General features: G+C 70.7%; 80 protein-coding genes. 39 read left to right on the forward strand and 41 right to left on the reverse strand.

The features are described 5' to 3' along the window. Positions 1–204: 204 nt before the first annotated feature. The 18 genes from BUQ68_RS18655 to BUQ68_RS18740 all read right to left on the reverse strand — a co-directional run bounded on the left by BUQ68_RS18655 (position 205) and on the right by BUQ68_RS18740 (position 18,076). Entirely contained in the window at positions 205–702 is a 498-nt protein-coding gene (locus BUQ68_RS18655) for a peptide deformylase (protein WP_075217533.1), read from the reverse strand. A 338-nt stretch (positions 703–1,040) separates the two neighbouring features. Further along, complete coding sequence (locus BUQ68_RS18660; RefSeq protein ID WP_139315274.1) at positions 1,041–1,934, reverse strand: class I SAM-dependent methyltransferase; 894 nt, start codon at positions 1,932–1,934, stop codon at positions 1,041–1,043. Beyond that, on the reverse strand, positions 1,931–2,950 hold the full coding sequence (locus tag BUQ68_RS18665; RefSeq protein ID WP_095407377.1) for a GNAT family N-acetyltransferase: 1,020 nt from the start codon (positions 2,948–2,950) through the stop codon (positions 1,931–1,933). The genes BUQ68_RS18660 and BUQ68_RS18665 overlap by 4 nt, the downstream gene beginning before the upstream one ends. After that, positions 2,947–4,017 carry a glycosyltransferase gene (locus BUQ68_RS18670; RefSeq protein WP_075217534.1) on the reverse strand — a complete coding sequence of 357 codons (1,071 nt, stop codon included), beginning with the start codon at positions 4,015–4,017 and terminating at the stop codon, positions 2,947–2,949. Before BUQ68_RS18670 ends, BUQ68_RS18665 begins: the two co-directional genes overlap by 4 nt. Before the next feature lie 44 nt (positions 4,018–4,061). Then, complete coding sequence (locus BUQ68_RS18675) at positions 4,062–4,886, reverse strand: PIG-L family deacetylase (protein ID WP_175577860.1); 825 nt, start codon at positions 4,884–4,886, stop codon at positions 4,062–4,064. A 38-nt stretch (positions 4,887–4,924) separates the two neighbouring features. After that, positions 4,925–5,866 carry a glycoside hydrolase 5 family protein gene (locus BUQ68_RS18680; protein ID WP_075217535.1) on the reverse strand — a complete coding sequence of 314 codons (942 nt, stop codon included), beginning with the start codon at positions 5,864–5,866 and terminating at the stop codon, positions 4,925–4,927. Continuing rightward, positions 5,863–6,651 (reverse strand): TIGR04290 family methyltransferase, encoded by a 789-nt coding sequence (locus tag BUQ68_RS18685; RefSeq protein WP_075217536.1) that lies wholly within the window; start codon positions 6,649–6,651, stop codon positions 5,863–5,865. The genes BUQ68_RS18680 and BUQ68_RS18685 overlap by 4 nt, the downstream gene beginning before the upstream one ends. A gap of 14 nt (positions 6,652–6,665) precedes the next feature. Beyond that, a complete protein-coding gene (locus tag BUQ68_RS18690) occupies positions 6,666–7,493 on the reverse strand; it encodes a sugar phosphate nucleotidyltransferase (protein WP_075217537.1) in 828 nt (275 codons plus the stop codon). A gap of 56 nt (positions 7,494–7,549) precedes the next feature. Beyond that, complete coding sequence (locus BUQ68_RS18695) at positions 7,550–8,650, reverse strand: CgeB family protein (RefSeq protein ID WP_075217538.1); 1,101 nt, start codon at positions 8,648–8,650, stop codon at positions 7,550–7,552. Then, on the reverse strand, positions 8,647–9,252 hold the full coding sequence (locus tag BUQ68_RS18700) for a histidine phosphatase family protein (RefSeq protein ID WP_075217539.1): 606 nt from the start codon (positions 9,250–9,252) through the stop codon (positions 8,647–8,649). The genes BUQ68_RS18695 and BUQ68_RS18700 overlap by 4 nt, the downstream gene beginning before the upstream one ends. Next, on the reverse strand, positions 9,249–10,352 hold the full coding sequence (locus BUQ68_RS18705) for an inositol-3-phosphate synthase (protein ID WP_075217540.1): 1,104 nt from the start codon (positions 10,350–10,352) through the stop codon (positions 9,249–9,251). The genes BUQ68_RS18700 and BUQ68_RS18705 overlap by 4 nt, the downstream gene beginning before the upstream one ends. 142 nt (positions 10,353–10,494) lie before the next feature. Beyond that, a complete protein-coding gene (locus BUQ68_RS18710) occupies positions 10,495–12,186 on the reverse strand; it encodes a methyl-accepting chemotaxis protein (protein WP_075217541.1) in 1,692 nt (563 codons plus the stop codon). A 186-nt stretch (positions 12,187–12,372) separates the two neighbouring features. Continuing rightward, positions 12,373–12,939, reverse strand: coding sequence for a fasciclin domain-containing protein (locus BUQ68_RS18715; protein ID WP_075217542.1), 567 nt, complete (start codon positions 12,937–12,939; stop codon positions 12,373–12,375). A gap of 170 nt (positions 12,940–13,109) precedes the next feature. Further along, on the reverse strand, positions 13,110–14,588 hold the full coding sequence (locus tag BUQ68_RS18720; RefSeq protein WP_075217543.1) for a M81 family metallopeptidase: 1,479 nt from the start codon (positions 14,586–14,588) through the stop codon (positions 13,110–13,112). Between the two features lie 57 nt (positions 14,589–14,645). Beyond that, positions 14,646–15,014, reverse strand: a complete 369-nt coding sequence (locus tag BUQ68_RS18725) for a RidA family protein (protein WP_075217544.1) — start codon at positions 15,012–15,014, stop codon at positions 14,646–14,648. A 38-nt stretch (positions 15,015–15,052) separates the two neighbouring features. Next, a complete protein-coding gene (locus BUQ68_RS18730) occupies positions 15,053–15,877 on the reverse strand; it encodes a carbohydrate ABC transporter permease (RefSeq protein WP_075217545.1) in 825 nt (274 codons plus the stop codon). After that, a complete protein-coding gene (locus BUQ68_RS18735; protein WP_075217546.1) occupies positions 15,874–16,794 on the reverse strand; it encodes a carbohydrate ABC transporter permease in 921 nt (306 codons plus the stop codon). Before BUQ68_RS18735 ends, BUQ68_RS18730 begins: the two co-directional genes overlap by 4 nt. Positions 16,795–16,840: 46 nt before the next feature. After that, entirely contained in the window at positions 16,841–18,076 is a 1,236-nt protein-coding gene (locus BUQ68_RS18740) for an ABC transporter substrate-binding protein (protein WP_075217547.1), read from the reverse strand. A 284-nt stretch (positions 18,077–18,360) separates the two neighbouring features. Here BUQ68_RS18740 and BUQ68_RS18745 point away from each other — a divergent pair, with 284 nt between their 5' ends. From BUQ68_RS18745 to BUQ68_RS18765, 5 genes are all read left to right on the forward strand, one after another. Continuing rightward, positions 18,361–19,119: an SDR family oxidoreductase gene (locus BUQ68_RS18745; protein ID WP_075217604.1), complete on the forward strand. Its 759-nt coding sequence runs from the start codon at positions 18,361–18,363 to the stop codon at positions 19,117–19,119. A gap of 5 nt (positions 19,120–19,124) precedes the next feature. After that, positions 19,125–20,195, forward strand: coding sequence for an ABC transporter ATP-binding protein (locus BUQ68_RS18750; RefSeq protein ID WP_075217548.1), 1,071 nt, complete (start codon positions 19,125–19,127; stop codon positions 20,193–20,195). A gap of 65 nt (positions 20,196–20,260) precedes the next feature. Next, positions 20,261–21,142 carry a MurR/RpiR family transcriptional regulator gene (locus BUQ68_RS18755; protein WP_075217549.1) on the forward strand — a complete coding sequence of 294 codons (882 nt, stop codon included), beginning with the start codon at positions 20,261–20,263 and terminating at the stop codon, positions 21,140–21,142. A 30-nt stretch (positions 21,143–21,172) separates the two neighbouring features. Continuing rightward, complete coding sequence (locus BUQ68_RS18760; protein WP_075217550.1) at positions 21,173–22,240, forward strand: D-TA family PLP-dependent enzyme; 1,068 nt, start codon at positions 21,173–21,175, stop codon at positions 22,238–22,240. 37 nt (positions 22,241–22,277) lie between these two features. Then, positions 22,278–22,775: a hypothetical protein gene (locus BUQ68_RS18765; protein WP_075217551.1), complete on the forward strand. Its 498-nt coding sequence runs from the start codon at positions 22,278–22,280 to the stop codon at positions 22,773–22,775. A gap of 407 nt (positions 22,776–23,182) precedes the next feature. Here BUQ68_RS18765 and BUQ68_RS18770 read toward each other — a convergent pair whose 3' ends face one another. After that, positions 23,183–23,911 (reverse strand): response regulator transcription factor, encoded by a 729-nt coding sequence (locus BUQ68_RS18770; protein ID WP_083656716.1) that lies wholly within the window; start codon positions 23,909–23,911, stop codon positions 23,183–23,185. Positions 23,912–24,087: 176 nt separating this feature from the next. After that, the gene (locus BUQ68_RS18775; protein ID WP_245293318.1) at positions 24,088–24,327 is read right to left on the reverse strand and encodes a hypothetical protein; all 240 of its coding nucleotides are present in this window, start codon (positions 24,325–24,327) and stop codon (positions 24,088–24,090) included. A 244-nt stretch (positions 24,328–24,571) separates the two neighbouring features. Here BUQ68_RS18775 and ppc point away from each other — a divergent pair, with 244 nt between their 5' ends. Further along, complete coding sequence (ppc, locus tag BUQ68_RS18780; protein WP_210215663.1) at positions 24,572–27,349, forward strand: phosphoenolpyruvate carboxylase; 2,778 nt, start codon at positions 24,572–24,574, stop codon at positions 27,347–27,349. A 123-nt stretch (positions 27,350–27,472) separates the two neighbouring features. Continuing rightward, positions 27,473–28,615, forward strand: a complete 1,143-nt coding sequence (locus BUQ68_RS18785) for a serine hydrolase domain-containing protein (protein ID WP_245293319.1) — start codon at positions 27,473–27,475, stop codon at positions 28,613–28,615. A 4-nt stretch (positions 28,616–28,619) separates the two neighbouring features. On the opposite strand, the gene BUQ68_RS18790 is transcribed toward BUQ68_RS18785, so the two are convergent. Then, on the reverse strand, positions 28,620–30,260 hold the full coding sequence (locus BUQ68_RS18790) for a hypothetical protein (protein WP_139315275.1): 1,641 nt from the start codon (positions 30,258–30,260) through the stop codon (positions 28,620–28,622). Positions 30,261–30,535: 275 nt separating this feature from the next. Here BUQ68_RS18790 and BUQ68_RS18795 point away from each other — a divergent pair, with 275 nt between their 5' ends. The 3 genes from BUQ68_RS18795 (at position 30,536) to BUQ68_RS18805 (ending at position 32,645) form a co-directional block, all read left to right on the forward strand. After that, positions 30,536–31,528, forward strand: a complete 993-nt coding sequence (locus BUQ68_RS18795) for a UbiA family prenyltransferase (RefSeq protein ID WP_095407378.1) — start codon at positions 30,536–30,538, stop codon at positions 31,526–31,528. A gap of 70 nt (positions 31,529–31,598) precedes the next feature. Further along, entirely contained in the window at positions 31,599–31,985 is a 387-nt protein-coding gene (locus tag BUQ68_RS18800; protein ID WP_075217554.1) for a GtrA family protein, read from the forward strand. Between the two features lie 318 nt (positions 31,986–32,303). Further along, positions 32,304–32,645, forward strand: coding sequence for a hypothetical protein (locus BUQ68_RS18805; RefSeq protein WP_139315276.1), 342 nt, complete (start codon positions 32,304–32,306; stop codon positions 32,643–32,645). Positions 32,646–33,285: 640 nt separating this feature from the next. Here BUQ68_RS18805 and BUQ68_RS18810 read toward each other — a convergent pair. Beyond that, positions 33,286–33,786 (reverse strand): response regulator, encoded by a 501-nt coding sequence (locus BUQ68_RS18810; protein WP_083656717.1) that lies wholly within the window; start codon positions 33,784–33,786, stop codon positions 33,286–33,288. Between the two features lie 457 nt (positions 33,787–34,243). On the opposite strand from BUQ68_RS18810, the gene BUQ68_RS18815 reads away from it, so the two are divergent. After that, positions 34,244–34,681, forward strand: coding sequence for a hypothetical protein (locus BUQ68_RS18815; RefSeq protein WP_075217557.1), 438 nt, complete (start codon positions 34,244–34,246; stop codon positions 34,679–34,681). Positions 34,682–34,757: 76 nt separating this feature from the next. Here the strand turns inward: BUQ68_RS18815 and BUQ68_RS18820 are convergent, their stop codons facing one another. Continuing rightward, the gene (locus BUQ68_RS18820) at positions 34,758–35,084 is read right to left on the reverse strand and encodes a hypothetical protein (RefSeq protein ID WP_139315277.1); all 327 of its coding nucleotides are present in this window, start codon (positions 35,082–35,084) and stop codon (positions 34,758–34,760) included. Between the two features lie 393 nt (positions 35,085–35,477). On the opposite strand from BUQ68_RS18820, the gene BUQ68_RS18825 reads away from it, so the two are divergent. The 4 genes from BUQ68_RS18825 to BUQ68_RS18840 all read left to right on the forward strand — a co-directional run bounded on the left by BUQ68_RS18825 (position 35,478) and on the right by BUQ68_RS18840 (position 46,896). Then, on the forward strand, positions 35,478–39,569 hold the full coding sequence (locus tag BUQ68_RS18825; RefSeq protein ID WP_075217559.1) for a beta strand repeat-containing protein: 4,092 nt from the start codon (positions 35,478–35,480) through the stop codon (positions 39,567–39,569). Positions 39,570–39,816: 247 nt separating this feature from the next. Then, the gene (locus BUQ68_RS18830; protein ID WP_075217560.1) at positions 39,817–40,197 is read left to right on the forward strand and encodes a DUF6165 family protein; all 381 of its coding nucleotides are present in this window, start codon (positions 39,817–39,819) and stop codon (positions 40,195–40,197) included. 25 nt (positions 40,198–40,222) lie between these two features. Then, the gene (locus tag BUQ68_RS18835) at positions 40,223–45,397 is read left to right on the forward strand and encodes a tetratricopeptide repeat protein (RefSeq protein WP_083656718.1); all 5,175 of its coding nucleotides are present in this window, start codon (positions 40,223–40,225) and stop codon (positions 45,395–45,397) included. Next, a complete protein-coding gene (locus BUQ68_RS18840) occupies positions 45,394–46,896 on the forward strand; it encodes a tetratricopeptide repeat protein (RefSeq protein ID WP_075217562.1) in 1,503 nt (500 codons plus the stop codon). Before BUQ68_RS18835 ends, BUQ68_RS18840 begins: the two co-directional genes overlap by 4 nt. A gap of 138 nt (positions 46,897–47,034) precedes the next feature. On the opposite strand, the gene BUQ68_RS18845 is transcribed toward BUQ68_RS18840, so the two are convergent. Continuing rightward, positions 47,035–48,225 (reverse strand): glycosyltransferase family 4 protein, encoded by a 1,191-nt coding sequence (locus BUQ68_RS18845; RefSeq protein WP_075217563.1) that lies wholly within the window; start codon positions 48,223–48,225, stop codon positions 47,035–47,037. Positions 48,226–48,431: 206 nt separating this feature from the next. Here BUQ68_RS18845 and BUQ68_RS18850 point away from each other — a divergent pair, with 206 nt between their 5' ends. From BUQ68_RS18850 to BUQ68_RS18865, 4 genes are all read left to right on the forward strand, one after another. Beyond that, positions 48,432–50,645, forward strand: a complete 2,214-nt coding sequence (locus BUQ68_RS18850; RefSeq protein ID WP_075217564.1) for a peptidase domain-containing ABC transporter — start codon at positions 48,432–48,434, stop codon at positions 50,643–50,645. After that, positions 50,611–51,960 carry an HlyD family type I secretion periplasmic adaptor subunit gene (locus BUQ68_RS18855; protein ID WP_075217565.1) on the forward strand — a complete coding sequence of 450 codons (1,350 nt, stop codon included), beginning with the start codon at positions 50,611–50,613 and terminating at the stop codon, positions 51,958–51,960. Before BUQ68_RS18850 ends, BUQ68_RS18855 begins: the two co-directional genes overlap by 35 nt. Beyond that, a complete protein-coding gene (locus BUQ68_RS18860) occupies positions 51,957–53,420 on the forward strand; it encodes an SEL1-like repeat protein (protein WP_075217566.1) in 1,464 nt (487 codons plus the stop codon). Before BUQ68_RS18855 ends, BUQ68_RS18860 begins: the two co-directional genes overlap by 4 nt. A 363-nt stretch (positions 53,421–53,783) precedes the next feature. After that, positions 53,784–54,140, forward strand: coding sequence for a DUF4189 domain-containing protein (locus BUQ68_RS18865; RefSeq protein WP_075217567.1), 357 nt, complete (start codon positions 53,784–53,786; stop codon positions 54,138–54,140). Between the two features lie 64 nt (positions 54,141–54,204). Here the strand turns inward: BUQ68_RS18865 and BUQ68_RS18870 are convergent, their stop codons facing one another. From BUQ68_RS18870 to BUQ68_RS18885, 4 genes are all read right to left on the reverse strand, one after another. After that, complete coding sequence (locus tag BUQ68_RS18870) at positions 54,205–55,053, reverse strand: fumarylacetoacetate hydrolase family protein (protein WP_075217568.1); 849 nt, start codon at positions 55,051–55,053, stop codon at positions 54,205–54,207. A gap of 138 nt (positions 55,054–55,191) precedes the next feature. Beyond that, complete coding sequence (locus BUQ68_RS18875) at positions 55,192–55,935, reverse strand: SDR family oxidoreductase (protein ID WP_075217569.1); 744 nt, start codon at positions 55,933–55,935, stop codon at positions 55,192–55,194. Between the two features lie 82 nt (positions 55,936–56,017). Beyond that, positions 56,018–57,055 (reverse strand): aldo/keto reductase, encoded by a 1,038-nt coding sequence (locus BUQ68_RS18880; RefSeq protein ID WP_095407379.1) that lies wholly within the window; start codon positions 57,053–57,055, stop codon positions 56,018–56,020. A 103-nt stretch (positions 57,056–57,158) separates the two neighbouring features. Beyond that, a complete protein-coding gene (locus tag BUQ68_RS18885; RefSeq protein ID WP_245293320.1) occupies positions 57,159–58,004 on the reverse strand; it encodes an IclR family transcriptional regulator in 846 nt (281 codons plus the stop codon). Between the two features lie 123 nt (positions 58,005–58,127). On the opposite strand from BUQ68_RS18885, the gene BUQ68_RS18890 reads away from it, so the two are divergent. Next, positions 58,128–59,417, forward strand: a complete 1,290-nt coding sequence (locus BUQ68_RS18890) for an L-fuconate dehydratase (RefSeq protein ID WP_075217570.1) — start codon at positions 58,128–58,130, stop codon at positions 59,415–59,417. A gap of 168 nt (positions 59,418–59,585) precedes the next feature. Next, positions 59,586–59,927: a hypothetical protein gene (locus tag BUQ68_RS18895; RefSeq protein WP_075217571.1), complete on the forward strand. Its 342-nt coding sequence runs from the start codon at positions 59,586–59,588 to the stop codon at positions 59,925–59,927. A 177-nt stretch (positions 59,928–60,104) separates the two neighbouring features. On the opposite strand, the gene BUQ68_RS18900 is transcribed toward BUQ68_RS18895, so the two are convergent. From BUQ68_RS18900 to BUQ68_RS18945, 10 genes are all read right to left on the reverse strand, one after another. Further along, entirely contained in the window at positions 60,105–60,698 is a 594-nt protein-coding gene (locus tag BUQ68_RS18900; protein ID WP_075217572.1) for an aminomethyltransferase family protein, read from the reverse strand. Further along, entirely contained in the window at positions 60,691–63,666 is a 2,976-nt protein-coding gene (locus BUQ68_RS18905) for a sarcosine oxidase subunit alpha family protein (protein WP_075217573.1), read from the reverse strand. Before BUQ68_RS18905 ends, BUQ68_RS18900 begins: the two co-directional genes overlap by 8 nt. Next, positions 63,663–63,989, reverse strand: a complete 327-nt coding sequence (locus BUQ68_RS18910) for a sarcosine oxidase subunit delta (protein ID WP_075217574.1) — start codon at positions 63,987–63,989, stop codon at positions 63,663–63,665. The genes BUQ68_RS18905 and BUQ68_RS18910 overlap by 4 nt, the downstream gene beginning before the upstream one ends. A 34-nt stretch (positions 63,990–64,023) precedes the next feature. Next, positions 64,024–65,271, reverse strand: a complete 1,248-nt coding sequence (locus BUQ68_RS18915; protein WP_075217575.1) for a sarcosine oxidase subunit beta family protein — start codon at positions 65,269–65,271, stop codon at positions 64,024–64,026. A gap of 37 nt (positions 65,272–65,308) precedes the next feature. After that, positions 65,309–66,604: a type III glutamate--ammonia ligase gene (glnT, locus tag BUQ68_RS18920; RefSeq protein ID WP_075217576.1), complete on the reverse strand. Its 1,296-nt coding sequence runs from the start codon at positions 66,602–66,604 to the stop codon at positions 65,309–65,311. 216 nt (positions 66,605–66,820) lie between these two features. Further along, positions 66,821–68,155 (reverse strand): FMN-binding glutamate synthase family protein, encoded by a 1,335-nt coding sequence (locus BUQ68_RS18925; RefSeq protein ID WP_075217577.1) that lies wholly within the window; start codon positions 68,153–68,155, stop codon positions 66,821–66,823. A 14-nt stretch (positions 68,156–68,169) separates the two neighbouring features. Then, positions 68,170–68,895 (reverse strand): protein glxC, encoded by a 726-nt coding sequence (locus tag BUQ68_RS18930; protein WP_075217578.1) that lies wholly within the window; start codon positions 68,893–68,895, stop codon positions 68,170–68,172. Then, positions 68,892–69,791, reverse strand: coding sequence for a class II glutamine amidotransferase (locus BUQ68_RS18935; RefSeq protein ID WP_075217579.1), 900 nt, complete (start codon positions 69,789–69,791; stop codon positions 68,892–68,894). The genes BUQ68_RS18930 and BUQ68_RS18935 overlap by 4 nt, the downstream gene beginning before the upstream one ends. 564 nt (positions 69,792–70,355) lie before the next feature. Then, a complete protein-coding gene (locus BUQ68_RS18940) occupies positions 70,356–70,994 on the reverse strand; it encodes a helix-turn-helix domain-containing protein (protein WP_075217580.1) in 639 nt (212 codons plus the stop codon). Between the two features lie 38 nt (positions 70,995–71,032). Continuing rightward, positions 71,033–71,428 carry a diacylglycerol kinase gene (locus BUQ68_RS18945; RefSeq protein WP_075217611.1) on the reverse strand — a complete coding sequence of 132 codons (396 nt, stop codon included), beginning with the start codon at positions 71,426–71,428 and terminating at the stop codon, positions 71,033–71,035. Between the two features lie 367 nt (positions 71,429–71,795). Between BUQ68_RS18945 and BUQ68_RS18950 the strand changes: the two genes are divergently transcribed. The 7 genes from BUQ68_RS18950 to BUQ68_RS18980 are packed head-to-tail and all read left to right on the forward strand — an operon-like array spanning position 71,796 to position 78,325. After that, the gene (locus tag BUQ68_RS18950) at positions 71,796–72,788 is read left to right on the forward strand and encodes an AAA family ATPase (RefSeq protein WP_075217581.1); all 993 of its coding nucleotides are present in this window, start codon (positions 71,796–71,798) and stop codon (positions 72,786–72,788) included. 14 nt (positions 72,789–72,802) lie between these two features. Continuing rightward, the gene (locus tag BUQ68_RS24460; protein WP_075217582.1) at positions 72,803–73,732 is read left to right on the forward strand and encodes a DUF58 domain-containing protein; all 930 of its coding nucleotides are present in this window, start codon (positions 72,803–72,805) and stop codon (positions 73,730–73,732) included. After that, a complete protein-coding gene (locus tag BUQ68_RS18960) occupies positions 73,716–74,171 on the forward strand; it encodes a DUF4381 family protein (protein WP_075217583.1) in 456 nt (151 codons plus the stop codon). Before BUQ68_RS24460 ends, BUQ68_RS18960 begins: the two co-directional genes overlap by 17 nt. A 3-nt stretch (positions 74,172–74,174) precedes the next feature. Beyond that, on the forward strand, positions 74,175–75,137 hold the full coding sequence (locus tag BUQ68_RS18965) for a VWA domain-containing protein (RefSeq protein ID WP_075217584.1): 963 nt from the start codon (positions 74,175–74,177) through the stop codon (positions 75,135–75,137). Between the two features lie 22 nt (positions 75,138–75,159). Beyond that, positions 75,160–76,089 carry a vWA domain-containing protein gene (locus BUQ68_RS18970; RefSeq protein ID WP_075217585.1) on the forward strand — a complete coding sequence of 310 codons (930 nt, stop codon included), beginning with the start codon at positions 75,160–75,162 and terminating at the stop codon, positions 76,087–76,089. Beyond that, entirely contained in the window at positions 76,086–76,943 is an 858-nt protein-coding gene (locus BUQ68_RS18975; RefSeq protein ID WP_075217586.1) for a tetratricopeptide repeat protein, read from the forward strand. The genes BUQ68_RS18970 and BUQ68_RS18975 overlap by 4 nt, the downstream gene beginning before the upstream one ends. Beyond that, the gene (locus BUQ68_RS18980; RefSeq protein ID WP_075217587.1) at positions 76,943–78,325 is read left to right on the forward strand and encodes a BatD family protein; all 1,383 of its coding nucleotides are present in this window, start codon (positions 76,943–76,945) and stop codon (positions 78,323–78,325) included. The genes BUQ68_RS18975 and BUQ68_RS18980 overlap by 1 nt, the downstream gene beginning before the upstream one ends. A gap of 7 nt (positions 78,326–78,332) precedes the next feature. On the opposite strand, the gene BUQ68_RS18985 is transcribed toward BUQ68_RS18980, so the two are convergent. Next, positions 78,333–78,788 (reverse strand): VanZ family protein, encoded by a 456-nt coding sequence (locus BUQ68_RS18985; protein WP_075217588.1) that lies wholly within the window; start codon positions 78,786–78,788, stop codon positions 78,333–78,335. 172 nt (positions 78,789–78,960) lie between these two features. Here BUQ68_RS18985 and BUQ68_RS18990 point away from each other — a divergent pair, with 172 nt between their 5' ends. The 8 genes from BUQ68_RS18990 (at position 78,961) to BUQ68_RS19025 (ending at position 88,161) form a co-directional block, all read left to right on the forward strand. Beyond that, the gene (locus tag BUQ68_RS18990) at positions 78,961–80,169 is read left to right on the forward strand and encodes a pyridoxal phosphate-dependent aminotransferase (RefSeq protein WP_075217612.1); all 1,209 of its coding nucleotides are present in this window, start codon (positions 78,961–78,963) and stop codon (positions 80,167–80,169) included. 177 nt (positions 80,170–80,346) lie between these two features. Beyond that, positions 80,347–81,417 carry an aromatic ring-hydroxylating oxygenase subunit alpha gene (locus BUQ68_RS18995; protein WP_075217589.1) on the forward strand — a complete coding sequence of 357 codons (1,071 nt, stop codon included), beginning with the start codon at positions 80,347–80,349 and terminating at the stop codon, positions 81,415–81,417. Continuing rightward, positions 81,414–82,022: a helix-turn-helix domain-containing protein gene (locus BUQ68_RS19000; protein ID WP_075217590.1), complete on the forward strand. Its 609-nt coding sequence runs from the start codon at positions 81,414–81,416 to the stop codon at positions 82,020–82,022. Before BUQ68_RS18995 ends, BUQ68_RS19000 begins: the two co-directional genes overlap by 4 nt. 105 nt (positions 82,023–82,127) lie before the next feature. Beyond that, a complete protein-coding gene (locus tag BUQ68_RS19005; protein WP_075217591.1) occupies positions 82,128–83,756 on the forward strand; it encodes a phytoene desaturase family protein in 1,629 nt (542 codons plus the stop codon). Between the two features lie 146 nt (positions 83,757–83,902). Then, positions 83,903–85,030, forward strand: coding sequence for an extracellular solute-binding protein (locus tag BUQ68_RS19010; protein WP_075217592.1), 1,128 nt, complete (start codon positions 83,903–83,905; stop codon positions 85,028–85,030). 296 nt (positions 85,031–85,326) lie between these two features. Further along, complete coding sequence (locus BUQ68_RS19015; RefSeq protein WP_075217593.1) at positions 85,327–86,424, forward strand: ABC transporter ATP-binding protein; 1,098 nt, start codon at positions 85,327–85,329, stop codon at positions 86,422–86,424. A gap of 5 nt (positions 86,425–86,429) precedes the next feature. Further along, a complete protein-coding gene (locus BUQ68_RS19020) occupies positions 86,430–87,338 on the forward strand; it encodes an ABC transporter permease (protein ID WP_075217594.1) in 909 nt (302 codons plus the stop codon). Positions 87,339–87,351: 13 nt separating this feature from the next. Further along, the gene (locus tag BUQ68_RS19025) at positions 87,352–88,161 is read left to right on the forward strand and encodes an ABC transporter permease (protein WP_075217595.1); all 810 of its coding nucleotides are present in this window, start codon (positions 87,352–87,354) and stop codon (positions 88,159–88,161) included. A 108-nt stretch (positions 88,162–88,269) separates the two neighbouring features. Here the strand turns inward: BUQ68_RS19025 and BUQ68_RS19030 are convergent, their stop codons facing one another. Together BUQ68_RS19030 and BUQ68_RS19035 are read right to left on the reverse strand one after the other, a co-directional pair. Beyond that, on the reverse strand, positions 88,270–89,004 hold the full coding sequence (locus BUQ68_RS19030; RefSeq protein ID WP_425349555.1) for a class II aldolase/adducin family protein: 735 nt from the start codon (positions 89,002–89,004) through the stop codon (positions 88,270–88,272). Positions 89,005–89,069: 65 nt separating this feature from the next. After that, complete coding sequence (locus BUQ68_RS19035) at positions 89,070–90,107, reverse strand: LysR family transcriptional regulator (protein ID WP_075217597.1); 1,038 nt, start codon at positions 90,105–90,107, stop codon at positions 89,070–89,072. 248 nt (positions 90,108–90,355) lie between these two features. Here BUQ68_RS19035 and BUQ68_RS19040 point away from each other — a divergent pair, with 248 nt between their 5' ends. The 3 genes from BUQ68_RS19040 (at position 90,356) to BUQ68_RS24465 (ending at position 94,277) form a co-directional block, all read left to right on the forward strand. After that, a complete protein-coding gene (locus tag BUQ68_RS19040) occupies positions 90,356–90,814 on the forward strand; it encodes a (2Fe-2S)-binding protein (RefSeq protein ID WP_075217598.1) in 459 nt (152 codons plus the stop codon). Between the two features lie 3 nt (positions 90,815–90,817). Then, positions 90,818–93,007, forward strand: coding sequence for a xanthine dehydrogenase family protein molybdopterin-binding subunit (locus BUQ68_RS19045; protein ID WP_075217599.1), 2,190 nt, complete (start codon positions 90,818–90,820; stop codon positions 93,005–93,007). A gap of 646 nt (positions 93,008–93,653) precedes the next feature. Beyond that, positions 93,654–94,277, forward strand: a complete 624-nt coding sequence (locus BUQ68_RS24465) for a cold-shock protein (protein ID WP_342587023.1) — start codon at positions 93,654–93,656, stop codon at positions 94,275–94,277. The last annotated feature ends 527 nt before the right edge of the window (positions 94,278–94,804 follow it).

The following is a 94,804-nucleotide window of genomic DNA, read 5'->3' on the forward strand; positions in this document are numbered from 1 at the left end:
CGCCTGCGCGGACCATGACGAGCGAGGAGAAGGGGAGGGGAGGGCAGGGCGGGCGATGCGGGTTGGCCTGGGGTGGCGATGCGTAGCGGTCCTGTTTGCTGTTCTGGCCGCCAGGGTTTCATGGCCGTGGATGATGACGAGACAGGCGGTGGCAGGAAGCGGCTGTCGTTCCGGCGCGGCGTGACGCACCTTGGCGTTTGCCGTTCAGCTTTGGCGGGTCCTGCGCCACCGCTTGAGGAGGCGGTCGCGACGCAGTCGGGAAAGTCGATCGATCCAGAAGATGCCGTCGAGCTGGTCGATCTCGTGTTGCAGGCAGACGGCGCGAAGGCCGTCGGCCGTGCGAACGAGCGCGCCGCCATCGAGGGACGCGTAGGCGACGCGGATATGGGACGGGCGGTCGACAGTGTCCGTGACGCCCGGCATCGAGACACTGCCCTCCGGATGGGTCGCAATCGTGTCGGATGACCAGACGACGAGCGGATTGACGTAGATCTCCGGTGCCGCGGCAGCGTCGAGGGTGAGAACCACGAGCCGCAGCGGAACGCCGACGTGCGGCGCCGTGAGTCCGAGGCCGCCCACGCTCCGGATCGTGTCCACGAGGTCGGTTGCCAAGGCCCCGAGTTCGGAGTCGAACCGCTCGATCGGTTCCGCCACGTAGGCGAGACGTGGATCCGGATAGGCGATGACGGGACGGACGGGCATCGGATCTCCGCTGGGGCTGTAGATGGTAACGGTCCAGGGCGGCAAGGACGTCCGCTGTGAGGTCGGTGACCGGGGCGAAGACCGAGCCGCCTGCCTTTGTTGGAGCATGCGGGACCTGTTCGGACAAGGCGGATGCCTTTGCATCCGCGGCGGAAGATTATCCGACGAGGCGCAGGCGGTCTGGCCGCAAGACGCCAGACAATCGGCGCGTTCGAACGTTACGAGCCGCGCGTCAGCAGCGTGCCGAAGGCGGCAGTCCGGCGCCATGTCGGCTGAGGCCCGGCCGGACGTGCTTCCGCACGTGCGTCGACGAGACGGCTCAGCGCCTTGCGCTCTCGTCAGATGCGGTCGGCGCGGAACATCAGGCCGTCCCACAGGCGGAAAGGGGCGTGGCCGATGACGGTGGGGGTGAGACCGGCGGCGGTGGCGAGAGTAGTGAAGTCCGCTGCGTCGGCAGACGGGTCGGCGCGGTAGCTCATGTTGAGAAGGACGAGGCTGCCGGCGGGTCGGAGCACACGGCCGGTTTCGCGGACCATCCGGGACGGGAGATCGCCGCCCGCCAGCATCACATAGGGAAAGGCGTCGACGAAGAGGACGCAATCGACGGAGAGGTCGGCCACCTCTGCCATGTCGCGGCCGTCGGAGACGGCGAAGCGGACGTTGGAAAGGCCGGCGCAGCGGCGCTTCGCCTCGGTCACCATGGCGGGTGCGATGTCGAGGCCGACGACCGTTCTGACGCGCGGGGCCAGCGCCAACGCCATGCGGCCGATGCCGCATCCCACGTCGAGCACGTCCCGGTCGGGTGCAAGGAGGCCACCGGCGGCAAGCACGTCCACGATCTCGGCGGTGGCGGCGGCGAGAAGGGCAGGATCGCCAAGGCTATGCAGGGCGACGCCGGCCTCCGGAGAGACCGCGACGGCGGCGTCGAACATGGCGGCGATGTTCTCCACGGAGAGGCCGGGCCGGTGGTCGACGGTGGCGAGAACCGCGCGGAGGCGGGCGAGCACGTCTCCGTCACGGTCCGCCAGCGCCAGCGCATCCCGCCAGAGGCGCCGGCCGGGCTCCGCGTCGATGAGGGCGTGAAGACCGAGGCGCGCTTCCGCCGGCGGCGCCGCCGCGGCAAGCCGGGCGAGCGCGAGCGCCGGCGTCAGCCGGTCCGCGTCGGCGCGAAGAGCGGCGAACCAAGGCTCATCGGCAAGCGTGCGGCGAGGCGTGTCGCTGGACGTCGTCATGGCGCCGGCCGGCGGACGAAGCGGCGGCGGACCGTCTGCACGTCGCGCGCGCCCCAAAGGTATTTGTAGGGCTCGGCCCCGCGGAGGAAGTCGATCGTGTGGTCCCCTTCGGCGGCGGCGGTGCGGATCAAGTGCCCCATGGCAAGTGATCCGGCGGCGACGTCCGTGAAGGCCGGATCGAGGCCGCCGATGTAGGGGGCGGTCACGCCGCGATGACAGAGCGCGTAGATGGCGGCCGCGGGCCGGCCTTCGATGCGGAGACGGTGCAGCCGGACGAGGCCGGCCACCTGGAGCCGCGGCAGGGCATCCCGGTGGAAGCGCGCCACGGCAGGGTCGGCGAGGACGCCGTCCTCTCCGCGGGCCTGCCAGCGGGCGCGATGGAGGCGCATGAGATCGTCCAGGAAGGCGTCCGTGTCGTCGTCGATCGCGAAGCTGAGGTCGGCCCCGGCCATGCGTTCGGAGCGGCGCAGGCTGCGGCGTTTGCGCGCCGGGACCGCGTCGAAGCCGGCGTCGCCGAGAGCAAGCGTCGGGCGCACCGCTTGCGGCTCGACGCTGTCGTCGAAGCTGTCCGGGACCGGGAGAGTCAAAGCGGCCGCCCCGGGCAGGCAATCCTCCAGGCCGAGCACGTCCCAGTCGGCATCGGCGACGAGACGCGCCAGCATGGCCTGCCCGGCAGATGGATGGTCCGGGTGAACGAGGATGTCCAGGTCGTCGGAAACGCCGATGCCGAGCGGCAGGAGACGGCGGCCGTAACGTCCGTCCTCGTGCCAGAACGGCGCCAGGCCGACGAGGTGGTCGCCGGCGAAGGCGGCCGCGACGCGAAGGTCCGCGGGGGCGAAGGCGCTTGTCCAGGCAAGCAGCCAGGCCGGCGACTGGAAGGGGGTCGCCTGTGCGCAGGCGCGGAAGAGCGCCCACCAGCCAGGCTCCAGGGCGACAAGACCGGGGCGGTCGGTGACGAGGCGCACCGCGATCGACGGGGCCGCGGACGGCTGGAGGGACAGAGCAGCCGGGATCATGAGGCGGCGACGACCGCTAGAGGGGCGAGGGAGCGCCCAGTTCCGGCGATCACCGTCCGGTAGAGGTTGAGGTAGCGCGCCGTCATGGCGTCGAGCGAGAAGCGGCGGCGCGCCTCGGCCCGGCAAAGCCCGGACGACAGTCGGGGCGCATCCCGCATGGCCGCGGCCATCTCGCCGACGTCCCGGACGAGGAAGCCGGTGCGCCCGTGCTCGACGATCTCCGGCAAAGCGCCGTTCGGGAAGGCCACGACCGGCGTGCCGCAGGCGAGCGCCTCCATGGCGACGAGCGAACTCGTCTCCGCGCAGAGGCTCGGCAGCACGAGGCAGCGGGCGGCGGTGAGGAAACGGCGCTTGGCGGCAAAGCCGAGCGGCCCGAGGAAGCGCCGCGACCGGTCGAGACGGGGCGCGATCTCCTGCTCGAAATAGGCCGTGTGGCTCTCGTAGGGATAGACCATACCGCCGATGAGAAGCGGGAGGCCGGCCAGGTGGGCGGCGTCGAGGGCGAGGTGAATGCCTTTCTCTGGGCAAACGCGGCCGAGGACCAGGGCGTAGTCACGCTTGGCATGCCGGGCCTGAAGCGCCTGCACGGGCACGCCGTTCGGGATGGGAGCCGCAAGAGGGGCGCCCGGCGGGGCGGTGCGGGTCTGGGCGGCGGAGACGCCGTGGAGCACGAGGCCCGGCCGGGGGGCGAACGCATCCGGCGGATACCAGTCGAGCGGCAGGTGCAAGGTGACGAGCGTCGGGCCGTGGTCGGGCATGTAGGCGGGGAAGTCGATGCCGTGCAGGTGGACGAGATCCACGGGCTCGGCGGCGCGCACCGCCGCGATGGCGGCCCGCGTGGCGGCTTGGGCTCTGGATTTGGCGGCCTCGTCGAGACCGCCGGTCTCCGGCGGAATCGGGATCAGCCGCCCGGCCACCCTGGACCGGCCGTCGGCGATCACCAGCGACCGGTGACCGGCGGCGACCAGCGCATGGTCGAGATGGCTCAGCACCTGCTCGGCGCCGCCCACCGCGTCCGGCCCGACGGGGGCCAGCGGATAGGCGACGGAAAGAACCGTGAGTGTCATCGGGCGGTGCTCGTCGGCTGGCGGCCCTTTCGGACCAGGCGGAATCAGGTGGATCGGCTCGCCTCGGCGAGGGCGAGGCCGGCTGAATGCAGGAAGACCTCCCCGGTGAGCGCGATCGGCCAGCGGTCGTAGAGGAAGCGGCCGTCGTTCGGCGGCACGGTGAAGGGGGCGGACCGGGTGGTGCGGAACACCGCGACGTCGTTGTCCGCGAGCGCCGGCGACAGGGCTGCGATCACCCGAACCTGGGAGCGGTGGCAGGCGAGCATCGCGGCTCGCTCGGCCTGCTCGTCCGCGTCGAGGCGGAGCACCAGCGCCGGCCGGTCGGAGCCCACCGGCGAACGGACCACCACTTTGCCATCGGGACCCTCCCGGTAGAGCGGGGCCTCCACGATGTCGAGATCCGGCCCGCCCCGCGCGGCGAGGATCGCCGCCGCGAGAGCCACGGAGAGCGCAGCGGCGTCGTGATCCGGATGGCCGCCCTCATAGGCGTGGGTGATCACCGCCTCGACCGCGCGTGCGGCAAGGAGATCCGCCAGCCGTGCCGCCGTCGGCGCGGCATGGTGGATGAGGCTCTGGTCGGCGAGGCCGAAGGCGACGCGCCGGTCCGCCGCAACGCCGGCGGCATCGAGCGCGGCGGCAAGTTCCGCCGTCCGGGCGTCCCGGTACGCGTCCGTGTCGGCAAAGCCGGCCTTGACCGCGTCCGCCCCGTCGGGCGGTGCGCCGTCCGTGAGGTGGACGACGGTCAACCCGCTGAAACGCCGCATCAGGCCGCCGAGGATCAGCGTCTCGTCGTCCGGGTGGGCGACCACCAGGGCGACCGACCGGGTGATCGACCGACCGGGGACGGCGAGGGCGTCGATCAGGGACACGACCGGCTTCCTCCTGTGGCTGTCGCCGGTTGACGGGATCAGATTCCGGCCGCGACGGTGACCGGTCCGGCAGGGCGCGGCGTGACGCCCACCCGGTCGGCGTAGCGGTCGATCATCGCGGCGCAGAAGTCGGCGAACTCGGTCGGATCCTGGGGCGCCGACGTGTGGTGGGGCTGGAGGCCGCGGTGTTCCGGCGTGAAGCAGAAGGTGACGGTCACGTCGAAGTCGCCGAGGGCGTCCATCTGCCGGTCGAACCAGTCGAGGGCGTTCGGGCGGAAGCTGTCGGCCCAGGAGAGGCCGGTGCGCAGATAGGTGACGCCGAGCCGCTTCATCCAGCCGACGGCCTCGTCGAGGCGCGGGTCCTGGTAGTGGAACCACTGGCAGAAGCCCATGTCGGGCGCGAAGTCGGCGAAGCGCTCCAGCGAAGGCTTCGCGGTGCCGTCCTCGCGGATCAGGCCCATGTAGAAGTGCCGGTAGTAGGACGATCCCTCCGCCTCCTTGTGGCGGGTGGTGGCGCCCCAGGCCTGCGGCAGGTCGTAGAGTGAATACCAGTGGATGCGCGGCGCCTTGCCGATCAGCAGTTCGGCGGTTCGGCCGAGGCCCCAGACCTGGACCTCCTCGGCGCCGAATGTGGAGATGCCCACCTCGCTCACCCAGACGGGCTTGTGGGTGACGGCGCGGATCTCGTCGATCTTGGCCGGCCAGTCGTGGATGGACCAGAGGTTCCAGTCGAGCGGGAAGCCGTGCACGGCGACCGCGTCCACCACCTCCATCACGCCCTTGCCTTCCAGATTTTTCAGGAACAGGGCATCGATCGGCGACATGCCGCCGAGCACGCGGGTGACCGACCCGTTGGCCGAGCGGATGGCCGTGCCGGCCTTCACCACCATGTCGGCGAAGAGGGTCCAGTCCGGGTCCACCTCGGGATCCCAGTGCGACTTGTTGTTCGGCTCGTTCCAGATCATCGCGGCTTCGATCATCGGGCGCTCTCCTCGGGGCCGCGGGCGGGGTAGACGGCGGCGTTCGCCTCGGGCGCCTCGGCGCGCCGGCAGACGAAGACCTCCTCCTCCGGATGGGACAGGATCTCGAAGCCGGCGCTCCGCAGCATGGCTTCCGAGCAGGCCCGGTTGGGCGCCCACCAGTTGGTCGGGTCGCCCGAATAGTGGTGCTCGATGAAGTGCATCTTCGGATAGCCGGGGTCGTCGAAATGGGCGGTCTCAGTGAACGGGTAGTCGTCGGCGACCGGCGCCACCGCGTTGGAGCCCCGCTGCATCGACTGGAACACCAGGAGGTCGCCGGCCACGTGGCGATGGATCAGGTCAAGCGCGAGCAGCGGGTGGCGGAGGTGGTAGAGCACGCCCATGAAGATGACCACGTCGAACCGCTCGCCGAGCGCCGCCACGTCATAGACGGAGAGCCGGCGGAACTCGATATCCTGGCCGGCCATCTCGGCGGCGAACCGCGCCTGGGCCAAATAGTCCTCGTCGAAGTCGATGCCGACCACCCGCTCGGCGCCGCGCTTCTTCATCTCGATGGCGTAGAAGCCGGCGTTGCAGCCGATGTCGAGCACGGTCCTGCCGGTGAGGTCCGCCGGGATGGCCGCCTCGAAGCGCTTCCACTTCACGGCCGGATAGTCGCCGAGGAAGTGGTCGGGCGCGGTCATGACGCCGCCGAGGTCGAGGTTGTGGAACCAGGGGCCGAGGGCCGTCACGCGGGCACGGATCTCGTCCTCCGTGAGGGGCCGGACGGGGGGCGGGGTGGTCATGGGCTGCAAGGGCGTCATTCCGGGCTGTTGGGCGTCAGGGGAAGGCCGGCGAAGGGGCGGCCGGTGGGCCAGCCGAGGGCGACGCGGCTGCCGGCGAGGCCGTTGGCGGGGCCGTTTGCCGCCGTCTCGGCCAGGAGGCCGAGGGCGGCGCGGTAGCCGTTGAGCGTGCCAACGTCCACGTAGGAGGTGCCGGCGCGCACGCCGACGGCCATGCCGCCCTCGGCGATCCAGGCGTTGACCAGGGTACCGAAGTACTCGTCGCGGCCGTCGCGCGCCTCGAAGAGGGCCTTCAACTCGTGGAGGATGCGGCCGGGCATCTTGAAGCCGCCCCAGATCCAGTGCGTCCGAGGCGCGGGCGCCTTCACCTCCACGGTGAGGACGCGTCCGGCGTCGTCGGTCACCACCGCGTCGAAATATTCCGGCCGCTCCACGGGAAAGAGCAGGAAGGCCAGCCGGTCGTCCGGCAGGGCGGCGAAGCCGTCTTGGGGCATCCACACGGTGTCGGGCAGGCCGACAAGCACGCTCTCGTCCGGTCCGATCAGCGGCGTCGCCCGGAACAGGGCATCGCAGAGGCCGGCCGGGGAGGGCTGCACCACGTAGGCGACGGACGCATCGCCGTAGGCGCCGCCATAGTATTGCAGGATGTCCGACTTCCCCGGCGCGATGACGAAGCAGATCTTGTCCGCCCCACCGGCGATCATCCGGTCCACCAGATACTCCGACACGGCACAGGGCCGCTCGATGCCATGGTCGAGGCGGCTGCCGACGGGGAGCAACTCCTTGGAGAAGGCGAGCGGCTGGATGCGTGTGCCGCGGCCGGCGGCCGGTACGATGCCCCACATGGCGGAAACTCCCTTCCGAACGGGCGCTATGCCGTCCCGTGGGTTGAACGCAGAGGTCAGCCTGCCGGTTCGCGGACGGCGGCGAGGCGGGCCGGCGCGTCCTCGGCCAGAATGGCTTCCAGAGTGACCGCCCGATGGTCGGAGGTGTGTTCGGCAAGAACGCGCGCCCGCGCCGCTTCGGCGATCCGGGCCCGCTCGGCACCGGAAAGGTCGAGTGCCGAAAGGGTGTCGTCCGTCGTTCGGGCGATCAGGATGTCGCGGCCCGGTTCGAAGAAGGCGTCGAGCCCCGGCCAGGTGTCGGAGAGCACCACCGCGCCGCAGGCGGCCGCCTCGAACAGGCGACCGGAAGGGCACCAGCCCGACCGGGCCATGGCCTCGCGTGTGATGTTGAGGGTGAGGCCGGAGGCCGCATAGAAGGCCGGATGGGCGTCGGGCGGCAGGTGGCGCACGAAGAAGATGTTGTCCGTCCAGGGAAAGTCGGCCGGATACTGGGCGCCCGCGATGACGAAGCGGTCGGACGGTCTTGCCCGGGCGGCGTCGATCATCAACGTCTCAAGCGCCGCCTGCCGGTCGGCCGCGAAGGTGCCGAGATAGGAAAGCGTGCCGGCGAACGCCGGATCGGGCGACGCCGGGCGGTGAACGTCCGGGTCCACATGGCCGTAGAGCGGCGCGGCCGCCGGTGCTCCCAGACGGCCGACCAGGGCGTCGAGCGCCGGACCGCCGGTGTAGCTGAGCGCCAGGTCGTAGTCGGCAAGGCCGCGCGGGCCGATCCAAGGCAGCGTCTCCCCGGCGTCGAGCTTGGCGATCGTCACGGGCGTGTCGAGGTCGTAGAACACCCGCCGGCCGGGCGCGGCGTCCGCGATCAGGGCGCCGGCCGCGATCCCGTCGGGGCAGAAGGACGTCACCATGGCGACGTCCGCCTCGGCCACATGCTGCCGGGCGGAGGCGCGGACCGCCTCGAAGTCGTCGTAGAGCACCAGCTCGCCGCCCGGGAGCGCGTGATAGTCCCGGGCGTCCGCATACCAGCTCACGTTCTTCTCGAAGAACACCACCCTCCAGCCGCGCCGGGCGAGCGCCTTGACGAGGCCACGCCAGAGGGTGGCGTGACCGTTGCCCCAGGACGACGAGATGGCGAGGCCGAACACCACGAGCTTCATGGGCGGGCGTCCTCCAGGCCGTCGTTGAGCCGAACGATGCGCGCCCCATGGGCGGCGAAGTCGACCAGGGTCACCGAGGCGGGGTCCACGTCGAACCGATGCAGCGCGTCGAGCGGAAGGCCCAGCACCGCCGCGACCACCGCCTTGATGGGATCGGCGTGGCCGACCATCACCACCGTGCCGGCCGGCAGGGCGGCCGCGATGGCGTCGAGATGGCGGATCATGCGCCCTTGCGCCTCCGCCATGGTCTCGCCGTCAGGCACCCGGGCGAGGCCCCGCGCCTCGTTCCAGCGGCGCCAGGCCGGGTCGGCCGAGAGCGCGTCGAAGGAGGCGCCGGTCCAGCGGCCGAAGTCGATCTCGTCGAGATCGCTCGCCACATCCACCGACAGGCCGTGCGGCTCGGCGATCGCCTCGGCGGTCTCCTGGGCGCGTTCGCGCGGGCTGGCGTGCACCGCGTCGAGGCGAAGGCCACGGAACCGCTCCGCAAGCCGGGCCGCCTGGACACGGCCCCGGTCGGCCAGCCGCGCACCGGCGGCACGGCCGGTGAGGATCCGCCCCACATGGTCGTGCGCCGCGTGGCGGACCAGGTAGATCAGCGTCACCGCCGACCCCCGTAGGGCGCGTCGTCATTGCCGGCGATGAAGGCGAGCGTGCGCCGGCGCGCCTCGTCGTCGGTGAACTGCACCGGCGGCGACTTCATGAAATAGCTCGAGGGACCGATCAGCGGGCCGGCGAGGCCCCGGTCGAGTGCGAGCTTGGCGCAGCGGACCGCGTCGATCACGATGCCGGCCGAGTTCGGGCTGTCCCAGACTTCCAGCTTCAGCTCCGCGTTGAGCGGCATGCCGCCGAATGTGGTGCCCTCCATGCGGATGTAGGCCCACTTGCGGTCGGTGAGCCAGGGCACATGGTCGCTCGGGCCCACGTGTACGTTGCCGGGCTCCAGGTCCACGTCGAGCTGGCTGGTCACGGCGCGGGTCTTGGAGATCTTCTTGGATTCCAGCCGCTCCCGCTCCAGCATGTTCTGGAAATCGGTGTTGCCGCCGAAATTGAGCTGGTAGGTGCGGTCGAGCCGCACGCCGCGCTCGCGGAAGAGGTTGGTCAGCATCCGGTGCACGATGGTGGCGCCGACCTGGCTCTTGATGTCGTCGCCGATGATCGGCAGGCCGCGCGCCTCGAAGCGCTTCGCCCACTCCGGCTTGGAGGCGATGAAGACCGGCATGCAGTTGACGAAGGCGCAGCCCGCCTCCAGCGCCCGCTCCGCGTACCACTCGGCGGCCTGCTGCGATCCGACCGGCAGGTAGGAGACGAGCACGTCCGTGCGGCTCTCCTCCAGCACTCGGGTCACGTCGGCGACCGGTCCGTCGGCTTCCTCCACCACATCGCGCACATAGCGGCCGAGGCCGTCGAGGGTGTTGCCCCGGTGGACCGTGACGCCCGTCGCGGGCACCTTGGCGAAGACGGCGGTGTTGTTCGGCTCGGCCAGGATGGCCTCGCTCACGTCGCGGCCGACCTTGCGGGCGTCCACGTCGAAGGCCGCGGAGACCTCGATGTCGCCCACGTGGTAGCCGCCGAGGTCCACGTGCATCAGGCCGGGAATGGGCTCGTTGCCGCGCGCTTCCTTGTAGTAGCTGAGGCCCTGCACCAGGGAGGAGGCGCAGTTGCCGACACCGACAAGGCCGACGCGCAGGGATCTGGGGCTCAAGGGACGGCTCCGGGACAGCGGGGTGGACGAGGCCCGCCGAACCTGAAGGGTCAGCGGTGCCGCAAGATCGAACCCGCGGCCACGCCGTTTGTTCCAGAGCCGGATCCGCCGGGCGTCGGCGGCCGAGCCGTGGCCGCCGCCGTCAGGCGACCTTCACCTCGCCGAGGAAGCCGTCGACCTCGCGGCCGAGCTCGCTCGTGTGGCGCGCGAGCTCGCGGGCGGCGGCCAGCACCTGGCTTGCCGCCGAGGCGGTCTCGCCGGCGTTGGTGCGCACGGTCAGGATGTTGCTGGTCACCTCCTCGGTGCCCTGGGCGGCCTGGTTGACGTTGCGCGAGATTTCGCCGGTGGCGCTGTCCTGTTCCTCCACCGCCGCGGCGATGATGCGCGAGATGTCGGCCATCTGGCCGATGATGCTGCCGATCGACTGGATGGCCGTCACCACCTCGCCGGTGGACGCGCGGATCTCGCCGATCTGGGAGGAGATCTCGCCGGTCGCCTTGGAGGTCTGGGTTGCCAGCGCCTTCACCTCGCTCGCCACCACGGCGAAACCGCGGCCCGCCTCGCCGGCCCGTGCCGCCTCGATCGTGGCGTTGAGCGCGAGGAGGTTGGTCTGGTCCGCGATCGTGCTGATCAGGTCGACGATGTCGACGATCCGGTCCGCCGCAAGCGCGAGGCCCTTCACCCGGGCATCCGCGTCGGCGGCGCTCGTCACCGCCTTGTCGGCGATCGAGCCGGACTGCCCGACCCGGTTGGCGATCTCCTGGACGGAGGTGGCCAGCTGCTCGGTCGCCGCCGCCACGGTCTGTACGTTGGCGGAGGTCTGCTGGGCCGCGGTCGCCACGTGGGTGGAGTTGCGCGTGGTCTCGTCCGCGACGGACGACATGGATCCCGCCGTCGCCTCCAGCTCGACGGCGGCGGCCTCCAGGCTGCCGGTGAGGCCGCGCACGCTCGCCTCGAAGCGGGACGTGAGCGCATCGAGCCGCTGGGCCCGGCGCATCTTGGCCTCGTTCTCCGCCTCCTGGGCGGCGGCGAGGCGGCGGGCCTCGATCTCGCGGGCCTTGAAGGTGGCAAGCGCCCGGGCGAGCGCGCCCACCTCGTCCTTGCGGTCGGCGCCGATCACCTCGGCGTTCAGATCGCCCGCGGCAAGCTGGCCGAGCGACCGGGTGATCTGGCCGATCGGCCGGGTCACGAAGCCGATCACGATGGTGGCGAGAATGCCGAGCGCAACGAGAAGGCCGAACGCCGCGCTGCCGATCAGGGTCATCTCGGTCGCGGCGGCGGTCGCCGCGGACGCGGTGCGGGACTGCTCCAACTCCACGTTCAGCCGGCCCACCTGCGTGGTCAGCGTCTCGCTCACCTGCTGGCGGCGGGTGCGGCCCTCGCCAAGCGACAGGGTCTCGGCGTCGCCGGTGCGACCGGCAAGGGCCAGCGCGACGCTTTCGGTCGCAAGCGCCAGATAGCTTTCCACCTCGGCGCGGATCGTCTCGTTACGGGCCGTCCGCTCCGGCGTGTCGGACAGGGCGATCAGCCCGTCGATCGCCTCGAGCGCATGGGCCTTGGCCTCCTCGAAGCCCGCCTTGTAGGCCCGGAGGGCGTCCGGGCGGACGTCGATGATCATGTTCTTCTCCTGGATGGACAACTCGTCCACCGCCGCCACCGCCTCCAGGAGCAGGCTCTTCCGAGCGGCCGAAACCGACACCACGTGGTCGGCCGTCGCCGCCATCTGGCGCATGCCGGACGCCGCGATGAGAACGAGGCCGATCGTGACGGCGACCAGGATGACGATGGGGATGGTGAGCTTCTGAACGAGGCTGAGGTTCTGGAGAAGGCGCATGCTCGTGTCCTGCCACTGATTCGACGGGCGTCGGGCCCGGTGTTCGCGCAATAGTGACCGGCCAACATTTAAAATAATTACATATGAGGCCGGTGCCCGAAGGGCCTCGAGAAAAAGGCGGCAACCACTTGGTTGCCGCCTGTCAGGGCATTCGCCGCCTTGAAGGAAGGAGGGCCTCCGTCCGCGTCAGGCCTTCGGCATCAGCACCGTGTCGATGACGTGAACGACGCCGTTCTTCTGGGTGACGTTCGCCTGGGTGACCATGGCGGTGTTGCCGGCCTCGTCCATGATGGCGACGCCGCCGTCCTTCATCATGGCGGTGAGCGTGCCACCGGCGACCGTCTTCAGTTCGGCCTTGCCGCCGCCCGCGTCGATGGCGGCCGCGATGGCGTTGGCCGTGTAGTTGCCGGCGACCACATGGTAGGTGAGGATGCCCGTGAGGGTGTCCTTCATCTCAGGCTTGACGAGGCTGTCGACGGTGCCGGCGGGAAGCTTGGCGAAGGCGTCGTTGGTCGGCGCGAACACCGTGAAGGGGCCGTCGGACGCCAGGGTGTCGACAAGGCCAGCGGCGGTCACGGCGGCCACCAGGGTGGTCAGGTTGTCGGCCTTGGAGGCGTTCTCCGGAATGGTCAGGCTCGGCAGCATCGGAGCGCCGCCGACCATCGGGGGCTCCTGGGCATGGGCCAGGCTGGCGGCGCCGAGGAAGGCCACGGCGGCGAGACGAAGGGCAAGCGACGTGCGGTTCTTGGTCATGGGTCTACCTCCCGAACGACCAGCGACAAGCTGATCGATGCATGGGTTACGACCCGTCGTGCAGAACAGTTTTGCTGAAGTTGCGCACGGGACAACCACAAATCCGTGAGTTCTGCGTTACGGAAGAATAATATTCCTAGCCGGCTCAGATCCGCGGATGGACATCCACTTCAGGACGCGGTCCACGGATCGTCGACCCTCGGCCAGATCGGCCGGGTCAGCTTGCGATAGGCCGTGGTCCGCGGATTGGACGGATAGGGCGCCCCGGCGTCCACGTAGAGGATGTCCCGGGCGATCGGCGCGAAGCCGGCATAGAAGTGGTTGGTGGACTTGACAAGGAGCAGATCCTTTTCAAGCGGGTCGATGCCGAGGTTGGAGAAGATGTCCGGCTCGAAGGTCTGGGTCCTGTTGGTGTTGAGTATGACGTCCACCTCGGTGCCGACGATGCGCACCACGGCCGCCGGCCCGAGGGTCACCCGGCTCGCCCCGAAGCTCTGCCAGCCTTCCGCCGCCACCGCCATGATCCGCACCAGGGCGTCGATCGGCTCGCCCGCCGGGGCGCATGTCTTGCCGCCGAAGCGCATCATGATCTCCGCGCCGACGCCCGCCCCGTGGGCGAACGAGACGGCGATCGGATCCCACAAGGTGGCGACGCCGACGCGCCCGATCCCGCGCTCCAACATGCGGCGGAGGATGAGCGTGCCGTCGCCCGCGGTGCCGCCGCCCGGATTGTCCCAGACGTCCGCCACCACCACCGGCCCACCCCGGTCGGCGACCACGGCGAGGGCCGCGTCGAGACCCGCGTCGATGCCGAGCATGGGCATGGCGGTGCGGCCGCGGAGGGCGATGATCTCGCGGCCGAGGCGCTCGGCGAGCGCATCGCCCTTGGCCCGATCGCCGTCGGTCACCACCAGCACGCGGGTGCCCATCTCCGGCACGTCCGCCGCCATGAAGCCGTGCACGAGCGAGATCGAGAGCACCCCGTCGCGGCCCTCCAGGGCCTTCATCCGGTCGACGAAGCCGCGCATCGGCTCCCGGCTCGTCGGGAAGACGTCGATCATGCGGCAGTCGAAGGTGGAGAGGACCGGGGAGATCTCACCGTCGAGCGCCCGGAGCGCCAGATCCACCAGATGCTCGCCGCGCTCGAAGAAATCGGTGTGCGGGAACTCCTGGAAGTAGGCCAGGATGTCGGCCTTCTCCGTCCGGAGCGGCGTCAGGTGGCTGTGCGGGTCCATCTCGGCGGCGATCAGCACGCCGTCGCCCACCATGGCGCGGATGCGGGCGAGGAGGTCGCCCTCGCAGTCGTCATAGCCGTCCGCCACCATGGCGCCATGGAGGCCGAGCACCACGCCGTCCACCGGCAGGGCGGCGCGGAGCTGGTCGAGGATCTCGTCGCGCAGGCCCTCGTAGGCGGCGCGGTTGACGAGGCCGCCCGGCTCCGCCCAGGTGGCCGTGCCCTCGATCACAATCAGGTCGGCGCGGGTCCGGGCGCGCCGGCGCAGCACCAGAACCGGGGATGAGCAGAGGGTGGGCGTCTCCGGATGGGCGCCCGGCGGCGCGTAGAAGGCCATCTCGAAGCTCGCCCGGTCGGTCGGCACCGGCGAGAAGGTGTTGGTCTCGGTGGCGAGGGACGCCGTGAAGATGCGCATGGGTGAGACCCTCCCGGGTGTCGGGGACCGGCGGCCGGGCCGGCCGCCGGCGCCGCGTCAGGCTTTCGGCGCGTAGGCGACCGCTTCGATCTCGATCTTGATGTCGATCATCAGCCGGCTCTCCACCGTGGTGCGGGCCGGCGGCGCGGACGGGAAGTAGGTGGCGTAAACCTTGTTGAAGGCGCCGAAGTCGCGCGCGTCCTCCAGCCAGACGGTGGTCTTCACCACCTGGTCGAGGCTGGCGCCGGCAAGCGCCAGGGCGGCTTTCACATTCTCCAGCACCTGGCGGGTCTGCGCCTCGATGCCGCCCGCCACGACGCTGCCGTCGGGCCCGACCGGCACCTGGCCGGAGCAGTAGACGAAATCGCCGGCCCGGACGGCGGGCGACAGGGGGACGTGGGAGGTGCCGAAGACTTCTTTCTGCATGGGTCCGATCTCTCAGCGGGAAGACGAGGGGAGGGCCGTCACTTGACCGCCCCGAGGGCAAGGCCGCGGACGAGATAGCGCTGCAGCCAGGCGAACAGGATGGCGACCGGCAAGGTGGCGACCAGCGTGGCCCCCATCACGTGGTGCCATTCCACCGTGTAGCGGCCGGCCACCAGCGAGAAGACCTGGATGGGAAGCGTGTAGCTCTCTTGCCGGCGCAGCAGCGTCAGCGCGATGACGAACTCGTTCCAGGCGTTGATGAAGGTGAAGATGGCCGTGACCGCGATGGCCGGCGTCACCAGCGGCAGGAAGACCCGGCGCAGCGTCTCGAACCGGCCGGCGCCCTCCATCCAGGCGGCCTCCTCCAGGTCCTTCGGCACCGTGTCGAAATAGCTCTGCAGCATCCAGACCGTGAAGGCGATGTTGAAGGCCATGTAGACGAGCCCGACCGCGCTGACGCTCTCCACGAGGCCGAGCGAGGCCATCAGGCGAAAAAGGCCGACCACCAGCACGATGGGCGAGAGCATCTGGGAGACCAGCAGGAACTGGCGCACCAGCCCGCGTCCGGCGAAGCGGAAGCGCGACATGGCGTAGGCGGCCGGGATCGACATCAGGATGGCGCCGACCGTGGCAAGACCCGACGCATAGAGCGAGTTGAGGAGAGCCTGGCCGAAGTTGGTGGCGTCCCACATCTCGACGAGGTTGCGAAAGCGCAGTTCGGACGGCCACCAGGTGGGGTTCAGCACCTCCGCCTGGGGCTTCAGCGCCGTGATGGTCATCACCGCGAAGGGGAAGAGAATCAGCACCATGAGCGGCGCGAGCAGCACCCAGGCCACCAGCGTGCGCTTCCACTTGCGGCTCATCGGGCCTCCTCCCGCATGGCGAGGCGGACGTAGACGATGGTGAAGACGAGGAGGATGGCGAGCGTCACCACCGACACGGCCGACGCTTCGCCGAGCTTTCCGATGCGGAAGCCCAGCTTGTAGAGGTGAGTCACCAGGATGTCGGTCGAATTGGCCGGCCCGCCCTGCGTCATCACCCAGATGATCGGGAAGCTGTTGAAGACGTAGATGGTGTTGAGCACCATGGCGATGTTGAGGAAGGGCTTCAGGAGCGGCAGCGTGATGTGGCGGAACTGCTGCCACGGCCCGGCACCCTCGAGCGCGCTCGCCTCGTAGAGGTCCGGCGGAATGGAGGAAAGGCCGCCGAGGAAGATGGTGGTGGTGAACGGGATGGTCACCAGGATGCCGATGCCGATCTGCACCGGAAAGGCAAGGTCGGCGGTCGCTAGCCACTGGATGTTCGTGTCGATGAGCCCGAGGCCGCGGAGCGCCGAGTTCAGCATGCCGCTCTCGCCGTTGAGCGCCCAGCGCCAGACGATGGCCGTCATGGTCAGCGACACCGCCCAGGGCAGCATCACGATCACCCGGGCGACGTCGCGGCCGTAGAAGTCCTCGTTGAGGATGAGCGCCACCGGCACGGAGATCAGGATGGTGCCGCCGACCACCGCGACCGTCCACACCACGGTGCGGATCAGGGCCGCCGTGAAGTTCGGGTCGGCGACGAGCGCCTTGAAGTTGGCGAAGTCGTTGAACCCGCGCAACTGGCCGAACCGGTTCACGTCGTTGGTGGCGATCTCCAGGAGGTCGCCCACCGGCCAGAAGATCACGCCCGCGGCGAGCACGAGGCTCGGCAGGAGGAGAAGATAGGGAAGAAAACGGGCGCGGCTCGGCACGGGCAGGGGGCGTCCGGTCAGTTGGAGCGACAGGCGGCGGGCCATCGGCGGCGTCCGTCACGAACGCCGCCGATGGCCCGGTCCGAGGGCCTTACTGCTTCAGGATGGCGTCGGCCTTGGCGGCCGCGTCCTTCAGGGTCGCCTCCAGGTCACCCTCGCCGAGATAGATCTTCTGCAGGGCGTCGGAGGTGATCTGTGCGATCTCCTCCCAGCCGCTGATCACCGGGGCGAAGCGGGCGTCCGGCAGGAGCGCGGTGAATTCCTTCAGGTCCGCGTTGTTGACGAAGTAGTCGGAGGCCGCGACCTCCTTGTTGACCGGCAGGAAGCCTTCCCCTTCGGTGAACTTGGAGCGCATTTCGGTGGTGAAGAGATAGTCCATGAACTTCCAGGCCTCGTCCTTCACCTGGCTGTTCTTGAACATGATGATGCTGTCGGTGACACCGTAGGTGCCGCGATCACCGGACGGGCCGGCCGGAATGGCGGTCACGCCGTACTTCAGGTCCGGTGCCTCTTCCTTGATCTGGTTCGACAGGAAGGGGGCGGTGATCATCATGCCCACCTTGCCCTGCTTGAAGAGGTTCTGCACGTCCTCGCGGGAGTAGGAGGTGACGCCCGGCTGGGTGGCCTTGGCGTCGATCAGGCCCTTGTAGAGCTTGGCCGCCTCGATGGCGCCCGGGTCGTCGAGGCCGGAGGTGCCGTCGGCGCCCAAGATCTCCGCCCCGTAGGACCACATGCCGTAGTAGAAATAGACGTCGGTCTCGATCTCCTTGCCCTGCAGGCCGAAGCCGTAGACCTCGCCGCCGAGGCCGGAGATCTTCTCAGCCGAGGTCTTCAATTCGTCCCAGGTCTTCGGCGGCTCGGCGATGCCGGCCTGCTCGAACAGCGCCTTGTTGTAGTACATGGCGCGGGCGGAGGCGGCGATCGGCAGGCCGTAGGTCTTGCCGTCCATGACCGACGGGGAGAGGAAGGTGTCGATGAAGCGACCCTTGAACTCGTCGGTGATGTAGGCGTCGAGCGGTTCGGCCACCTCCTGGCTAACGAAGTCCAGGAGCCAGCGGGTGCCGATGATGGAGAGATCGGCGTTGGAGCCGCCGGCGATGTCGGTGGTCAGCTTCTGCAGGAGCACGTCCCAGGGCACCACCTCGATCTCGATGTCGGTGCCCGGATTGGCGGCCTCGAAGCTCTTGGCGGCCTCCTCGAAATAGGGGCCGGTCTTGGCGCTGTATTCCGCCACGGTGACCCGGACGGTGCCGGCCTGCGCGGCGGCGACGGCCACCAGGCTGAGCCCGGCCGCAAGGCCAAGCTTGAAGAGAGCGGTCTTGGTCATGAAGCCTCCACGAGAACGGCGCCCGCACGCCGTCGTGCGGCTCCGTCGGTTGGTTGATCCCCTTGAAGCCGCGGCCGCGATGACGCCGTGCTTCCGCCGCCCTGCGTGGGCGGTCTGATGTTCTGTGACTTTCCTACATTATGCGGCCCGTGGGGCCGCACAAGCGTTTTTTGATGTTGCCAAGTTACATTTTCAACGCTCATGATGAGACGCCGCGTGTCCAGGACCGGCGGGTGCCGGGCGCCCGCCAGACGGCGGGATCGCGGCGCGGAGGCAAGGCCGGCATGGATTTCAAGGATCTGTCCGTGGTCGTCACGGGGGCCGGCGGCGGCATCGGCGCGGCCCTGGTGACGGGCTTCGGCGCGGCGGGCGCCCGGGTGATCGGCTGCGACGTGACGGACTCAGCCATGAACGCGCTGCCGCTCGCCGGCCGCGTCGCCTTCGACCTCACCGACCCGGCCTCGATCCGCGCCGGCGCAGCGGGTCTTCTCGCCGCCCACGGGGTGCCGGATGTGGTGGTGATGAACGCGGGCTGGACCCGCGGGGAGAGCTTCGCCGCCATGGACGCCGACGCGGTCGGCCACGAGATCGACCTCAACCTCACCGGCGTCGCCCGGCTCACCCATGCCTTCCTCGCCCCCATGCGGGCGCGCGGCGCCGGCGCCTTCGTGTTCGTGTCGTCGGTGAACGCGCTCGCCCACTTCGGCAACCCGGCCTATGCCGCCGCCAAGGCCGGCATTCTCGCCCTCATGCGCGCCGTCGCCACGGAGGCCGGCCGCGACGGGGTGCGGGCGAACGCCGTCTGCCCGGGCTCGGTGCGCACCCCCGCCTGGGACCACCGGATCGACCGCGACCCGTCCATCCCGGAAACGCTCGCCGGCCTCTACCCGCTCGGGCGTATCGTCACCCCGGCGGAGGTGACCGCGGCGGTGATGTTCCTCGCCTCCCGCCAGGCCTCCGGCATCACCGGCCAGACGCTGGCGGTCGACGCGGGCCTCACCGCCGGCAACGTGCCCTTCATCCGCGACATCCTCGGGGAGTGACGCCCATGACCGACCTCACCCTCCGCCGCATCGCCAAGCGCTTCGGCCAGCACCGCATCCTCTCCGACATCGACCTCTCCATCGCCGACGGCGAGTTCGTGGTGCTGGTCGGCCCGTCCGGCTGCGGCAAGTCCACGCTTCTGCGCATGATCGCCGGCCTGGAGACCATCAGCGAGGGCGACCTGATGATCGGCGCCACCCGCGCCAACGACCTGCCGCCGCAGAAGCGGAACATCGCCATGGTGTTCCAGTCCTACGCGCTGTTCCCGCACATGACGGCGGCCGACAACATCTCGTTCGGGCCGAAGATCCGTCGCGATCCGCCGGCCGGCATCGACGGCCAGGTGAAGAAGGCGGCCGGCATCCTCAACCTTCACGCCTACCTGGACCGCTATCCCCGCCAGCTCTCCGGCGGTCAGCGCCAGCGGGTCGCCATGGGTCGGGCGATCGTGCGCGACCCGGACGTCTTCCTCTTCGACGAGCCGCTCTCCAACCTGGACGCCCAACTCCGGGTGCAGATGCGCACCGAGATCAAGGCCCTGCACCAGCGGCTGAAGAGCACCATCGTCTATGTCACCCACGACCAGATCGAGGCCATGACCATGGCCGACCGCATCGTGGTGATGAACGAGGGGCGCATCGTCCAGGCCGGCGCGCCGCTCGACCTCTACGACAACCCGGCCGCCAAGTTCGTGGCGAGCTTTCTCGGCTCCCCGTCCATGACCTTCGTGGCCGGCACCGTGACGGCGAAGGGCGCCGCTGCCGGCGTGGTGACGGCTGGCGGCCTCGACCTGCCGACCCGTCCGCTCGCGGCCGCCACCGTTGGCCGGCCGGTGGAGGTGGGCATTCGGCCGGAGCATTTCCGCATCGAGGACGGGCCGGGCGCCTTGCCGGTGACGGTGGACGTGGTGGAGCCGACCGGCTCTGAGACGCACATCTACGGCAGCCTGGAGGGCGCGCCGGTCCGGCTCGTGTTCCGGGACCGGGTGCCGGCCCGGCCGGGCACCGTGCTGCCGGTGGTGGTCGACCCGGCGCGCACGCACGTGTTCGACCAGGCGACCGGCCTGCCGGTCTGACGCAAGGTTCGAAACGAGCCGGGCACGACGACGGCCGAAATCAGCGGAACCCGGAGGGGAGGGGCATGCGGGACGTGATCGACATCCTGATGCGGCTGCGCATGCGGGCGGAGGATGGCTCCAAGTCGGACCGCCGGCTCGCCGGCCTCATCCTGCAGGACGTCGACTATGCCTCCAAGGCCGCCATCGCCGACCTTGCCGCCCGGGCCGGCGTCAGCGAACCGACCGTCACGCGCTTCTGCCGTTCGCTCGGCTGCGAGGGCATCCGCGACTTCAAGTTCCGCCTTGCCCAGGCGCTCGCCGTTGGCGGCCAGTACCTCTCCGCCGATCCTTTGGAGCGCGACGCGCGGGAGGAGCGGATCGCCGCCACCGTGGCGGGCGCCGCCGTGGCGGCGATCGAGCGCACCCGCGCCCAGCTCGACATGACGACCCTCGTGGCCGTCGCCGGCCAGCTTGCGGGCGCCGGCCAGGTGCTGGCCTTCGGCTGCGGCGGCACGTCCTCCATGATGGCGGTGGAGCTGCAGAACCGGCTGTTTCGCCTCGGCCTCCATTCGGTCGCCCACACGGACGGCCAACTGCAGCGCATGTGGGCCTCGCTCGCCGGTCCGGACACGGTGGTGGTGGGCTTCTCCACGTCCGGCTTCGCCCAGTCGGTGATCGACGCCACCTTGGTGGCCCGCCAGTACGGCGCCGCGACGGTGGCCATCACCGCGCCCAACTCCCGGCTCGCCGACGCCGCCGAGACCGTGATCGGCTTCCAGACCCTGGAGGACGGCAACCTCTACAAACCCACATCGTCGCGCTACGCGCTCCTCTCCATCGTCGACATGCTGGCGACCGCCACCGCCGAGACCATGGGTCCCAAGGTGCTGGAGGGGCTGCGCCGCATCAAGCAGAGCCTCAACACCTTCAAGGTCGAGGATCCGCGGCTCCCGCTCGGCGACTGACAGATCCCAAATCAAGAAGGACGAAGGCCCATGCATCCCGGCACCCTCGACGAGATCGACACGCCCGCCGTCGTGATCGACGTCGACCGCGCCATGGCCAACATCGACCGGGCGCAGGCCTATGCGGACGCCCACGGCCTGCCGCTCCGCCCGCACATCAAGACCCACAAGCTGCCCTTCTTCGCCCACGCCCAGATGGAGCGCGGCGCCATCGGCATCACCGTGCAGAAGATCGGCGAGGGCGAGGTGATGGCCGACGCCGGCCTCACCGACCTCTTCCTGCCCTACAACATCGTCGGCACCGACAAGCTGAAGCGGCTGCGGGCGCTCGCGGAGCGGACGACGCTCTCCGTCACGGCCGACAGCGCCGCCACGGTGAAGGGCCTTTCCGCCGCCTTCGCGGGTGCCGACCGGCCGCTTGCCGTCCTCGTCGAGTGCGACACCGGCATGGGCCGCTGCGGCGTCCAGACGCCGGCGGAGGCCCGGGCGCTCGCCGAGATCATCGACCGCGCCGAGGGTCTCGCCTTCGCCGGCCTGATGGCCTATCCGGCGGTCGGCAAGCCGGCGGAGACCCAGGCCTTCTTCGCCGAGACTATCGCCGACCTCGCAGCCGCCGGTCTTCAGGCGCGCGTGGTCTCCAACGGCGGCACGCCGGACCTCTGGCGCGCCCACGAGGTGACCGCCGCCACCGAGCACCGGCCCGGCACCTACATCTATCTCGACCGCTACCAGGTCACGAAGGGCGTCGGCACCGCCGACGACTGCGCGCTCACCGTGCTCGCCACCGTGGTCAGCCGGCCGACCGCCACCCGGGCGATCGTGGACGCGGGATCGAAGGCGTTGACCGCCGACACCCTCGGCCTGCCGGGCTTCGGCGCGGTCGTCGAAGTGCCCGGCGTCCTCGTCTCCGCCCTGTCGGAGGAGCACGGCTTCGTCGATCTTGCCGCCGCCCCAAACGGGCTTTCGGTCGGCGACCGGGTGCGCATCCTGCCGAACCACGCCTGCGTGGTGTCCAACCTCTTCGACGTGGTCCATCTGGTCTCCGGCGACCGGGTGGTGGACGTCCTCCCAGTCGCCGCCCGCGGGCGCGTCGGCTGACCATCCCCTTTTTCCCCCAGCGTGGAGCCTGGCCCCCGTGACTGCCCTGACCAACCCCTTCCCGCCGGGCGACGCCGACCGGCACGCCATCTGGACCATGCTGGTGGAGCGCGACATCGACGCCTTTATTGCCGGCGACTGGTCCATGGTGGACGGCGACTTCGACCATGCGGGCTTCTTCGGCCTCCACGCCCACCGGTCCGAACTGCCGGACAGCTGGCGCATGGACTTCCCGGATGTGGCCACCTACCGGGACGTCTGGCTCTCCCAGTCGCGCGCCACCGCCGGCACCGCCTATGCGGAGCCGCTGCGCGAGGCGCTGTTCCGCGCCACCAACCTCAGGGACATCGACGTGAACGGCACGGTGGCGGTCGCCCACAAGAAGTTCGACGGCACCGTCCGCCGTGCCGACGGCGGGACGGACACGCTCAATTGGCAGACGCTCTACTTCTGCGGCATCCGCGACGGCCGCTGGAAGATCACCGGCTTCGTCGGCTACATGCCCTACCCGATGGGCAGGTTCGGGGGGCGGTGACGGGGGAGAGTTGCGCGCAGTGTTGGGCCGGGTCCGGGCCATTTTTTTAGGGCGTCGGCGCCTGCACCCCTCACCCCAACCCTTTCCCTCAAGGGGAGAGGGGGCACCGTGGCGGCGGGGGAGGCGAGGAAGGCGGCGGCGCCTTGGCGACCGACTGAGGCCCGGGCGCATCGACATCGAACGGCTTTCGCGCGAACCACCATCGCTCCCCCTCTCCCCTTGAGGGAGAGGGTTGGGGTGAGGGGTGAACCGCCATCGCCTGCCGAATATCCGAGGGCACACCGCGATCGCCAGTCGGTCAACCCCAGCCAACCTTCCCCGTCCACCCGCACCCACAGCCCCGACCAACAAAAAAGGCGGCCCGCGCCACGGACCGCCCTCTTCAGTCGGCAAACCAATCCGTGCGCTCAGATCAGCCCGTGCTCCGTCATCCACGACGCGCAGGTGGCGGCCTGGTTGCGGCTGTTGCAGCGCAGGGTGTCGAGGATCTTGCTCACGTGGGCCTTCACGGTGGCCTCGGAGATTCCGAGGCTGTAGGCGATCTGCTTGTTGAGGAGGCCGTCGCCGAGCATCTGGAACACGCGCACCTGCTGCGGCGTCAGCTGCTCGACAAGGGCGGTGCGATCGACGAGCGCCTTCGGCACGGAGGAGGGCTTGTCGCCGAGAACGATTGTGGTGCGACCCTCCATCACGATGTCGATCACCTCGTCGATCACGCCCGTGGTGGCGCGCTTGCCCACGAAGGCGCGCGCCCCGACCCGCAGACAGGCCTCCGCGATGGACTGCTCGGCGTTGGACGACTGCACGATCACCTGTGCCGCCGGGGCGAGGTCGCAGAGCTTGCGCAGGCTGTCGAGGCCGCTCATCCCGGGCATCACCAGGTCGGTGACGACCAGCAGCTGCTTGGGACCGCGCAAAACGAGGCTGGACAGTTCGGTGTAGTCGCAGGCGACCATCACGGTCGCGCCGCGGAACCGCTTCTCCAGGAGCGCCACCAGGGCGTCGCGGATGATCGGGTGATCGTCGGCAACGATAATCGTCTGCGGAAAAGAAGATACTTCGCTGTCGAGGCCGGAGGACGGTGTGACCGATCCGTCGTCGGTGGTCAGATGAGCACTGGCTGTTCCGGTCTTCAAGGCGCCTTACTCCCGTCGGCGGATTGCCACAAGCTTTGGCAATACGACCTTAATCTAGTGCCCTCGATCCGCAGCCGCAACAACGTCCGTTCATTGAGGTGAACGTCGAGGCGCAAACCGGGTGCATTGGACCACGAAAGAGTTGCCAGATCGACACCACGGAGGGGCCGAGAGCGTCAACGCCGATCGTGGATCTCCTGAAGAAGCACGTCGACGGCGGCGATCATGCCTTCCAGGTCCGCCACTTTACGGACCGCGGTGTCGGTTGGCATCGCGCCGCTGATCGCCGCAGTGTCGATGATCGCCCGCTGGGCCGCCTTTAGCCGGTCGGAGAGGGCGTTCAACTGTGCCGCGGTGGCGTGCTCTGTCATGGTAAAGTCCTGTCCAAATACAAAATACAAACGATCGACTTGCATAGCCGGTCGTTGCCGCCGCCGGAAGGGATTTCGCGTACGCCGCACTGCACTCTTCGCCGGCACGGTAACCGGGCGTCTGCCGGTTCTCGGACGGGCCGATGCCCAAAGCCGTTGCAGCCCTTGCCCTGGCTGTGGCAACACGCCGCTGGAGGAGGCCCGGATACGACCAAGGGCGCGCTTGACGGGTCGTGGCACAGGGATTGCGAGCCGTTCGATCCGTCGGTGAATGCGAGGGGGCAGCGTCATGGCAGCCGTGATGGAAGCGAACGACGACCGGTTTCCCAAGGGGGACGAGAAGGACCAGCCGCTCTACGAGGACGTGCGCCTCCTCGGCCAGATCCTCGGCGACATCGTTCGCGAGCAGGAAGGCGAGGCCGCCTTCGAACTCATCGAGGCGATCCGCCGCCTGAGCGTCGCCTACCAGCGCAAGGCCGACGCGGATGCCGGACGCGATCTGGACCGCCTGCTCACGCGCCTGGGGCCGGCGGAGACCGTCACCGTGATCCGCGCCTTCACCTACTTCTCGCACCTCGCCAACCTGGCCGAGGATCGGCACCACCTCCGCCGCCGCGCGGTGCACGAGGCGCGGGGGGAGCACACGGACGGCAGCCTTGCCCGCACCTTCGAACGCCTGGGCACCGCCGGCATCGGCCGCGAGACGGTCACTCGGGCGCTGGCGCGGGCCTATGTGTCGCCAGTGCTCACCGCCCATCCGACCGAGGTGCAGCGCAAGAGCCTCCTCGACGCGGAGCGGGCGATCGCCGGCCTCCTTGCCGAGCGGGCCCATCTGGCCACCCCGCGGGAGAAGCGGATCAACGAGGCCATGCTGCGCGCCCGCATAGCCCAGATGTGGCAGACCCGCATCCTGCGCTTCGTGAAGCTCACCGTGGAGGACGAGATCGAGAACGTCCTCAGCTACTACAAGACCACATTCCTCACCGAGATCCCCCGGCTCTACGGTGACCTGGAGGCGGACCTCGGCGGGCCGGTGCCGTCCTTCTTCCGCATGGGAAACTGGATCGGCGGCGACCGGGACGGCAACCCGAACGTCAACGCCGGCACCTTGCGCATGGCCCTCAAGCGTCAGGGCGAGACGGTGCTCCGGCACTATCTGACGGAGGTGCACGAACTCGGCGCCGAGCTTTCCGTCTCGCGCATCCTGATGGGAGCGACGCCCGACCTCTTCGCCCTCGCCGAGCGGTCCGGCGACACGAGCCCGCGACGGGACGACGAGCCCTATCGGCGCGCCCTCATCGGCGTCTATGCGCGCCTGGCCGGCACGTTGCAGGCCCTGACCGGCGGCGAGGCGCTCCGCCACGCCATGGCGCCCGCCAAGCCCTATCGGTCGCCGGACGAACTGCTCGCCGATCTGGCCGTGGTGGCGGACTCGCTTCGCCGCAACCACGGCGCTCCGCTCCTCGGCATGCGGCTGACGCCGCTGATGCGCGCCGTGGAGGTGTTCGGCTTCCACCTCGCCACGACGGACCTTCGCCAGTCGTCTGACAAGCACGAGGCGGTGGTGGCCGAACTGCTCGCGGTCGCCCGCGTGGAGACGGACTACGCGACGTTGACGGAATCGGACAAGCAGGCGCTGCTTCTCCGCCTCCTTGGCGAGCCGCGGCCGCTGAAAGTGCGCAACGCTCGCTATTCGGAGCTCGCCGAGAGCGAACTCGCCGTGTTCGAAACCGCGCGCGACCTGCGCGCCGCCTTCGGGCCGAACGCCATCCGGCACTACATCATCAGCCACACCGAGACGGTGAGCGACCTCCTGGAGGTCCTTCTCCTTCAGAAAGAGTGCGGGCTCCTCAGCGGCATTCTCACGCCCGTGGAGGCGGCGCACGCCACCGTGGACCTCATCGTGGTGCCGTTGTTCGAGACCATCGGCGACCTTCGGGCGGCCGAGGGCATCATGCGGGCCTTCTACGACCTGCCCGGGGTGGAAGCGCTGATCCGCAACTCCGGCGCCGAGCAGGACATCATGCTCGGCTACTCCGACAGCAACAAGGACGGCGGCTATTTCACGTCCAACTGGGAGCTCTATCGGGCGTCCACCGCGATCGCTCGCCTGTTCGACAACAAGCCGGGCGTGACGCTGCGCCTCTTCCACGGACGCGGCGGCGCCGTCGGGCGCGGCGGCGGGCCGAGCTTCGACGCCATCCTGGCCCAGCCGCCGAACACGGTGAAGGGCCAGATCCGCCTGACCGAGCAGGGCGAGGTGATCAACGCCAAGTATGCCAACCCGGAGATCGGCCGGCGCAACCTGGAGATCCTGATGGCCGCCACCCTGGAGGGCACGCTGCTGAAGCGGGAGGAGACCGCGTCCGCGGCCTTCCTCGCCGCCGCGGATGCGCTCTCGGCGGAAAGTATGAAGGCCTACCGGGCCCTCGTCTACGAGACCGACGGCTTCGTCGACTACTTCTTCGCCGCCACGCCGCTTTCGGAAATCGCCCGGCTCAACATCGGCTCGCGGCCGGCCTCCCGCAAGGCCACCCAGGCGATCGAGGACCTCCGCGCCATCCCGTGGAGCTTCTCCTGGGGCCAGAGCCGGGTGGCGCTGCCGGGCTGGTACGGCTTCGGCTCGGCGGTGGAGGCCTTCCTCGCCGAGGACCCGGACGGCCGGACGGCGCTCCTGCGTCGGATGAAGGCCGAGTGGCCCTTCTTCCGCGCGCTCCTTTCCAACATGGACATGGTGCTCGCCAAGGCGGACCTCGGCGTCGCCCGGCGCTACGCCGGCCTGGTGCCGGACCGGGCGCTCGCCGACCGGATCTTCGGCCGGATCGAGGCGGAGTGGGCCCGCACCGTCTCGGCCCTGGAGACGATCACCGGGGCGGAGACGCGGCTCGCCGAGAACCCGTCGCTCGCCCGCTCCATCGCCCACCGCTTCGCCTACATCGCGCCGCTCAACCACCTCCAGGTGGAACTGCTGCGCCGCTTCCGTGGCGGGCAGGTGGACGAGAAGGCCCAGCGCGGCATTCTCATCTCCATCAACGGCGTGGCGGCGGGCCTGCGCAACACCGGCTGATCCGGCGGGCCTCCTCGCGCGGACGTGATCCGCAAGGCGCCCCGGCGCGGTGGCGCGGACCCGGCCCGGTTGCTACATGCCGACACGGGCCGTGGGGGCGCCGCCGCAGGGAGCCCCGTGCCCGTGACAGACCGCTTCACCCTTGAACCCGCCGGCCGCTTCCGTCTGCCCCACCGGCCGGCTGCCGTTCGGACGCAGCCTACCGCGAACATCCACCTCGGTGGCGCGACCTTGCCGCCGGATCGTCGGCAGCTTCTCTTCGGTCTTGCCGGCCTCGCCGGGGCCGCCGCGTTCGGACCAGTCCCGGCCTTCGCCCAACAGGCTGCCATCGATCCGAGAGCGCTGGAACCGGCCCTCGCCGCCGCGCGGGCGCTCGGCCAGCTCAATGCCCTGATCGTCGCCAAGGACGGCGTCCCCGTTGTCGAGACCGTCTTTCGCGGTCCGCCGCTCGACCGGGCGGTCAACGTGAAGTCGGTGTCCAAGACCATTCTGGCCACCCTGGTCGGCATCGCCATCGACAAGGGCCACCTCGCCGGCGTCGATCAGACCGTGGCGCCGCTCCTCGGCAACCGGGTGCCGGACGACGCCGATCCGCGGGTCGCCACCATCACGGTCGGCCATCTCCTCTCCATGCGGTCCGGCCTCCGGTCCACCTCCGGGCGCAACTACGGCCGCTGGACCGCAAGCCGCGACTGGGTGGCCTTCGCGCTCGCCGAGCCGTTCGAGGACGATCCGGGCGGGCGGATGATCTATTCCACCGGCAACTCGCACATCCTCGCCACCGTGCTCGTCCGCGTCACCGGTCGGTCGCTGCTCGACCTTGCGCGCGACTGGCTGGGCGAGCCCCTCGACATCACCATCCCGTCCTGGCCGCGCGATCCGGCCGGCGTCCACCGGGGCGGCAACGACATGGTGCTGTCGCCGAGGGCGCTCGCCCGCTTCGCCGGCATGATCGAGGCCGGCGGCACGATCGACGGCCGGCGCGTGGTGCCGGCCGCCTGGATCGAGACGTCGTTTCAAGCGCGCGGGCGATCCCGCCACACGGACCACGCCTACGGCTACGGCTGGTTCACCATCCTGGCGGAGGGCCGGCCGGTCCACTACGGCTGGGGTTATGGCGGCCAGATGATCTACGTGGTGCCGGACCTCGGGATCACCGCCGTGATGACGTCCGATGCCGACACCCCGTCCGGGCGTACCGGCTATGTGCGCGAGCTGCACGGGCTCCTGATTGGCCAAATCCTTCCGGCGGTCGCCGCAGCCTGAAGGCTCAGGACGCCGGCGGGGGCACCGACGGGCAGGTCACCGTCAGGATGTAGGCGAGCCGGACCTCTATGCCGACTTCGAACGCGCAGCCGGCGCGGTCGAGGGCGCCGCGGAGGTCCCGGTCGTAGGCGGCCGACAGCGGGTGGGAACCTGGCGCCGTGTTGAGGTGGGAGGCGTAGATCAAGAACGCCGTGTCCTTCGGCGCCTGCCGCACCAGGGCGTCCGCCGGGGCGCCGAGGTCGCGGCGGATGTTGTAGATGTTGTAGCGCCCCCACGCGCCCGGCGCGTCACGCGTCGGCTCGATGGCCGCGGCGATCGCCTCGATCGGTTGCGCCAGGAAGGCCGGGTCGTGCATTTCCGGCGGAAGGAGCTGCGAGCCGGCCTCGTAGAGGCCGAAGTAGCGGTGCCGGCCGATCATCGGCGCGTGCGCGGCGTAGGCCTCGATCATCGGCTGGGCGCCGAACCAGAGGCCGACCGACCGTGGCGGGCTCTCCTCCAGGAAGGCCATGATCCGCCGCGTATCCGTGTAGACGTAGGGCTGCGGGTCGCGCCATGTCCGCCAGGCCGGGACGAGGGACACAAGCCCGACCGCGGCGAGACCCACCAGCGCCACCCCTTGCCGCGCCCTGCTCGCGACCGGCAGGTGCAGCCAGAGCACCCGCAGCCCGTTGGCCACGAAGGCGAGGTAGAAGGCTCCGCTCCAGGCCACGTGGCGCGGCGCCGAGGCCGGGTAACGGCCAAGGGCGCTGAGGATGCAGAAGCCCGCGAGGGTCAGGACGGCAGCGACGAGGAGGTGGCGCGACACCCGGTCCCGGATCGTCGCGACCGTGAGGAGAGCCGCCAGAACCGCCGCGGGCAGGAAATGCGTGCCGGCGAACTGGACCACGCCTTTCAGCATCGCCAGGTTGGCCGCAAGGCCGACGTAGGCATAGGTGTCGAAGTAGTTGTCCACGTTGATCCGCGTCACGTGGCTCACCAGCACCGCGTAGACCGCGAGAAAGCCGCCGAACACGCCGAGCCAGAGGATCTCGGCCCTGTCGGCGCGCGGACGCTCGGCGAGGCGGGCGAGGATCATGGTGCCGACCACCGCGGAGGCGACCACCAGGCCCGAGACGCCGAGGCTGGTGCCGGCGGCCAGGATCAGCACGTCCCGCGCGCCGAACGGCACGGCGGGCTTGCGCAGCACCACCCAGGACAGCAGCAACGCCGTGCCGAGGATCTCCAGTCCGTAGTATTTGAACTCGGACGAAAGCGGGATCAGGTAGACGAGCGTGGCGGCGCACCACCCGAGGGCCGCCAGCCCGGGCACCGCCTCGAAGGCTGCGACCAGCGTCAAGCCCACGCCCCCGAGCACGGTGGACAGGAGGACGATCCGCCCGACCGTCCAGTCGAGCCCGGCGATCAGGTTCATCAGCCAATTGGCGAGCGGCGGCGCCGCCTGCGAATAGCGCGGCAACGGATCGAAGAAGGCGCCAAGGGTCGGGAGCGGGTAGTTGGCCATCGCCATCGCCTCGTCCAGCCAGAGCGGCCGCTGCACCGCATGGAAGGCGAGCACCGCCGGCACGGCGAAGAGGGCAAGGAGAACCGCCGCGACGAGCAACCGGGGCGGTCGGCCGGAGAGATCCGTCCGGTCTGCACCATTCATGATCCGTGCTCTTTCCATGACGATGCCCTTCATTGAAATGAATGATCAAGAAGCCGTTCGATTGTCTGAACGGCGGTTCCGGCGAGTCCAGGACTGCGCCAAAACTTGCACTGAAAAAATAAACCGGATGCCATGTGCTCATCGCCAACTTGGGCCGACCGCTCCGCAACCCGGCATCGGCGATCCAAGAACCTCGAAGACGTGACAATACTCACAATTGCAGGCGCACTTATTTAGTGACCAAAATGCATTAGTTGATTTTGGAGATGGCCGCAATGTCGGCTGACATTCATAAGTCGGGAAACGTAGAAATCCTCAAAAGTCCGGGCCGCTTCAAGGATTATCTGGCGATTGCACGCTTCGACCACAGTACGAAGCATATCTTCATCGTTCCTGGCATCGTCCTCGCGTACCACCTGCGGGGCGTGCATACGGAAACGCCGGCGATCTCCCTGGCGCTCGGCTTGGCGGCTGCTGTGTGCATCGCATCCGCCAACTACGTCATCAACGAATGGCTCGATCGCGATTTCGACAAGCACCACCCGACGAAATCATCGCGGTCAGCGGTGCAACGGGACCTGCGCGGCGGCTACGTGTTCCTGGAGTGGTTCCTGTTCGCACTGGTCGGGCTCGCTTGCGCGTTCACGGCAAGCACCACCATGTTCGCCATCGCCTGCGTGTTCGCGCTGCAGGGCCTCGTCTACAACGTTCCGCCGATCCGCACGAAGGACAAGGCCTACCTCGACGTCATCTCCGAGTCGGTGAACAACCCGCTCCGCCTGATGATCGGCTGGGAGGCGATCGATCCGACCACGCTGCCGCCCTCGTCCATCATTCTGGCCTACTGGCTGGGCGGCGCCTTCCTGATGGGCGCCAAGCGCCTGTCGGAATACCGCGAGATCGTCGCGGCGCACGGCAAGCTCTTGCTGGCGCGCTATCGGGCGAGCTTTGCCGCCTACACGGAAGTCTCGCTCACCGTCTCGTGCTTCGTCTACGCGCTGATGTCGACCTTCTTCCTTGCCATCTTCATGATCAAGTACCGGATCGAGTACATCCTGGCGGCACCGGTCGTCACGGCCCTGTTCGCCCAGTATCTCGCCATGGCGATGCGGCCGGGATCGGCGGCGCAGAAGCCGGAGAAGCTCTACGCGGAGCGCGGTCTCATCCTGCTGGTGGCGCTCCTGGCGCTCACCTTCGTGCTGACCACCGCCGTCGACATGCCGATGCTTGACGCCTTCACCGGCCAGCAGTTCATTCGCCTGTTCTGAAACGGCTGACGCGGCGGGCCGGCCGGCCTTATGGGGCCGCGCGGCCGGGGGCGAGAGGAAGACCAGCGGCATGCGCGACCTCCTGGCCAGGCTTGTCGGCTACGTGGCCACCGGCGGCCTGGCGGCGATCGTGGACGTGGGCGGCTTCGCGCTCCTGGTCCGCGCCGGCATGGCCGTCACGCCGGCCGCCGTCCTCAGCTTCGCCGTCGCCATGGGGGTGAACTATGTGCTGACGAGCCGGCTGGTCTTCTCCCATCGCCTCAGCACGCGCCGCCTTCTCCTCTTCGTCCTGGTGGCGCTCGTCGGCCTCACCGTGAACGTGAGCGTCACCACGGTCGCCGCCACCGCGATGGCGCTGCCTCCCGTGCTGGCGAAGATCGCCGGCGTCGGCGTCGCCTTTCTTCTGAATTTCTTCATGAACGCGCTGATCGTCTTTCGCGGCAGCCCGACCCGCTAGAGCGCTTTCCGACCGGATGGAATCATCAGGTCGATAGGAAATCGCTCCAGATTCATGATCCTGGAGCATTGTCGCATCGACCAAGTCCTTCAACTTGGTCGGACAATGCTCTAGGTCACGATCCCCGTCGGTCGGCGATGACGCTGACCCACCCCACTGATCCATCGTGTGGATTGAATTCGCCTGGCACCGGCGGCAGTCTGCCCGCGCCGCGTCGGCGCGATCCAGCCATGCCGGCCGTCGGGCGGAACGTTTCGGCCGCTCGGGCGTCGCACCGGAAGCTCCAGCGTGTCGGAGCCTTGATCACGGGGAATGAACATGAAGCGCGTCCGCCTTACCGCCGCCCTCGCCCTTGCCGCCGTCACGGCCGCCTGCGTGGCGAGCCCGCGGCCCGTCACCCGGGTGGCCTCGCCGCCCCTCACGGTGGAGGACCAGAAGAAGGACATCGCCATCGCCCGCGACCGGGGGCTGATCGGCTTCGAGGAAGCCGCCCGTCGCCAGTACGCCATTCAGCGCACCAACTACCGGCTGTCACCGGGCGAAGTGCGGTTCTGGGAAGCCTCGATCGTGGAGGCCCGCAAGGTGGACCAGGGTGCGCTGACGCCGGACCAGTACAAGCAGCGTGTCCAGGCGCTCTATTCCCGCAATGTCCGCGCCTGACCGCCAGTTCAGCTTGCAAGCGCCATGCATAAACCGGCCAATCCCGCCCACATCATCAGAGACGTGAAAAGGGATCCGATCCAATACACACCGCGCGGCAGGTCACTGAGGCTTTGAGCGGAGCGGGACTGTCCTGGAAATTCGGCTATACTCATCGAACATCCTCCTCTGCTCGGAGGACAAGGTTGCGCCGAAACGGTTAACGAGACGTTAACGGTGAAGAAACGTTAAACAAGTACCCGGATGACGAAGCCCCGGTCGGCGATCGCAACCCCGGACAGGGGCGCGTCCCCCCGGCCGGTTGCAGCGGATGGAACCGGGGTGGCTGCTCCGCGGACGGGCGCGGTGCGCTGCAAAGAAAAAAGGCCGAAGCCACTCCAGCGGAGGGCTTCGGCCTTGAGGTCGCTCTGGAGACAATCGGAGGTCTTCAACGCAACGGTCTGGTCATTGAAATAGCAAAGGGCGGGTGTTCAACACACCTTGGATATGAGCCGCAGCTTTCCTTTGAACTGGACAGGTTCTTTCAAACACATCGAGCGTGATGAGAGTGAACCACAGCCTGTCGGCAAACGGAAATCACGGTATGTATCGAAATGATACAATCTGGAGAGCCCTTGTGAAGCGCTGCGGCGACGGTTCGTCAGCGGTCCGCTGTCGTGTCATCGCCGTCCGGTCGGCGGACGCCGTCCTGCCGCTCACCCCGGATGGTCGTCCGGATGGCCTCGGCGAGGGCCGTCCGCGTCATCGGTTTGGTCACCACGGCGACGTCCCCATAGGCCTCGTTGAGGCCCCAACGCCCATAGGCGGTGAGGAAGAGGAACGGGATGCCGCGGCGTTCCAGCGCCTGCGCCACCGGGAAGGACAGGGTGCCGGAAAGGTTGAGGTCGAGAACCGCCAGGTCCACGTCGAGCAATCGGGCTGCCTCCAGGCCGTCCGCCAGGGTGGTGGCGACTTCCACGACCGTGTGGCCGAGGTCGGCCAAAAGGTCCTCGGCATGAATGATGTTGAGCGCCTCGTCCTCCACCAGGAGGACGCGCAAGCCGCCGGCGAGCCGACGCCGGACTGTCGCGTCGGGCCGCTCGTCGCCGCCGCGCTCGCCCGGATCTGCGGCCCTGTGGAACGGAGTGTGGACTGACGCCATGAGGGACCCTGTCTGAGCGCGCGACACGATGGTTAACCCTCTGGGGCGCTTCGCGTTCCCGATGCGCCGCCGTTGCGGGCGCAACCTGTCGGAGACGACCTCCTCCAAAGTTCTCAAGGGGCGGTGTTCGAAGCCTGTTCGGCGGTCGGGGTTTCCGGGAGGGGAAAGTTTCGGTACACTTCGTCCGGTCGGCGTCAGTCGCCGCCCGGTTCTCCGGGCCAGCGCCTCGTCACCGCGCCGACCGCGCGACAGGCCTTGCCCGCCGTGCCGGCTCTCCGGGCCGAACCGCCCGATCCGCCGCGCCGATCCGTTCCGATCGGCCCCGGATCTTCGGGGGAACCCCGGCCCGGCCGTCAGCGCCGCCGCGCCCGGACAGGGAGTTCCGACCCGGTTCCCGTAAGGCCGCGGCCGCGCTCCCCTTTTCGACCAGGTGGGGGCCTCACGTTCGGAGGCTGCAATGAAGCATGAATCCCTGGACCAGATCCGCGTCAAAGCCGACGTCACGCCGGCCGTTCCGCTGACCCAGCGCCAGCGCCTGGAACGCTGGGCCGCCCTTCTGGAGAAGGCGGACGGGCCGATGGCGCCGCTCTACCGGATCGAGTACCTGACGCCGGAGGAGCGGTTGAAGGCGCGCGGCGACCACACGCCGCTCGCCGTCGCCTTCGCCGATCCGGACCTGAGGGCCGATGGACTGAAGAGCGATCGCCTGGGCGATGTGATGGCGTATTTCGGGCTGAACGCCCATGAGGCCCATCACATGCTCTGCGACTGCCACTATCATGGCACGATGACCGGGGCGGGCGTGGCCAAGCGGCTGCGCAGCAAGGCCCGGTTCAGCGATCCAGCGCCGCTCTGGGCTTTCGTCCGCAGCATCTTCGGCTTGCGGCGGTCCTGATCTCGAAACGGGCCGGACCGGCACGTCTCAGCCGGTCCGGATCCGCCTTGTCGCGGCGCCCGGGCCTCGACGTCGCTCAGCCGGGCGCGCGCCCGTTCGCGCCGCGCGTTTCGTCCACGCAGGCCCAGAAGCCCTCCGTCCGCTGGTCGGACGAACCGGCCCCCTGCACCGCCGCGAAGGCGCACCAGCCCCATCGGCCGGCTGCGTCGACCACCGCGCCAGGATCGGGCATGTCCAGCCCGACGGTGGCGAAGGCGCGCTCGGCGTCTTCCAGCGTATAGCCGCCCACATAGGCCAGGAGGCCGGCGCCGAGCGCCAGCATCAGCACCAGCGAGACGGCGGCGCGCAAGAGGCGCCAGACGACGATCGCGATCACCAGCCCGATCAGAATGGTCCAAAGCATCGAGACGACCTCCAACGGGGGGTTCCTACGGCCGGACTTGGGCAAGCCCGGGGCAGACGGTTCCGGAACAGGCCAGCTCCGGCCGCGTCTCCCGAATGGTGAGTATTCGGTTACCAGCGTTGACCAGCCGATCCGCGCCCGGCAGCACCGCGGGCCGGTTCTGCATGGCAGTCATCGGCAGACCATAAGCATTAAACCTGTCTCCACCGCATGAAAACGACAGTCGTCGCGCTCGACTGCTATGCGCTCCGGTCGCCCCGGTCGCATTAACTCGGCTTTAAATGCGGATCCTTATATGTGGCAGCACGGAATGGCGGGGCGGCCGAAGTTTGGCCAGCGGGACGGCCCGGAAGGGGTCGGCCGGCAGAGTTGCGCGCTGTTCACGCGGAGGACATGCTCGTGACGACTTTCAACTTCGGCGATACCGGGACCACCGCCACGCTGCCGCTTGCGACGGTGATCACCAGCGGGTCCGGGGACGACCTCATCACGTTGGACGGAACGTTCAAGGGCGTGTCCATCGACCTCGGCGCCGGTGCGGACGGCGTCGTGATCGGCAAGGCCGGCGCGTCCGGCACCATCGGCAACGTGGAGACGATCACCGGCGGCGCCGGCGTCGACGCGATCACGCTCTCCACCCAGATGACCGGCGGCACCATCGACCTTGGCGCCGGAACCGACAAGATCACCTTCGGGGCCTTCGCCAACACGGCGACGGTGCTCAACATCGAAGCGGTCACCGGCGCGGCCAACAGCGACGTGATCACCCTCGGCAACGCGGCGAGCGGCCTCAAGATCGACCTCCTCGGCGGCTCCGACAGCCTCACCCTCTTCGCCGGCACCAACACGCTGACGGTCTCCAACGTGGAGACGCTGACCGGCGCTTCCCAGAGCGACGTCATCACCCTCGGCACGGCCTTGACCGGCGGCACCATCGATCTCGGCGCCGGCACCGACAAGCTGACCCTCTCCAAGCTCGCCAACACCCTGACGGTCACCAATGTGGAGACCCTGGTCGGCGGCGCCAAGAACGACATCATCACCCTCGGCTCCAGCGTCTCCGGCGGCACCATCGATCTCGGCGCCGGCACGGACAAGCTGACCCTCGCCAGCAGCGGCAACACCCTGACGGTCGCCAATGTGGAAACGCTGGTGGGCGGTTCCGGCGACGACGTGGTGGTGCTCGACGGCATCCTGAAGAACGGCTCCGTCGACCTCGGCGACGGCGACGACAAGGTGACCCTCTCGTCGAAGGGCGGCGCCCTCACCATCGCCAACGTTGAGACCCTCGTCGGCGGCGCCGGCGCGGACGTCATCACCCTTGCCGCCGGCTACACCGCCGGCTCGGTGGACCTCGGCGCCGGCAAGGACAAACTGACCCTGACCGGCCCGGCGGCGGACCTGACCGTCTCCAACGTGGAGGACATCGTCGGCTCCACCGGTGACGACGTCATCACCCTCGGCAGCGCCTTCTCCGGCAAGATCGACCTCGGCAAGGGCAGCGACAGCCTCACCCTCGGCAGCTCCGGCAACACGGTCACGATCGGCAACATCGAGACGCTCAACGGCGGCTCCGGCAGCGACGTGGTGACCCTCAGCGCCTCCATCGACGGGTCGATCGACCTTGGCGGCGGCTCCGACAAGCTGACCCTCTCCAAGCTCGCCAACACGGTCACCGTCACCAACGTGGAGACCCTGATCGGCGGCGCCAAGAACGACGTGGTGACCCTTTCGGAGAGCATGGCCTCCGGCACGATCGACCTCAGCGGCGGCAGCGACACCCTGAAGCTGGCGGCGACGGGCAACACCCTCACCATCGTCAACATCGAGACCCTGGTGGGCGGCACCGGCGCCGACAGCGTCACCTTCGGCGCGGCAGCCAGCGGCTCGGTCGATCTCGGCTCGGGCACCGACAGCGTCACCCTCGGCTCCAAGGGCGGCAAGCTCACGGTGGTGAATGTGGAGACCGTCGTCGGCGCGGCCGGCGCGGACCTCGTCACGCTCGACCTCGCCGGCACGGCCGCCAGCATCGACCTCGGCGCCGGCAAGGACACCCTCACCTTCGCCAAGGCCAACACCACCGCCACCATCACCAACGTGGAGATCGTGCTCGGCTCGTCCGGCACCGGTGACGCGGTCATCCTCGGCGACAAGGCCAGCACCGTCTCGATCGGCAACGTGGAGACCATCACCGGCGGCTCGGCCAACGACACGGTGGTGCTCACCACCGCCGTCTCCGGCTCCATCGACCTCGGCGGCGGCAACGACAAGCTGACCCTCTCCAAGCTCGCCAGCACCTTGACCATCACCAACGTCGAGACGCTGGTGGCGGGCGCCAAGAACGACGCCATCACCCTCGGCTCGGTGATGCAGTCCGGCACCGTCGACCTCGGCGGCGGCATCGACAAGCTGACCCTTGCGGCCGGCAACAACACCATCACGATCACCAACATCGAGACCGTGATCGGTGGCACCGGCGACGACAGCGTCATCCTCTCCTCCGCCGCCAAGGTGGTCATCGACCTCGGCTCCGGCGACGATAGCGTCACGCTGAGCGCCAAGGGCGGCGCCTTGACGATCACCAACGTGGAGAACATCACCGGCGGTGCCGGCGCCGACGTCATCACGCTCACCTCCGCCATCTCCGCCGGGTCGCTCGACCTCGGCGCCGGCAAGGACAAGCTGACCCTCGGCAAGGCCTCGTCCATCACGGTCGCCAACATCGAAAGCGTGGTCGGCTCCTCGGAGGGCGATGTGATCGTCCTTTCGGCGGCCGGCGGCACCATCTCGGTCGGCGGCATCGAGAGCGTCTACGGCGGCAGCGGCGCCGATACGGTGGTGATCACCACCCAGGTCACCGGCGGTCTCTACGACCTCGGCGCCGGTACCGACAAGCTGACGCTCGGCAAGACCAGCAACACGGTCACGGTCGCCAACGTGGAAAGCCTCGTCGGCGGCGCCGCCAACGATGTGGTCGTCTCCACGTCCTCGCTCTCCGGCACCGTCGACCTCGGCGGCGGCAAGGACAAGCTGACCCTTGCCGACAGCGGCAACACGGTCACCCTCGTCAACATCGAAACCATCATGGGCGGCTCCGGCGCCGACGTGGTGACGCTCTCCGGCAAGGCCGCCGGCCTCGTCATCGACCTCGGCGACGGCACCGACAGCCTCACCCTCACCGGCGCCGGCAACATCAGCATCGCCAACGTGGAGAACCTCACCGGCAGCGCCGCGGTGGACTCCGTCACGCTGACGACGGCGATCACCTCCGGCACTCTGGACCTTGCCGCCGGCAAGGACACCCTGACCCTCGGCAACTTCGCCAACACGGTGACGGTCGCCAACATCGAGGCGGTCAACGGCAACGCGCTCGCCGACAGCGTCACCCTCGCCACCGCCTTCACCGGCGCCATCGACCTCGGCGCCGGCAGCGACACCCTGACGCTCGGCAACTTCGCCAACACGGTGACGGTGTCCAACATCGAGACCCTGGTGGGTGTCGGCGGGGCGGACACCATCGTCCTCAAGGCGGCGGCCGCGGGCCTCTCGGTCGATCTCGCCGGCGGCACCGACACGCTGAAGCTCGCCTCCGGCACCAACAGCATCAACGTCGCGAACGTGGAGACCATCACCGGCGCGGCCGGCGTCGACACGGTGGTGTTCACGGCGGCGGCGTCCGGCACGGTGGACCTTGCCGGCGGCACCGACAGCGTCACCTTCTCCAACAGTGGCGGCACGCTCACCCTCCTCAACGTGGAGAGCATCGTCGGCGGCACCGGTTCGGACATGGTGACCCTCTCCGACAAGGCCGCCACGTCCATCGACCTGAAGGGCGGCGACGACAAGGTCACCCTCTCGGTCGCCTCCTCGCTGACCCTGACCTCGGTGGAGACCGTGGTCGGCAGCTCCGGTGCCGACAAGATCACCATGGGGTCGACGGCCACCATGACGGTCTCGGCGGTGGAGAACATCGTCGGCGCCTCGGCGACCACCGACCTGGTCGTCCTCTCAGCCGCCGGCACGGTGACCTTGAGCGGTGTGGAGAGCATCACCGGCAGCAGCGATGCCGATGCGATCGTGATCGCGGCGGACGGCGGCGCCGTCACGGTGAACCTCGGCAACGGCACCAACAGCTTCGAAAGCCTTGCCGCCAAGGGGGACACCCTCACCCTCGGCTCGGGCACCGACACCATCCGCTACTCCAAGACCGAGCAGTCGACAGCCTCCAACCAGGACGTGATCACCGGCTTCGCCTCCGGAACCGACAAGATCAACCTGGCTACGGCCCTCAAGGAAGGCACGTTCAGCTTCCTCGGCCTCGACGGCACCTTCGTCACCGACGGCGCCAACAGCCAGGCCCGCTTCACGGTCAGCGGCAGCGACACCACGCTGCAGATCGACACGGACGCGGACGGCACCGCCGACATGCAGATCAAGCTGGCGGGCATCACCACCCTGGTGGCTGGCGACATCACCTTCTCCTGATCCGCCGTCACGGCGGACCGGGTTGCGCATCCCCGACGGGCCGGAGGTCTCCTCCGGCCCGTCTTCGTTTGGCGGGGTAAAGCCGCCACGGGCGCTTTGACAGCGCCGGACGCTTGGTGCAGCGTTCGAATCAGTGCCGATTTCGAATGTTTGAATGCGTGGTTCGGCTGCTGCCGCCCCGATGGGTGGCCCATCAGGAAACGCCGCCCCGCCGGCGGCTCATCATGAAATCCATGAGCGCCCGACCATGATCGACGTGCCGGTGTCCTGGGGTGAACTGATCGACAAGATCACCATCCTGGAGATCAAGAGCGTCCGCATCGACGACCCGGTGAAGCAGGCCAACGTGGCGCGCGAACTGGCGCTGCTCGGCGATCGGCTCGCCAGCATTCCGCTGCCGCCCGCGGTGGTCGGTCTGACGGCGGAGCTGAAGGCCGTGAACCTCGCCCTCTGGGAGATCGAGGACGAGATCCGCGACTGCGAGCGCGCCGGCGACTTCGGCCCGCGCTTCGTGGATCTGGCGCGGAGCGTCTATCGCACCAACGACCGGCGCGCGGCCTTGAAGAAGGACATCAACAGCGCCCTCGGCTCGGCCATCGTCGAGGAAAAGTCCTACGCCGCCTACTGAGGCCGGCCGGAAGGGGAGGGCGCCGATGGGAGTCCCGATGGAGGTGCCTGGCGAGCCCGGCGGTCCGCCGACCGTCGCGGACGGCCGCCGCCTGCACGCGGCCGGCGCCGTCGCCGAGGCGGAGGCCGTCTACAGGGCCGTTCTCGCCGAGACGCCCGACGACCCGCACGCGCTCCATCTCCTCGGCGTCGTGCTCCACCAGCGCGGCCGGCCGGCCGACGCCGTCAAGTTCATCCGCCGGGCCGTCACGCTCAGCCCGGATCTCAGCGCCGCCTGGCAGAACCTCGTGCTGCCGCTCGTCGACCTCGGCCGGTTCGACGAGGCGGCCGAAGCCGCCGCGACCGCCACCCGGCTCGCGCCGACCGCCATCGGCGGCTGGATCAACCGGGTGCACGCCCTGACCGCCGCCGACCGGGTCGGCGAGGCCGCGTCCGCCGCCGAGTGTGCCGTCGCCATCGACCCCGCCAACGCCGCCGCCTGGGCGCAGCTCGGCCACGTGCGCCTGCGGTCCGGCGACCCGGTCGCCGCCGAGCTCATCCTGCGCCGCGCGCTCCTCATCGACGCGGACGACCGGGACGCGCTCTACAATCTCGGCGTCGTGCTGCACGAGCTCGGCCGCGAGCCCGACGCCGCCATGGTGTACCGGCGCCTTCTGGCGCTCGACCCGGACCACGCGGCGGCGCGGCTCAACCTCGGCGTCTCCCTGCGCACCCTCGGCGATCCGCGCGCGGCCCTTGCCCTCTGGGCCGGCGGCACGCCGGCGCCCGGGCCGGAGCTGCCCTACAACGTCGGCTGCGCCCACCTCATCCTCGGCGACTGGGCCGCCGGCTGGGCGGGCTACGAGCGGCGGTTCGAGATGCCCGGCCATCCGCGCCCGCCGCGCCTTGCCGGCGTGCCGCTCTGGGACGGCCGGTCGATCCCCGACGGCACCCTCGTCGTCCATTTCGAACAGGGCCTCGGCGACACGCTGCAGTTCGCCCGCCTGGTGCCGCGCCTGAAGGGGCGCGCCGGCCGCATCGTCCTGGCGGTGCAGACGGCGTTGAAGCCCTTCCTGGCGATGTCGCCGCTCTTCGCCGGTCCGGACGCGCCCGCCCTCGTCGCCGACCACGAGCCGCTGCCCCCGGCGGACGCCTACGTGCCGCTCCTCTCCCTGCCGCACCGGCTGGCCCTCACGCCGGAGACGCTCCGTCCGTCGCCGCCCGTGTTCGTGGCCGACCCCGAGCGGGTCGCCCGCTGGCGCGCGCGCCTGGACGCCCTCGACGCCGCACGCGGTCTCTCGGACAAGCCTTTCCGGGTCGGCCTCGTCTGGCAGGGAAACCCGACCGCGCCCGCCGAAAAGGGCCGGTCCATGCCGCTCGCCGCCCTGGCGCCGCTTGCCCGGGTGGCCGGGGTCGCGGTCTACGCGCTCCAGAAGGGTGTCGGCCGCGAGCAGATGGCGGGTCTGCCGCCGGACGTGACCCTCGTCGACCTCGGGCCCGACTTCGACGCCGGCCCCGGCGCCTTCCTGGACACGGCGGCGGTGGCGAACGTGCTCGACCTCGTCATCACCACCGACACGTCCATGGCGCATGTGGTGGGCGGCCTTGGCCGGCCGGTCTGGACGCTGCTCAAACACGTGCCGGACTGGCGCTGGGGCCTGGAGGGCCAGATCTCGCCCTTCTACCCGTCCATGCGCCAATTCCGCCAGCCGGCCGTCGGCGACGTGGCCGGGCTCGTCACGCACCTGGAGCATCAGCTCGCCGCCCTCGTCGACGCGCTCCCGAACGCCCCCGACCGGACCGATCCGGACGCCTCCGCCGACCCGGTGCCCGACCTCGACGTCGCCATCGCGGCCCACGCGGCCGGGCGCCACGGGGAGGCGATCGGGCTCTACAAGGCCCGCCTCGCCCGCCACCCGGACGAGGGGCGCACCGCCAACCTCCTCGCGGTCGCGGAATTCGAGGCCGGCGGCCGCAGCCGCGAGGCGGCCGCAGCCGCGCTGCCGCTTGCCTGGCGGTCCGTCGCGCTCGCGCCGACCGACGCCAACGGCTTCGCCAACCTCGGCGTGATCCTGAAGAATGCCGGCGATGCCGCCGAGGCCGAGCGGGCGCTGGAGACCGCGCTCGCCTTCGACCCGGCCCACGGCGCCGCCCTGCAGACCCTCGTCACGCTGCTCGGCCAGCGCGGCGCCGGCGTCGACGCGGTGGATCTCACCCGCGCCGCCGCCCGGGCCCGGCCGAACGACCCTGCGGTGCGCAAGGCCGAGGCGCTCGCCCTCAAGGCAGCCGGCCGGCTCGCCGAGGCGGCGGAGGCCTTCCGGGTCGCGCGCGCGCTCAATCCGGCCGATGTGCGCCTGACCGTCCTCTACGGCAACGTGCTGGACGAGAGCGGCGACAAGGACGGCGCGGTGCGGGCCTGGGAGGAGGCGCTCGTCGCCGAGCCGGACAATGTCGACGCGCTCACCAATCTCGGCGTCGCCGAGCGCCGGCGCGGCCGGGGCGCGCTGGCCGTCTGGTTCTACCGGCGGGCGCTGGAGCTGCAGCCGGCGAACGCCGACACGCTCACCAATCTCGGCACCGCGCTTTTCGAGCTCGACCGGATCGTCGACGCCCGCGCCGCCTTCAAGGCCGCCATGGTGGCCCGGCCTAGCCACGCCGACGCCGCCATGGCGCTCGGCATGACCCATCTGATCGAGGGCGACTTCGAAGCCGGCTTCAAGGCCTACGAAGCGCGGCGGCGGAGCGCCCGCCTCGCCCTCGACGACGGCCTGCGGCTGTTCGAGGGCCGCGAGGTGGCAGGCCGCCAGCTGCTCGTCATCGGCGAGCAGGGCTTCGGCGACAGCATCCAGTTCGTCCGCTACGCCGCCGCCCTCAAGGCCGCCGGCGCCGCGCGCGTCACCATCGCCTGCCGGCCCCGGCTCGCCGCCCTGATGGCGAGCGCCACCGGCGTCGACGCGGTGGCGGTGGAGGGCGACACGGTGCCGCCGAGCGACGGTGCCGTGCCCATCATGAGCCTGCCGCACCTCCTCGGCACGCGGCTCGACACCATCCCGGCCGCCATCCCCTACCTGACGCCGGACCCGGTGCGGGTCGCCCGCTTCGCCGAACGGCTCGCCGCCGGCGACGGCTTCCGGATCGGCATCGCCTGGCAGGGCAACCCGGACCCGACCGTCGACGCCGGCCGCTCGCTGCCCCTGAAGGCGCTGGCGCCGCTCGCCGCCGTCAAGGGCGTCCGCCTCATCGCGCTCCAGCAGGGCGACGGCGCGGAGCAGATCGCCGCGCTCGGGGGCGCCTTTGCGGTGGAGACCCTCGGCCCCGACGTGGATGCCGGCCCGGACGCCTTCGTGGACACGGCCGCCGTGATGATGAACCTCGACCTCGTCGTCTCCACCGACACGGCGGTCCTCCACCTTGCCGGTGCGCTCGGCCGCCCGGCCTTCGCCATCCTGAAGGACCGGGCCGAGTGGCGCTGGCTGAAGGAGCGCGCCGACAGCCCCTGGTACCCGAGCCTCCGCCTCTTCCGCCAGGGTCCGACCGAGGTCGGCACGGCGGCGCCCTGGGCGGGCGTCGTGGAGCGGCTCGCCGGCGAGGTCGCGGCCCTCGTCGGCGGCGACCGCAGCCGGCTGGTGCCGAAGACCATCGACGACCGCATCCCCCTGCCGAAGGCGCCGCCGCGTCCGGCGGGCGACGCGCGCTTCTCCGCGGCTGTCACCGAGCATCTGGCCGGCCGGCTCGACGTCGCCGCCGCCGGCTACGCGGACGTGCTCCTCGACCATCCGGAGGCCGTGGAGGCGGTCCACATGCTGGGCGCCATCGCGTTGCAGCGGAAGACCTTCCCGCGCGCCCTCATCCATTTCGAGGCCGCTCGCCGGCGCGGCCTCGGCACACCGGAGTTCCGCACCAACTACGCCATCGCGCTCCGCCGGCTTGGCCGGGAGGGCGACGCGGAGGCGCTGTTCCGGGCGATCATCGCCGAGGCGCCCGGCGCCGGCGAGGCGCTGATCAACCTCGGCGCGCTCCTCGTCGACAGCGAACGCCCGGCGGAGGCGCTGCCGCTCCTGGAACAGGCGGTCGCGCTCAGGCCCGGCGCCGCCATCGCCCACCGCACCCTCGGCAACGCGCTCCGCGCGCTCGCCCGCCCGGCGGAGGCGCTGGCGCCGTTCGACCGGGCGGTGGATCTTGCCCCGGCCGATCCGGAGCTGCGCATCGACCGCGCCCACGCGCGGCTGGCGGCCGGCGACTATCCAGGCGGTTTCGCCGACTACGAGTTCCGCTGGTCCGGCTCGGAGATGGAGCGGCGGGATCTCGCCGCGCCGCTCTGGGACGGCGGGCGCTTCGACGAGCGCACGCTGCTGGTACACGGCGAGCAGGGCCTCGGCGACCATATCCAGTTCGCCCGCTTCCTGCCGATGGTGGCGGCGCGCGGCGGCCGGCTCGTGGTGGAGGTCCGGCGCCCGCTGATGCGGCTCCTCGCCAGCCTCGATTTCGGCGGCCTGCCAGTGACGATCGTGGAGCAGGGCGCCGGTCCGCCACCGCCGCACGACATGCAGGCGCCGCTGATGAGCCTGCCGCTCCTCCTCGGCTCCACCATCGACCGGCTGCCGGCCGCCGTGCCCTACTTGCGCGCCGAACCGGAGCGGCTGGTCGCCTGGCGCCACCGGCTCGGCCTGCAGGGCCGGCCGTTCGTCGGCCTCGTCTGGCAGGGCAATCCGAAGGCCCGCGCCGACAAGGGCCGCTCGCCGGGGCTCGCGGCCATGACGCCCCTTCTCGCCCACCTTGCCGAGCGGCATCCGGGCGTGCGCGTCCTCGCCCTCCAGAAGGAGCACGGACTCGCCGACCTCGCGGCCCTGCCGGAGGCGCTCCGGCCCATGCTCCCCGGTCCCGGCTTCGACGCCGGCCCGGATGCCTTCCTGGACAGCGCGGCCCTCCTCAGCCTCGCCGACGTGGTCGTCTCCTCCGACACGGCGCTCGCCCACCTGGCCGGCGCCCTCGGCCGGCCGACGGTGCTGATGCTGAAGCATGCGCCCGACTGGCGCTGGACCGCCGGGCGCGACGACAGCCCCTGGTACCCGACCGTCCGCCTCGTCCGCCAGACCGTCGCCGGCGACTGGGAGGGCGTCACCCACAAGGCCGCCGCCGCCCTCGACGCGCATTTCGCCGCCCGCGCCGGCCATGGCGCGCCGGACGCCGGACCGGCCGCGCGCACGGAGGCCGCCGGATGAGCAGCGCGGCCGCCGATCCCCTGGCCTGCGCGCTGGAGGATCACCGGGCCGGGCGGCTGGAGGCCGCCACAGCCGGCTACCGCGCCGTGCTGGCGTCGGCGCCGGAGCATCCGGACGCGCTCCACCTCCTCGGCGTCGCCCGCAAGGCCGCCGGGGCCCTCGACGAGGCGGTCGGCCTCATCCGCCGGGCGGCGGCGCTGCAGCCCGGCCGGGCGGAGATCTGGTCCAACCTCGGCAATGCGCTTGCCGCGGCGGGCGACCATCCGGGGGCGATCGACGCCTACCGGACCGCCCTCGGCCTCCAGGAGACGGCCGACACCTGGACCGCGCTCGGCGCGAGCCTTGCCAAGGCCGGCGAAGCGGACGGCGCCATCGCCGCCTACGAACGGGCGCTCGCTCTCGATCCGGCCGACGTGACCGCCCGGCACAACCTCGCCAACGCGCTCGGCGCCAGGGGCCGGGACGGCGCGGCGGTGACACTTCTCCGCGCCGTCATCGCCGACCAGCCCGACCTTGCGGAGGCCCACTACAACCTCGCCCGCCATCTTCTTCGCCTGGGCGACTACAAAAGCGGCTTCAGCCACTACGAATGGCGCTGGAAGACGGAGGCTTTTCCCGACAAACGCCGCCACACCCACCTACCGGACTGGGACGGACGGCCGCTCCCCGGACGGCTGCTGGTCCACGCGGAACAGGGCTTCGGCGACACCATCCAGTTCGCCGCCCTCCTGCCCCTCGCCCGCTCGCTGGCCACCGCCGTGACCCTGGAGGTGCCGGCGCCGCTCGCGCGCCTGTTCCGGCGCTTCACCGGCGCCGACACGATCGCGGCGGCCGTGCCGGACAGCGGGCAGGATCTGCCGGCGAACGTTGCCGCCGCGACCGCGCTCCTCGGCCTGCCGCACCGGCTCGGCCTCACCCTCGGGTCGATCCCGTCCGCCGCCGGACTTCTCACCGCCGAGCCGGACCGGGTGGCGGCCTGGCGCGCCCGGCTTGGCGACGACGGCCGGCGGATCGTCACCGTCAACCATCAGGGCAGCCCGAAGACGCCGGTGGACCGGGGCCGCAGCCTGCCGGATCCGGCGCTCCTGGCGCCGCTCGCCGCGTTGCCCGACATCCGGCTGATCTCGCTGCAGAAGCTGGCGCCGCCGGCGATCGAGCCGGACGGCGGGGGCTACCGGCTCGCCGGCCTGCCGGTCCGGATCGAGCATCCCGGGCCCGACCTCGACGCCGGTCCGGACGCCTTCGTGGACACGGCCGCCATCATGACGCTCGCGGACGCCGTGGTCTCTACCGACACGGCCGCTGCGCACCTTGCCGGCGCCCTCGGCCGGCCGGTGCACATCCTGCTGCAGGCGGTCGCCGAGTGGCGCTGGCTCATCGACCGGACGACCACGCCCTGGTATCCGACCGCCACGCTCCACCGCCAGCCGGCGCCTGGCGACTGGGGGACCGTGATCGACGCGGTCGCCGGCCGGCTGCGGGATGGTGACCTATCCTAGAGCATTCTCCGATCAAGTTGCACGACTTGATCGATGAGAGAATGCTCCAGGTCCTTGGATCTGGAGCGATTTCTTGTCGACATGCCGATTCCGTCAGGGAGGACAAGCGCTCTAGATCCGACCGTCACGCGCCGGGCATCAGACCGCCACCACGATGTCCCGCATGGCCGCCGCGGTCCGCGCCCAGGTGAGGCGGCCGACCGCGTCCGCGCCGGCCGCGCCCCGGCGGCGGGCGTCGTTCCGGTCCGCATAGGCCGCTTCCAGGTGGGCGACGATCTCGTCGACCGAACTCTCGCCCCAGCCGGGCGTGCCGCCCACGGGCCCATAAGCTCCGGCCACCGGCCGCTGCTCGGAAAGCACGAAGGCGGCGCCCGGATGGGCCGTGAGGTCCAGGTGGCCGGTGTTGGCGGAGAGGATGGTGGGCACGCCCGAGGCCATGCATTCCATGGCCACCAGATTGGTGCCGCCCTCGCTGCGGTTGGGGAAGAGCGCCACGTCCATTTCGCGCAGGATCGGCGCCATCAGGGCGTTCGGCACGGCGCCGAGGTCCAGCACCTGGTCGGGCGGAATGCCGTTCGCCGCCGCCCAGCCGACGGCGTCCACCTTGCCGGCGGCGTCGAACACCACCGGGGCGGCGCGGCCCGAGGCATCGACCGTGCGGGCGAACTGCGGCCAGGGGCTGTGCCAGGCCGTCACCAGGAGCGCGTCCCGGTGCCGCTCGGCGAACCGGCGGAAGGCGGCGATGACGAGGTCCTGGCCCTTGCGGAGTTCCAGCTTGCCGCCGCTGAAGACGAGGAAGCGCCCCGGCATCCACCCCGCCCGCGGGGCGGGGTGGAAAAGGGTCGGGTCGATGCCCTGGATCACCGTCGTCACCCGTTCGACCCCGTGCTCGCGGAGGATCCGCTCGTTCCAGGTCGACCCTGCGACGATCAGCGGAAGGGCTTTGGCCCGCGCCACCGTGTCGGCGTCGAGGTGCGGGATCTCGAAGAACACCACGCCGATCGTCGGCGTGCCGGCGAGCGTCAGGTCGTTGGCAAGGGCGGAGACGCGGAAGTCGTTGCCGAGCGCCGCCAGCACCGGCCCGTCCGCCGTCACCGTGCGGTTGGAGAAGGCGGCGAGCTTCTCCTGGAGCCCCCGCGATTCCGCCCGGAACGGCGCCAGCAGCCGCTCCTTCAGCGGATCCACCACCACCTGGTCGGGCCGGAGCGGATAGGAGGTCAGCGGCTCGACCAAAGGGTCGAGGCTCCAGTGGAGCGCCAGATTGAGGCCGTAGACGCCCCAGCCGAAGAAGCTCGACACGCCCCAATGGATCACCACGCGCCGGCGCATCGACGGCCTCCCGAAAGCCGCGCCGGACCGCCCGGTCGGCGCGGATCATCACATCGCTGGAAGGTGATTTATCAAGCTTAACGAGGGCTTAAGGCGGCTTTCTCATGGCCGGACCCGTAACCGATCATTAACCATCCCGAAACATAGTCGGATCTGCACGGCTCTGTTGGCGGGCCGGGTGTGCGTGGGGGCGGAAGTAACGGATCATGGGCGCTGAGGATCCTGGCCGGCCGGCGCCGGGTGGCGAAGGGACTGCGCTCGCGGCGTTCGCCGTGGTGGCCGAGAAGCTCGGGCTCAGCCTCGGTCTCGACACCTTGCGTGCCCGCTACGGCACCGACGGCATCACCACGCGCCGGCTGATCCGCATCGCCGACGAATGCGGCTTCCGGGCCCGCCGCACGCGCCTCGACTTCGACCACCTGATGGACCTCGGCCAGGCCTTCCCGGTCGTCCTCGTCCTCAAGTCCGGCGCTCACGTGGTCGCCGAGGGCCTCTTCCGCACCCAGACGTCCGTCGGCGTCCTCGTCCGCGACCCGCTCGACCCGCACGCCCCGGCGCTGCCGGTCGACCGCATCCGGCTTGCCCGCGAGTGGGACGGCGAGACCATCCTGGTCAAGCGTCGTTCCGAGGGCGACGATACCACCAAGCCGTTCGGCATCCTGTGGATGCTGTCGATCGTGCTTCGCGAAAAGATGCTCTTCCGCGACATCGGCATCGCGGCCATCGCCCTCAGCCTCCTCGCCCTGGTGCCGCCGCTCCTCTACATGGTGGTGATCGACCGGGTGCTGGTGCACCAGCGCATGTCCACGCTGATGACGCTGGTCGGCGCCGTCGCGGTGCTCCTCGCCTTCGAAACGACGCTCGGCTATCTCCGCCGCACCATGGTGGCCCTCGCCACCGCGCGCATCGACGCCCGCGTCTCCACCATCATCTTCGACCGTCTGGTGGCGCTGCCGATCGACTTCTTCGACAAGAACCCCACCGGCATCATCGCCTACAAGCTCGGCGAGGTGCGCCGGGTGCGCAACTTCCTCACCGGCCAGCTGTTCGGCACCTTGCTGGACGCCACCACGCTGATCGTGCTGATCCCGGCGATGTTCATGCTGAACGCCGCCCTTACCTGGTTCGTGCTCACCATCGCGGCGCTGATGGCCGTCATCGTGGTCGTCTACATGCGGCCCATGGCCGACCAGTACAACAAGGTGATCGCGGCCGAGCAGCGCAAGAACCAGTTCATGATCGAGGCCCTGCAAGGGGTGCGGACGGTCAAGTCGCTGGCGCTGGAAGGCCGCAAGCGGCGGGAGTGGGACTCCCGGGTGGCGGACGCGGTGCGGGCGGCGACCGACATGGTCTATCTGGCCAACCAGCCGCAGACCCTCCTGGCGCCGCTCGAAAAGCTCATCTACGCCGGCTCGCTCTGCTTCGGCGGCTATCTGGCGATTTCGGGCGACCATACGGTCTTTGCCGGTACGCTGGTCGCCTTCACCATGATCGCCGGACGGGCCACCTCGCCCATCGTCCAGATCGCCGGCCTCCTGCAGCAGATCCAGGAGGTCAAGGGCGCCATCAGCCAGGTCGCCTCGGTGGTGAACACCGCCCCGGAGCCGCGGCGGGAGAACGGCGTTCGCCCGCCGATGACCGGCCCCATCACCTTCGGCGACGTGCGCTTCTACTATCCGGAGGCGAAATCGCCGGCCCTCGACGGCATCTCCTTCCAGGTGGAGCCCGGGACGGTGGTGGGCGTCATGGGTCGATCGGGCTCCGGCAAAACCACGCTGACGCGGCTCCTCCAGGGCCTCCATCAGTCCTACGAGGGCCTGATCAAGATCGACGGGGTGGAGCTCCGCGAGATCGACCTCGACCACCTGCGCGCCCGCATGGGCGTCGTCCTCCAGGACAGCTTTCTCTTCCAGGGCACCATCCGGGAGAACATCCTGATCGGCCGCCCGGACGCCGGCATCGAGAAGATGATCGAGGCGGCCCGCCTCGCCGGCGCGGAGGAGTTCATCGAGCGGCTGCCGCGGTCCTACGACACGCCGATCGAGGAGAACGCCTCCAACCTCTCCGGCGGCCAGCGCCAGCGGATCGCCATCGCGCGCGCCCTCGTGATGGACCCGCCGCTCCTCATCTTCGACGAGGCGACGAGCGCCCTCGACCCGGACAGCGAGGCAGTGATCAACGAGAACCTCCGCCGCATCGCCAAGGGTCGCACGGTGATCGTCATCTCGCACCGGCTCGCCTCGCTCACCGACTGCGACCAGATCCTCTGCCTGGAGCGCGGCAAGCTGCTCGACGCCGGCCGCCACCTCGACCTTCTCGACCGCTGCGAGGTGTACCGCCACCTTTGGTACCAGCAGAACCGACACCTGAGCCCGGGAGGCCACCATGGCGACCGTTACGGCGCTGCCGCCCGCTCTTGACCGGGCCGCCCGGGCGGACGTCCGGGAGTTCCAGTCTGACACGGCGGAGCTTCTGGCCGAGAAGCCGCCGATCAGCGCGCGCATCACGCTGCACTTCATCGCGGCCACGCTGGGAGCCGCCATCCTGATGGCGTCCATCTTCCCGGTGGACCGCATGGTGCAGGCCCGCGGCCGTGTGGTGTCGCAGGCGCCGACCATCGTGGTGCAGCCGCTGGAGACCGCCATCGTGCGCCGGATCGCCGTCCGCGAGGGCCAGGTGGTGCGCGCCGGCCAGCTGATCGCAGCCCTCGACCCCACCTTCTCCACCGCCGATCTCAGCCGGCTCGACCAGCAGGTGGCGGCCCTTGCCGAGGAGATCGCACGGCTCTCCGCCGAACTCGACGGCGCCCCCTACCAGCCCACCCGCGACGGCCTCCAGGTGGCCGCCCAGCGGGCGCTCTACGCCTCCCGCCAGGCCGAGTACCAGGCCCAGGTCGCCCGCTACGACGAGCGCATCGCCGCCGTGGAGGCCGGCATCGCCCGGGCGATGCGCGACCGCGACTTCTACACCGAACGCCTCGGCATCTACGAGGAGGTGGAGGGCATGCGCCAGACGCTGGAGAAGAAGAAGGCCGGCAGCCGCCTCAACGCCCTCGTCGCCACCGACAGCCGGGTCGAGATGGAGCGGAACGTGGTCACCAACGAAGGCACGATCCGCGCCTCCCGCCACGAGCTTGAGGCGCTGAAGAACGAGCGCATCGTGTTCGAGAAGCAGTGGCGCGCCCGCATCGCCCAGGATCTCTCCGACCGCCAGCTCGCCTTCGACCAGGCCCGCGAGGAACTCGCCAAGGCGACCCGCCGCTTCAGCCTTGTTGAACTCACCGCCGTGGAGGACGCCATCGTCCAGCAGATGGGCGCCGTCTCGGTCGGCTCGGTGGTCCAGTCGGGCGAGAAGATCGCCACGCTGGTGCCGCTCGACACCGTGTTCGAGGTGGAGGTGGAGCTTGCCGCCCGCGACCAGGGCTTCGTGGCGGCCGGCGACGAGGTGGTGCTGAAGTTCGACGCCTGGCCCTTCGTGGAGCACGGCTCCGCCCGCGGCCGGGTGCGGTCGATCAGCCCGGACGCCTACACGCCGCAGCCCGGTACCGCCGGGTCGCCCTACTATCTTGCCGTCGTCGAGATCACCGACCTCAGCCTCAAGCGCGTCCCGGAGGGCTTCCGGCTGGTGCCGGGCATGCCGCTCACCGCCGATATCGTGGTCGGGTCCAACACCATCATGGCCTACATGCTGAACGGCGCGCTCTCCAACCTCAACGAGGGGATGTCCGAGCCATGACCCTGATCGGCCGCCTCACGGGCCTGTTCCGCCGCGCCCCCGACGCCCCGCCCGACCCGCTGGAGACGGCGCGCCGGCACATGATCGCCGCCGGCCGGGGCGACGTGGAGGCCGCCTTCGCCCTCGGCGAGGCTTTCGAGACCGGGCAAGGCGTGGTGACCAATCTCGCCGACGCCGCCCACTGGTACCGGCAGGCGGCCGAGGCCGGCCACGTGCGCGCCAAGGCGCGGCTCGCCGTCATCCTCCTTTCCGGCGGTCCGCCGGAGGAACGGCGGAGCGGCGGAGCGAGTGCCATCGCGGCCTTCTTCCCGAACGGCGTCACCCTGAAGCGCGACCCCGTCGCCGCCCGCAGCTTCGCCGAGCAGGCCGCCGAGGCCGGCGACATCGACGCGGAGGCGACCCTCGGCTACATCCTCGCCGCGGGGCTCGGCGGCCCGGCCGAGCCGGAGCGCGCGGCGGTCGTCTATCGCCGGGCGGCGGAGCGCGGCCACGTGGAGGCCGCCCTCGGCCTCGGCACGCTGCTCGCCGGCGGTCACCTCGGCACTCCGGACCATCGGGAGGCACGGCAATGGTTCGACCTTGCGGCGGAGGCCGGCAACGCCACGGCGCTCATGTCGATCGGCGTCCAGCTCATGTACGGCCTCGGCACCGGCATCGACTACGAGGCCGCCGCCGGCTTCCTGAAGAAGGCCGCCGAGAAGGGCAACCCGCAGGCCATGCGGCATCTGGGCGTGCTGGTGATGGAAGGGCTCGGGGTCAAGAAGGACCTCTCCGGCGCCGAGACGCTCTTGCGCGGGGCCGCCGCCCGAGGTGACGGCGAGGCCATGGCCCGCCTCGGCGATCTCTACTCCCGCGGCATCGGCCGGCCGATCGACGAGGCCGCCGCCGCCCGCTGGTACCGGCAGGCCGCCGAGACCGGGCACGAGGGCGCCCGGCGCAGCCTGGACCAGCTCGCCCGCGTCGGGCGCGGCGCGCCCCAGGACGCCGCCACCATGCGCAAGGCCCCGGTCGCCGAACGGGCCGGCACCCCGCCCGCCCTCATGCCGCTCGAGGAGGCTGCCTCGCGCGGCGATCCGAAGGCGGCGTTCGAACTCGGCGTCGCCTATGCCACCGGCAACGGCGTGGAGGCGGACTTCGCCAAAGCGGCCGCCTGGTCGCGCCGGGCCGCCGAGGGCGGCCACCCGATCGCCAAGGTGAACCTCGGCCGCTTCCATATGCGCGGCGTCGGCGTGCCGCGCGACCGGGACGAGGCCCTGAAATGGCTGCGCTCCGCCCTCGACGAGGGCGAGGTGTCGGCCGCGGTGGCGCTCGGCGAGCTCTACGCCTTCTGGACGACGCCGCCGGACCTCGACGCCGCCCGTCCGCTGCTCGCCCGCGCCGCCGAGGCCGGCGACGACCGCGCCCGCATGCTCCTCACCGACCTCGACCGCCAGGGCCCGCGGCCCGCCGCGACCGGCTAGGCAAGCCGAAGGACAGCAAAGGGGCGGAGCCGTGGCTGCCGAAAAGGCCGAGGCGGTCCCACCGCCCCGCAGCGCACGACCGGTGACCGCCGGTCCTTGACGACAGCAAGTATATTCTCGCCCGGCCTGCAAGATGCAACAGGTCTTGGGTGATGACTCGCAGATCTCCGTTCGGATCCAAGCAAATCAGAAGACAGAGCGGAAACCATTCCACGCGGTCGGCGCTGCGATCAATGGCGCTCCAACCCCTTGTTCCCAAGTCTTTAATCACCCCGGTGCTAGGGATCACTTGCGCTGCAAGTCCTGCCGACGAGCGGAGCAGATCAAGTCGATCGACATAAAAAGCATAGAAGGGGTTTCGTCATGAGGTTTGCTTTCCGCGGCGCGGTCCTTGCGGCTGTCCTCGCCGCCACCACGGGCCAGGCGCTTGCCATCGGGGCGATCGCCGTCAACGATTCCCGCGGCACGTCGGCCGAAGAGGCGGGCTGGGGCCTCGGCTGGGGCGTCACGCGCCGGGAAGCGGAACGCGACGCCAAGGAGCAGTGCCTGGACGCCGGCAACGACACCTGCACGATCGCGGTCTGGTTCGAGACCTGCGGCGCCTATGCGGGCAGCCGGACCTACTACGGAATCGGCTATGGCAATACCAAGAGGAAGGCCGAGGCCATGGCCCTGGAGAATTGCCCCAACTGTCAGGTCATCGTGTCCGACTGCGAGTGAGCGGTCGAACGCGGGTCGTTGCGCCGGCCGCTGGAGAGCGGCCGGCTATTCGCGTTCGACGACCCTAGTCGGCCGCGACCGTGGTCTGGGTCTGTTCGCCGAGGCCCTCGATCCCGAGGCGGATCTCCTGGCCGGGCCTCAGGTAGACCGGGGTCGGCTTGATACCCATGCCGACGCCGGGCGGCGTGCCGGTGGAAATGACATCGCCGGGCTGCAGGCTCATGAATTGCGAGATGTAGGAGACGAGCGTCTTCACCCCGAACACCATCGTCTCGGTGGAGCCGTTCTGGCGCATCACTCCGTCCACGGAAAGCCACATCTTCAACTTCTGCGGGTCCGCCACCTCGTCGCGGGTGACGAGCCAGGGGCCGATCGGCCCGAAGCTGTCGGCCGACTTGCCCTTGGTCCACTGGCCGCCGCGCTCGGTCTGGAAGGCGCGCTCCGACACGTCGTTGATCACGCAGTAACCGGCCACATGGTCGAGGGCGTCGGCCTCCGTCACATACCGGGCGGTCTTGCCGATGACGATGCCGAGCTCGACCTCCCAGTCGGTCTTCTCCGAACCGCGCGGGATGATCACCGGGTCGTTCGGGCCGGTGATGGCGCTCGTCGCCTTCATGAAGATGATCGGCTCGTCCGGCACCTTGGCGCCGGATTCGGCCGCGTGGTCGGCGTAGTTGAGGCCGACGCAGATGAACTTGCCGACACCGGCGACGCACGGGCCGAAGCGCACCGGGCCTTCCACGACCGGCAGGCTTGCCGGGTCGAGGGCGGCGATCCTGGCGAGCCCGTCCGGGGTGAGCCACGATCCGGCCAGGTCGTTGACGGTGCCCGACAGGTCGCGGATGGTGCCGTCGGCGGCCAGGAGGCCGGGCTTCTCGGCGCCGGGGGCGCCATAACGCAGGAGCTTCATTGGTCCACTCTTCCTCGTTTCTTCGATCCGGCCCCAAAGGGCACGGACTCTCTCATACCTTGCGCGGAACGGCCTGACCGGCCGGCGCCCGTTCGGGCTTGCCTGCGCTCGTCAAGGCCGGACTTGACGAGCTTGGTATCACACGTTCGACCAGCCGCCATCGATGACGATCGCCTGGCCGGTCATGAAGGCGCTCTCGTCGCTGGCGAGATAGACAACCAGCTCCGCCACCTCTTCGGCGGTGCCGAGCCGGCCCATGGGCTGGCGGGCGACGAAGGACTGGCGGGCGGTCTCGAAATCGCCGAGCGCGCGCATGCGGTCGTGCAGGCTCGGGCTCTCCACCGTACCGGGGCAGACCGCGTTGACGCGGATACTCTTGGTCACGAAGTCGGCGGCCACCGCCTTGGTGAGGCCGATCACGGCCGCCTTGGAGGCGCCGTAGACAAAGCGGTTCGGCGCGCCGATCACCGACGAGGCGACCGAGGCCATGTTGACGATGGAGCCGCCGCCGGCCTCGATCATGCCGGGCAGAAAAGCGCGGATCGTCCGGTACATGGACTTGACGTTGAGGTCGAACGAGAAGTCGTAGGCGTCCTCCTCGCAGTCCAGGATGGTGCCGGCGTGCACGAAGCCCGCGCAGTTGAAGAGCACCGCCGGCGCCTCCATCGACCGGGCGAAGGCCGTCACGGCGGCGCTGTCGCGCACGTCGAGCCGGCGCGGTTCCACCCCGGGCAGGCCGGCGAGTTCGGCGAGCTTGGCATCGTTCACGTCGGTGGCGATCACCCGTGCGCCTTCTCGTGCGAAGGCGAGGACGGCCGCCCGGCCCATGCCTTGGGCGGCGGCGGTGACGACGGCCACCTTGCCCTTCAGTCGATCGGTCATCGCAGTCTTCTCCTGAGGCTTTGCCGGGCCGTTTCCAAGCGGCCGGCGTGTGCAGCGCGGGGGGCGGCCGGGGTCCGGCCCGTCAGGCCGAAACGGCGGGCGCGTCCGCCGTCGGCACGGGCGAGTCCGGCCGGATCAGGCCGGCCATGATGAGGTCGGTCCAGAGTCCGGCCGGTATGGTCTCGGCCATCAGGTCGAGATTGGCGGCAAGCTCCGCGGGTTTGGCCATGCCGGGGATCACCGAGGCGATCGCCGGGTGGGTGAGCGGAAAGGCGAGGGCCGCCGCCGGCAGCCGCACGCCGTGGGTCCGGCACACCGCCTCGATCTCGCCCGCGCGGGCGAGGATGTCGGGCGGCGCCGGTTCGTAGTTGTAGCGCGCGCCCGGCACCGGGCCGGTGGCGAGAATGCCGGAGTTGAACGGGCCGCCGACGATGATGCCGACACCCTCCCGCACGCAGCGCGGCAGGAAGGAGGTGAGGCTCTCCTGCTCCAGGAGCGTGTAGCGGCCGGCGAGCAGGAAGGTGTCCCAGCGGGCGTGGTCCATGGCGGCTTCGCACACCTCCCACTCGTTGACGCCGAGGCCGATGGCCTTCACCACCCCCTGGTCGCGAAGCGCCGTCAACGCCTTGGCGCCGCCCGCCATGGCGATCGGGAAGAGGGTGTCGTTGGCGTCGCCGTGGGTGACGCGGCCGATGTCGTGCATGAGGAGCACGTCGATGCGGTCGAGGCCGAGCCGCTGAAGGCTGTCTTCGAAGGAACGCATCACCGCGTCGTAGGAATAGTCGAACACCGGCCGGAACGGCAGCGGCGACTTGAAGGCCGCGCGCGCCGGGTGGTCGCCGGGATCGGGCACCAGCAGGCGGCCGACCTTGGTGGCGATCACATAGTCGTCGCGCGGCTTGTCCCGGAGGAAGTCGCCGATCCGCCGCTCCGACAGGCCGAAGCCGTAGTAGGGGGCCGTGTCGAAGAAGCGGATCCCGGCGTCCCATGCGCCGGCGAGCAGGGCGGTGACGGCCGCCTCCTCGATTGGCGCGTATAGGTTGCCGATCGGCGCGCCGCCGAAGCCGAGTTCCGTCACCTGGCAATCCGTGCCGCCGAGGCGGCGCCTGGCCATGGCCATCTTGGGTCTCCTCCCTCCCGCGGGTCCGGGGTCCTGACGGGCTGTCTCCGCCGTCCGCACGCCCGCCCCCAAAAGACTTTTCTTCTTTGATCGCCGTCGTCTTCTACCGATCGGCGCCCGCGACGGCGAGCCCCGCCGAGACTGCCTCGGCCACCCCGACCAGCCGGTCGAGCAGGTCCTTTGCCTCGATCGGCCGGACCTTCATCCGGATGAACGGACAGGTCAGCGCCGCCACTGCGTCCGGCCCGTCGCGCACCGGGGCGGAGAGATCGATCACCCCTTCCGCCGTGCCGGAGGGCCGCATCACCCGCCCCGCCCGGCGGTAGCCCTCCAGCGTCGCCGCGAAGGCGTCGGCCTCGAAGGCCGGGTCCTCGGCGGCGATCCTCACGACCGTGGCCCGCCGCCGCCGTTCGCCCATGAAGGCGAGGAGGCAATGGCCCGATCCGGTCCGGATCAGGGGCTGACGGTAGCCGATCCGCACGGAAAAGCCGATATGGCTCACGCTCTCCACCCGGGCGATTACCACCATCTGGGTCTCGGACGGCACGGCGAGGTGGCAGGAATAGCCGGTTTCCTCGGCAAATCCGTGCATCAGCGGCAAGGCCACATCTATCAGCGACCGGTAGGCCGGGCGGTTGAGGCCGATGCGGAAGAGCTTGTCGGTCGCGGTCAGCCGGTCGTCGTCGCCGCGGGCGAGATAGCCGCGAGCCTCCAGCACCGCCACCATGCGGAAGATCTCCCCCTTGGTGCGCCCGATCCCGTCGGCAAGTTCCCCGAGGCTGAGGCCGTCCCTTTCGTCGGACAGACGCTCCAGGATGTCGAGGCCCTTTTCCAGGGCGGGCGCCGTGTAGCGGCGCTCGCCCGCGGCCCCGTCCACAGCCGGGACTTCGGTCGCGGAATCAGCCACTTCGGCCCGCCGTTCCGGCCCCAGGGCGTCGTCCTCGGACAAGGCGGGTGTCCTCCGGTTCGGGGTGTGTCGGGGCGACCGGCCGGCGGCGCGTCCCGGTCCTCCCGTTGACAGCGATGTTTCACAGATGCATACCCGTTTCACCAACAAAGCGAAAGCGGTCCGATGCCTCTCAACGCCGTCATCACCGGATATCGCACCCACGACGTCCGCTTCCCGACCTCCAAGGGGCTGGACGGTTCCGACGCCATGAACCCGGATCCGGACTACTCGGCCGCCTATGTGGTTCTGGAAACGTCGGATCCCGGTCTCGTCGGGCACGGGCTGACCTTCACCATCGGGCGCGGCAACGAGCTCGTGGAGGCTGCGGTCCGCCTCGTGGCGGACCGGGTCGTCGGCCAGTCGCTCGCCGCCATCGCGGCCGACATGGCGGGCTTCTGGCGGCATGTGACGGGTGACAGCCAGCTCCGTTGGCTCGGTCCCGACAAGGGGGTGATGCACCTGGCGACCGGGGCGGTGGTGAACGCGGTCTGGGACCTCTGGGGCCGGGCGGCGGGCAAGCCGGTGTGGCGGCTGATCGCCGACATGAGCCCGGAGGAGATCGTCGGGCTCATCGATTTCCGCTATCTTTCCAACATGTTGACCCGCGACGACGCGCTCGGCATCATCACTCGCGCGAAAGCCGGAGAGCCGGCCCGCCGGACCCGCCTGATGGCCGAGGGCTACCCGACCTACACCACCTCCGCCGGCTGGCTCGGCTATGACGACGACAAGATCCGCCGGCTCTGCGAGGCCGGGATCGCGGAGGGCTGGACGCATTTCAAGCTGAAGGTCGGCCGCGACCGGGCCGACGACATCCGCCGGCTCCGGCTGGTCCGGTCGGTGATCGGGGACGATAGGACGCTGATGATCGATGCCAACCAGGTCTGGGAGGTGGACGAGGCCATCGACTGGGTGCGGGATCTGGCCGAATTCCGGCCCTGGTTCATCGAGGAGCCGACCTCGCCGGACGACATCCTCGGCCACCGGCAGATCCGCGAGGCGGTCGCTCCGGTCCAGGTGGCGACCGGGGAGATGTGCCAGAACCGTATTCTTTTCAAGCAGTTCCTCCAGGCCGACGCGATCGACGTGGTGCAGATCGACGCCGCCCGGGTGGGGGGGCTCAACGAGAATCTCGCCATCATGCTGATGGCCGCCAAGGCCGGAAAGCCGGTCTGCCCGCACGCGGGCGGGGTAGGGCTTTGCGAATATGTGCAGCACCTGTCCATGATCGACTATCTGGTGATCTCCGGCACCCACGAGGGGCGGGTGGCCGAGTATGTGGACCATCTGCACGAGCACTTCGAGACGCCCTGCGTGGTGGAGCGGGGGCGCTACCGGGCGCCGCTCGATCCTGGATTCTCCATCGCCATGAAGCCGGCCTCGCTCCGCGCCCACGCGCACAGGCCGGTCTGAAGCCGCGTCGAAGCGCCTCTCGCCGTCTCACAGCCGACTGACTTCGATGTGATCGGTGCGCGATCTCGCAAACCGGAACGATGATGGGCGGTCGTTGATTATCCCTGCAACAACGGCACACGGTATCGAGTCGCCGGTTGTTTGAAATCAAATACTGGAGATAATCAGATGAACACCGCCATCAAGATTTCCGCCCTTGCCGCCGCGATTGCCTTCGGCGCTTCTTCTGCTTCGGCCGAGACGTTCCGCACGAATGCCGGCGCGGCGAATACGAACCCGAGCGAGACCACCCAGCAGGGCAACGTGACCGAGCAGCTGGCCATCCAGAACGGCACTGCCGATGGTTCGGCCGTCGGCACCAACGACGCCTGGCTCGGCCGCAGCGGCGGCGCGGCCTACGGCTCGGGCATGGGCGAAACCCGCGCGTTCGACGTCTCGCCGCGGATCTCCACGAACCCGACCGAGTCCGAGCGGGGCGACTCCACCATCGAGGAACTGCAGAAGCGCTAAGCTTTTCGCATCGGTGAACAAGAAGCGCGGTCCCTCGGGGCCGCGCTTTTTTTGTAGCCGGATGATGCGGTTCGTAGCCTGTTGTCGCCGCTCTTGTAGCGCTTCGTCGCCGATCGGCGGCGGGGCGCGTCCGCGCGCCCGGCGTCCAAGCGCGCTTCCAGCCGATGCCGACCAAGATCAAGCGGTTACGGCAAGCCCGAACGGCGCCAGGAGCGTCACCAGGAGGGCGATCTCGCCGGCGGCCATCGAGCGACTGTAGCCGATGTCAAATGTCGTAGCCTGCAGCCGCCGCAATTCCACGGTCACCCCGTGGGCGCCGGTCATCGCCACCGCCCCGATCGGGAAGGCGCCAAGGTCGAGGTCGAGCCGGACGAGGCGGCGGAGGCCGTCGACGACGTCGGGTCCGTCGAGACGGATGCGGATGTGCGCATCGGTGATGTCGATTAGCGAGGCGAGGGGGGCGAGGGCCGGGTGGAGGGCCGCGAGCCGGTCCGGGTCGCTCGCCTCGGCGATGACGCGGCCGGGGGCGAGGCGGACGAGGGTGAGCCCGTCGGCGTCGGCGCATCGGCCGACCGGCGGCAGCGGGCGGCCGAAAGCGGCGGCAAAGTTATCCTCCCCGTCCGGTCCGAGCGGGCGGCGGGCCTCGATCTGAAGGCGGGCGAGCGCGGGGGCGGGCGCCAGGATGATGCCGGTGCGGCCGGCGGGGCCGTGGTGACCCGGCGGGGGCAGCGCGTCGGCGCGCGGGCTGAGGGCGGGGTCTCGATCAGACACGGACGCGCGCTCCTTCCGGATCGACGAAGGCGGGCGGCACGATCACCACCGGAATGTCGGTGCCGCGGATGCCGTCCCAGGCCCTGACGGTCTCGCCCATGCGGTCGGGCCCATGGGTGACGAAGGCGAGGGCGATCGCATGGCCGAGGGTCGGCGACCAGACGGCGGAAGAGATCCAGCCCTGGTCGTTGGCAGCGGTCGCCGAGGCGCCGGCCGGGATCACGTGGGCGCCGGCGCGCAGGCGCGCGGCCGGGTCCACCGGCTTCAAGCCGACGAGGCGGGGCCGGCCCGGATCGGTGAGGCCCGGGCGGGCGGAGAGGACGCGGCCCACGTGGTCCTTGTCGCGGGCGAGCAGGCGGTGGAGGCCGAGGTCGTGGGCGGTGGTCTGGCCGTTGAGCTCGGCCGCCGCCGGATGGCCCTTCTCCACCCGCATGACGCCCATGGCCTCGGTGCCGTAGGCGACGATCCCGTGCGGCGCGCCGACGGCCATCACCTGCCGGATCAGCCGGTCGCCGACGCTTGCCGGGACGGCAAGTTCGAACGCCCGTTCGCCCGAGAAGGAGACGGCGGCGAGCCGCGCCTTGACGCCGCCAAGCACCGTGAGCTCGGCCGCCGCCATGGGCGGGAAGGTTTCGGCGGTGATCGGCCGGCCGTCGTCGAGGAGGGCGGCCACCACGGCCGGGGAGAGCGGGCCGGCGATGGCGAGCTGCGCCCAGGCGTCGGAGACCGCCACCACGGAAACGTCGAGGGACGGCCACAGCACCTGGCGGCAGAAGAGCATGTGCCGGTAGACGGCCGCCGCGTGGGCGGTGGAGACGGAGGCGAGGAATCGCGTCTCGGAAAAGCGGGTGACGGTGCCGTCGTCGAGGACGAAGCCGTCCTCGCGGAGCATCAGCCCATAGCGGCTGCGGCCGACCGGAATGCGGCTCGGCCGGTTGGCGTAGACCTTGTCGAGGAAAGCGCCGGCGTCCGGCCCCTCGATCTCGATCTTGCCGAGGGTGGAAACGTCGGTGACGCCGACGCCGGCGCGGACCGCCGCGACCTCCCGGTTGACGGTGGTCAGCCAGTCGGTCTCGCCGGGCAGCGGATACCACTGGGGCCGCTTCCAGGCGCCGCTGTCGAGGAAGACGGCTTTCCGCTCCTCGGCGAAGCCATGCACGGGGGTGAGGCGGACCGGCCGGAAGGCCGCGCCCCGCCGGGGACCGGCGAGCGCCCCGATGGGGAGCGGCACCACGGGCGGCCGGGCGATCGGCGCACCGGTCTCGGCGAGGCTCCGGCCGGTGAGGGCCGCCATGATGGCAAGGCCGTCCACGGTGGCGGTGCGGCCCTGGTCCGTCGCCATGCCGAGGGTGGTGTAACGCTTGAGGTGCTCGGCCGACCGGTAGCCCTCCTGGTGGGCGAGGGTCACGTCGGCGGCGGTCACGTCGTGCTGCAGGTCGACGAAGGCGGCGCTCGCCTTGCCGGGCGCCTTCGGCGTCCAGTAGGCCGCGGCCGCGCCGACGGGGGTGGGGTCCGTCGCCGGCAGGTCCGGGAGGGCGGCCGTGAGGCCGAGGTCGGCGAGGGCCGCTTGGGCGGCGGCGGCGCCGTCGCGGAGGCATGCGGCGAGATCGTAGGCGCCGTTCGCGGCACCAGCCGCCCGGATGCCGGCGACCGGGCCAGCCATCCGGTAGGCGCCGAGCGCCGGATCATAGGCCGGGCGGTCGCCGAGGTGGCTCATGAGCTGAATGGACGGGTTGAAGCCGCCGGAGACGGCGAGGAGGTCGGCATCGAGCCGGATCGTCCGGCTGTCGGCGACCACGTCGACGCCGGTGAGCGCCGGCCGGCCGCGGGTGCCGGCAAGGGCGGCGCCGGTGACGACCCGGGTGGCGGCGGCCACCGCCTCGAAGCCGGTCGGTGCCGCCTGGCGCGTGTCCACCACGGCCGCGACCGAGACGCCGGCGGCGAGGAGGTCGCGGGCGAGGACCCAGCCGGCGTCGGTCGCCGTCGCCACCACGGCGCGCCGGCCGGCGGCGACCGCGTGGCGGTGGAGGTAGGTGGAGACCGCGCCGGCCAGCATGACGCCCGGCCGGTCGTTGCCGGCAAACACCAGCGGCCGTTCCACCGCCCCGGCGGCGGCGACGGCGCGGCGGGCGACGATGGTCCAGAGCGTGTGGCGCGGACCGGCTGTCGCCGGTCCGCCGTCCGGTCCGGCGTGCCGCTCCAGAGCGAGCCAGAGGCCGCCGTCGTGGACGGAGGAGACGCCGGTGCGGGTGAGCACGGTGACGGTAGGGAGGGCGGCGAGTTCGGCCGCGACGGTGGCGGCGAAGGCCGGGCCGTCGGCGTCGTCGAGGCTGACCTTTTCGGCGAGCAGCCGGCCGCCGAGGCGGACGTCCTCCTCGGCGAGCACCACCCGGGCGCCGGCCCGGCCGGCGGCGAGCGCCGCCATCAGGCCGGCGGGACCGGCGCCGACCACGAGAAGGTCGCAGTGGAGGGTGGCGTGGGCGTCGCGGTCCGGGTCCGGCAGGCCGGACGCGCGGCCGAGGCCGGCGGCGCGGCGGATCAGCGGCTCGTAGACCGTCTCCCAGAAGCGGGCCGGCCACATGAAAGTCTTGTAGTAGAAGCCGGCCGCGAACACCGGCTTCATGAGGCCGTTGACGGCCATCAGGTCGAACCGGAGCGACGGCCAGCGGTTCTGGCTGGCGGCTTCAAGGCCGGCGTGGAGTTCGACCGTGGTGGCCTTCACGTTCGGCTCGCGGCGGGCGCCCGTGCCGATCTCCATGAGGGCGTTCGGCTCCTCCTGGCCGGCGCCGAGGAGGCCGCGCGGCCGGTGGTACTTGAACGAGCGGCCGACGACCGAAACGCCGTTGGCAAGGAGCGCCGAGGCGAGGGTGTCGCCGGCAAGGCCGGTGAGCGGCCGGCCGTCGAAGCGGAAGGGGATGGGGCGGGCGCGGTCGACAAGGCCGCCGGCGGGGAGGCGATGGCCGGTCACGGGGCAGCCTCCGGGGCGGCGCCTTGCGCCGCTTCGAGGCTTTGCGCCGCCTCGTCCGTTCCGGCCGACGTCACCGACAGGATGGCGTGGGTGCGGGTGTCGCGGACGACCGTCAGCCAGTGCTGGCAGCCGGCGCCGTGGAACCAGTGCTCCGCCTGGGGGCCGGCCGGGTTCTCGCGCTCGTAGACATAGGCCGCGAAGGCGGCGACGGCCGCTTCGCCGTCGAGGTCGGCGACGGCGACCACCGGGCGGGCGCGGGCGGCGCCGAGCACGGAGAATTCGCCGAGGTCGCGGGGGCCGCAGAAGGGGCAGGGGATCAGCATCGGCGCGGGGGCTCTCGAGACGCTTCTTGTGGGGTCAATGCAGGTTGGGCGTCGCGCCGGCGCCCTTCTCGTCGATCACCCGGCCGCTTGAAAAGCGGTCGAGCCGGAGGGCGGCGGCATCCGGGTGGAGCTCGCCCGTCGCCAACAGGTGGGCGAAGCACCAGCCGGAGGCGGGCGTCGCCTTGAAGCCGCCGTAGCACCAGCCGGCGTTGAGGAAGAGGCCTTCCACCGGCGTGCGGTCGATGATGGGCGAGCCGTCCTGGCTCATGTCCATGATGCCGCCCCAGGAACGCAGGATCTTCAGCCGGCCGAGCATGGGCATGACCGCCATGGCGCAGGCGGCCACGTCCTCGGCGACCGGAAGGCCGCCGCGCTGGGCGTAGGACGGGAAGGGGTCGAGGTCGCCGCCGAACACGAGGCCGCCCTTGTCCGACTGGCTGATGTAGAAGTGGCCGGCGCCGAAGGTCACCACCGTGTCGAGGAGCGGCTTTATGCCCTCCGACACGAAGGCCTGCAGCACGTAGCTCTCGATCGGCAGGCGGAGGTCCGCCATGGCGGCGAGGCGCGACGTGTTGCCGGCGACCGCAAGGCCGACCGTGCCGGCGCCGATGAAGCCGCGCGTGGTTTCCACGCCGACGACGCGGCCGTTCTCGCGGCGAAGGCCGGTGACCTCGCAGCCCTCCACGATGTCCACCCCGCGCCGGTCGGCGCCGCGGGCATAGCCCCACACCACCGCGTCGTGGCGGGCGGTGCCGCCGCGCCGCTGCAACAGGCCGCCCTCGATCGGGAAGCGGGCGTTGTCGAAGTCGAGCATCGGCACCATGGCGCGGACCTGGTCCCGGTCGAGGAGGTCCGCGTCGACGCCGTGGAGGCGGAGGGCGTTGCCGCGGCGCACGTAGGCGTCGCGCTGGCCGTCCGAGTGGTAGAGGTTGAGGACGCCGCGCTGGCTGACCATGGCGTTGAAGTTGAAGTCCTGCTCCAGCCCCTCCCAGAGCTTCATGGAGCGCTCGTAGAACGGGATGTTGCCGGGCAGGAGATAGTTGGAGCGGATGATGGTGGTGTTGCGGCCGGCGTTGCCGGAGCCGATCCAGCCCTTCTCCAGCACCGCCACGTTGGTGATGCCGAACACCTTGGCGAGATAGTAGGCGGTGGCGAGCCCGTGGCCGCCGCCGCCGACAATGACCACGTCGTAGCGCGGCTTCGGCGCCGCCTTCCGCCAATGGGGCGTCCAGCCGGTGTGACCGGAAAGGGCGTTCTTGAGGAGGGCGGCGGCGGAGAACATCGGCGGGCGGCGGGTCCGGGGCGAGGGGCGGGAAGCGTCAGCAGTCGAGGGTGGTCTGGCGTTCCCAGTCGGTCAGGTGGCGGGCGTAGGCGTCCCACTCCTGCCGCTTCAGCTTGGCGTAGGCCTTGGTGAAGCCGGCGCCGAGGGCGTCCTGGAGCGCGGTGCTCGCCTCGAAGGCGCGGAGCGCATCGAGAAGGTTGAGCGGCAGGCGCTTCACGTCGCCGGCGAGATGCGCGTCCTCGTACATGTTGATGTCGAGGCGGGGGCCGGGGTCGAGCCCGCGCGCCATGCCGTCGAGGCCGGCGGCGAGGATGGCGGCCTGGAGGAGATAGGGGTTGGCGGCGCCGTCGGCGAGTCGCACCTCGAATCGCCCCTCGTCGGGAATGCGCACCATGTGGGTGCGGTTGTTGCCGGTGTAGCTGACGGCGTTCGGCGCCCAGGTGGCGCCGGAGACCGTGCGCGGGGCATTGAGGCGCTTGTAGCTGTTCACCGTCGGGTTGGTGAGGGCGCAGAAGGCGTCCGCGTGGGCGAGGATGCCGCCGAGGAAGCGGTAGCCGAGGTCGGAGATGCCGAGGGTGCCGGCCGGGTCGTGGAAGAGGTTGCGCTCGCCGGCCCAGAGCGACACGTGGGCGTGGCAGCCCGAGCCGGTGAGACCGGAGAAGGGCTTCGGCATGAAGGTGGCGCGCAGGCCGTGCTTCTCGGCGACGGACTTCACCATGTACTTGAAGAAGGCGTGCCGGTCGGCGGTGACGAGGGCGTCGTCATAGGCCCAGTTCATCTCGAACTGGCCGTTGGCGTCCTCGTGGTCGTTCTGGTAGGCCTCCCAGCCGAGCGCCAGCATGGCGTCGCAGATCTCGGTGATGACGTCGTAGCGGCGCATCAGGGCGGACTGGTCGTAGCAGGGCTTCTCCTGGCCGTCGGCGCCGTCGGCGATGGCCTTGCCGTCGGCGGAGATGAGGAAGAACTCGCACTCGACGCCGGACTTCATCTGGACGCCCTGGTCCGCCGCCGCCGCGATGGCGCGCTTCAGGACCGCGCGCGGCGCCTGCTCCACCGTCTTGCCGGCCATTACGAGGTCGGAGGCGAGCCAGCCCACCTCCGGCTTCCAGGGGAGCTGGATGAGGCTCGCCGGGTCCGGCACGGCGAAGAGGTCCGGGTCGGCCGGCGTCATGTCGAGCCAGGTGGCGAAGCCGGCGAACCCGGCGCCCGCCACCGCCATGCCGTCGATGGCCGCGGCCGGCACGAGCTTCGCCCGCATGGTGCCGAAGAGGTCGGTGTAGGAAATCAGGAAATACTTGATGCCGCGCTCGCGCGCGATCTCGGACAACAGCATGCGTCCCGCGGCCAAGGCCGCCCCCCTCTTCACCGGGGGCTCTCCCGAAGCCCGCGGATCGGTCCCTGCTCTGGCGCGGCGGGCGGGATTGGCCCCGTCTCTCGCCGCATGGATGGTCGATCCGGACGGGGCGCGCGAAGGGCCGCCGCCGTCCGGGGTATGCGTGTCGTTCGTCCCGGCGCCCGACGACAAGAGCTGCCCGCTTGGGCGTCGGCGTCAGGTGCCGCCCTGGCCGGGGATCCAGCTGGTGCCGGCGAGCGGCACGCCCGCCATGGCGGCAGCCTCCACCGTGAGGGCGACGAGGTCCTCCGGCTCCAGGTTGTGCACGTGGCTCTTGCCGGCGGCCCGCGCGATGGTCTGGCATTCCAGCGTCATCACGGAGAGGAAGTTGGCGAGCCGCCGGCCGCCGGCGACCGGGTCGAGCCGGCGGGCGAGCTCCGGGTTCTGGGTGGTGATGCCGGCCGGGTCGTTGCCCTCGTGCCAGTCGTCGTAGGCGCCCGCCGTGGTGCCGAGCGCCTGGTACTCGGCCTCGTAGCGCGGGTCGTTGTCGCCGAGGGCGACGAGGGCGGCGGTGCCGATGGAGACGGCGTCGGCGCCCATCGCCAAGGCCTTGGCCATGTCGGCGCCCGAGCGGATGCCGCCGGAGACGACGAGCTGCACCGTGCGGTGCATGCCGAGGTCCTGCAGCGCCTTCACGGCCGGCCGGATGGCGGCGAGGATGGGGATGCCCACGTGCTCGATGAAGACGTCCTGGGTCGCCGCCGTGCCGCCCTGCATGCCGTCGAGCACCACCACGTCGGCGCCGGACTTCACGGCGAGCGCCGTGTCGTAGTAGGGCCGGGAGGCGCCGACCTTCACATAGATGGGCTTCTCCCAGTCGGTGATCTCGCGCAGTTCCGCGATCTTGATGGCGAGATCGTCCGGGCCGGTCCAGTCCGGGTGGCGGCAGGCGGAGCGCTGGTCGATGCCCTCCGGCAAGGTCCGCATGGCGGCGACCCGGGGGCTGATCTTCTGGCCGAGGAGCATGCCGCCGCCGCCCGGCTTGGCGCCCTGGCCGACCACCACCTCGATGGCGTCGGCACGGCGAAGATCGTCCGGGTTCATGCCGTAGCGGGACGGCAGGTACTGGTAGACCAGGATGGACGAATGGCCGCGCTCCTCCGCCGTCATGCCGCCGTCGCCGGTGGTGGTGGAGGTGCCGGCGAGCGTCGCGCCCCGGCCGAGCGCCTCCTTGGCCTCCGCCGAGAGCGACCCGAAGCTCATGCCGGCGATGGTGACGGGGATCTTCAGCGTGACGGGCTTGGAGGCGAACCGGCCGCCGAGCACCACGTCGGTGCCGCAGCGCTCCCGGTAGCCTTCCAGCGGATAGCGGCTGATGGAGGCGCCGAGGAAGAGGAGGTCGTCGAAGTGCGGGACCTTGCGCTTGGCGCCGCCGCCGCGGATGTCGTAGATGCCGGTCGCCGCCGCCCGGCGGATCTCCGACAGGGTGTGCGGGTCGAAGGTCGCCGAGAAGCGCGGCAGGGTGCGCGGCGGACGGGAATGGTCGGTCATGGCGCCCGCGCTCCTCAGTAGGCCGACGCGTTGTCGACGTGGAAATGGTAGAGCGCGCGCGCCGAGCCGTAGCGGCGGAAGGACGTGACGTCCACCTCGCCGGCAAGGCCCGCGGCGGCGAGCTTTTCGTGGATTTCCGCAAGGTGGCGGTCCTCCATGGGCTTCTCCACGCAGTCGGCGCCAAGGCTCGCCACGCCGCCGCGCACATAGAGCCGCGCCTCGTAGAGGCTGTCGCCGAGCGCCTCGCCGGCATCGCCGAAGACAAGGAGCGTGCCGGCCTGGGCCATGAAGGCCGACATGGGGCCGACGCTCCCCTTCACCACGATGTCGACGCCCTTCATGGAGATGCCGCAGCGGGCCGAGGCGTTGCCGTCGATGCGGAGAATCCCCCCGTGGGCGGTGGCGCCGGCCGACTGGCTGGCATCGCCCGTCACATGGACGAAGCCCGACATCATGTTTTCCGCCACGCCGACGCCGGCGCTGCCGTGGACGATGACGGTCGCCTTACTGTTCATGCCGGCGCAGTAGTAGCCGGCGTTGCCGTGCACCTCCACGGTCACCTCCGCGTCGAGGCCGGCCGCAAGGGCGTGGGCGCCGCGCGGGTTGAGGACGCGCACGTGCCGGTGGTTGGAGCCGGGGCCGAGCGCGTGCAGCGCCCGGTTGAGGGCGCGGAGCGGCACGGCGGCGAGATCCACCTCGTCCAGGCTTTCAAGCGCCACGGGGTGAGCGAGGCTCGTCATGCGGCGCGGTCCCAGAAGTAGACGGTGGCGGGCTCCGGCTCGAACACGCGGGCGGTCTCGATGCCGGGCAGCACGGTGAGGGCGCGGAACTCCGAGCCGAACGCCACGTAGCGGTCGGTCTCGGCCATCACGGCCGGCTTGCAGGCGATCGGGTCGCGGAGGACGCCGAAGCCGGTCTCGGTGCCGACCACGAAGGTGTAGAAGCCGTCGAGGTCCTTCAGCGAGGCTTCCAGCGCCGCGCCGAGGCTGTCGCCGGCCTGCAGCCGCCAGGTGAGATAACCGGCCGCCACCTCCGTGTCGTTCTCGGTGCGGAAGGCGATGCCCTCGCGCATCAGCCGGCGGCGGACGAGATTGTGGTTGGAGAGCGAGCCGTTGTGCACCAGGCACTGGTCCGGCCCGGTGGAATAGGGGTGGGCGCCGTCGGTGGTGACGGCGGATTCGGTCGCCATGCGGGTGTGGCCGATGCCATGGGTGCCGCGCATGGCCGGAAGGTCGAACGCGGCCGAGACCGCCTTCGGCAGCCCGACTTCCTTGTAGACCTCCATGTGGCTGCCGACCGAGGCCACCATGACGCCCGGAACGAGGACGGGGAGTTCGGCAAGCGCCGCCTCGACCTTGTCCTTCGGCACCCGGATCACCGCGTGCGAGCCGCGGCGCTGGAGCGCGACGGGACCGCCGATCGTGGTGGCGAGCGCCGAGCGCAGGCAGTCCGATCCGGTGCCGGCGGGCAGGCGGACCGTGATCTTGGTCTCGTCGTCGCTGCCGTCGCCGTAGATGGCAAAGCCCGCGCTGTCCGGCCCGCGGTCGGTCATCACCTCCAGCATGGCGGCGAGAAGCCGGCCGAGCTCCGGTTCGAGGGCGGGGTCCTTCAGGAACAATCCGACGATGCCGCACATGGCGATGACGCTTTCGATGATTTCTTGTGGGGAAAGTAGAGTGATGGGGAGGAATGGTCAAGAGGGTTGGGGGAGGGGGCGGTGCGTCGGATGCGGGGCGGTGGGGCGCGCCGCGGTTCGGCGGGGGCGCAGCCGTCCTGCCGCCGCGATCCTCATGGTCCGGTTCGGGCGGACCCGCCATGCTTTTCTTGAGGCGGCGGCGCGGTCCAATGCGTGGGTGGTCCGGCTGAACCGGACCATGACGAGGGAGGAGGAGGGGGGACGGGTGGTGCGGGTTCTGGGACGAGGTATCCGAGCTCGTTCGTTGGTGGCGCCGGCCGCCGTACCGCTTCGACGGGCCGTCCCGTCGCGTCGATGCGCCGTCCTTGATCGTCATCCCGGTGAAAGCCGGGATCCAGCCGACGGTGCAGGAGAAGCACCGGCGCAAACGTCATCGACGTCGGTTGGGCCCCGGCTTTCGCCGGGGTGACGGCCTGGGGAGGGGGATCGGTTCGTGCTGCCGCGGGGGCCGTCCTCCAAACGCTCCGCCACCCTCCTCCGCGCTGCTATCGTCACAGCCGGACATCAATCCTTCGGGTAGATGATGATCGAAAGATACGTCATCGGCTTTTCGATCAGCTCTTCCGGGCCGTGCGGGGCGCCGGCGTCGAAGAAGAGGGTGTCGCCGGGGGAGAGGGTGTAGGTCTTGTCGGCGTGGCGATAGGTGACGCGGCCGGTGAGCATGTGGATGAGCTCGATGCCGGCGTGCTGGAAGGCCGTGTAGGGCTGGGCCTCCTCGGTCAGGGTGATGAGGTAGGGCTCCACCACGATGTCGCCGCCGAGCGAGTGGCCGAGGAGCTGGTAGTGGTGGCCGGCCTTGGTGCCGCGGCGCTCGATGGAGACGCCCTGGTCGGCCTTCACGAACGAGCAGTCGCGCCGCTCCTCGTAGGCGGCGAAAAGGGCCGAGATGGGCACGTTCAGCGCCTTGGCGACCGCGTTCAACGTGGAGAGCGAGGCGGAGATCTGGCCGTTCTCGATCTTCGACATCATGCCGGGCGAGATGTCGGCGGCGGCCGCGAGCTCGGCGGCGGTGATGTCGAGGCGCTTGCGCTGCTGGCGGATCTGGGCGCCGATCGCCTGCTCCAGGGTGTGGTTCGGCACGTCCGGCGCGCCGGAGCCGGTCACCAGGTCCGCCGCGCCCGGCGCCGTCGCCTCGATCGTCATGGTGTCGCCTCCCGCTCGAACCGAACCCCTTGAAGGTGTCAGCCGCCCACCAGCCAGGCCGGATCGAAATAGCGGTCGGCCGGGCCGTCGTAGGGCAGGCGGGTGATGTCCCACACCTTGATCAGATGCGCGTAGGACGCCCACACGGCCGGGCCGCCGCCGACGAAGATGCGCCGGCCCTCGAAGCGGGCGATCACCTCCTCCGGCACCATGTGGGAGCGGATCTCGAAGAGGGTCCGCTCCTTGGCCGCCCAGGCGGGCACGGACCCGATGGTGCGCGGGCCGGCGATCAGCACGTGGCCGCGGGTGAGCTCGAAGAAGCGCTCCACGTCGGCCACGAACTCCGGCCGGGTGTCGCCCTCCCAGGGCAGCCAGCCGTCGAGCCCGAGCTGGCCTCGCAGCCCGATCGCGCACATGGACCGTACGTCGGCCATCGTCATCCTCCGTTCGTGGTGGGGCCGAGCATGGGGCGCCCACCGCCCGTTGGCAACCGGAAGCGCCGTCGCGGCGGCGACGAGGGCCGACCGCCCGTCCCCTGGCGAAAGCACGGACTCCGGCGGGGATTGCGCGCGAATGTCGCGGACGCGACGCAGACCGCGTGTCACAGGCACCGCGAGGCATTCGGCCATTGTAGCGGCAGGCCGGTCCGTCCTAGTCTTGGGGAAAGGTCCGCGCCGGGGAGGGTGACGGGCCGCGTCGACGCCTTGTCGGGTTCGCCGAGGGAAGCGGGTCCGGCCCTGGAAAAGGGCGCGACGAGGGGAGGATGCGCATGAACGGCCTTGTGACGATGGACGGTCCGCGATGGACCGGGTGACGATGGACGTCGCGGATCAGCCGGAGGCGATTCGCGAGCGGGTGGCCACGCTGGTGCGGGCGCTCGAAAGCGGCATCGTGGGGCGGACGCCGCTTCTGGAGCGGCTGGCGGTGGCCATGCTGGCCGGCGGCCACGTGCTGGTGGAGGGCGCGCCGGGCCTTGCCAAGACCCGCGCCGTGAAGGCTCTGGCGGCGCACCTGGAGGCGAGCTTCGCGCGCATCCAGTGCACGCCGGACCTGATGCCGGCGGACCTCACCGGCACGCCCGTGTGGCGGCCGGATTCGGGCTCCTTCGTGTTCGTGGCCGGGCCGCTGTTCCACGGGCTGGTGCTCGTCGACGAGATCAACCGCGCGCCGCCGAAGGTGCAGTCGGCCCTTCTGGAGGCGATGGCCGAGGGGCAGGTGACCGCCGGCGGCGTGACCCACGCCCTGCCGGACCCCTTCATGGTGGTGGCGACCCAGAACCCCATCGAGCACGAGGGCACCTTTCCCCTGCCCGAGGCGCAGATGGACCGCTTCTTCTTCCACGTCAGCGTGGATTTCCCCGACATGGCCGCCGAGCGGGCGATCCTCGACCTCGTGGAGCGCGAGACGATCACCCCGCCGGCCGCCCCGGTGCGGCCGCTGACGGTGGCGGAGATCCACGCGGCGCGGGACCTTGCCATGCGCACCCACCTCGCCCCGGCGCTGAAGGACTTCATCGTCCGCCTCGTCATGGCGACGCGCGACGGCACGGCGGACGGGCCGGCCGGCACGGTGGTGCAGCACCCGGTGTCGCCGCGCGGAACGCTGTCGCTGGCGCTCGCCGTGAAGGCGCGGGCCTGGCTCGCCGGCCGCGACTACGGCACACCGGAGGACGTGCGGGCGCTCGCCGCCGACTGCCTCGCCCACCGGCTGGTGCTGACCTGGCGCGCGACGGCCGAGGGAGAGACACCGCGCAAGGTGATCGCGCAGCTCCTCGACCGCGTGACCCCCCTCTGACGGGGAGCGCGCCCATGCAGGACGCCGACGACAAGGGTACCACGGTCGATCCGGAGCGGCTTCTCGGCCTGCGCTTCGTGGCGGCCGAGGCGCGGCGGGCGGCGCGGCGGCGCACGTCGGCGACGCCGGGGCCGTTCGTGACGCGCCGGCGCGGCCGGGGCAGCGAGACCGACGACGTGCGCACCTGGTCGCACGGCGACGACATCCGCCACATCGACCGCAACGTGACCGCCCGCACCGGCGAGCCGCACGTGCGCACCTTTCGCGACGAGCGGGAGCGGACGACGCTGCTCGTCGCCGACTTCCGGCCGGCCATGCTGTTCGGCACCCGCCGGGCCTTCCTGTCGGTCGCCGCCGCCGAGGCGCTGGCGCTCGCCGGCTGGTCGGCGAACGCGGACGGCGGGCGGGTGGGGCTCTACGCGGTGTCGGCCGGCGAGCCGGTGTTCGTGAAGCCGGCGCCCGGCGATCGGGCCATGGTGGCGGCGATCGGCGGGCTCGCACGGGCGCACCGGCGGGCGCTTTCAGCCGTGGCGGCGGGCGGAGAGGCGACGGGGGACGGCGGCCTCTCGGTGCCGGGGCTGGAGGCGGCGCTGGAGAACGCCGCCCGCATGCTGCCGCCGGGCGGCACCCTGGTGCTGGCGAGCGGGCTGGACGGGGCGGACGAGGCCTTCGACACGGCGGCGCGGCGGGTGACGCAGCGGGTGGACCTCGACGTGCTCGTCCTCAGCGACGCCTTCGAGCGGGTGCCGCCGAGGGGCGTCTACCCGTTCCAGGCGCCGGACGGGCGGCGCGCGGTCGGCCTCATCGACGGGCCGCCGCGCACCGGCGACGGGCGGGTGGAGCGGATGCGGGCGCTCGGTGCCCGGGCGCTGCTCCTTCCCGCCGAGGCGTCGCCGGAGACGATCGCCCACCAGATGGAGGGGCTCGATGCCGGACGGGTCTGATCCCCTGGCGCTGATGCGGCCCGATCGCTGGCCGGCGCCGCCCGCGGGGCTTTCCACCGCCGACCTGGTGTTCGCCGCCATCGTCGGCCTGGCCGTCGGGCTGCTGATCGCCGCCCTGGTGGCGCTTCTCCGCCGCCGGCCGCCCGCGCGGCCGCGGACGGCGGCGCTGGCGGCGCTGAAGGCCGCCGGCGCGCTGCCGCCGGCGGAGCGGCTCGCCGCCGAGGCACAGGCGCTCCGGCAGTACGCGGCGGCGGTGGCCGGCGAGGATGCGGCGCGGCTGGAGGGCGAGGCCTGGCTCGCGACGCTCGACCATTTGTTCGCCACCACGCTCTTCACGGCAGGTGACGGGCGGCGGCTGGTGGACGGGCTCTACCGGCCGGACGGGGCGGTGCCGGTGGGCGCGCCGCTGATCCGGCTCGTCGGCAAGCGGGGGCGCTGAGCGATGGAGGTCTTCGCCACGCCGCTCGCCCTCCTCCTTGCGCCGCTGCCGCTGCTCGCGAGCCGCCTGATGCCGCCGGCGGCGGCTGGCGCTGCCCTCGTCACCGTGCCGGCGGCGGTGGCGGCGGCGCTGACCGAGGGCGAGGCGCGCGCCGCCCGCCGGCAGCGGCTGAACCGGCTCGTCGCCTGGCTCGCCTGGCTTTTCCTGGTGATCGCCCTCGCCGGGCCGCAGCGCATCCTGCCGGCGGCGGCGCTGCCGGCGAGCGGGCGCGAGATCATGCTGGTGCTCGACCTCTCCGGCAGCATGGAGGCGCGCGACTTCACCCTCGACGGCGCCAAGGTCCGGCGCATCGACGCCGTGAAGGCGGTGTCGGCGGCCTTCCTGCGCGGCCGGGCGGGTGACCGGGTGGGGCTCGTCTACTTCGCCGAGCAGGCCGAGGTGGCGGCCGTGCCGACCTTCGACGTGGAGGCGGTGGCGTCGGCGCTGGAGAGCGCCGGCATCGGCGACCTCGGCCGCTCCACCGCCATCGGCGACGGGCTCGGCCTTGCCATCAAGCGGCTGAAGGAGAGCACGGCGCCGAGCCGGGTGGTGGTGCTCCTCTCCGACGGCACCAGCACGGCCGGCGCCGTCAAGGCCGAGACGGCGGCGGCGCTCGCCCGCGGGCTCGGCATCAAGGTGCACACCATCGCGCTCGGCACCATGGCGCGGCTGGAGGGATCGGACGGCGCCGGCAGCCTCGTCGACGCGGCCACGCTGGAGGGCATCGCCACGGTGAGCGGCGGCGAGGCCTTCCAGGTGGGCAGCACCGAGGACCTCCGCGCCGTGACGGCGGCGATCGACGCCCTGGAGGGGGGGCGTGCCGCAGCGCCGCCGGTGGCGGTCGCCCAGTCGCTCTGGCCCTGGCCGGCGGGCCTTTCGCTCGCGGCTCTGGTGGGGCTGTTCCTCCTGGAAAGGCGGCGGCCATGACGAACCTTGTGCGGAGGCGGCCATGACGCTCGCCGACGGATACGCCCTTTTGCGGCCGTTCTGGCTCCTCGCCGTGCCGGCGCTGGTGCTGCTCGGCGCCCTGGTGGCGGCGCGCGGGGCGCTCGGCGACTGGCGGCGGGCGATCGACGGACCGCTTCTTTCCGCGCTGATGCGGCGCGGCGCCGTGGAGGCGCCGCCGGAGGACAGGCGGCGGCTGCCGGCGGCGCTCGCGGCGGCGGGCCTCCTGGCGCTGGCGCTCGCCGGTCCGGCGGTGGAGCGGGCGGGCGCCGACACCTTCCGCAACCTCGACGCGGTGCTGATCGGGCTCGACGTGTCGCGCTCCGCCGGGCCGACGGGCGAGCCGGTGGAGGGGCGCGTCGCCGCCCTGCAGGTGGCGGAGGCGGCCGGCACAAGGCAGGCCGGGCTGATGCTCTACGGCGGCGACGCCTATCTGGCGGCGCCCTTCACGGCGGACCGGACGGCGCTCGCCGAGCTGCTGGCCGCCGTGCGCGGCGACATGGTGCCGGAGGCCGGCAGCGCGCCGGAGCGGGCGATACGGCTGGCGATCGAGCGCTTCGACGCCGCCGCCATCACCCACGGCACGCTGGTGCTCGTGACCGACGGGGGCGGCGTCGACGAGGCGGCGCTCCAGGCCGGGCGCGACCTTGCCGCCGCCGGCCACCGGCTGGACGTGGTCTATGTGACGCCGGTGGACCGCCCGGCCAACGCGCCCGCGCCGGACGCCGGGGCGGCGGGCCGGCTGGCGGACGCGGGCGGCGGGGACGTGGCGGACGGACGGGACGCGGGCGCCATCGGCCGGCTGATGGCGACCGCCTCGGCCGACCGGGTCGGCCGCAGCGCCTTCGCGGTGCTCGCCTACACGGACATCGGGCGCTATCTGGCGGGGCTCGCCCTTCTTCCCATGCTGCTTCTCTTCCGGAGACGCCGATGAACCGCCTAGCCGTCGCCGCCGCCCTGATCGCCGGGCTCGCCGTCGCCGCCGCCGTGGCGGCGGGGCCGACCCGGATCGGCCGGCTGCTTCTCGCCGCCGGCCAGCCGGCGCTCGCCGCCGCCGTGTTCGACGACCCGGCCTGGCAGGGCGTCGCGCTCGCCGGCGCCGGCCGTCCGGCCGACGCCGCCGCGGCGCTTCGCCGGACGCGGAGCCCGGAGGCCGCCTACAATCTCGGCAACGCGCTGGCAAGGAGCGGCGACTTCGCCCTCGCGCTCGCCGCCTACGATCTGGCGCTCGCCCGCGACCCGGACGACGACGACGCCCGGCTCAACCGCGCCCTGGTGGAGCGGCTGGTGGCGGTGGCGTCCGCCGCCGCGCCGCCGCCGCCGGGCGGGCTTGCCAACAGCGGCGCCCGCATCGACCACGAGACCGGCTCCATGGACACCTCCGACCCGAACGCCAACGCGGTCTCCTCCCTCGGCGACGGCATGGTGGGCGAGCGGGAAGGCCAGAGAACCACCGAGACCGCCGGCACCAGCAACGTCAGCCGGCGCGGGGCGGCGAACGCCAGCGACACGGAGGCCGGCGAAGGCACCTCCACCGGCTCGGCCACGGACGCGGCCGGCACGGCGGCCAAGGGCGGCGGCGCCACCGACGCCGCCGCCGCCGACGAGGCGGACCGGCGCCAGCGCCGGGAGGCGGCCGCCCACCAGGAGACCGAGCAGGCGACGCTGCAATGGCTGGCCGCCATCCCGGACGATCCGGGCCGCTGGCTGCGCCTGCGCATCCAGGCGGAACGGCAGATCAGGGTGCGGGCCGGAACGGCCGTGCAGCCGGGCGGGGAGGACTGGTGATGAGAGGACGCGCGTTCCTGGACCGTCTCGCCGCGCTGGTGCTTTGCCTCGCGGCGCTTGTCGTCCCCGCCATCGCGGCCGAAGCGGCGGCGGGGCCGGCCGAGCGGCCGGCGGTGCGGCTGTGGGTGACGGTGGAGACGGCCGGGCCGGCGATCCGCCCGCAGGAGATGGTGATTCTCCGCGTGCACGGGCGCTACCACGTGCCGGTGACGCTGGAAAAGCTGGAGGATCCGACCGGACCCGGCTTCCGGCTGGTGCGCATCGGCCGCGACGTCTGGCATGACGTGTTCGAGGACGGCCTGACGGTGCGCGCCTTGTCGCGGACGGTGGCGGTGTTCCCCGAGCGGAGCGGCGAGACCGTGATCCCGCCCTTCGTGCACCACCTGACGGTGCTGAACACCAAGATGAAGACCGAGAAGATCGACGTGCCGACCGCGCCGACGGTGCTGACCGTGGCGCCGGCCGAGGGCCCCGCCGACGCCTGGTGGCTGCCGGCGCGGGCCGTGCGCGTGACGGAGACCTGGAGCGTGCCGCCGGAGGCGCTCGCCATCGGCCAGTCGACCCGGCGGACGATCGCCATCGAGGCGGACGGGGTGTTCGACGACCAGCTGCCGCCGGCCCCGTCCATGCGAGCGGACGGGCTGATCGTGTTTCCCGGCGTCACCGAGCGGAAGACCCGGATCGGGCTCGGCCAGGCGAAGGCCGAGGCCGACCTGGCGCTTCGCGAACGGTCGCTGCGCCGGCCCGGCCGCTTCGAGGAGGTGAAGAACGCCCCCGAGGGGCCGATCGCCCGGGTGGTCTACACCTGGGACATCCGGCCGGCGAGCGACCGGTCGATCGTGCTGCCGGCGGTGGAGATCCCCTGGTTCGACGTGGCCGCCGGGGTGATGCGGACCGAGACGCTGCCGCCGCGCACGGTGGCGCTGCAGGGCATGGAGCGGACCGCCGACGTGGTGGCGCTGGAGACGAAGCTCGGCATCATGGCGCCGGTCGAGGGGCGGCCGGTGACGCGGGACGGCGCGCTCGCCGTCGCGGCGACGGTGGCGGCGGCGCTGGCCGCGACGGCGGCCGGCGGGCTCGCCGGTCTGGCACTCTTCGCGCCGGGCGCGCTGCCGGCGGCCCGAGCCTCGGCGGAGCGGGCACGGCAGCGGCGGCGCGCGGCCGCCGGGCTGCGCGGGGCGGCAAGGCGCGGCGACGCGGCGGGGCTCAGCACGGCGATCGGGCGGCTGGTGGCGGACGGCGCGGTGGACGAGGATGCGCTGACGGGGCTGAAGGCCCTCGACCGGCATCTCTACGCCGAACCGCCGGGACCGGCACCGGACCTCCCGGCGATCGCCCGGGAGACGATCGCTCGATTGAAGATTTCCGGCCCGGCGCGTTGAGGCGGGCTCAGCCGAGCGGGCGGCGGCGTTCCAGATAGGCGAGGATCTGGCGGGCGCGGCGGGCGCGCCACATCCGGCGCGCGGCGGCGGACGGGGTGGTGGCCATCAGGAAGGCCGCGATGCCGACGGCGTTGGCCGCCACGTCGAGCACCGAGACCGTGTGCATGGGATTGATGATCTGCAGGATCTCGCCGGCGACGCCGATGAAGAAGGCGAGGAGGCAGGCGGCGAGCGCGCGCCGGCCCATCAGGAAGAAGAGGTTGGCGGCGAGCGCGAAGAAGAAGCCGGCGTGGATGAGCTTGTCGAACGGCTCGTCGATGCCGAGCGTGCCGACGATGCCGGCGAAGAGCCCGAACAGGCCGAGGAGCGAGAAGGCGAAGGCGGCCGTGAGCTGTTCGGCGCTGATGACGAGGCGGCTGATCATGGCGACGCGGAACTCCGGACCGGGCAGGACCGCCATCATGACCGGGGCCGGTTAACGGTCGGGTCTCGCGATCGTTCAAATGCGATGGATCTGCCGCGGTGCGGGACGGCGGCGGGCGGCATTGACAGAAGAGCGGATCGACCGGTAGGTGCGGGCCGGTGCCGCCGTCGCGGCCTTCATCGTCCGCACCCGTTCGTCGAAGAGAGGTTCCATGCCGCGTCCCCTGTCCCGCGTCACAGAGCGCACCGCCGGCCGGGGCGCGGATGCCTGGGTGCTGCATGCGCGCGCCAAGGCGGCGAAGGCGCGCGGGGAGGACGTGATCGTGCTCTCCGTCGGCGATCCGGACATGGACACGCCGGCCTTCGTGGTGGACGCCGCCGTGGCGGCGCTGCGGGCCGGCGACACCCACTACACGGAAAACCTCGGCCGCGAGCCCTTGCGCGAGGCGATCGCGGCGCGCCACGCGCGGCTTTCCGGCGAGCCGGTGACCGCCGCCCACGTGGCGGTGGCGAGCGGGGCGCAGAACGCCCTCTACATCGCCGCCCACCTCCTCCTGGAGCCGGGCGACCACGCGGTGCTGGTCGACCCGGCCTATGTGACCTATCCGGCCGTGTTCGGCGCCACCGGCGCCGCCGTCTCCTACGCCGAGCAGCCGGCGGAGACGGGCTTCCGCTTCGACGCGGAGCGGATCCGGGCGGCGATCCGGCCGGAGACGAAGGTGCTGGCCTTCGCCAACCCGAACAACCCGACCGGCGTGACCTTCACGGCGGACGACCTTGCCGCGATCGCCGCCCTCGCCGAGGCGCACGACCTCTGGGTGATCGCCGACGAGGTCTATGGCGACCTCGTGTTCGAGCGGCCCTTCGTGCCGGCGGCGTCGGTGCCGGCGCTCCGGCCGCGGCTCCTGTCGCTCGGCAGCTTCTCCAAGGCCTTCGCCATGACCGGCTGGCGCTGCGGCTACATGGTGGCGCCGCCGCACGTGGTGGAGGCGACCGGGCGGCTGGCGGTCGCCATGCTCTACGGCCTGCCGGGCTTCATCCAGGAGGCGGCGCTCGCCGCGCTCCTCGGCCACGGCGCCGTGGAGGCGGAGATGCGCGCGATCTACCGGCGCCGGCGCGACCTCGCCGTGGCGGCGCTCGCCGACGTGCCGCGGCTCAGCGCCGAGCAGCCGGAGGCGGGCATGTTCATGATGCTGGACGTGTCGGCCACGGGCCTCGACGGCGACCGGTTCGCCGCCGCGCTCTACGAGCGCGAGAAGGTGTCGGTGCTGGACGGGGCGGCCTTCTCGGACCTCTGCCGCAACCACGTGCGCCTCTCCTTCGCGGTGCACGACGACGAGCTCCTGGAGGGCTGCGCCCGCATCCGCCGCTTCGTGGCGGGGCTGAACGCCGGGCCAGGAGACGGGAATTCACCCACGTGAAATCCTGATCCCGTGCATGCCGACGGAAGAGATCGGGCTGCAGGGGCGATATTTGCCGGTCTCCGCGGTGAACTGCTCGCAGTCGCAGCATCGATTGGTCGATAAAGAGGCTTGCCTCGCCGGGCCTTTTCACTAGCATGAAAAGTCATAGGGCCGACGCGGCAGGAGGATCTGGCGATGATCGAGGGGATCGGGCGGGATGCGGAGTGGTCGCTGCCGGCGGCCTTCTATCGGGACGAGGCGCGCTACGCCCGCGAGCGCAAGATGATCTTCGAGGCCAACTGGCTTCTGTTCTCCTGGTCGGAGCGGCTCGCCGAGCCCGGCGACTACGTGACGGGCCAGCTCGCCGGCCACAGCATCTTCGCCATTCGCGGCGACGACGGCAAGGTGCGGGCCTTCCACAATGTGTGCCGGCACCGGGCCTCCGAGCTTCTGCGCGAGGAGACCGGGCGCTGCGGCAAGCTGATCGTCTGCCCCTACCATTCATGGAGCTTCAAGCGCGACGGCGCGCTCCACAAGGCGGCGGAGTTCGGCAAGGACGCCACCTTCGATCCCGACGAGTGGGGCCTCTACGCGCTCGACTGCGAGGAATGGCGCGGCCTCGTCTTCGTGCGCATCCGCCGCGAGGGGCCGTCGCTGATCGACTGGCTCGGCCCGGTGGTCGGCTTCGCGGAGCGCTTTCCGCTCGAAAAGCAGCACTATTTCACCAAGAAGGAGCGGGTGGTCGACGTCGACTGGAAGACCTACGGCGAGAACTACCTGGAGTGCTACCACTGCCGGGCCATGCACCCGGGGCTCTGCGCGACGCTCGACATCGACCGCTACGCCATCGACGTGCACGCCGAGCACGAGCTGTTCCACCTGCACGCGCCGGGGCGTGAGGAGGGCCTGACCCAGGGCACCTATCTCTACCGCTTCCCCTTCCTGATGCTGAACCTCTACGACTGGGGTTCGTCCATCGCCACGGTGGAGCCGCTGGGGCCGGGGCGGCTGAAGCACATCAACTGGTACTTCTTCGAGGACGTGAGCCCGGAGAAGGCGGAGGCCAACCAGCAGTCGGCCGACTGGTCCGCCCAGATCATCACCGAGGACCTGGACATCATCGTCGGCGTCCAGCGCAACCTCAACGCCGGCATCTACACCCGCGGCGCCCTCTCCAAGACGCACGAGCACGCGGTGATCGCCTTCGACCGGATGGCCGTGGAGGCGCTGGAACGGCCGGGCCCGCAGCGGATCGCCGCGGAATGACCCGGCCGGCGCTAGGGCCCGGCGCGCACGACGCGGCGGCGGCGGCCGACCAGCTCGGCCGCCGGCTCGGCTCGGACATCCGCGCCCTCCGCCAGGCCCGCGACATGACGCTGACCCGGCTCGCCGAGGAGACCGGCCTTTCGGTCGGCCTCCTAAGCCAGGTGGAGCGCGGGCTATCGGAGCCGAGCGTGAAGGCGCTCCACCTGATCGCCACCGCCCTCGGCACCACGGTCGGATCCTTCTTCCGCGACGCGGACGCGCCCGCGTCCGGCGGCCTCGTGGTGCGCCGGGACGCGCGCAAGCGCATCGACTACGGCGGCGGCATCCACGACGAGCTGCTGTCGCCCTCGCTCGACGGGTCGCTGGAGCTTCTCCTCTGCCGGCTGCCGCCGGGCGCCTCCAGCGGCGACGAGCCCTACGCCCACGAGGGCGAGGAGGCCGGCTACGTGCTCGCCGGCACGCTCGACCTCGACGTGGACGGGGTGATCCACCGGCTGAACACGGGCGACAGCTTCGGGTTCCCGTCCACCCGGCCGCACCGCTACCGCAACCCCGGCTCCAAGGAGACCGTGGTGGTGTGGGCCGTGACGCCGCCGAGCTACTGAGACCCGGCCGCGCGGGGACCTGTCTGTGAAAGACCGCCAAGGTGCGGTCCGGCATTGCTCCGCCTTACCCTTTTCTTCCCTTCATCCGTCCGGAGTTCCGTCCCCATGTCCGCCGTTCCGAGCCCCACCACCCGGACCTTCGACGCCATCGTCATCGGCGCCGGGCACAACGGCCTCGTCTGCGCCAACTATCTCGCCAAGGCGGGCCTTTCCGTCGCCGTTCTGGAGCGCCGCGGGGTGGTCGGCGGCGCGGCCGTCACGGAGGAGATCGCGCCGGGCTTCCGGGCGTCCATCTTTTCCTACCTGATGAGCCTCCTCCACCCGCGCATCATCCGCGACTTCGACCTGAAGCGACACGGGCTGGAGGTGCTGCCCTGCTCCGACATGATCTCGCCGGTATCGGACGACGACTACATCGTCTTCTCCGACGACATGAAGAAGACGCAGGCCTCCTTCGCCAAGTTCTCGGCCAAGGACGCCGCCGCCTATCCGGCGTTCGACGCCTATCTGCAGGAGGCGACCCGGATCGTCCGCCAGGTGTTGTTCGACACGCCGGTGGATCCGGCGCGGCGCGACTGGCGCACCTTCAAGGACGGCGCGGAACTTCTGTGGAAGTACCGCAAGGTCGGCCGCAAGATGTACCGCATCGTCGACATGATGACGATGTCGGCCTACGACTTCCTGCGTGAATGGTTCGAGGACGATCGGGTGATGGCGGTGCTCGCCTACTACGCCTCGATCGGCACCTTCGCCGGGCCGAAGACGCCGGGCTCGGCCTATGTGATCATGCACCACATCATGGGCGAGCACGAAGGCGCCGGCGGCTGGGGCTTCATCAAGGGCGGCATGGGGGCGATCACCCAGGCGCTCGCCTCGGCGGCGCGGGCGCAAGGGGTGACCATCATCACCGAGGCCGCCATCAAGGAGGTGCGCGTGACCAACGGCCGGGCCACCGAAGTGATCACCGACGGCGGCGACGTCTACCGGGCCAAGGTGATCGCCTCCAACGCCTCGGCCCGCACGCTCTATCTCGACCTCGTCGGCGAGAAGCACCTGCCCGACGAGGTGGTGCGCGAGATCAAGGGCTACCGGACGTTCGGCACGGCGTTCAAGATGAACATCGCCTGCGAACGCCCGCCACAATACAAGATCCTCGACAAGGTGCGCGCGGACGGGGCCATCGGGAGCTTCTCCTACCCGACCTACATGCACATCGCGCCGGACATCGACTATCTGGAGCGCGCCTACGACGACGCCAAGTACGGCTGGTATTCCAGCCGCCCCTTCATCACGCCGGTGGTGCCCACCATCGTGGACGACACGCTCGCCCCGCCCGGCAAGCACGTGGTGAACCTCTTCGGCGGCCACGCCCCCTACACGCTGAAGGGCGGCGACTGGGCCACCGAGCGGGAGAACTTCAAGAAGACGGTGTTCGACACCATCGAGGCCTTCGCGCCCGGCTTCTCCAACGACGTGATCGAGGCCCAGCTCCTGGTGGCGCCGGACATCGAGCGCATCGTCGCCCTGCCGCAGGGCCACATCTTCCACGGCGAACTCTCCACCGACCAGCTTTTCTTCCAGCGTCCGGTATCCGGCTACGCGGACTATCGCACGCCCATCGCCGGGCTCTACGTGTGCGGCTCGTCCATGCACCCGGGCGGCGGCGTCTCGGGCATTCCCGGCCACAACGCGGCGCGGGAGATCCTCAAGGATATGAAGAAGAAAATGCCCTAATCCGTCATCGGACGAGAAGATTTGCGACCCGGTGCTACGTCGGCAAAACTGTCGCTTTCCTTTCACATCGGGATGGCATTCACTAGCGGCCCGAACGTTGCGAGCCAGAAACGCAACGCGGTGCCTAAACCTCAGGGGAGCGTGATATGACCAGGATCGTCACCACGGGCTTGACCCGCAGAACGGTGCTCAAAGGGACCGCCGCGGCGGGTGCCATGGCGCTTGCGGCTCCGGCCATCGTGCGCTCGTCGCTCGCCTCGTCGGGCGAACTGAATTTCCTCGGCTGGGCCGGCTACGACAGCTTCCAGGCCGTGTTCGACACCTTCGAGAGCGCGACCGGCATCAAGGTGAACTTCACCGGCCTCGGCAGCCAGGACGAGTTCCTCGCCCAGGCCCAGACCGGCGGCGCCACCAACGGCGACTTCGACATCTCCGAGCCGACCGCGGACCGGCTGTCCAACTGGATCGACAACGACTTCATCCAGCCCTGGGACATGACCAAGATCGGCGCCGACAACGTGGACCCGTCCTTCCTGACGGCCATGAAGGACGGCAAGCTGATGGCCTCGCCCACCATCTGGGGCACCGAGGCGCTGACCTTCAACAAGGAAGCGGCGCCGATGGAGTACGGCACCGCGTCGCTCGCCGACCTCTTCGACGACAAGTACGCCGGCCAGCTGACCCTGCGCGCCCACTCGGGCCTCGCCGCCACCGGCCTCTACCTCGACTCGATCGGCCAGCTGCCGCATCCGTTCCGGGAAGGCTACTCGGACGAGGCCAAGATGGTCGCCATCTGGGACAAGGTCCTGGAGTTCGCCGTCTCCAAGCGGCCGAACATCGCCCAGTTCTGGTCCAACGAGAACGAGGCCCAGGGCGCCTTCCGCACCAACGGCTGCGTCATCGGCTTCAACTGGGACACCTCCGCGGCGGCGCTCGCCAAGGAAGGCATGCCGATCGGCTACCTCGCCCCGAAGGAAGGCGCCATCGCCTGGGCGCAGAACTTCGTGCTGATGAAGGGCGCCAAGAACGTCGAGCAGGCCAACGCCTGGGTCAGCTGGATCAACAGCCCCGAGGGCGGTGCCCTGTGGGCGACGGCCTACGGCTCCAACCCGGTCGCCAAGGGCGCCGTGGAGAAGCTGTCGCCGGAAGCCAAGGCCTTCTTCGAGGCCGCCTATCCGGGCGACGCCCTCTCCAAGCTGTGGTGGTGGCCGGAGCAGCCGGCCTGGTTCGTCGCCAAGCGCACCGAATACGCCACCAAGTTCGCCTCGGCCTGATTCCTGCATACATCCTGCAAGGCGCCTGACGCCGGGCGGGACCGGGAAACACACCCGCGCGGCGCCTGGCGCCGGGCGGGGCTTCGATACGTCCGTCCGGCGCCAGGCACCGGACGGACGGTTCCAAGGGGCTGGCCGGCGTCCTGCGCCGGACGGCTGGCCGAGCGGCCGGGCCGTGTTCTCGCCAGATCATGGGCGTGACGCGGCCTTCGTCCTGTCGGCAGGACCGCGGGTCCGCCGCCTCGTCTTCGATCGCGTGGGGGACGCTCTGCCCGCGCCAGTGCTTTGGAGTGCCGATGAGCCGCGACGTCCAACTCGACCACGTCACCATGCGCTTCGGCGACTTCACGGCGGTCAGCGACGTCAGCCTGGACATCAGGGCCGGCGAGTTCTTCTCCTTCCTCGGCCCGTCGGGCTGCGGCAAGACCACCATTCTCCGCATGATCTCCGGCTTCATGGAGCCGAGCGCCGGCGCCATCCGCATCGGCGGCGCCGACATGGCGGGCATCGGGCCGAACAAGCGGCCGACCGCACTGATCTTCCAGAATCTGGCGCTCTTCCCGATGATGACCGTGGCGGAAAACATCGCCTTCGGTCTTGAGATGCGCGGCGTCGACCGCTCCGCCCGCCGCAAGAAGGCGATGGAACTCCTGGACCTGATCGCCCTGCCGGAAAGCGCCGACAAGCGCATCGACCAGCTCTCCGGCGGCCAGAAGCAGCGCGTGGCGATCGCCCGGGCGCTCGCCGTGGAGCCGCAGGTGATGCTGCTCGACGAGCCGCTCTCTGCGCTCGACCTGAAGCTGCGCCAGCACATGCGCACGGAGCTTCGCGCCATCCAGCGGCGCACGGGCCTCACCTTCATCTACATCACCCACGACCAGGGCGAGGCGCTGACCATGTCGGACCGGGTCGGCGTCATGTCGCGCGGCCGGATCGACCAGGTCGGTCCGTCGCACGCCATCTACGACGCGCCCGCGACCCCGTTCGTCGCCACCTTCGTCGGCGAGAACAACGTGTTCGCCGGCACGCTGACGGACGCGGCGGGCGGCATCGGCCATGTGGAGACCGCCGCCGGCCCACTGCGGGCGAGCCTGCCGGAGGCGCTGCCCAAGGGCGCGCCGGTGCTCGTCTTCGTGCGGCCGGAGCGCATGCGCCTCGGCCCCGGCCCGGACGGGCTGAACACGGTGACGCGGCCTGTGAGCCACGTGGATTTCGAGGGCAATTTCGTCAACGTGGCGCTCGACTCCGGCGGGGGCGCCCACGGACGCGCCATGCTGGTGCAGCTGCCGAACGACGGGCGCGTGCCGGCCTTCGAGCCGGGCAGCGCCGCCACCGTGAGCTTCGACCCGGGGCAGGCCCGCATCCTGCCGGCGGGCGAACTGGCCAAGGAGTAGGCGCCATGTCCGCCCTCGTGCGCCGCTACGGCTGGCCCATCACGCTCTTCATGACCGGCACCACCGCCGTCTGGCTGGTGGTGATGGTCATCCTGCCCGCCCTCGTGATGGTGGAATACTCCTTCCACCCGAACCTGCCGGTGACCAAGCGCGGCGGGCCGGAGGACTACTACACGCTGACCAACTACGCGGCGCTCTTCCGCGGCATCGATCTCACCACCTGGACTTTCCCCAACGACTTCACGGTGTTCATCCGCACCATCTGGGGCGCCTCGCTGGTGACCTTCCTGTCGCTGGTGGTGTGCTACCCGATCGCCTGGCACGTGGCCAAGATCGCGCCGCCGCGGCGGGCGGCGGTGATGATCCTGCTCCTCGTCATCCCGTTCTGGATCAACGAGATCCTACGCACCTTCGCCTGGTACATCATCCTCGCCTACCAGGGTCCGCTGAACGCCGCCCTGCTCGGCCTCGGCATTCTGGACAAGCCCGTGCGCTGGCTGTCGGGCAGCGGCGGCGTGCTCATCGGCATGACCTACGCCTTCCTGCTCTTCATGATGTTCCCCTTGATCAACGCCATCGAGACGCTGGACACCAACCAGGTGGAGGCCGCCAAGGACCTCGGCGCGCCCACCTGGCAGATCCACAGGCGGATCGTGATCCCGCACGCCAAGCCCGGCATCGCGGTCGGCTGCATCATGGTGTTCGTGCTGGCGGCGAGTTCCTACATCGTGCCCGCCCTCCTCGGGTCGCCCGGCACGCGGTGGTTCACCGAGACCATCTACGTGTGGTTCTTCGAGGGGCAGGACTGGCCGCGCGGTTCCGCCTACGCCTTCATCCTGCTGACGCTCTGCATCACCTTCATCATGCTGGTCATGCGCCTCTTCAAGGTCGGCCTCGCCGACATCGCCAAGTGAGGAGGCCCGCGCCATGGCAACCCTGAACCGTCCGACCGGCGCCGACCTCCTGATGCGGGTCTACCTGTTCGTCTTCTTCTTCTATCTCCTGGCGCCGCTCGCCGTGATGGCGCTCGCCACCTTCAACACCAGCCGGTTTCCGACCATCACCCCCTGGCTCGGCACCACGACCCAGTGGTTCGTGGCGCTCTGGAACGACCGGCAGATGTGGCAGGGACTCTCGTCCTCCTTCATCGTCGGCATCGCGGTGATCGTCGTGTCGGTGCCGATCGGCGTCGCCGCCGCCATGCTGCTCGACGGGGTGCACCGCAAGGCGCGGACCTTCCTCTACGCCGTGATGGTGTCGCCGTTGCTGACGCCCGGCGTCATCATCGGCATCTCCACCCTGGTGTTCTGGGACCGGCTCGGCGTGAAGGGCGGCCTGCACCTTGCGGTGATCGGCCAGTCGAGCTTCATCATCGCCTATGTGATGCTGATGGTGTCCGCCCGCCTGCAGCGCTTCGACCGGACGTTGGAGGAGGCGGCGCTCGACCTCGGGGCCAGCCACACCCAGGTGTTCGCCAAGATCCTCTTCCCCTATCTCCGGCCGGCCATCCTGGCAGGCGCGGTGCTTGCCTTCTTCCAGTCGTTCGAGAACTACAACGTCACGCTCTTCACCCGCGGCACGGACACGACGCTGACGGTCTACATCGCCTCCAAGGTGCGCACCGGCCTGACGCCGGCGGTGAACGCCCTGGCGTTGATCCTCATCACCATCACCATCGTGTTCGCGGTCGGCTACGAGATCCTGCGGCGGAACCAGAAGGCGAAGGCGGCGGCCTGACGGCGGCGGCGCCTCCGGTGTGCAGGAACTGGAAACGGAAAAGGGCGGCCTCCCTGGGGAGCCGCCCTTTCTTCGTTTCGAGCCTCTGTGCCGGGTATCAGGCGCCGGTCAGGTCTTGTAGCCGGGGTCCAGCGTGTCGAGGAGCCGGAGGTGGGCGGCCCACTCGAGCATGAGGTCGCCGTCGTCATAGGCCATCTGGTCGAACTGGCGGCCGACCCGCTCGGCGACCGCAAGCGGCGGCACGTCGAGTTCGGCGCCGGTGGACTGGGCGGCGATCTGCACTTCGCAAGCCATGTTCACGTAGAACATGTGGCTGAAGGCCTCCGCCACCGTGCGCCCGACGGTGAGGAGCCCGTGGTTGCGCAGGATCAGCACCGGCTTGTCCTGAAGGTCGGCGACGATGCGTTCGCGCTCATCGAGGTCGAGGGCGATGCCCTCGTAGGCGTGGTAGCCGACCCGGCCGTGGTACTGCATGGCGATCTGGCTGATCGGCAGCAGCCCGTCCTTCAGGGCCGAGACGGCCATGCCGGCGCGGGTGTGGGTGTGGATCACGCAGGCCGCGTCGTGCCGGCTCATGTGGACGGCGCTGTGGATGGTGAAGCCGGCCGGGTTCACCCGCTCGGGCCGGTCCTCCACCTTGTTGCCGTCCACGTCGATCTTGACCAGCGACGAGGCGGTGATCTCGTCCCAGCGCCAGCCGTAGGGGTTGATCAGGAAGCGGCCCGGCTCGCCCGGCACCCGCACGGTGGCGTGGGTGTAGATGAGGTCGGTCATGCGGAAGTGGGCGAGCAGCCGGTAGCAGGCCGCAAGCTCAACGCGCGCGGCCCATTCGGCCTCGCCCATGCCGGTCTTCATAGCCACGACGGACATGCCAAACCCTCGCTTCTGGAACGGAATGTCCGTTTCTATCAAGGATCCGGCGGCGCCGGAAGCGCCCCTGGCGCGGGAAACGCCCCGGGCGCCGGCAGCGCTTCGGGCGACCCAGTGCCGGGCATCGTGGCGGGCATCGTGGCGGGCAGGGTAGCGCCGGAGCGCAGCGCATCCTCGATGCGGCCGACGAGCCAGTCGATCGCCGGGTCGGAGAGGGAGGCCCGGTGGCGCAGGATGGCGAGTTCGAAGCCCGGCACCGGCATGGGCAGCGGATGGGTGGCAAGGCCGAAGGCGCGGGCGAGCTTCAGCGCCACCTTGGAGGGCGCCGTCACCACCGCGTCGGACGTCGCCACCACCATGAAGGCGCTGACGAACTGGGGCACGACGCCGATCACCCGGCGCTGCCGGCCGAGCCGTTCCAGCACCCCGTCGACGCTGCCGCGGGCATCGCCCGACGGCGAGACCAGGATGTGGTGGAGGCCGCAATAGGTGTCGAGGTCGAGGGTGGCGCCGATGCGGGGGTGGTCGCGCCGGGCGGTGACCAGATAGTCCTCGTGCACCACCGCCGTGGTGGTGAGGGGATCCGGCGGCGCAGGGAAGACGCCGACCGCCACGTCGATGGTGCCGGCGAGGACGCCCGCTTCCGTCTCCGTCCGGCCGAGGGTGCGGAAGAGGACGCGGCAGCGCGGCGCCGTCTCGCCGATCGCGCGGATCAGCGGCGGCGCGATGGCGCCGATCACCGAATCCAGCGCCGCGACGGAGAAGTTGCGGCCGGTGGTGGCGAGATCGAAGCCGCGGCCGAGCCGGACGGCGCCGCGCACAGCGGCGAGCGCCTCGCCGATCGGCCCGCCGAGCTGGCGCGCCCGGGCGGTCGGCACCACGCCGGCGCCCTTTCGCACGAACAGCGGATCGTCGAAGATGCGCCGCAGCCGGCCGACCGCGTGGCTCACCGCCGACTGGGTCATGCCGAGGTCGCGGCCGACCGTGCTCATCTTGCCCGACTGCAGGAGGGCGTCGAACACGATGAGGAGCGTCAGGTCCAGCCGCCGAACATGCGTGTCGTCGATGGAGATCATGAGGCGAATTCGGTTTTGTTCATAGAGGGGACTTGATACAGAATCCAGGAGCGCGGGCGCAAGCCCGGCCATGGCGGCACCGTCGCACCGCTGCCGGCCCGGTTCTTTCGCCGGCGGCCCCTCGCCCGCAACCGCCCACGACACCCCGCGGGTCCGTTCACGCCGGCCCGCACCGGCAGCCATCGCAACCGATCGGGCGGAGCCGCGGACCGACAAGGTGCCGCCGTCCCCCGGGGAAGGACTATTCCATGCTGAAGCTCACCATCAACGGCGTCGACCGCGACGTCGACGTGGAGGCGGACACTCCGCTCCTCTGGGTGCTGCGCGACGACCTCGGCCTCGACGGCACCAAGTTCGGCTGCGGCGCCGGGCTCTGCGGCGCCTGCACGGTCCACGTGGACGGCGTGCCGGTGCGCAGCTGCCAGACGCTGGCCGGCGACGTGGCGGGCCAGGCCGTGACCACGATCGAGGGCATCGCGGGCAAGGCCGCCGAGGCCGTGAAGGCCGCCTGGATCGAGATCCAGGTGCCGCAGTGCGGCTATTGCCAGTCCGGCCAGATCATGGCCGCCACGGCGCTTCTGATCGAGACGCCCAAGCCGACCGACGAAGACATCATCGCCGCCATGGACGGCAACGTCTGCCGCTGCGCCACCTACCAGCGCATCCAGGCCGCCGTGCACCGCGCCGCCACCATGATGGAGGGCTGACCCATGCTGCACGCCTTTAAAGACGCCTTGAAGCGCACCGCCGCCGCCCGTCCGTCGCGCCGCACCTTCCTGAAGGGCATGGGCGGCGCCGGCGCCGGCCTTGTGGTCGGATCCTTCCTGCCCTTCCATTCCGCTGCCGCGGCGACCGGCCCGGCCACCGCCGGCGCCTTCAACCCCTTCGTGCGGATCGCCACCGACGGCACCGTGACCGTGGTGGTGAAGCACCTGGACAAGGGCCAGGGCATCGCAACCGGTCTCGCCATCCTGGTGGCGGAGGAACTGGACGCCGCGCCGGAGCAGGTGACCACCGTCTTCGCCCCCGCCGACGCCACGCTCTACGCCAACCTCGACTTCGGCATGCAGGGCACCGGCGGCTCCACCTCCATCCACAACAGCTACGAGCAGTACCGCAAGGCCGGCGCCGCCGCGCGGGCCATGCTGGTGGCCGCCGCCGCGGACGCCTGGGGCGTCCCGGCCGGCGAGATCACCGTCGCGGGCGGCCGCATCGCCCATCCGTCCGGCAAGACGGCCGGGTTCGGCGACCTCGCCGACGCGGCCGCCGGCAAGACGGCGCCGGCCGAGCCGGTGCTGAAGACGCCGGACCAGTGGGTGCATATCGGCAAGAGCTTCCCGCGGGTGGACGTGCCGGGCAAATCGGCCGGCGCCCTCGGCACCTACGGCATGGACGTGCGGCTCGACGGCATGCTCACCGTCGTGGTGCTCCGTCCGCCGAAGTTCGGCGCCACCGTGGCGGGCGTGAACGACGCGGACGCGCGCGCCGTGAAGGGCGTCGTCGACGTGGTCTCCGGCCCGTTCGGCGTGGCGGTGATCGCCGAGAAGACCTGGCCGGCCCTGAAAGCCCGCGACCTCCTGACGGTCAGCTGGGACGAGAGCGCGGCGGAGCGGCGCGGCACGTCCGAGCTTCTGGCCGAATACCAGGCGCTCGCCGGCACGCCCGGCACGGTCGCCCGCGACGGCGACGCGGACGCGGCGCTTGCCGGCGCGGTGAAGACCGTGGAGGCTGAGTATGTCTTCCCCTATCTCGCCCACGCGCCGATGGAGCCGCTCGACATCACCATCCTGGCGGAGGCCGATAAGGCCACCATCTGGACCGGCTCGCAGATGCCGACGGTGGACCAGGCGGTGGCCGCCGGCGTGCTCGGCCTGAAGCCGGAGGCGGTCGCCATCGAGACGCTCTGGGCCGGCGGCTCGTTCGGCCGGCGCGCCATCCTCGACGCCCACTACACGGCGGAGGCGGCGATGATCGCCAAGGCCTACGGAGAGCCCCGCCCGCTGAAGATCGTCTGGTCGCGCGAGGACGACCTGCGCGGCGGCTACTACCGGCCGCTCTACGTGCACCGGGTGCGCGCCGGGGTGGACGCGGACGGCAAGGTGGTGGGCTGGCACCACCGCATCGTCGGCCAGTCCATCTTCACCGGCACGGCGATGGAGAGCTACGTGGTCCACGAGGGCGTCGACCACACCTCGGTGGAGGGCGTGGTGGACACCAGCTACGACCTGCCGGCCATGCGGGTGGAGCTCCACTCGCCGAAGGTGGGCGTGCCGGTGCTCTGGTGGCGCTCCGTCGGCCACACCCACACGGCCTATGTGATGGAGACGGTGATCGACGCGCTCGCCGCCGCCGCCGGCAAGGACCCGGTGGAATTCCGCCTCGGCCTCATCAAGGACGACCCGCGCAAGGTGGCGGTGCTGAAGCTTGCCGCCGAGAAGGCCGGCTGGACGTCGCCGCCGCCGGCGGGCCGCTACAGGGGCGTCGCCGTGCACAAGTCGTTCGACACCTATGTGGCGGAAGTCGCCGAGGTGACGCTCGACGGCGCCACCGTGACGGTGGAGAAGGTGGTGTGCGCGGTGGATTGCGGCGTGGCGGTGAACCCGGACACCATCCGCGCCCAGATGGAGGGCGGCGTCGGCTTCGGCCTCGGCGCGATCCTGCGCAACGAGATCACGCTGACGGCGGGGGCGGTCGACCAGGCCAACTTCGACAGCTACGAGCCGCTGCGCCTCTCCGACATGCCGACCGTGGAGGTGCATATCGTGCCGTCCATGGAGGCGCCCACCGGCGTCGGCGAGCCTGGCGTGCCGCCGATCGGTCCGGCGGTTGCCAACGCGGTGTTCAAGGCGACCGGCCGCCATCCGCGCCGGCTGCCCTTCTCCATGGGCGACTTCGTCTGACGCGACCGGGCCATAGCACCCCGGCCGGCGCCGGCCTCGCTCCTGATCGAGCGGCGGCGCCGGCCGGAGGGGCGGGCGTCCAGCGGAGGGGAGGGGAGGACCGGGATCTTTTCCCGGTCGCCGGAACCGGCGGAAGATATGCCGGCGAACTGGATACAATCCGCCCTCAAGCCGTGTTCGGGCGACGCATGGTATGGCGAATCCATGACGCCGAGACGCACCAGGTGCGCGTTGTTCACGGTGAGGCGAAAAAAAACGGCGCCGTGGCCGCGACTCCTCAAAAAACCACGGGCTCACGGCTTGTGGAGTGTGCTAAGAATATAGCTTAGGAGCGGTTCTGGAATGCGGTCGGCCCGGGCGTTTGGTCCCGTCAAAGGTTTGAAGCCGGGCTTCAAAGAATACGAAATCGGCGCAGAAGGCTCTGGAAACAAACTGGATCGGCGTATCGCTCCGCGGACGTCGTTCCAGAGCTTTACATTGCGGAGACGAGAAGAGCAGAATGGGTAAGGGTAAGGACTTCCGCCCGTCGCGGCGGCGCGGCGGATTTGATGACGACGTGATGCCGTCTTTCGATATTCGGCCAGAACGTCCGTCGCGTTCGTTCGGCGGCCCCTCGCCGTTCGAGAGTGCGCCGCCGTCAGGCCCCGTGGTCGACGCCACGGTGTCCTGGTTCAATCCGGAGAAGGGCTTCGGTTTCACATCGTTGTCCGACGGGTCGGGCGATGCCTTCCTCCACATCGGCCAGCTCCAGGCCATCGGCCGCGACAGCGTGCCGCCGGGCGCCACGCTCAAGGTCCAGGTCGCCCAGGGCGCCAAGGGCAAGCAGGTCGTCAAGGTGGTCGAGGTCGACGAGACCACGGCCCAGCCGCAGCAGTTCCGTCCGCGCCCTGCCGCCCCCCGCGCCGGTGGCTTCGGTGGTGATCGCGGCGGCTACGGCGATCGTGCCGGCGGTGGCGGCGGTGGCTACGGCGATCGCGGCGGCTTCGGCGGCGGTGGTGGTGGCGGCGGTGGCTTCGGCGCGCCGCGTCCCCCGCGCCGGACCGTGGACATGTCGTCCGCCGTCGATCTCGACGGTGTCGTCAAGTGGTTCAACCCGGACAAGGGCTTCGGCTTCGTGGCCGGCGAGGACGGCGGCAAGGACGTGTTCGTCCACATCTCCGTCCTGCAGGCGGCCGGCATGGGCCCGCTCGCCGACGGCCAGCGCGTCGCGATGAAGATCGTGGAAACGCCGAAGGGCCGCGAGGCCGTGCAGATCAGCGTTCTCGACTGAGCCGTTCCGGCCGCAGTCGCGCATCGACATCGGAAAGCCGTGGCGGACCCCCGCCACGGCTTTTCCGCGTGATGGGGATGCGGGTGGTTTGGGGCGGGGCTCTTGGGCTGGCGGGGCGGCGGGCTGTTCTGTGGCGTCGGCGCCGGCACCCCTCACCCCAACCCTCTCCCTCAAGGGGAGAGGGGGACCGTTGGCGGTTCGGTCGAGAACGTTCGACCGGGTGTGGCTTTCGTCCGCCATCACCTCTGTGGGGTCGGCGCCGGCACCCCTCACCCCGACCCTCTCCCTCAAGGGGAGAGGGGGACCGTTGGCGGTTCGGTCGAGAACCGTTCGACCGGGTGTGGCTTCGCCCGCCATCACCTCTGTGGGGTCGACGCTGACACCCCTCACCCCTACCCTCTCCCTCAAGGGGAGAGGGGGACCGTTGGCGGTTCGGTCGAGGACCGTTCGACCGGGTGTGGCTTTCGTCCGCCATCACCTCCGGGGCGTCGGCGCCGACACCCCTCACCCCAGCCCTCTCCCTCAAG

This window comes from Mongoliimonas terrestris (genome assembly GCF_001927285.1).
Lineage (GTDB): Bacteria > Pseudomonadota > Alphaproteobacteria > Rhizobiales > Pleomorphomonadaceae > Chthonobacter > Chthonobacter terrestris.

What these genes read in the sequence shown, in the direction of transcription:
- BUQ68_RS18655 (WP_075217533.1), bottom strand. Translation starts at nt 702, where the DNA reads ATGCCCGTCCGTCCCGTCATCGCCTATCCGGATCCACGTCTCGCCTAC.
- BUQ68_RS18660 (WP_139315274.1), bottom strand. Translation starts at nt 1,934, where the DNA reads ATGACGACGTCCAGCGACACGCCTCGCCGCACGCTTGCCGATGAGCCT.
- BUQ68_RS18665 (WP_095407377.1), bottom strand. Translation starts at nt 2,950, where the DNA reads ATGATCCCGGCTGCTCTGTCCCTCCAGCCGTCCGCGGCCCCGTCGATC.
- BUQ68_RS18670 (WP_075217534.1), bottom strand. Translation starts at nt 4,017, where the DNA reads ATGACACTCACGGTTCTTTCCGTCGCCTATCCGCTGGCCCCCGTCGGG.
- BUQ68_RS18680 (WP_075217535.1), bottom strand. Translation starts at nt 5,866, where the DNA reads ATGATCGAAGCCGCGATGATCTGGAACGAGCCGAACAACAAGTCGCAC.
- BUQ68_RS18685 (WP_075217536.1), bottom strand. Translation starts at nt 6,651, where the DNA reads ATGACCACCCCGCCCCCCGTCCGGCCCCTCACGGAGGACGAGATCCGT.
- BUQ68_RS18690 (WP_075217537.1), bottom strand. Translation starts at nt 7,493, where the DNA reads ATGTGGGGCATCGTACCGGCCGCCGGCCGCGGCACACGCATCCAGCCG.
- BUQ68_RS18695 (WP_075217538.1), bottom strand. Translation starts at nt 8,650, where the DNA reads ATGAAGCTCGTGGTGTTCGGCCTCGCCATCTCGTCGTCCTGGGGCAAC.
- BUQ68_RS18710 (WP_075217541.1), bottom strand. Translation starts at nt 12,186, where the DNA reads ATGCGCCTTCTCCAGAACCTCAGCCTCGTTCAGAAGCTCACCATCCCC.
- BUQ68_RS18715 (WP_075217542.1), bottom strand. Translation starts at nt 12,939, where the DNA reads ATGACCAAGAACCGCACGTCGCTTGCCCTTCGTCTCGCCGCCGTGGCC.
- BUQ68_RS18720 (WP_075217543.1), bottom strand. Translation starts at nt 14,588, where the DNA reads ATGCGCATCTTCACGGCGTCCCTCGCCACCGAGACCAACACCTTCTCG.
- BUQ68_RS18725 (WP_075217544.1), bottom strand. Translation starts at nt 15,014, where the DNA reads ATGCAGAAAGAAGTCTTCGGCACCTCCCACGTCCCCCTGTCGCCCGCC.
- BUQ68_RS18730 (WP_075217545.1), bottom strand. Translation starts at nt 15,877, where the DNA reads ATGAGCCGCAAGTGGAAGCGCACGCTGGTGGCCTGGGTGCTGCTCGCG.
- BUQ68_RS18735 (WP_075217546.1), bottom strand. Translation starts at nt 16,794, where the DNA reads ATGGCCCGCCGCCTGTCGCTCCAACTGACCGGACGCCCCCTGCCCGTG.
- BUQ68_RS18740 (WP_075217547.1), bottom strand. Translation starts at nt 18,076, where the DNA reads ATGACCAAGACCGCTCTCTTCAAGCTTGGCCTTGCGGCCGGGCTCAGC.
- BUQ68_RS18745 (WP_075217604.1), top strand. Translation starts at nt 18,361, where the DNA reads ATGGATTTCAAGGATCTGTCCGTGGTCGTCACGGGGGCCGGCGGCGGC.
- BUQ68_RS18750 (WP_075217548.1), top strand. Translation starts at nt 19,125, where the DNA reads ATGACCGACCTCACCCTCCGCCGCATCGCCAAGCGCTTCGGCCAGCAC.
- BUQ68_RS18755 (WP_075217549.1), top strand. Translation starts at nt 20,261, where the DNA reads ATGCGGGACGTGATCGACATCCTGATGCGGCTGCGCATGCGGGCGGAG.
- BUQ68_RS18760 (WP_075217550.1), top strand. Translation starts at nt 21,173, where the DNA reads ATGCATCCCGGCACCCTCGACGAGATCGACACGCCCGCCGTCGTGATC.
- BUQ68_RS18775 (WP_245293318.1), bottom strand. Translation starts at nt 24,327, where the DNA reads ATGCAAGTCGATCGTTTGTATTTTGTATTTGGACAGGACTTTACCATG.
- ppc (WP_210215663.1), top strand. Translation starts at nt 24,572, where the DNA reads ATGGCAGCCGTGATGGAAGCGAACGACGACCGGTTTCCCAAGGGGGAC.
- BUQ68_RS18790 (WP_139315275.1), bottom strand. Translation starts at nt 30,260, where the DNA reads ATGAATGGTGCAGACCGGACGGATCTCTCCGGCCGACCGCCCCGGTTG.
- BUQ68_RS18795 (WP_095407378.1), top strand. Translation starts at nt 30,536, where the DNA reads ATGTCGGCTGACATTCATAAGTCGGGAAACGTAGAAATCCTCAAAAGT.
- BUQ68_RS18800 (WP_075217554.1), top strand. Translation starts at nt 31,599, where the DNA reads ATGCGCGACCTCCTGGCCAGGCTTGTCGGCTACGTGGCCACCGGCGGC.
- BUQ68_RS18805 (WP_139315276.1), top strand. Translation starts at nt 32,304, where the DNA reads ATGAAGCGCGTCCGCCTTACCGCCGCCCTCGCCCTTGCCGCCGTCACG.
- BUQ68_RS18810 (WP_083656717.1), bottom strand. Translation starts at nt 33,786, where the DNA reads ATGGCGTCAGTCCACACTCCGTTCCACAGGGCCGCAGATCCGGGCGAG.
- BUQ68_RS18815 (WP_075217557.1), top strand. Translation starts at nt 34,244, where the DNA reads ATGAAGCATGAATCCCTGGACCAGATCCGCGTCAAAGCCGACGTCACG.
- BUQ68_RS18820 (WP_139315277.1), bottom strand. Translation starts at nt 35,084, where the DNA reads ATGCTTTGGACCATTCTGATCGGGCTGGTGATCGCGATCGTCGTCTGG.
- BUQ68_RS18825 (WP_075217559.1), top strand. Translation starts at nt 35,478, where the DNA reads ATGCTCGTGACGACTTTCAACTTCGGCGATACCGGGACCACCGCCACG.
- BUQ68_RS18830 (WP_075217560.1), top strand. Translation starts at nt 39,817, where the DNA reads ATGATCGACGTGCCGGTGTCCTGGGGTGAACTGATCGACAAGATCACC.
- BUQ68_RS18835 (WP_083656718.1), top strand. Translation starts at nt 40,223, where the DNA reads ATGGGAGTCCCGATGGAGGTGCCTGGCGAGCCCGGCGGTCCGCCGACC.
- BUQ68_RS18840 (WP_075217562.1), top strand. Translation starts at nt 45,394, where the DNA reads ATGAGCAGCGCGGCCGCCGATCCCCTGGCCTGCGCGCTGGAGGATCAC.
- BUQ68_RS18845 (WP_075217563.1), bottom strand. Translation starts at nt 48,225, where the DNA reads ATGCGCCGGCGCGTGGTGATCCATTGGGGCGTGTCGAGCTTCTTCGGC.
- BUQ68_RS18850 (WP_075217564.1), top strand. Translation starts at nt 48,432, where the DNA reads ATGGGCGCTGAGGATCCTGGCCGGCCGGCGCCGGGTGGCGAAGGGACT.
- BUQ68_RS18855 (WP_075217565.1), top strand. Translation starts at nt 50,611, where the DNA reads ATGGCGACCGTTACGGCGCTGCCGCCCGCTCTTGACCGGGCCGCCCGG.
- BUQ68_RS18860 (WP_075217566.1), top strand. Translation starts at nt 51,957, where the DNA reads ATGACCCTGATCGGCCGCCTCACGGGCCTGTTCCGCCGCGCCCCCGAC.
- BUQ68_RS18865 (WP_075217567.1), top strand. Translation starts at nt 53,784, where the DNA reads ATGAGGTTTGCTTTCCGCGGCGCGGTCCTTGCGGCTGTCCTCGCCGCC.
- BUQ68_RS18870 (WP_075217568.1), bottom strand. Translation starts at nt 55,053, where the DNA reads ATGAAGCTCCTGCGTTATGGCGCCCCCGGCGCCGAGAAGCCCGGCCTC.
- BUQ68_RS18875 (WP_075217569.1), bottom strand. Translation starts at nt 55,935, where the DNA reads ATGACCGATCGACTGAAGGGCAAGGTGGCCGTCGTCACCGCCGCCGCC.
- BUQ68_RS18880 (WP_095407379.1), bottom strand. Translation starts at nt 57,055, where the DNA reads ATGGCCATGGCCAGGCGCCGCCTCGGCGGCACGGATTGCCAGGTGACG.
- BUQ68_RS18890 (WP_075217570.1), top strand. Translation starts at nt 58,128, where the DNA reads ATGCCTCTCAACGCCGTCATCACCGGATATCGCACCCACGACGTCCGC.
- BUQ68_RS18895 (WP_075217571.1), top strand. Translation starts at nt 59,586, where the DNA reads ATGAACACCGCCATCAAGATTTCCGCCCTTGCCGCCGCGATTGCCTTC.
- BUQ68_RS18910 (WP_075217574.1), bottom strand. Translation starts at nt 63,989, where the DNA reads ATGCTGATCCCCTGCCCCTTCTGCGGCCCCCGCGACCTCGGCGAATTC.
- BUQ68_RS18915 (WP_075217575.1), bottom strand. Translation starts at nt 65,271, where the DNA reads ATGTTCTCCGCCGCCGCCCTCCTCAAGAACGCCCTTTCCGGTCACACC.
- glnT (WP_075217576.1), bottom strand. Translation starts at nt 66,604, where the DNA reads ATGCTGTTGTCCGAGATCGCGCGCGAGCGCGGCATCAAGTATTTCCTG.
- BUQ68_RS18925 (WP_075217577.1), bottom strand. Translation starts at nt 68,155, where the DNA reads ATGACCGACCATTCCCGTCCGCCGCGCACCCTGCCGCGCTTCTCGGCG.
- BUQ68_RS18930 (WP_075217578.1), bottom strand. Translation starts at nt 68,895, where the DNA reads ATGACGAGCCTCGCTCACCCCGTGGCGCTTGAAAGCCTGGACGAGGTG.
- BUQ68_RS18935 (WP_075217579.1), bottom strand. Translation starts at nt 69,791, where the DNA reads ATGTGCGGCATCGTCGGATTGTTCCTGAAGGACCCCGCCCTCGAACCG.
- BUQ68_RS18940 (WP_075217580.1), bottom strand. Translation starts at nt 70,994, where the DNA reads ATGACGATCGAGGCGACGGCGCCGGGCGCGGCGGACCTGGTGACCGGC.
- BUQ68_RS18945 (WP_075217611.1), bottom strand. Translation starts at nt 71,428, where the DNA reads ATGGCCGACGTACGGTCCATGTGCGCGATCGGGCTGCGAGGCCAGCTC.
- BUQ68_RS18950 (WP_075217581.1), top strand. Translation starts at nt 71,796, where the DNA reads ATGGACCGGGTGACGATGGACGTCGCGGATCAGCCGGAGGCGATTCGC.
- BUQ68_RS24460 (WP_075217582.1), top strand. Translation starts at nt 72,803, where the DNA reads ATGCAGGACGCCGACGACAAGGGTACCACGGTCGATCCGGAGCGGCTT.
- BUQ68_RS18960 (WP_075217583.1), top strand. Translation starts at nt 73,716, where the DNA reads ATGCCGGACGGGTCTGATCCCCTGGCGCTGATGCGGCCCGATCGCTGG.
- BUQ68_RS18965 (WP_075217584.1), top strand. Translation starts at nt 74,175, where the DNA reads ATGGAGGTCTTCGCCACGCCGCTCGCCCTCCTCCTTGCGCCGCTGCCG.
- BUQ68_RS18970 (WP_075217585.1), top strand. Translation starts at nt 75,160, where the DNA reads ATGACGCTCGCCGACGGATACGCCCTTTTGCGGCCGTTCTGGCTCCTC.
- BUQ68_RS18975 (WP_075217586.1), top strand. Translation starts at nt 76,086, where the DNA reads ATGAACCGCCTAGCCGTCGCCGCCGCCCTGATCGCCGGGCTCGCCGTC.
- BUQ68_RS18980 (WP_075217587.1), top strand. Translation starts at nt 76,943, where the DNA reads ATGAGAGGACGCGCGTTCCTGGACCGTCTCGCCGCGCTGGTGCTTTGC.
- BUQ68_RS18985 (WP_075217588.1), bottom strand. Translation starts at nt 78,788, where the DNA reads ATGATGGCGGTCCTGCCCGGTCCGGAGTTCCGCGTCGCCATGATCAGC.
- BUQ68_RS18990 (WP_075217612.1), top strand. Translation starts at nt 78,961, where the DNA reads ATGCCGCGTCCCCTGTCCCGCGTCACAGAGCGCACCGCCGGCCGGGGC.
- BUQ68_RS18995 (WP_075217589.1), top strand. Translation starts at nt 80,347, where the DNA reads ATGATCGAGGGGATCGGGCGGGATGCGGAGTGGTCGCTGCCGGCGGCC.
- BUQ68_RS19000 (WP_075217590.1), top strand. Translation starts at nt 81,414, where the DNA reads ATGACCCGGCCGGCGCTAGGGCCCGGCGCGCACGACGCGGCGGCGGCG.
- BUQ68_RS19005 (WP_075217591.1), top strand. Translation starts at nt 82,128, where the DNA reads ATGTCCGCCGTTCCGAGCCCCACCACCCGGACCTTCGACGCCATCGTC.
- BUQ68_RS19010 (WP_075217592.1), top strand. Translation starts at nt 83,903, where the DNA reads ATGACCAGGATCGTCACCACGGGCTTGACCCGCAGAACGGTGCTCAAA.
- BUQ68_RS19015 (WP_075217593.1), top strand. Translation starts at nt 85,327, where the DNA reads ATGAGCCGCGACGTCCAACTCGACCACGTCACCATGCGCTTCGGCGAC.
- BUQ68_RS19020 (WP_075217594.1), top strand. Translation starts at nt 86,430, where the DNA reads ATGTCCGCCCTCGTGCGCCGCTACGGCTGGCCCATCACGCTCTTCATG.
- BUQ68_RS19025 (WP_075217595.1), top strand. Translation starts at nt 87,352, where the DNA reads ATGGCAACCCTGAACCGTCCGACCGGCGCCGACCTCCTGATGCGGGTC.
- BUQ68_RS19030 (WP_425349555.1), bottom strand. Translation starts at nt 89,004, where the DNA reads ATGGGCGAGGCCGAATGGGCCGCGCGCGTTGAGCTTGCGGCCTGCTAC.
- BUQ68_RS19035 (WP_075217597.1), bottom strand. Translation starts at nt 90,107, where the DNA reads ATGATCTCCATCGACGACACGCATGTTCGGCGGCTGGACCTGACGCTC.
- BUQ68_RS19040 (WP_075217598.1), top strand. Translation starts at nt 90,356, where the DNA reads ATGCTGAAGCTCACCATCAACGGCGTCGACCGCGACGTCGACGTGGAG.
- BUQ68_RS19045 (WP_075217599.1), top strand. Translation starts at nt 90,818, where the DNA reads ATGCTGCACGCCTTTAAAGACGCCTTGAAGCGCACCGCCGCCGCCCGT.